The organism is Chryseobacterium sp. RU37D (genome assembly GCF_900156075.1).
GTDB lineage: Bacteria > Bacteroidota > Bacteroidia > Flavobacteriales > Weeksellaceae > Chryseobacterium.
Map to the genome: position 1 here is coordinate 1 of NZ_FTMM01000001.1, position 115343 is coordinate 115343.

The following is a 115343-nucleotide window of genomic DNA, read 5'->3' on the forward strand; positions in this document are numbered from 1 at the left end:
TTTAAAAGTAAGCTACAGTAGCTATTATAAATGGAAAGCAAGACCTCTTTCTAATAGAGAGAGACGAAAAAGAGAGATAAAAAAACAAATAACATCTATTTATTTTGCATCAAAGCAACGCTATGGAAGTCCCAGAGTTACTGTAGAATTAGACTCATCAGGTTTTAAGACCTCCAGAATAACGGTTGCAAAATATATGAAAGAGCTTGGTTTAAGAAGTAAATTAAGCAGGAAATTTAGAGTAACAACAGATTCAAAACACAATTATTTGATTGCAGAGAACCTCCTGAATAGAAACTTTTTGGTTGCCAGTCCATCCCAAGCTTGGGTCTCTGACATCACTTATCTCCAAACCAAAGATGGTTTTTTATATCTAACAGCAATTATAGATTTGTTTGATAGAAAAGTGATTGGTTGGAGCTTAAGTACTGGGATGAGTACCACGGAGACAAGTTTAGCTGCCTGGAAAATGGCTGTCAAAAATAGAAAAGCGGACAGTAAATTAATTTTTCATTCAGACAGAGGTGTTCAGTATGCAAGTAAAAAATTCACAAATACTCTTGCTTTTTATGGAGTAAAAAGGAGTATGAGCAGAAAAGGGAATTGTTGGGATAACGCAGTGGCTGAAAGCTTCTTCAAGTCATTGAAAACAGAACTAATTTACGGAAACAAGCTTATCACAAGAGAACAGATGGAACTTGAAATTTTTGAATATATTGAAATATGGTACAATAAAAAAAGAAGACACAGTACCCTGAATTATCAAACAATAGAAGAATTTAACAATCAAAACAAAATTTACAAAAATGTAGCTTAACTCTAACTGGAAATTTTATTTGCATATCCAGTTTATTACTTCGTATTTTTCAAATAATATTTACAGACTGATTGCTTTTGCTTTTCTGATCCATATTACAGAAGGTTTTATCTTTAATAATTATTTCTCTTACTGTATCGGAAGATTCCCGAATTCTGCTGGTATAGCAGGTGGTTTAACTGGCGGCGTTGCCTTTATAATCACTTCGGCAATCAGCTATGAATTTGCGGCGATGATCAAAACCTCAAATTCAGTTACAGATAGCGGAAGGTACTTTTAAAACTAAAAAAGCCCCTTTAAAAAGGAGCTTTCATTTATCAAGATCGAAATTAAATTCCGTCAATAATTTCATTTAAAACAGTACTTGGTCTCATTGCCGCATACGTTTTGTATGTATCGGTTTTGTAGTAGCCGTCAATATCCTGAGGTTTACCCTGAGCCGAAATCAATTCCTGGTTAATAACTGCCTCATTTTCCTGCATTGCCTGTGCAACCGGAGCGAATTTTGCAGCCAATTCAGCATCAGCATCCTGGTTTGCCAATGCTTCAGCCCAGTACATTGCCAAATAGAAATGAGAACCTCTGTTATCTATTTGTCCTACTTTTCTTGCAGGAGATTTGTCAGTTGCTAAGAATTTAGCATTTGCTTCATCCAACGCATCAGCTAAAACCTGAGATTTTGTATTTCCTTGAGTTTGAGCTAAATGTTCTAAAGAAGCCTGTAAAGCCAGGAATTCACCTAAAGAATCCCATCTTAAGTAACCTTCTTCGATGAACTGCTCAACGTGCTTCGGCGCAGAACCTCCGGCACCTGTTTCAAACAAACCACCACCGTTCATCAATGGAACGATAGAAAGCATTTTTGCAGAAGTTCCAAGCTCAAGAATTGGGAAAAGGTCAGTAAGATAATCTCTCAATACGTTCCCGGAAACAGAAATGGTATCTTTTCCTTCTCTTGCTCTTTTTAGTGTTTCAGTCATGGCATCTTTTACATCCATAATTCTGATGTCAAGCCCGTTTGTATCGTGATCTTTAAGATATTTTTCTACTTTTTTGATGATTTCCCTGTCGTGCGCTCTTCCTTTGTCTAGCCAGAAAATAGCGGGAGTATCAGATAATTTTGATCTGTTTACTGCTAATTTTACCCAGTCCTGGATTGGAGCATCCTTAGTCTGACACATTCTGAAAATATCACCTTTTTCAACTTTTTGAGAAAGAAGAACATTTTCGTTTTCGTCCTGAACTTCAATTGTTCCGTCAGCAGAAGCCTGGAAAGTTTTGTCGTGAGAACCATATTCTTCAGCCTTTTGAGCCATTAATCCGACGTTTGGAACAGAACCCATTGTGGTAGGATCTAATTTTCCGTGCGCTTTCATATCATCAATTACAGCCTGATAGAAGCCTGCGTAAGAACGATCCGGAATGATACAAACAGTATCTTCTTCTTTACCGTCTTTATTCCACATTTTTCCTCCGCCTCTTACCAACGCAGCCATCGATGCATCAACGATAATGTCAGAAGGAACGTGGAAATTCGTAATTCCTTTATCAGAGTTTACCATAGCCACTCTTGGTCCTTCAGCAAGAGCTTTTTCAATATCAGCCTTGATTTCAGCTTCCTGAGCATTTCCTTTGATTTTTTCGAAAAGATCAGCAAGACCATTGTTTGGATTAATATCTAAAGATTTGAACGTCTCAGCATATTTAGTGAAAACCTCTTTAAAGAAAGTCTCTACGATCGCCCCGAAAATAATCGGATCAGAGATCTTCATCATCGTAGCTTTCAGGTGTGCGGAAAGAAGTACGTTTCTGTTTTTAGCTTCTTCGATAGCTTCCTGTACGAAAGCTTTCAATGCATTTAAATTCATCACGGAAGAATCGATTACTTCTCCGGTCTGGAGGTTTGCAAAATCTTTTAATTGAGTTTTAAAACCGTCATTTCCTTTGAAAATGATTTTGAATTTCGTAGCATTTTCTACGGTTGTTGAGGTTTCAGTTCCGTAGAAATCACCTCCGTTCATGTGAGCTACGTCTGTTTTGCTATCAGAAGCCCAGTCGCCCATTCTGTGAGGGTTTGCTTTGGCGTAGTTTTTAACAGCTTTTGGAGCACGTCTGTCAGAATTTCCTTCTCTTAATACAGGGTTTACGGCACTTCCCAACACTTTCGCATATTTAGCTTTGATCGCTTTTTCATCCTCATTTTTAGGCTCAGCGGGGTAATTCGGAACTGCGAAACCTTTCGATTGCAATTCGGCGATAGCCTCGTCTAGCTGAGGAACAGACGCTGAAATATTGGGTAATTTAATGATGTTTGCATCCGGCTGAGTTGCCAATTGACCCAATTCTGCCAAGGCATCACCAATTTTCTGGTCATCTTTCAAAAATTCCGGAAAGTTGGCCAAAATTCTTCCTGCCAAAGAAATATCTGGCACCACGATCTCAATGTTTGCAGATTTTGTGAAAGCTTTTACAATTGGTAAAAATGAGTGTGTAGCCAGCATTGGAGCTTCGTCCGTAAGGGTGTAGTAGATTTTTGATTTGTCTGACATTATACTGTTATTTATTATTTGATTTTTAAGACTCACAAATTTAGTTAAAAATTAATTTTTTTGAATCAATCCTAAATAAGATTTTCCATTTTAAGAATTATTTAACCTTTATCTGAAAGAAAAAGCCTGTATTTTGATTAAATTTGAAAATAGAATTAAAAAAAGAATTATGTCAACTACAATTACATTAAAAGGAAACGAAGTACATACTGTGGGAATTCTTCCGTCTGTCGGAACTACAATCAGAGATTTTGCTCTGGTAGATTCAGGATTGAATGTAAAGACTCTGCAAAATTTTGAAGGGAAGAAAAAAGTTTTTAATATTTTCCCAAGTATCGATACACCAACTTGTGCATCTTCTGCAAGAAAATTCAATGAAGAAGCTTCTGCTCTTGACAATACTGTGGTAATAAATGTTTCAAAGGATCTGCCTTTTGCTCTGGGAAGATTTTGTGCAGCTGAGGGTTTGAGTAATGTGGAAACACTTTCAGATTTCAGAAGCAGTTTCGGAGATGATTATGAAGTGGCCATCGCTGATTCCCCAATGAAAGGATTGCTGAGCCGTGCAGTGATTGTTACGGATGTAGACAACAAGGTGGTGTACACAGAGCAGGTTTCGGAAATCGCCAATGAACCGAATTATGAAGCAGCTTTAGCAGCATTAAAATAATTATAAAAATAATTTTTGTAGAAGCCTTGTGATTTTCACAGGGTTTTTTCATTTAAATACGAATGCAATAATTTAAACACTAATAATTTATAATGAAGTAGGATTATCAATAGGAGCGGGCTTTAGCCCGCTTAATAAAACCATTTCATTGGCTTTAGCCAAAACTTACTAAAATAATAAGCTATTTTGTGTTTATTTTGTAAAAAAATTAGAGCCATTTGTGTTTAAAAAATACTGACTCAAATCAATAAAAATTAAAATCAATACCCCTACCTTTACATCATGAAACGTTCCGGAACAGCAGATTTACCCCTTCATTACGGCAAGGTACCGCCCTGGCTTTATGAGCGTATGTCGATTCTAGGGCTTTCAATTGTTGAGGTAATTTTGATGGATTATGGCAAAGACGAGGTTCTTCGCAGGCTTGCCGATCCGTTTTGGTTCCAGAGTTTTGGAGCGGTGATGGGAATGGATTGGCATTCTTCAGGAATCACAACTTCCGTCATGGGTGCTTTGAAGCGTTCTATTAATCCAAACTCACAAGCTCTTGGACTTTATATATGCGGCGGAAAAGGCAAATTTTCTCGCGATACACCTTCGGAATTAATTCAAATTGCGGATAAAACAGGTTTAAACGGAAATGAGCTGGTGAAAGCCAGTAAATTGTCTGCAAAGGTGGATAATACAGCCATTCATGATGGGTATCAATTGTATCTGCATAATTTTATCTTGTCTGACAACGGAAACTGGAGTGTTGTACAGCAGGGTATGCACGAGTCAGACGGTACGGCAAGGCGTTATCACTGGCATTCTGGGAATATAAAATCTTTTGTGGAAGAGCCTCATACAGGAATCAACGGGATTTTCAGAGGAAAAATTTTAAACTTAACCGATTCTGAAGCCTCGGAAAACAGAAAAGGAATTTTAGAAATTTCAAACACCGATTCGGCGGAAATTATGAGCGATTTTTCGAGGTTAATTCTTCCCAATCATCATGATGTTCGGGCTTCTGATGTAGATTTAAAACGTCTCGGGGCACTTTTATATGTAACCCGTGAACAGCAGCCGCAGAATTTTGAAGATTTATTGATGCTGGAAGGCGTTGGTCCGCGAACGATGCAGTCGCTGGCTTTGGTAAGTGAGGTAATTCATGGTGCGCCATCGAGATTTAAAGATCCGGCAAGATTTTCCTTTGCTCATGGCGGAAAAGACGGCCATCCTTTCCCTGTTCCAACTAAAGTGTATGACGAAAGCCTGCAAATTATCAAGTCAGGAATAGAAAAATCTAAGCTCGGAAATTCAGATAAATTAAAGACTTTAAATAAACTTCATCAAATTATTGAGACTACAGAAAAAGATTTCACACCCAATTTTGATATTCAGGAAGTTATTGAGGAGGAGAGGCAAAACTCATGGCGATTTGGCGGTAAAACTGTTTTCGGGGATGCTCAGAAGCCTTCAGCTCCTCAACTGATTCAGCTCTCTTTGTTTTAAGTTCTCTTATAGTTAATCGGCATGTTTGTCATTCTGAACGAATCGAAGTGAGAATCTACTTAAATATTGTAGAGATTTTTTCCTTCGTCAGAATGACAGATTGAACTTTACGATAAATCTGTTTAATAATTTATAATTAATATAAAAAGCTCAGAAATACTTGTGTATAAAGAATTACACAGAAACAATCTACCACAATTCATTATTTTGTTTAACGTTTCTTTCGTCATTTCCGATAAAAATTCTATTTTTAAGCTCTTAAAAAACATTCACTGATGAGTAACAAAGCCTTAGAAATCTGCTACGATTTCCCTTTTTTCCTATCCGAGGAGCTTGAAGAAATATTTCAGGCCCATGAAAAAGTAATTTTCCAGAAAGGTGATTTTATTCTAGAAGAAAATAAAACGGCTAATGAATATTATATTTTGGAAAAAGGATTAGCACGCTCATTCGTTAATGATTTTAATGGAAACGAAGTAACTACACACTTCTTTGTAGAAAATGAAGTGATCATTGAAGTTTCATCATTATTTCAGAGAATCCCTACACAGGAAAATATTGTCTGTATTACAGACTGCGAATGCTGGAAGTTCAGTTTTGAAACTTTCCAGGAACTATTTCATAAAATCCCCAACCTTAGGGAATGGGGAAGGGCGTGGATGTCTCAGCAGCTTTTTATATACAAGCAGCGTTCTGTAGAAATGTTTACTCTTTCTGCTACAAAACGTTATCTTAATCTTCTCGAACAAAAATCGCATGTGATACAATTTGCCCCTTTAAAGCAAATCGCTTCCTATCTGGGAGTTACAGATACTTCTTTAAGCAGGATTCGTAAAGAATTGGTTTCTCATCCCAGGAAAGTTTAAATCTTGTCTTATGGCAAGTTGATTTACATTGTGACTTGGTAATTTTGGTTAAAAGTTTAACATTAAAAATTACAAAAAATGCAAATCAACCAAATTTATGTAAACCTTCCTGTGAAAGATGTTCAGAAAACAAGAGCATTCTGGACGAAGCTGGGGTTTTCTGTCAACGAGCAGTTCTCTGATGAAAAGGCAATCTGTGTTGTACTGAAAGAAGATCACATCTATGCCATGTTTCTGAAAGAAGAGTTTTTCAACACTTTTACAAACAGGCCGATCGCAAAAGGCGACACCACTCAAACCCTTCTTGCCATTGGCGTAAACAGTCGTGATGAGGTTGATACTATGGTAAAAACTGCGATTGAAAACGGAGGTTCAAAATACAGTGAGCCACAGGATCACGGCTGGATGTATCAAAATGCTTTTTCTGATCTGAACGGGCATCAATGGGAGGTGATGTTTGCTGAGATTTCCCAGTTTCCTGCTCAATAATTATCGATTCAAATTAAAACTTAACAAAAAATTACAATATGAAAATCAATCAGATTTATGTCAATCTTCCGGTAAAAGATATTGAAAGTACAAAAGAATTCTGGACGAAATTAGGCTTTTCAATTAACGAACAAATTACTGATGAAAAAGCAGTTTGTGTAATATTAAGCGATAATATTCAGGTAATGTTTTTAACAGAGGAGTTTTTCCAGACCTTTTCTGAGCGGCCTGTTCCGAAAGGCGATACCACGCAGGTTTTGGTAGCGATTGGTTTAGGCAGCCGCGAAGAAGTTGACAAGGTTGTAAATGCAGCCGTAGCTAACGGAGCCTATCAGCACGAAGAACCACAGGATCACGGATGGATGTATCAAAACTCTTTCTGGGACATCAACGGTCATGGCTGGAACGTCATATTTGCAGATCCTTCGCAATTTCCAGGATAATATTTATTAAATCTAATTTAAATCTCTCACGGATTTTGGAGATAACGCAGAGATTATGTATAAAATTAAATATTAAAAATCTGCATAATCTGTGAGAAAAATACCCAAAATTTAAAAGAATGAAAAACGATATTGAAATTGTAAAAACGCAGATATCCAGTAATTACAAAGTAATCTCAATGAATATCGAAGGAATTACCAATGAAGAAGCAATGGTTTTCCCGAAGGAAGAAGCCAATTGTATGAACTGGATTTTAGGGCATCTGATTTATATCAGAAATCCTTTACTCAACATTTTAGGTGAAGAATCTGTTTGGGATATGGAAAAATTCTCTGCATATAATCGTGGAGAAATCCCTTTAGAGAGAAAGGACGAATTTATTTCTTTCGAAGAATTAAAATCATACTTGAAAAAATCTCAGGATAAGCTGGAAGAAAAACTCAATACTATGGAGGGTTTCGGCACGGAAACTATTAAAGATATTTCCACACTTTGTCTGCATGAGATCTATCACGGTGGTCAATTAGGTTATTTGAGAAGAATTCTCGGAAAACCCGGCGCAATTAAATAATTTTCGATACAATTTCATAAATGTTTTTCACAATTGAACATCAATCTATCAATCATATTTGATAGGTTTTGGCTAAAGCCAATTTAAGAACTATTTATAAGCGGGCTAAAGCCCGCCCTTTGATACCCTTTTTCATTATAATTATTGAGCTATTTGTTTAAGTAAATAAAAATCAAACAAAATGGACACATCAACATCAAAAAAATTAGACATTATCATTCCGGCTTTCCGTGGGCACAGCCAGAATTTTCTTATGGTTCTGGATGGCATTTCCGAAGAAAACGCCTTAAAAAGAATCGAAGGAAGAACTAACCACATCGTTTGGATGGCGGGAAATTTCCTGGATATGCGTTACGCTTTGGGATTTATTCTTGGACTGAAGGAAGAATTTGAATTTAAAGATTTTTTCTTTCAGGGAAAAGCTTTGGACGAAAATTTAAAATACCCGACCTTACAACAGTTGAAAGAAAGTTTTCATAAAATTTCGCCACTTGTATATCAAAGATTATTAGAAGTAACGGATGAAGAGTTGGATAAAGCATTTCCAATGGGGATGAATATTGATTTCTTCCCGGAAACAGTCCTGAATTTTGTAGGAATGTGCATCGGCCGTGAAGATTACCTGTGCGGGCAGATAGGATTGATGCGCAAAATCCTGAACTACGAAGGAATGAAGTATGAATTTGATAAAGATTTAAAATACTAAAATGAATCCTGTAGAAAAAGGTTATAAGCGGGTCAACGGAATCCGGTTGTACTACGAAATTTATGGTTTCGGAAAGCCATTAGTACTGATTCATGGCGGCGGTTCTTCCATCTTGTTTGATTATAAAGAAGTCATTTCAAGACTGGAAAACAAGTTTCAATTAATCGGAATCGACCTTCAAAATCACGGTATGAGCGATCACCGTGATATCCCGGAAACCTTTGAGCAGGACGCGCGGGATATCGCTACACTTTTAAAGGAAATCAATATTGAAAAAGCTTCATTCTGGGGTTTCAGCAATGGTGGAAATACAGTAATGCAGGTTGCTCATCTTTATCCTGAAATCGTAGATAAGCTGATCATCGCGTCTGCTTTTTATAAAAGAAATGGCATGATGGACGGCTTTTTTGAAGGAATGATGCTGGCTACATTAGACTCTATGCCGGAGCCGCTTAAAATGAATTTTTTAAATCTTAATCCCGACTTTCCAAAACTCGAAAATATGTTCGACAAAGACAGCAAAAGAATGCAGACTTTTGAAGATTGGGGCGCGGACATTTTGAAAGGGATAAAATCCCCGACATTATTCATTTCAGGCGACAAAGATGTCATGAAACCGGAACATACCGTTGAAATGTGGCGTTTGGTTCAAGGCTCGCAATTAATGATTCTTCCTGCCACCCACGGCTCTTACATGATGGCTGATTTCGGAGGAAACACCGATACAAAACTCATCGATTTTACTGTAAGTGAAATTGAGAAATTTTTAAATGGTTAATTGATTTAAACTTTATATTAAGACTCTTTTAGAAGAACAATAACGTACAAAACAGAATTTAAAAAATAAATATCATGGCTAAATTAAATCCATACTTAAATTTTGACGGAAAAGCAGAAGAAGCTTTTAATTTTTACAAATCCGTTTTTGGCGGAGAATTTTTAGGTGAAATTCATAAAATGGGCAATGCTCCGGGAACAGAAAATTTGTCTGAGGAAGAAAAAAATAGAGTAATGCACATCGCGCTTCCGATTGGGAATGATTTGTTGATGGCATCAGACATTGTTCCAAGTTTTGGGCAAAGCCTGAATGTAGGAAATAACAATTATGTTTCGATTTTCCCGGAATCTAAAGAGGAAGCAGACAGGCTTTTTAAAGGTCTTTCTGAAGGCGGAAATATTGAAATGCCGATTGAAGATCAGTTCTGGGGTGACTATTTCGGAAGCTTTCAGGACAAATACGGAGTTCATTGGATGGTGAACTATAACGAAGAATACACAAAATAATCTTATATTTAAACTAAATTATAAAAAAAGGGTAATCGAGTTTTTGATTGCCCTTTCACTACACTACATAAAAATACAATTATATGGAACCTATAAAAATTGACATTACGATTTTAGCCCCTGTACAAAAGGTTTGGGATTATTACAATGGCCCTAAACATATTACAAAATGGAATTTTGCACACGAATCCTGGCATTGTCCAAGCTCTGAAAACGATTTAAGAGTTAGCGGGAAATTCAAAAACAGAATGGAGGCAAAAGACGGAAGTTTCGGGTTTGATTTTGAAGGGATTTATGATGAAGTAATTCCAAATGAAAGAATAAAATACCATATGGAAGATGGAAGAAATGTAGAAGTAGTTTTTAATAAAATTGATGAAAATACTACGAATGTGAAGATCGTCTTTGATCCGGAAAAGCAAAATCCTGTGGAAATGCAAAGAGATGGCTGGTACGCCATCCTTAATAATTTTCATAAATATGTAGAAAACAATTAAAATATCCTATGTAGATCATGATCAATTTAGTAATAATGGCTAAGTGTTTAAACTCCATTTGCGCTGTAAGTCATGTGGAAAGGAGAGATTTTTTACAAGGTATCATAGCAATGCCCGCAAGAAGGGCGCTTGAAAAAGAAAAAATAAATTCTCTGGAAAAACTTTCAGATTATTCAGAAGAAGAAATTTTAAAATTACATGGTTTCGGAAAAAATGCCATGCTCAAGCTAAAAAACCACATGAAAGAAAATCATGTTTCTTTTAAAAACAATTAAAATACTTAAAGCAGTTTAAACACAAATTGCACAATAATTCCTTGTGAAAATTTGTATTTATAATTGTTTTGAAATAAATCAAACTTAAAATTAAATTATGAATAATAATATATTCCCATGTCTCTGGTATGACGGAGATGCAAAAGAATCTGCAGAATTTTACTGTAAAATATTTTACGGAAAAATTACAGCAGATACACCGGTTGTGATGAATATTGAAATCTTCGGACAGAAGCTGATGCTTTTAAACGGCGGCCCGCATTTTACTAAAAATGCTTCAGTTTCGTTCATGGTCATCTGTGAAACAGAAGATGAAGTGCAAAAATACTGGGATCAACTGATGGAAGGCGGGATTGCGCTGATGCCTTTGGATTCTTATTCATGGAGTAAAAAATACGGTTGGGTACGGGATAAATTTGGGGTTACATGGCAAATATTTTTAGGTGAAAAACAATTTGAACAAAAAATTATTCCTACATTAATGTTCATCCATGAAAACAATGGAAAAGCATTGGAAGCCATGGAATTATACACCAAAACTTTTCCAAATTCCAGCCTCGGGAACATTTTGAGATACGGAGAGGGAAGCGAAGGCCATCCTATTACCGAACCGGCGGAAAATATCCAGCATGCCCATTTTGTAATTGATGATTATCATTTTTTCTGTATGGATAATTCTTATGATCATCAGTTTGATTTTAATGAAGGTATTTCAATGGTTGTAATGACCAATGATCAGGAACAAACCGACCATTTATGGAACAGCCTGACCTTAGATGGCGGAAGAGAAAGCATGTGCGGATGGCTGAAGGATAAGTTTGGTTTCAGCTGGCAGATTGTTCCTAAAAGGCTGATTCAGCTTATGAGTGATCCGGATAAGGAAAAAGCACAGAATGTTGTCCAGGCGATGATGAAGATGCAGAAAATAATTATCCAAGATTTGGAAAATGCTTATAATTCATAAAGATTAAAATAAGGAAATTGGAAGTTAATGTTTTTCCTTTTAAAATTAAGATGAATTAAAAACTTCCGGTTTCCTAATCGCTCACTTGTCTCTTCGGCTTGTTGTTTGATGCTATTTAAAAAAAGATTTGCATATGAAAACACAGAACAAGTCAAAAGCCAAATCAGAAGTCCCTAAAGACGGGCTATTTCCTGAGATTATCCGTGAAGATTATAAAGGAAGCGGAAAATTACTCCACAAAAAAGCCATTATTTCAGGAGGTGATAGCGGAATTGGGCAGGCAGTTGCCGTTCATTTTGCAAGAGAAGGAGCCGATATTGCAATCATCTACAAAGAAAGTGATGATGATGCAAAAGAAACCCAGTATCTGGTAGAGAAAGAAGGGAAAAAATGTCTCTTGCTGAAAGGTGACATTTCTGAGAAGAAAAATCAGAAAAAATTTCTTGATAAGATTAAAAAAGAATGGGGGAGTCTGGATATATTAGTGAATAACGCCGGGATTCAGTTTCCGAAGGATGATATCGAAAACATTTCGGATGAGCAGATTCTTAAAACCTTCAATACCAATATCATTTCCATGATTTCCTTTACCAGGGACTGTCTGCCGCTGATGGGCGAAGGTTCCAGGATTATCTGCACGACATCCGTTACGGCCTATCGTGGAAGTAATCATCTCATCGATTATTCCTCTACAAAAGGGGCGATCGCAACTTTTGTACGTTCACTTTCAGCGAATCTTGCAGAAAAGAAAATTCTTGTCAACGGTATTGCTCCGGGCCCTGTCTGGACACCGCTTGTGAAGGAAACATTTGATGATCTTTCGACTTTCGGAAAAGATACTCCGCTGAAACGTGCCGGACAACCTTCGGAGGTAGCGCCAGCTTATGTTTTTTTAGCTTCACAGGATACTACCTATATTACCGGTGAAATCATTCATATTAACGGAGGTGATTTTGTTGGAGGATAAATTGAAGTAATATAGAATCATAACAATCTCAATCTTAAATATAATGGAAAAATTAAATTTTGAAATACAAATCAGTGCCGAACCTGCCAAAGTATGGAGTGTTTTATGGGATGAAATTTCATATCAGCAATGGACATCGGCCTTTGCAGAAGGTTCTTTTTATCAGGGAACACTGGAAGAAGGCAGTATTATCAAGTTTTTTGATCCCGACAATAACGGAATGTACAGCCGGATTGAGAAAAATATTCCCAATGAAGAAATAAAATTTTTACATCTTGGTGAGATTTATAACGGAATCGAAACGCCGCAGGATTGGGGAGAGGCTACTGAAGCCTGGATTTTGGAGGAAAATGAAGAGGGGACAAAATTAAAATGTAAAATACAGACTTCCGAAGAATTTAAAGAATTTTTTGTTGAAAAATTTCCAAATGCTCTGGGAATTATCAAAAACCTTTCTGAAAACCAACTTTAAAATTAGACACAAATATTCATAAATATTTTCACTATTGTGCAGTAAAAAACTAAATAGATTTTATTTGTGTTATTAGTATAAAAAATTAGTGTAATTTGTGTTTAATTTAAAAAAATAAAAAATATGGAAACACTATCTTACGAAAAAATAATAGATGCTCCGAAGCAAAAAGTCTGGGATGTACTTTGGGGAGCTGAAACTTATGGTGAATGGACGAAGTTTTTCAGCCCGGGTTCCCAAATGAAATCCGACTGGAAAGTGGAAGGAAAAACGTATTTCCTAAATGCCGAGGGAGAAGGGATGGTTTCTACAATTGATAATATTGATGAGCCTAACCAGATCATTTTTAAGCATTTAGGAATGGTAGATAAAGACGGAAACGAAGATACACGAAGTAAAGAAGTGATGGAGTGGAGCGGCTGTTTCGAAAAATATATTCTGATTGATTTTGACGGAAAAACAAAGCTTCACGCTGAGGTACAGACTGAAAAAAGCTGGGAAGAGCAGATTAATAAAGGCTTTATACAAGGCCTGGAAGTTGTAAAAAAACTTGCTGAAAATAATTAATATGAATTGAATAAGTTATTTCCCGCAAATTGCACAGCTTCAAAATGTTTTAAATTGGAATAGTATAATTTGTGGGAAACAAAGCTTTAAACACTGAAGTACTGCGATGCCTCTTTCTCATTTAACAAAGATGAAAATTTCGCAGGTATCATTGAGTTTAAGTTTTTTAAAAATTATTATATTACTGTTATCGACTTTAAATCAAAAGAAATACGAATTTACGACGATAAATAATTATATAAATCATTCTCAATTAAATTTACGAAAGCTCATAGGTCTCACTTATGGGCTTTTTTAGCTTTAAAAATGGTAAGCTTTCAAAGAAATTTAACACATAATCTTTATATTAGATAAAAGAAAAAATAAAATATTTTAAATTTATTAAAGTAAAATAAAATTTCCAATCGTCATAGGAATATGGAGATTGTCGAAAAAATAACAATGCCACAGAAGGATAAGGAAAATATCATCTCACAAACCGTTTCAAAATACGGAGGAAAGCTGATGTCGTACATTCGCCCGAAAGTGAAAAATACGGAAGATGCGGAAGATGTTCTGCAGGAGGTGTGGTATCAGTTCAGTAGCCTTACCAATCTTTCTGAAATTGTGAATGTTGGCGGTTGGCTGTACAGAGTGACGGCAAACAAGATTACGGACAAATATCGCAAAAAGAAAACTGAGAATTTAGAAGATTTCGTTTACGAAGATGAAGACGGAGACTTTTCTTTCAAAGATATTTTGCTGATGGATGAAAGTGCAGGCCCGGAAGTGAAAATGTTTCAGGATGAAATCTGGAAAAAACTTTTTGAAGCCCTGGAAGAACTTCCCGAAAAGCAAAGACTGGTGTATGTGGAAAACGAACTCAACGATAAAACCCTTCAGGAAATAGCCGATGAACAGGGCGAAAATATAAAAACAATTATCAGCCGTAAAAACTATGCTGTAAAGCATTTAAGAAACAGATTGAGAAAATTATACGAAGATTTAAATAGTTAGTAAAAAGTAAAATATGAATCATAAGCATAAAAAAGGGTGGATTTTTTTAATTCTTTGTCCGCCATTAATTTTACTGGGCGTTACATGGATCGTCATGGCTCTTTGGAATCATCTTCTCCCTGAAATTTTAGGAGTGAAATTGATAACATTCTGGCAGGCAATGGGAATCCTTGTTTTAAGCAAGATCCTTTTCGGAGGCTTCCATTTCGGGAAAGGCGTCAGAGATTTTAAACAGAAAAAAATGATACGCGAAAGAATGATGAATCTTACCCCGGAAGAGAGAGAGAAGTTTAAAGAAGTTTGGAAAGACCGATGCTCAGGAGGTTTTTTCAGCAGGCAAAATAAAACAAACGAATAATTAAATTTTAGAAGTAGTAAAGTAAAATTAAAATGTATTCGTCTATATAAAAAACAAAAAGTAGTAAAATTTAAAATTTTAAAACAATGAAAAATTCAGCATTAAAAGGTGCTCTTGGAGCATTAGCCGTTGTGGGTATCGCATTGGCGGCCAAAAAAATTTCGCAAAGAAAAAGATTCATGAAAGGTATTTTTGACGAATATGGAATCAAGGAAAAATCTCCTTTCGGACTAGCCGATAAGATTAGAGAAATGAATGAAGAGCAATATCAGGAACTAAAAGGAAAGTTCAAGAAAGAATTTGCCTCAAGATGCCACAGAGGTTTTAAAAAGAAAGAAAACATCGCGGAAGCGTAATAGAAAGTAACTAAGTTTAAATTGTCTGTTTGGGTTCGGGAAGCTTTGCTTCCCGAACCCAAACTTTTTAATGTCATTGCGATAAGCGGAGCGAAGAAGCAGTCTCCAAAGTATTTCAGCTTCCAACATAGGTTTCCCGCTTTTAGCAGATTTTTTAGGTTTTCCAGCTTTCTGAACTTACATTTTTCGAGGGTTTGGTTCGGCGGCGAAGCCGCCGAACCAAACCCTCGAAAATAGGCTCAAACAATCTCAAAAGTTTTTTCTAAACATAAATCATTTAATACTTGCCGAGATGCTCCCGGCATGACAATAAGACACATCCAACTTTCACCCTTTGCTGAGTGAAGCGCCTTTGCGAACGGGAATATTCACAATCATGTCAAAAAAATCTTTGCGTGCTTTGCGTTTAAGCAAAACACAATTTAACAAATATGACAAACTATTTATTCGTGTTATTTGCAAGAATATTTATGTCATTTACGTTTTAAACAAAAAAATAAAATCCTTATTTTTGTAAAGATTAATGAAAGATTACTACTATTTTCTCGGTATTTCACAGGATGCTTCGGAAGAGGACATCAAAAAAGCTTATAGAAAGCTATCCTTAAAATATCACCCGGATAAAAATGAAAACGATGATTTTTTTGCCGATCGTTTCCGTGAAATTCAGGAAGCGTATGAAACATTGAGTGACAAAAGCAGGAGGCATTCTTATGATCAGAATTTAGAAAGCCATCAGAAAAATTTCAGATATAATGTCCCGCCATCTATAAAAATTTTTACAGCGAATAAAATTCACGCTAAAAAGGGAGAGGAGATCATTATCAATTGGCAGACACAAAATGCCGATGTCGTGAAAATTTTACCGTTCGGACTGGAAAAGGCTTACGGCGAAAGAATTTTTAAAATTACAGAATTTAAGGACGGGAAATTTCAGCTTTTGCTTCACGCGACCAATTCACTTTTGCATAAAACTGTCGTTCAGGGAATTACAATTACAGAAGTTTTTGAGAGCGAAGGAGAGAAATTCAGGGATAAAGCAGAAGAGCTATTCAAGTCACAGCCCAAAACAGCAATGAATCCGCATGGTCAGCCAAAAATTGTGAGGATCATCGCAGGTATTTTGTTACTGATTCTGGCGGTTTATTTTTTGATAAAAAATTTCGGAGGTTAAGCCATTTTCTTCCTTCCGGGACACTTTTTGCACCTTTTCCCCTTCTTGAATTTTTTACAGCAAGACTTCTTGTCTCCACAATACATTTCTTCAGTATTTATTGAAAAAGCAGGTGCCAAAGGTGGCACTTTGAATGGAACAATCATATTCATGGTGCAAATATATTAATTTAGAATAAATACAGATAATAAATTTTCATAAATTATCCCGAAGCTGATTTTTAACAGTTTATATAAAAACTTTGATTGTCCTTAAGATGTAATAATTAAAATCTTTGTGCACTTAGTTGAGTGAAATGCCTTTGCGAGCCTTAAAAACAATTAGTAGTAACAAAATCTTTGAGAGCATTGTTTTAAAATTAAATATTATGACTTACGGATCATAAAAAATAAAAGTACTAAAAACTCAGTGCTGTCGATGCCTGTATTCACCACGCTTCGGCTTTTTTATTTTCAAAATTTCTTACCTTTCCATAATTTCCTTCGACACCCATTCTCAATTTTTTAAAAGGCTGAAATACTACATTGAGCCCAATATTCTGAAAATTTTTTGACATATCTTTTAGGATATAATCCTTCTTTCCAACGCTGGAGTAGCTTGCAAAAATTACGGAGCACCATTGCTCATTCCACCAATGTTCATACATTCCGACAAAGTTGAAAAGACTTAGTGTTTCCAACATATTTTTATTATAAATGTTAGGAACAGCATCATATTTTTCGCCGTTCAGGTCGCTGTTGTTTGTTGCAAATCCTTTTCCGTAAGAGGTTTGGAATCTGAAATTATTAGTATTATTTATAGTTCGCTTCCCGGAAATCATACCGCCCCAGCCAATCATTGTTTTGGTTTTATACGGGCTGTCGATTTCATATTTCATGTCATAGCTCATGGGGGAAATTATGGCTCCGGCTTTTATATAATCTTTCTCGTCTCCATATCTGTAAAGCGCTGTAAATGTTGGGATAATGGCTCTTTTTTTCCAATTTAAAGAATCTATGGGAAGCGAAATATCCGGCGTATTTGGGTCTTCAAGAGAGAAGGATAAATTTTCTTTCGGTGAAATTTTCTGCGAATATCTTACCTGCATCCTTCTGTTGAATAAAAGTCCGTCTGGCCCGATAAAATCAAATATATTTGGGAAAACTTCCGGATCGGAAAAATTACTCCAGGTTTGTCCGGCGATCCAGTTTTTCCATTTGATATATCCTTGGCGGAATCTTGGAGCAGTCGTTTTATTAGGACCATAAAGGTCAATTTCTACATAAGCCGAAAAATTATCGTCGCCTTTTGGATTTTTTTGTTTAATTCCCAACCCTATTTGTGACTGTTTTACACTGAAATTGCTGCTGGCGATATTCCGTTGTGGAATTTCTATAGACTGCGCAGCAAAACCCTCTACGGACTTCATATCCTGAAAATTTACGGTAAAATCTGTCTGCAGGAAGCCTTTCAGATAAAGTTCCCATTCATTCTGATCTTCTGCCTTGCTTTTTGTAAGCGTGATTTGGGAGTATACTTTTACATTTAGAAATAGCCCAATAATCAATAAAGTAAGAAACTTTTTGTCTGGTTTTTTCATCGTATTTGTGATTTAATATTATGATTCTTATTTAATAATGCTTGTGATTTAGATTAATTTTCATTCAGTTTTTAAACAAACTGTAAATCTTTAATTATTAATTAGAATTTGATTTAAACATTTAATTATTTGATTTTCAGGTTTTTAAATTTAAAATTGAAGCTACGGAATAATTTTTAAACCGGATTTTATAAGATTTTAAACGAAAATTTCTTCAAATGAAGTTTTAATTTAACGATTATGACTTTATCGGGAAAAATATTCTTTAAATTATTAAGTATTTGTAAAAAAATCCATCAATATGTTAAGAAAAATGAAATTGAATTTTAATCAAAAAAATATTTAAAACGCATTAATTTTAAAACTGATAAGCTTGTTTCTTTGCTATTTCTGCAATTTTGTGATGTTGTATAATCTTGTAAATTATTGTAATTTTACCAATCTTTTTTACAAACAAAATCTAATAAATAAAAATGAATACAGAACAGTTTGTGAGCCGTCACATTTCTTTAAATGAAGCCGATAAACAGGCGATGCTGGGAAAAGTTGGTGTTTCAAGTATCGAAGAGCTCATCTCTCAAACCATCCCTTCTTCTATCCGTTTAGAAAAAGATCTTGAAATCTCAGAACCGCTTTCAGAATACGAAATGTTGATTCATTCAAAAGAGTTGGCATCAAAAAATACTGATTATACAAGCTATATCGGTTTTGGATATCACAATACACTGCTGCCATCAGCTATTCAGAGAAATATTTTCGAAAATCCGAGCTGGTATACGGCTTATACTCCTTATCAGGCAGAAATAGCGCAGGGAAGATTAGAAGCTCTTCTTAATTTCCAGACTGTTGTATGTGATCTTACAGGTTTTGCTTTGGCCAATGCTTCATTATTAGATGAATCCACAGCGGCGGCGGAAGCCATGCACATGTTCTTCAATAACAGAACGAAAGATCAGAAAAAAGTAGGAGCAAACAAATTCTTCGTTTCAGATTTAGTATTGCCTCAGACCATTTCTGTTTTAAAAACGAAGGCTGAAGGTCTGGAAATCGAGATCGTGGAAGGTGACCACAAAAAGCATGAGTTTGATGGTTCTTATTTCGGGGTTTTATTACAGTATCCTGGCAAAAACGGTATTGTTTTAGATTATACAGGAAACATCGTTGAATATAAAAAATTAGATCTTCAAGTGGTTGTGGCTTGTGATCCGATGGCTTTGGTTAAGCTAAAATCTCCTGCTTCTATGGGTGCTGACTGTGCGGTTGGAACCACTCAAAGATTTGGTATTCCATTAGGATATGGTGGTCCTCACGCAGCTTTTTTCTCTTGTAAGGAAGATTATAAGAGAGATATTCCGGGAAGAATCATTGGGGTTTCTCAGGATGCATACGGAAAACGTGCATTGAGAATGGCTTTGCAAACTAGAGAGCAGCACATTAAGAGAGAAAGAGCAACTTCAAACATTTGTACAGCTCAGGTTCTTTTGGCTGTAATGGCTGGAATGTACGCTGTTTATCACGGTCCTAAAGGATTAAATTACATCGCAGATCAAATCCACTTTAAAGCTAATGCTTTGAAAAACGGTTTGAAAGCTTTAGGATATCAAACTGTTGAAGAGCCTATTTTCGACACTGTGAAAATCACAATGAGCGAACATGAAAAAGGAAGATTAATGAGAATGATGCTTGATCATAAATTAAACTTAAACTACTTCACGGAAGGTGTTGTAAGTATTGCGATCAATGAAAGCACAACATTGGATAAACTGAACTATCTGATGGCTTCTTTCGCTCAGTTTAAAGACAAGCAGACTTTCAGATTAGAAATCAAAGAAGGATACAGCATTCCGGAAGAGAATTTAAGAAAAGACGAAATTCTTACGGAAGAGGTATTCAATAAATATCACACGGAAACAGAATTGATGCGTTACATCAAGCGTCTGGAAAGAAAAGACTTATCATTAACCCATTCAATGATTTCTCTGGGTTCTTGTACGATGAAATTAAATGCAGCAACACAAATGTTACCGCTTTCCTGGGATAATTGGGGAAGTGTTCACCCGTTTGTACCGGTAAACCAGGCGGGAGGTTATCAGGAAATGATCCGTGAACTGGAAAAAGATTTAGCAGAAATCACAGGTTTCGCAGGAACTTCTTTGCAACCAAATTCCGGAGCTCAGGGAGAATATGCAGGATTAATGGTGATCAGAGAATATCACATTTCAAGAGGTGAAGGTCACCGAAATGTAGTATTGATTCCTCAGTCTGCACACGGAACAAATCCTGCTTCTGCAGCAATGGCCGGAATGAAAATCGTTGTAGTTAAAAACCTTGAAAACGGGGAAATTGACTTCGAAGATTTAAAGGCAAAAACAGAACAGCATTCTGAGAATCTTTCTTGTGTAATGATCACGTATCCGTCAACTTACGGGTTCTTTGATGCCAATATTAAAGAAATTACAGCATTGATCCATCAGCACGGCGGACAGGTTTATATGGATGGTGCAAACATGAACGCTCAGGTAGGATATACAAGTCCTGGAAACATCGGAGCAGATGTTTGTCACCTGAATCTCCACAAAACTTTCGCTATTCCTCACGGAGGTGGAGGTCCTGGAGTTGGTCCAATTTGTGTGGCTAAACATTTGGTTCCTTTCTTGCCTTCAAATGCAAACATTAGAATCGGTGCTAAAGAAGCTATCGATGGTATTTCTGCAGCACCGTACGGTTCTGGTTTGATCCTGAATATCTCTTACGCTTATATCAAGATGCTTGGAACTTCAGGATTGAAAAAAGCAACTGAGCACGCGATCTTAAATGCTAATTATTTAAAAGAAATTTTAGCTGAGCATTTTCCTATTTTATATTCAAATGAAAAGGGAAGAGTAGCTCACGAATGTATCGTAGATTTCAGACAGTTCAAATCGTTAGGAATTGAAGTGGCTGACGTTGCAAAAAGATTGATGGATTACGGTTTCCACGCTCCTACGGTATCTTTCCCGGTTGCAGGGACATTAATGATCGAACCAACTGAGTCTGAAAGCAAAGCAGAAATCGATCGTTTTGCAGAAGCTTTAATTGCTATCAAACAGGAAATTGATGAGATTGCAAACGGAGAAGCAGATCCTGCAAACAACGTTCTGAAAAATGCGCCTCATACGGAACAATTGGTGATTTCTGATTCTTGGGATAAGCCGTACAGCAGAGAAAAAGCGGCGTATCCGCTGGAGTGGGTGAGAGACCACAAATTCTTCGCTTCTGTTTCAAGAGTGGATGAAGCTTACGGAGACAGAAACCTGGTTTGTACTTGTGAGCCGATTGAAGCTTATATGTAATTAAAGTTTTTTGAATATAAAAATCCCTTTCAGTGATGAGAGGGATTTTTTGTGTCATTGCCAGGAGTGAAGTGACCTTTTAGTACTGTAAAAATATAATCTTTAGCCTCGGCAAAAGAAATATCATATTTCCTCAATATTTCTTAAATCTTCAGGGAATTTCGACAACAAATTATCATAAAAAACGCCAGAAAATTAGTTCTTTGTTCTGAATAATAAGGTTGTACAGGTTCATTTTAATTTAATTTTATACAGCATAGATAAAACTTTTATGGCTGATATTGATAAAAAATAAAAGCCGGAACAAAAGGAGATGTCCGGCTTTTGCCATAATTATAATTGAAAATTTGCTGTGAAAAAATATTTCCTTAATAAGATCAATCCAAATGGGTTGAAATTTTAAAACATAATGTTTTATGAGTGATCTGGTTTAGTTTTAAATTTTCGAAATTAATTTCTTTCTTTTCTTGCTGTAGCAAAATAAGAAGCAAAAACTACTAAACTTGTTGTAATTCCGATGTAAGTGACCATTTTGTCTTATTTTTAATTATTTGTCTTTTTTTTTGTTAATTCTGTATTGCAATATTACAACATTATATTGATATGTAAAATTAATTAATAGTGATGTTTATCAGTTAGTTAAGTAGTGTTCATTGAAAAATTGTTAATATTTTGTTTACAATTATTTAATGCATTTTTGTATTAATATTGATAGATTAATTATATTTCTATTAAATAATTATTAATCTGTCAACGCTTTTATGATTTATATTTTCAAGCTGATAAATACAATTAAATATAATGTTATGCATAAAAATTTTAGATGAATGTATTTTTGTGTTAATTTTTGTTTGTAAAATTCTCATTATAATGAATTAATTTCTTATTGGAATAAAAAAATGACTTCCGTATCCGAAAGTCATGAAGATTATTTTCTTTTGTTGGCCTTTTCATAGCTTTTTGCATAGAAATATGCTGAAGTTACAAGGCACGTTGTAATTAATGTACAGGCAATCATTTTTTCTCATTTTTTGTGTTGTGAAATATAATCTCAAAACATATGCCAATTAATTTTATAATACTGTAAATCAATTTAGTATGAATTAATTTTTTATTGAGGATTGAAAATATTTCACAATTTAGTACTCCAATAATGATAGATTGCAGATAGAAAATTTTGTATCATTTAGAATTATGGTTAAAGTTTATCCTTGAAATTTTTTAACATTTTAATCAATAAAGTTTTTGATCATTCTCACAATAGAAGCTTCTTCTTTTTCCTTTGCCTGTTTGTTTTTTAATTAGTTTTTTTCCGCACTTCGGACATATAGATTTTGTGTGAGCCAACCAATGTTTTTTCAGCACAAATTCTCTTTTCCATCTTAGAAAATCAAAACTGTAATTTCGCGCTTCTGCAATCAGCTCTTTGATCTTCCTCGAAGGCATATTTCCGAGAAGGCTTTCCGGTTGTACACCAATTCTGAACAAAACTTCATTTTTAATAATATTACCGACACCGGAAAAAATATCCTGATCCATCAAGGCATCACAAACCATCATATCAGGATTTGATTTTAACTTTTTTTCCGCTTTTTTAGGATTCCATTCATCACTCATAATATCTGCTTCCCAATCAATTCTTAATAAGAATTCCAGATCTACAGGTTTTACACTGCAAGTATAAAAATACATCATGCCATCCTTAAAAATCAGTGAAAGACGTAGGCTTTTGTCGGGTTTTATCTGCTCATCAACGCTGTAGGAACCAAACATAAGCAGGTGGATCCTTATTGCGCTGTCATCAAAAACCAAATAGGTTTGTTTTCCAAAAGTGCGAATTTCCCTTACAATTTTCCCTTTCAGATATTCTTTATCGAAGTTGGCATTTCCATGAGCTTCCGTAATTTTGCTGCCCACAAATTTCTGCAGGCTTTCTTTCATTAGTATTATAGAAGGTCCTTCAGGCATAATATCAGTTTTGAAACAAAAGTTCAAATACTATTCCGTAAAAATAAAATTTGAAGTAATTTTGAAAAATGATGAATTTAAACCAGATTTTTACCAATCAGCGTACAGGAAACAATCCACATACAAAAGCTTCAAGAACTGATTTTCAGAGGGATTTTGATAGAATTATTTTTTCATCCGCTTTCAGAAGACTACAGAACAAGACGCAGGTATTTCCGCTTCCGGGAAGTGTTTTTGTGCATAACCGGCTGACCCATTCGCTTGAGGTTTCTTCTGTTGGGCGAAGTCTGGGAAGTGTTATCGGGGAATTCATTCATGATACTTTTAAAAATGACCTTACAGAGGATGCAAGGAACTTTTATCTTTATAATCTTGGAAATGTGATCGCCGCCGGCTGTTTGTGTCATGATGTAGGGAATCCAGCTTTCGGGCATTCCGGTGAAGATGCCATTGCAAGCTATTTTGAAAGGAATGAAAGTGATCTGAAACCGAAATTTAATGAAAAAGAATGGGCGGATCTTGTTAATTTTGAAGGAAATGCTAATGCGATCAGGGTTTTGTCCCAGCAACAGCAAGGGAAAGACGCCGGCGGAATCCAGCTGACATTTTCAACGCTGGCAAGTATTGCAAAATATCCGTGCGAAGCCATTGCAAGAGACAAAAAAGTTCTTCATAGAAAGAAATTCGGCTTTTTTCAAAATGAAAAAGATATTTTTCTTGAGATAGCAAAAGAAACAAATTTAATTTTAGAAGGAGAAAATCCTCATATTTTTAAAAGACATCCGTTTGTGTGGCTTGTAGAGGCCGCTGATGATATCTGCTACAATATTATTGATATGGAAGATGCACACCGGTTAGGTATTGTTTCTACATCCGACTGCGAGAATCTCTTCTTCGAGCTCGTGAAATCTGAAACTGATGACATCAAAAGAATAAAAGATAAGTTGGCTTCAATTTCAAATGGAAATGAAAAAATTTCTTATTTAAGAGCAAAAGTTATTAATGCTTTAATCAATAAATCGATTGAAACGTACAAGCTGAATTTTAATATGATCCTAGATGGAAGTCTAGATAAAGCCCTACTTGATATGTATAAATCTGAAAATGAAGCCCTCAAGGAAATTGAAAAATTTTCTATTGCAAAAATTTACAATCATAAAGCGGTGGTGGAAATCGAAAATGCCGGCTACAATGTGATGTATGAATTGCTAAACCATTTCATTCCTTCTATTTTAAAGACAAAAGAAGAACGAAAATCTTATGATAAAATGGCTCTGAAACTGCTCCCGCAACAGTTTGTTTATGAAAACGGAACCGACTATCAGAAGGTTTTGGGTGTTATTGATTTTGTTTCCGGGATGACGGATAATTTCGCCACTGATCTTTATAGGAAAATCAAAGGTATCGATATCGGAATGACGGTATAAATTCAAGGTAAGGAAGATAGGAGAGTGAAGCGGTTTATATCCTCTATCTTCCAGCTATCCAAGTTATTAAGATATATGGGTCTCATTCAATTTTTTTTATTATATTTAAGCAAGCACAGTTGAAATTTTTTTAACTGAACAAAAATTATTATGACACTAAAAAATTAAAGCTATGACTTTTCTTCTGGCACCCCTTATATTCTTTGGGCTTATTATTTTATTTGCTTCATTTTTTGTAGTAAAGCAGGAAACGGCTGCTATTATTGAAAGATTTGGAAAATTCAAGTCGGTAAAGCATTCCGGGCTTCATCTAAAGCTTCCCATTATTGATCAAATTGCAAAAAGATTAAATCTGAGAATCCAGCAGCTTGATGTAATCATTGATACAAAAACATTGGATAATGTATTTATCAAAATGAAAATTTCTGTACAATATCAAGTGATCAGAAATCAGGTGGCAGATGCATATTATCGTCTTGAAAATCCTGAAAATCAAATTACATCTTTTGTTTTTGATGTAGTAAGAGCAGAAGTTCCTAAAATGAAGCTTGATGATGTTTTTGTACGAAAAGATGACATTGCCGTTGCAGTGAAAGGTGAGCTTCAGGAAGCCATGAATAGCTATGGTTACGATATTATCAAGGCTTTGGTAACAGACAAGAGTTACAAGAAACAGGTATATTTGCCATGGACTGGCGAGATTATATGCCAGATATTGGAAGATTTACAGGGATGGATGTTCTTGCAGAAGACTACGCAAACCAAACCCCATATCATTTTGGCATGAATAATCCTGCTAATTATTCTGATCCTACAGGGCTATACAGCGTTTCTCAGGGTGGAGATAGGATTGATCTCGATCCAAGCGAGTTTGGAGCTTTTTGGAAGAAATATAAACATGGTATTGCCGGTAGTGGTTCCATGGGTTCAATAAATAGTGTGTTTAAGGAAATAACCACCAGTGATCAATATGCTCTCAATAGAGATATTCCTGAGCTTATAATACAAGGCTCAAGATTGAAGCATGCTTTTACCGGTGACTATTTTTTTAATAGTGACAAAAAAGCGATTTTCAATCATTTAAATAAAAATATTGGTGCTATGGCTACAATTACTCAATGGAATGGTGATCGAGGTTTTAGAGGTAATTGGGCCGCTAAATTATCCTACGGAATGTTTAATAATTTTTATTTAGCATTACAGACGGTAGATACTTTCAACTGGTTAAATGGCAAGTCGATGTCAGGATATACAGGACGGGAAGCATTCAGTAATATTGATGGTTCTTCTCAATTTGATTCTGGGGATCGATTAATGGCATTTTCCACCACATTTAATCCTTTTGGTCCTAAGATGACTTTAAATGTTCCATTTAGCTTTGGTCAAATTGGAAAAAGTATTTTACCACAGTCAGCATTCAGAATGACAGAAAAATTAGCACCTTTAAATGCAGCACAGTTTTCAAGTTTTTTTAGAGGTACAGCAATTTCCAGAGCAGCACCTGTAACAAGAGGATTTATGAATAGATATCTAAATAAGGGATTAAATGGTGTAAATAGTGTAGGAATGTACAGGACATTATATCCTATAGTAGCAAAATCAGCATTACCCAACAATAAACATAATAATTACTAATGGGGATTTTTGAAGTTATTTTTCAGATTATTTTTACCACCTTAATAGGAAATAACATTTATTATCTGGTAAGAAAGATTATCGGAGATAAACGCAGCTATAAAGAAATTATTAATAGCGAGAAAGAAGATGGATGGAGATACGGAACAGGAATGTTTGTAATGTTTGCATTTGTTATTTTTCTTGTCAAATGCACTTCATAGATTTTAGAAAAATATATAAATGTAAAGAGTTTGCTGCAGAATTAATATGAAATTTTTAGTGGAGTTGCTATCTTTTTTGAGACAAAAAGTTTATAATCTTAATTAAGAGTATTAAATAATTCAGGGTGTTGAAATCAATGCCCTGATTTTGATTTAAAAAGTTTTGCAAGAAACAGCGCAGGTGTTCTTGAAATCACAGATTCTAATGATTATTATCCTTTTGGGATGAATCATTTTGGTACGGGAAGTGCTTACTTTGGGCTGGGTAGCTATAAGAATTACAAATACAACGGACAAGAGTTACAAGAAACAGGTATAGTTGCCATGGACTGGCGAGATTATATGCCGGATATTGGCAGATTTACAGGGATGGATGCCCTTGCAGACGAATATGTTAACCAAACGCCTTATCATTTTGGTATGAATAACCCTGCTAATTATTCTGATCCTACAGGGCTATACAGCGTTTCTCAGGGTGGAGATAGGATAGATCTCGATCCAAGTGAGTTTGGAGCTTTCTGGAAAAAGTACAGGACTGGTATTGCCGGTGCTAGTACCATGGGGTCAATAAATAGTGTGTTCAAAGAGATAAGTACTAACAAGGAAGATTATAGCCTTTCATTGCAAATTCCTGAGTTAATTCTTTCAGGAAATAGATCCTCTTGGGGTTCACAAATGCAAAATCATGCTAATTCTTTTTTACAAAAATGGCAGGCTAGCCAAAATCTAAGTGAATCCAGAACGAAACTCTATAGCGCAATAGAAGATACAAAAGTAGGACAATCAGTATCTGCTGCTGAAAAGTTTTTATTTTTAGAATTACCTGCTTCTTTTGCAGGGGGGAGTTTCTTGCAGCAGGCTGGAGAGCAGCAAATCTTAGTAGATATTTGTGTGGTCCAATGGGAAGGCTAACCAATGGTTTAATTAAAATCTGTTTTACAGAAGGGACTCTGGTAGCCACAGAAAAAGCAAACAAAAAGATAGAAGACATTAGAAAAGGTGATTTAGTATGGAGCTACAATGAAGAAACAGGTAAAAAAGAGCTGAAAAAAGTAGTAGCACTGTCCCGAAATACTTCTTCTTCACTAGTAAAGATTTCTGTAAATGGTACGAAAATTACCTGTACACCGGAACACCCATTCTTTGTGAACGGAAACTGGGTTGAAGCCAAAAACCTAACAAAAGGTACACTTCTAACCACTTTAGACGGAACAACTTCTCCTGTAGAATCTATTAAATTCTTGGATGAGAAAGTAAAAGTCTATAATTTTGAAGTAGAAGGCAACCATAATTATTATGTTTCTGAGAAAGGAGTTTTGGTACATAATGATTGTACAGAAGTGCTTTTTTTGGGCAAGGAACTTATAAAAATTACAAATACAACGGAAAAGAGCAGTGTAGCACGCCACTAATTACAGCTTGTGAAAGTTTTGATAATAAAACCAGATATGTAGAGGAGTTAATTAAATACAAAGCGGATGTTAATTATGTGGAATGTAATAGTGGGAAAAATGAGCAAAAAATGTATAGAACACCTTTGATTGCTGCTTCTGTACAAGGTCATTTACAGATTGTAAAGTTGTTAATAGAAAATGGAGCAAAAGTAAATTATGTCAGCCCTGACGAAGGGTATGCTCTATCAGCAGCTTTAGGTAATTATGATGTTATTCTATATCTTTTGCAACACGGTGCGGATTGCAGTAAGGTTTTGTATCAGAAAGGCGGAGGAGATAATTTGAAAGATATCTACATGCGTGATTGGATAGAAGATGAAGCAGACCATTCCGCGAAAGAATATCAAGAAATAAAAGAACTCCTCAGGAAAAAAGGATGTTTATAACTAACAAATCCCGCCGTGATTGCGGTGGGTTTTATTTTTATAACGCAGCAATTGGACTTGCTCTCTTTAGATAAAAAAGTTTATACTTCCTAATTGAGAAATTACTATGAGTCGTCCTAAAATAGGTTGATAAGTTTTACAATAAAATTATATTAAAATTTTGGATAATGTTATCAACAAGAAAGAATAAGTGTTCTTTAGTTGCAGAATTTTGGGAGAGGTCAAAATAAAAAGATCTTCAGATACCTGAAGACCTTTACTGATTTATACGAAATAATTTTGTTTTTGTCATTTGTGGTGAACATATAAATCTTTTCCCTTTGTGTGTTTAGAATTTATAGCTTTTACTAATTTTCCCGATTACGGAATTAATAAGAGCTGCGCCTGATTGTGTTTTTATTATTATATATTAAAATTTGTTATTTCTGTTATTTAATGGGGCAAAATTATCCTTTTTATGACACCTGCCGAAAAAAATAAAATAGATTTTTATCTAATCGTGCATAGAAATAAATCTAAGTTTTTTAGTTATGGTAATTTGTTTTTGTCAGTTTAATAATTTAAATACATTTTAACTTGCAGATTCAATTATTTTACTTCAAAAATATAAGCACCAACTTTTTTCTTATCAAAATTTTCAGATTCAGTCACCTAGATCGTTTGTTCGTTAAGCTGAAGATATTCTCGCGAACTATTACCCAATACCAATAAACCTAATTTTCGTTTCCTATAAGCAAAGCTTAGTTCCAATTTTCTGCGAGTTTATTATAAATTATTTTAAAGTTTTATTGAGCTTGAACAAAAATCAAAATCACAGTTCCGTATGTGAATAAAAATATTTTATATTATAACCTGCGATGCATTTTGAGATTAATCTTAATCTGAGGTGTTTCATTTAATTTCGAAATACAAAGATCAAAATGTACAACAGGTTATAATATTGAATGTTTTTCATTGTTTTTAGAATTTTGTGAAATTTCAAAAAATTAACCACTTACTTATTAACCATGATTTTAAGCCAGCCCGAAAACAGCTTTTTCCAGTTATCCGTCAGTTCAGCATTATTGATAATCCCTATTTTATGTTTACCGTCCAGGAAAATAAACATGGTAGCTTTTATTTTATGCTGTGTAATGGCCTGAAAGTAAAGGGTATTGTTCATCATAGGAATAGGTTTTATAGTTTTGTACATGAAAAAAAATCGCAAGTGGAATTTTTCTCGTTACCAAATTCTGTATCGAATATTCTTTGATTTTCCAGAAGAAAAATTTTCATCAAACAGGTTTTAAGGCTGAAAATGATTGGTGTAACAGATTTGAATTCTTTTATTACTTTTGAGGAAGCTTATCATCAGTTAATGATTGAATTAATTAATTTACAAATTCATAAAATTAAAAACGTAATTTGAAATTCGAAAATTAAAACGATTTATATTGACGAAGGGTTCTCAGACAATAATGTATTTATGAAATTAATGTCTTATCATTTTAAGGGCTATCATGTGATGTTGACGCATTCTCCGATGAATTCTGCGTTGTGCATTTCTATGGTGATTTCAAATAGAGAAATTGATGAAACCTTTTTGCAGCAATCTTATCAGATGAAATTACTACAAACTTTAATTCTTAATCTTTAAACTATGTCATTTCCGTTTGATACAAGATACCCGTCTCTCGAAATTTTAATTGAAAAAGCTAAAAGAAGAATGCCTCGTTTCGCCTTCGAATATTTGGACGGTGGTTGTAATGAAAATATAAATATAAATAGAAATACCGACGAATTGAGAGAAGTTCTGCTTCGTCCCCGATACCTGAACAATTATGCAGAGGCTAATATGGAAACCGAATTATTTGGTGTAAAATATTCTTCTCCTTTCGGAATTTCCCCGGTTGGTTTGCAAGGATTAATGTGGCCTAATGCTCCTGAAATTTTGGCAAAAGCGGCTTTTAAACATAATATTCCTTTCATTTTAAGCACTGTTACGACAAGCAGTATTGAAAGAATTGCAGAGTTAACGGAAGGAAAAGCATGGTATCAACTCTATCATCCTAGAGAAGAATGGTTGCGAGATGATATCCTCGATCGTTGTAAAGCTTCGGGATTTGATGTTTTGGTTGTTTTGGCAGATGTTCCCACTTTCGGATACAGAGCAAAAGAGATCCGAAATGGTTTAGCGATGCCTCCTCAGCTAAATTTCCGAAATATTTCCCAGGCGTTGGCTAAACCGCACTGGTGCTTAGAAATGTTGAAGCACGGTGTTCCGAGGTTTGCTACATTGGAAAAATATATGGATAAAGACATGAATGTAAAGCAATTGGGACAGTTCATGAATTCTACATTTTCAGGTAAATTAAATCCAGACAGAATAAAGGCAATTCGCGATAAATGGAAAGGGAAATTGATCATTAAAGGTGTCGCTTCCGATGAAGATGCAGAAGAAGCAGTACGCTTAGGATTTGATGGAATGATTATTTCCAATCATGGAGGAAGACAGTTGGACGCAGGAGAATCTACAATTGCGGTAGTAAAAGAAATCAGTAAAAAGTATAAAGATAAAATTAAAATTATGATGGACAGTGGCATAAGAACCGGTCCTGATGTAGCACGTGCATTGAGCTGTGGTGCAGAATTTATCTTTATGGGACGTACTTTTATGTATGCTGTCGGAGCTTTGGGAGATAAAGGTGGGGATCATATCATTGAAATGCTCAAAATGCAGTTCAGACAGGTAATGGAACAGCTTTGTTGTGAAAGCCCGAAAGATTTGCAGAACTTTAGAGTGAAGTAGTTTTTGGGAAATGATAAAAACTTGAAGGATTGGTTTTATTTCTTTAAACAAAAGCCTTTCACTTAATTAATTTTATCATTGCTAAAAGCTTAGGAATAAATTATTCCTACCGATTTTATATAACTTGACCAATATCATTTTTCATGGTGATATGGAGCATCTTATCTTTTATAAAGGTTAAAGAACTTTGAAAATAAATTTAAATAAAGACTTGATTATTATAAAAATTATAAAAGATGGAAATCAGTTATATCAGCAAAAAAGAGATCAAACAAGGCGAAGAGATACAAGCTCAGGATATCAGAGATGGCATTTTTAACTTGCTACAGATAGATTTTCCGGGCTTTTCAAAGCATCATTATATTTCTTTAATGGAACTCAATAAATACAGACGCCTTTACCTAAGCTCTTTAATACTACAGGAAAAAGGTGAGCTTGCCATCATAGACAGAGACGTACTTACTGCTATTAAAAACAATTCCATTCTATCAGAAAATATCCAGGACGAAATGAAGTCTGAGCTTACCTTCGGAGAAAAAATTGCAGACAGGATCGCCTTATTTGGTGGAAGTTGGATGTTCATTATTGTATTTTTCTTTTTCATTCTATTATGGATGATTATTAATATATGGGTTCTAAAAACGTCTTTTGATCCTTTCCCGTTTATTCTGCTTAATCTTATTCTTTCATGTTTAGCGGCCATTCAGGCACCCATTATCATGATGAGTCAGAATAGGCAGGAACAGAAAGACAGGCTGAGAGGAGAGCACGATTATAAAATCAATTTAAAAGCAGAATTGGAAATTAAATTATTAAGCGAAAAAATAGATCATTTGCTGGTAAACCAAAATAAAAAACTCTTGGAAATACAAGATATACAAACAGATTATCTGGAAGATCTTATGAGAGAAATCAAAAGAGTAAAATAAAACCTACAAGCAATACTTAATTTATTGTACTTTAAAATTTAAAACTAATCCAGCTCCAAAATTCTTAGATTCCGCAACCGGTTAAATAAATATAATATTTTTAGAATCTTTTTTATTAATCACAGGAAACAGGCACTAAGCTTACAATTTGTAGTATAATCTACAAATACTGAAGAATCTGCTTAACCTGCCCATAAAAAATGACAGGGCAGATTAAAGCAGTTAAAATTATGGTTAACAGATTAATAAGGAATATTATTTGAACCTTAAATTTAATGAAATGATATCAGATTTCATCCCTACAGATTTTGTATAATGCCCATACCGGATTTCCAGCATATTGAGACGCTCGATACCAAACAAGCCATTCTTTGGATTGAATCGGATTCCTACTCCGTAAAAATGACTATCGAACTTTGAAAGATCATAATTGCTGGTATAATAATCGTCAAATGCGGTATGCTGCTGATAAGATGCAAAATATTTAGCTGCCGTCTGAGAATAATATCTGTAAAACGGACTTACGGAAACAAATGGAGATATCTTCAAGGGAGTCTCCAGACTGATTGTATTGGATTTTAGCCCCCAATTATCCGTATAATACCGGTAATAGGCTCTCAGAATTACCTTATCACCAAGAAAATAATTCGCTCTGAACCCCAATGGAAGTTTAAACCTCTTATCTGGCAAAGCTTCCTGATGAACAGAATTATCTGCAAAATAAACCCTATGAAACGGCAAGCTTAGATATCCGGTTTGCTGAACTCCGTCTGCCAGAAATTCTACCTGAAAATTCCGGTTAATGATCTGGGAATAAGATAATGAGAGGGCAAATGTATTTCTGCCGCTTGTTCCCTCATTTTCAGCAGTTCGTAATTCTATAGGAGCAATCATTTTTACCTGATCCAGATACGCCTGAAATTTGGCGGTGAATTCTCCCATCCTGTTTTTCGTCTTTTGCGAAAAACCAACGTTTGCGCCATAAGACTGATAATCGAATTCTGTTGAGAAAGAAACGCCTGCCATCAGGGTTGCCCCTTTGTTTTCATTTTCCCGATTCCAGTTGAGCGTAGGATAAATCCTGTTGTCTGCATGTGATGCAGAAGAATTGGCTTTCAAATCAATCATATCAGAAGAGGCTGATGTATAATGATCTATTCCTACACTGAAACTGAATTTGTTTTTCCTGTCTTTCTTATCATACTTTACCATGGTTACATCAATGGTATTGGAGATGTCTGTTAGTTTTTCCGTTCCGATTCCGCCTGTAACTGCAGAGTTGTTTCCGTCTTGTTTATAATAGCTGGAAACTAGGTTGGCTTCATCCAGCGTTAATTTTTTTGGCTGCTCGTTGTTTGCATTCTCCTGCGCTTTTACATTGAAAATTCCAAAAAGAGTAACAATGCTTATGATAATTTTTTTCATAACAAATTAAATTTTACAATTACTCTTTTTAATTACATCCGCAGCCACCGCCTACTTTCCCTGCATTGGCTCCTGAAGAGCCTTCCCTGTAGGATTGAAAGCTTAGTTCAGTCTTTTCAATCGTTCGGTTTCCGAGAATCATTTCGGCATCGTTTAATTTATTTTTTTCGTATTCTTTAACTGTAGTGCAGGATTGCATTGAAGCAATTATCATTACAAAAAAGATTACTATTACTATTTTAAATGGATTTTTCATTTGAATTGAATTTGTTTTATTAGCTTAAAATAGAATCAAGGATCTCATTTTAGGTTAATGTTTTGAGATGAATATATTTTGTCCTGATCGTCTATAATGATGCATTCCATATGGTTGATCTGATTCACCATATTGAGTGCTGCATCAATCCCCATAATACTTATGGGAGTTGCCATTGCATCGGCAATTTCTGCATTAGGACAAAAAATGGTAACACTTTTTACCCCTGAAGCAGGCATTCCGGTTTTAGGATTTATGGTATGAGAAAATTTCTTACCATCAATCATGACAAACTTTTCGTAGTTTCCCGATGTTGCCACTGCCATATCAGTAATGTTCATATAGGAAAATGGCTGTTTGGCATTGTCGGGATCGGCAATCCCAACCGTCCAGGGTTTTCCGTCTGCCTGATTTCCCCAAGCCGTCAAATCTCCTGAAGCATTCACAATTCCGGAAGAAACACCTTTTTTCTGGAGAAGCCTTTTTGTCATTTCTGCTGCATATCCCTTACCGATTCCGCCAAAACCAATCCTCATTCCTTTTTCTTTCAGAAAAACGGTCTGATTTTCCCGGCTGAGAATGATGTATTGATAATTGACCAATTCCAGATGTTTTTTTATCTGTTCAGGATCAGGAAGCTGTTTCATTTCTTGATCAAAATTCCAAAAGCTTTTATCGATTCCTCCGTAAGAAATATCAAAATATCCGTCTGTAATTTTGCTTATTCTTAAGCTTCTTTCAATAAGATCAAAGATTTCCCAATCTACTTTCACAGGCATTATTCCTGCATTTTTGTTGATGAGATTGGTTTGGCTTTCTTCATTAAAGGTTGTGAGGAGATTTTCAATTCTTTGGATTTCCCGGATAGCAGTATCAATATGTTTGTTTGCTGCTTTTTCATCATTACAGATAACGGTAATTTCAAAAGCATTCCCCATTAGTTTCTGAGGTCTTTTGAATTCTTTTAACATTTTTTTTAAGGGTTTTGATTTTCCTTGATATTTCGGATTTCTTTGCTGAAGGCTAATGCATTTTCAGAAGGCAGTCCTTCCCAACTTTTCAGAACCTTTCCTTCAGAATTCAATAAAAGAGTGTAAGGAAATAATCCTTTCTGGTTGTATTGATCAGCAAGAGAAGCATTTTCTTTTTTCATCTCCTGTGAAAGCTGGTTCTTTTTATTTCTGGGAAAATCTGCGTTGATATAAACAATAATATGTTCTGCTTCAAGTTTTTTAAACTCATCTGTTTCGATGATATTTTTATGAAGCTTAATACATGGAATGCACCAGTCTGAACCCGAAAAATTGAGCAAAATAAGCTCTTTGTTTTCCATGGCTGTTTTTTTTGCGTTCTCCAATCTGCTTTGTGCATGAAAATAAGCAGCAAATACAACCATCAATATGGCTGAAAGTATTGTTTTCATTATTTTAATTTTTATAATGATTTTTTTAGAAAATAATAGTGTTTGGCCCCATAAGTGAAACCAACTAATACAAAGGAAGTTATAAAAAGGAAAATTTCGGGGGCTCCCAGACAGAATTTAGATAGCCTTTATAGCAAAAATCTTCATCATATGAAGGTATTTTGTGATGCCTAATCTTCTCAGGCTGACCATTCTTAAATTCAAAAATAAAACCTTTATTAATTGTGAAAACTAATGCAAGCGGTGTTGTATGAATGACAAAAGGTAATTTTCGGTCTTTAGTATAATCTTTATCCTTTACAGGATGATCGTAATGTGTCTTTAGAAATGCAATGAGAGTCATTTCCGGGTTCAAATTTTTATGTTCCCAGTAATGTTCAATTAAAGTGGGAATTTTCAAAAACTGATATAATTCAGTTGTGGAAACCAAATATAATGACAGCAATACTATAGCAATTAGCTTTTTCACTAATCAAAATTATGTTTTTTTTCATTAAGAATGATTTTAAATTGTAATTATTATTAAATCCATAAACAAGCTATTTTCTAAAAATTTCAAAACGGAAAATAAATGCCCCTTTTTATGACTTAGAATAACTTAATGCCCATGACCTCCGGAATCAGATAATTTTGCATTTACGAAAAACGCACCTTTTATAACAATTCTCGCATTAGGAGCAATAGGACTTACAGAAGTAATTCCCGTGTATCCCATATCTGAAGAACCTTTGATAATTTGAATTTTTTCAAAATTCATTTTGGGCTGCCTTTTTACAAGATTTCCTGCCCGGTGTCCGTGATCTTTATCCTCTTTTTCTTTTGTATGATTTTCGGGGTTTTTATCTGTTTGTACAAAAACATAATATTTTCCGTCTGCCTCAACAATGGCTTCATTGGGAATTGCAGGCGTCGTGCTTTTGTCAAGGCTTACAATTCCTGTGATGTTCATTCCATCAATTAATCCAGATTTATTTCCTGTTACGTTGGCGTGAACAGAAATGGTCTTGCTTTCATTTTCAAATGAAGATCCGATGCTGTAAATTTCCGCATCATATTCAGTATCAGGATTATTAGTCAATTTAAAATGTACAATTTGTCCCACCCTCATTTTCTGCAGATCTTTTTCAAAAACCTGCAAATCAAGATGAATAGAATTGTTATCTATAATATCTAAAACAGGAGACGAAACATCAACATAACTTCCGATCTGTGCATTTATATTACTGATTGTGCCGCTGATCGGTGCGGTAATTACGAGTGCTGATCGTAAATTTCCGTTTGTAAGCGCCGCAGGGTTTATTCCCATTAATTGCAATTGCCTTCTAAGTGAAGCTTTTTGAGTTCTCAGGCTTTTCAGTTCTGCGTCAGAGCTTTGAAGATTCTTTTTTGCACCAGCGTCATTGTCAAACAGCTCCTTTTGTCTTCTGTATTCCTGTTCTGCAAATGAAATTCTGCTGTTAACTGTTAAATACTTTTCCTGCAGCTGAATATATTCAGGATTGCTTATATTCGCCAAAACCTGACCTTTCCTCACAAAATCACCAATCTGAACGTTGATGGTCTGGATCACTCCACCATACAGGGAGGTAACATTGGCTTTCTTATTATTTGGAACTCTTAATAGACCATTGGCTTTGATGGTTGATGTAAGTTCTTTCATTTCAACGGTTCCCAAAGTGACATTTACTGATTTCATCTGTTCTTCTGTAGGCTCGGCAATGGTTTGTGGTGTTTCTTCATGATTTCTTTCCAGCTGCTTGGTTTGAGTGTTTTCTTCATTCCCTTTCTTTTTTTGGCAGCTTAAAGTGAAAAGTAAAATCAATGCTCCTGAAACAATATGATATTTGATATTCATTTTTTTATTTATTGATTATTGAATTAATGATTATTACAGACTCATTGACCTGCTGGATAGATTCCAGATATTTTAAATGAATTTGGGTTGCTGTCTGCAAAGCAAAAAGATATTCCACATAGGAAATCTCACCCGTTTTATACCCCAATTGCCCTGCTTTAGTAATTTTTTCTGCATTCGGAATTGCCTTGTTCACATAATATTCATACTGCTTTACGTTTTGCTGATATTGGTAAAAAGCATTTTCCAATTGCGTTTTCAATTGTTTTTGCTGAAACTGAGCATTCGATTCTGCTATTTGTTTCTGATAATCAAAAGATTGTATTCTTGCTTTTGTTGCTCTGAAGGTAAGAGGAATAGAAACTCCAATCGCTGCTGAATGAAATCTGTTTCCACCATTAAAATACTGTTCAATCCCGTTAATATTCTGAAAACCAATCAATGATTGGTTGATATAGCCGATTGTAAATTCCGGAAGACCTTGTGATTTTTCAACATTTTTATTCCTTTCGGCAATTTCCATTTCCTGATAGAAAGCTCTTACTGTAGGATGTTTTATAATAGTTGAACTGTCCAGGACATAATCTGCCTTCAAAGGACGGTAATTCTGACCAGACGGTACCGCTATATTCTCTGAAATATTCAACAATGTCTTTAGATTTCTGTAAGCATTGGTAAGATATACTTCATTCTGGGTTAATAATAAATTGATTTCACCCTTCTGAGTTTCGGCTGTATTAATTTCAATCTTTTTAATATCTCCTGCTTTAAATCTTACGGTTGCAATTCTTATAAAATCGTTATACAAACTGTCAAGATTTTTCAGTTTCAACTGATTATACTGCAAATATTCAATCTGATAATAATAGGTTCTGACCTGTTTTGCTAATTCATTTGCCGAAATTTCTTTATTGATCTGTTTTCCTTTGATTTGTTCGTTAATCAACTCTTTTCTGACTTTAAATAAAGAAGGAAACGGAATGGTTTGGGAAATTGCAAAAGACTGGTCGAATTTTTTCGAATTATATTGCCCTAATTGTGCAGCAATATTCAACTTAGGAAGCTCGTTTGCTGTTGGTTTCAAAGCTTCTGCTGATTTAATATCCAAATCTTTTGACTTAATCAGATTATTATTGATTAAAGCTATTTGTATGGCCTGTTCCACAGTTAATGGATTTCCTTGCTGTGCTTTAAAAGCTTGTCCCAAAAACAAGAATCCCAGCCCAATAATTGTCGTTACAGATTTAATCCTCATCTTTTTTACATTAATTTTTTTACTGAAAATAATGTATAACATCGGAAGAACAAACAAGGTTAAAAAAGTTGCCGTTACCAAACCTCCGATAACAACCGTAGCCAGAGGTTTCTGAACCTCTGCTCCCGCTCCTGTAGAAATAGCCATGGGTAAAAATCCTAAAGAAGCAACTGTTGCGGTCATCAAAACCGGTCTTAATCTGGATTTAGTTGCTTTTATTACCCGTTTTAGAATATCCGTTTCACCTTCCTTTTCAAGCTGGTTGAAAGTTCCGATCAAAACAATTCCATTTAAAACAGCTACTCCAAACAATGCAATAAAACCAATTCCGGCACTGATACTGAAGGGCATATCTCGTAATGATAATGAGAAAACTCCTCCTATAGCACTCATTGGAATAGATGTAAAAATGAGAGCAGCCTGCCTAAACGAATGAAAAGTGAAATAAAGCAACATAAAAATCAGTATCAAGGATACTGGAACCGCAATCATTAATCTTTTACTTGCCGCCTGTAGGTTTTCGAACTGGCCGCCATAAGTAAAGTAATATCCGGAATGTAGTGTTACCTTTTTATTTAGTTTTTCCTGAATTTCTTCCACTACACTTTGAACATCTCTGCCTTTCACGTTAAATCCAATTACGATTCTTCGTTTTCCGGCCTCCCGGCTGATCTGCGCGGGACCGAGCTTATAACTGATATTCGCTACCTGAGAAAGTGGAACCTGTATTCCGGAATTAGTAGAAATCATTAGATTATTTACATCATCTATATTAGTCCTATACAGGCTGTCTAAACGAATCACCAGATCAAATCTTTTTTCATTTTCGAAAACGTGGCCTGCAGATTGCCCTGCAAAGGCGGTACTTAAAGCCTTGTTGACATCCTGAATATTCAATCCGTAATTTGCCATCCTGGTTCTGTCGTATTCCACATTGATCTGGGGAAGGCCACTTACCCTTTCTATCTGTGGAGAAGTAGCACCTTTTACAGACTGGATTACTGTAGCTGTTTTATCTGCATAAATAGCCAGCGAATCTAAGTTTTCACCAAAAATCTTTACTGCAACATCCTGTCTGATTCCTGTCATCAGCTCATTAAATCGCATCTGGATTGGCTGATTCTTTTCAAAGAAAACCCCGGGAATTGTCTCCAGCTTTTCTGAAATTTCATCGGCTAGTTTATCATAAGCTTTTTTTGTTTTCCATTCTTTTTGTGGTTTAAGAACTACAATTAGGTCGGTTGCTTCAGGCGGCATTGGATCGGTGGGCACTTCTGCAGCTCCTGTTTTTCCGATAACCATTTTTACCTCATCAAATTTTTTAATCATCCTCGAAGCCTGCATTGATGTTTCGATACTTTGGCTTAAAGAACTTCCTTGCGGGAGAATACAATGAAAGGCGTAATCCCCTTCTTGTAATTGCGGAATGAATTCCCCACCCATTCTACCGAAAATTAAAATCGCAACAGTAAACAAAGCCACAGTTCCTCCAACCAGCCAGTATTTGATTTTCAGGGCTTTTTCGAGTAAAGGCTGGTATATCTTCTGAAGTTTGTTCATTATTTTATCTGAAAAATTTTCTTTATGATGAGGTTTTTTAGATAGAAACAATGTACTTATCATTGGAAGGTAGGTTAATGATAAAATTAAGGCACCTAAAATTGCAAATCCCACGGTCTTTGCCATTGGGATAAACATTTTACCTTCAACACCTGCCAACGTTAAAATTGGAATGTAAACAATAAGAATTATAATCTCTCCGAATGCGGCACTGTTTCTGATTTTTGAAGTTGAGAGGAAAACTTCTTCATCCATTTCAACTTGTGTAAGAATTTTATTGGTTTTTTTTAAACCTAAATGGTGGAGTGTAGCCTCTACAATAATCACCGCTCCATCGACAATCAAACCAAAATCGATAGCACCTAAACTCATTAAGTTGGCACTTACCCCAAAAACATTCATCATTCCCAATGCGAAAAGCAGAGACAGCGGAATTGCTGAAGCCACAATCAAACCTGCCCTGAGATTTCCAAGGAACAAAACCAATACGAAAATGACAATCAAAGCTCCTTCAATCAGGTTCTTTTTCACAGTGCTGATGGCTCTTTTTACCAAGTCTGTTCTATCTAAAAAGGGTTCTATCACAACATCTGCCGGAAGCGACTTCTGAATTGTTGGAATTTTATGTTTAATATTTTTTACAACTTCATTACTGTTTGCTCCTTTCAGCATCATAACTACTCCTCCGACTGCATCAACTTCGCCATTATAAGTCAAAGCACCATAGCGGACTGCATGCCCAAAACCTACATTGGCAACATCTTTTATGAAGATTGGAACACTTCCGGTCTCGTTTTTTACGGCAATATTTTTAATATCTTCAATCGAGGTGACAATCCCGATTCCCCGGATAAAGTAAGCATTTGGTTTTTTATCAATATAAGCTCCTCCTGTATTTTGATTGTTCTTTTCTAAAGCAGTAAAAATATCCGTGATGCTTATTCCCATTGCTTTTAAGCGATTAGGATCTACAGCAACTTCATATTGTTTTAATTCTCCGCCAAAACTATTAATTTCTGCTACTCCTGGAGTTCCGTTAAGCTGTCTGCGGACAATCCAGTCCTGCATGGTTCGTAAATCTTTACTGCTGTATTTTTTCTCACTTCCTTTTATGGGGTGGAGAATATATTGGTATACTTCGCCCAAACCAGTACTGACGGGAGCCATTTCAGGTGTTCCAATTCCTTTGGGAATTTCTTCCACAACCCGATTCAGATGTTCACTGATCAATTGACGGACAAAATAAATATCAACATCTTCTTTGAAAACAACCGTAATTACAGACAATCCGAACCGGGAAATACTTCTTGTTTCTTCGATATCAGGAATATTGGCTATACTTTGCTCTATAGGAAATGTGACGAGTTGCTCAACTTCCTGCCCTGCAAGTGTTGGACAAACTGTAATAATTTGTACCTGATTGTTGGTGATGTCAGGTACAGCATCAATAGGTAATCTGGTAGCACTCCAGACTCCCCAAATGATCAACATCAAGGTCATCAATCCGATAATGATTTTATTCCTGATGCTAAATCGTATGATATTATCTAACATTGAATTTAGTTTTTATTGAAAGCCAAACGGTTTGTCATTTAAAGATGAATTCCAAACGGCAACAAGGATGAATTGGAATACGCTGCAATGATATTGCAAAGTTTCCGCTACAAATGGATGAAAGACAAATATCTTCCATTAAAATCAATAAAGATTAAATTTTAGGAGGCTGCCAAATCCGATCGTACACCAGATAAGCAAAATCATTCTTTTGGAAAAGAATCTTTTTGGAAAAATAGGTTTTTATATGCTTAGGTAAGTTTAAAACAGGTTCTATTTTAAAGGAACCAATGGCCATCTGGCAGCAATTACAAATACATAACGGAGAGCATATATCTCCTTTATCTTTGGAATGTGAGTCTTCAGAATAACTGGAAATTTTTGTGATTTCTCCAGAATAAGACTGTGCCTTAGCATCATTGCACGGTAATATAACCAATACCGCGAAATAGATTATAAGAAGTAGTCTTAGAGTATTCATAAAGCAAATTTAAAAATATATTTTAATCTGAAAGCTTTTTAATCTGAAATTAAATTTTTGAATATGACATAAAATATGATTTCAGATAAAGTCTACTTTGAGTATTAATTCCAATGAAAAAATTATTTTAAACATATATTTGCAAGATTTGTGTCAGGTATAAAGCAACTAGCTTTTAATGAAACATAATAAGGAATTCCTTTACAATTATTCATTGCGAATATTTTGGTACACTTGGATAGAAAACAAATGAAAATCAAAAAGGATAGAGAACTTTTGCGTAAGTTCCATATTCCGTGATATTGGCCTGATTCACATTAAGCAACCAATGCCGCGAGAGATACTTTGAAATGCCACAAGTTTCAAGCAGTACCTTTGCAGTTGGTTTAGGTGTCGCCTTCTTTATAAAAGATAATTAATTTTTGTGATGCATTATCCAAGGAAAAAAGGCTTTTAATAGTTAATTTAAATTTAATTGAAATCCTAAAATTTTATAAGTAATTTTATAATCAATGACCTTTCCGGAATAAATTTTAACATGAATATTTTTGTACATTGTTCCAAATAAGGTTTTACGCAAGGTATATATGAGTTCATCATTTTTTGTATTTTCGGGAATTTCCAATCCATAGAATTCTTTTAATTCAAATGAAAGTTGATCCGAAATACCATCTGTATAGGAAGGGATATGTCCTTTAAGTGTGTTTTTTTCCATTGTTGAGCTTCTATTTTTAATTGTGAATTTTTATTTGAAGCTTATCTATCATTTTGTGTTTTTTTAGATATAAAAAATCGCAGTACAAATTTACTATGGTTTTTTGATTAATAAAATTTTGTATATAGATATTTTTCTATTTTACTGTTAATTTTTTATTTAAAATAATTATTTATTGAAATATAATTAATATTTCTGAGTGTTTTTGTGAATATATTAATAAGCTTGCAACAACAAAATTTCTTTTTAAAAGAATTTATTAGCTTAAAATTGAATAAAAAATACTATGAAGCTCTTGATTAAGTGTATTTTATTTTTTCACTTATTCTGTTTTCGGACGTTTGTTAAATCCTACAAAGATTAAAATTGAAAATCTGATATATTTAATCAAAAAACCACAACTTTATGGTTGTGGTTTTTTGATTGGGTAATATATTATAATTAAGATTTGGTGCCAATTAATCCATAGTTCATTGCAGTGGGCTCTTTCCCGAATAAACATGAAAAAATGTTTTGAAATTCATGAATATATTTGCATTTGATTGAATTTCCGTAAATTTTTAAACCATCAACAATTTTTCTCGAATCAAGGTCGATATCATATTTGATAAATGGTTCGGGTCTTTCATATCTGATGCGCTGTTCAGAGATGTATGTTCTCGAAAATCCAAATTTTTCCAGCCACTCTTCCGTAATTTGGATAGGTTTTATTGCTTTTGCGGGAATAGAGAAACTGTGAATGTCATTTTCAATTTTTACAAAATAATCTTTTTCATTGTCTTGGAATATCTCAGTAATATTATAAATCTGATTTTTGTATTCTACTAAGTTTTTAATTTTTAGATCTGCGACGTTCATGATATTTTGTGTATTAAGGTTATTATACTAAAGTGATTGTGTATACAATGTAAACTTTACAAATACTATGCCCTATAAGGTATATAATATTTAAACTAATGTTAATTTAAACGTAAAATTTTAACTTAATTGACTGCTTTTTCGATATTTACATTGTTTGATTTTTTTAACAAAATTTTTAAAATTAAAAAATGTGTTGTCAATAATTATCATTTATTTGTGAATTATATTTGAAAATCTGTTTAAATTTTGTAGGTCTTTACTCTTGCTTAAATAGACAAAAATAACCCCTAAAAAATTTAAACAAGTTTTAAATATTAATCCAGAGTTTATTTTTCTTTAACAACTATTTGGATGCTAAACTGATTTAAGATAAAATTATTGATTAAAATCGAAGAAAATTACCGCTTTATATTACATACTATTGAATTCTTTAAAATTTTAATTATAATTGCATAAAAATCTCGCACAAATGATAGAAGATTTTCCCTTTTACCTCTCACTTATTATTGCTATTGTTTTGCTAATTATGTTGGCAAATAAGATAAAGGTTGCATATCCCGTTTTACTTGTTGTTGCAGGATTACTAATCAGCTTTATTCCAAATATTCCGATGATCAGGATTGATCCGGCATTAATTTTTATTATCTTTCTTCCACCTTTATTATATGAAGCAGCCTGGGCTATTTCATGGAAAGAACTATGGAAATGGAGAAGAATTATAGGAAGTTTTGCATTTGTAGTAGTTTTCTTGACGGCAACTACAGTAGCTTTTGTAGCCAACCATTTTATCCCGGGATTTTCTCTTGCGCTTGGTTTTTTATTGGGAGGAATTGTTTCTCCGCCTGATGCTGTGAGCGCAAATGCAATTTTGAAGTTTGTAAAAGTACCTAAAAGAATGTCATCAATTCTGGAAGGTGAAAGTCTTTTGAATGATGCCTCTTCACTGATTATTTTCCGTTTTGCGATGATCGCGGTAGCCACGGGTCAATTTGTATGGCAAGAAGCTGTTCTAAGCTTTTCATGGATGGTGATTGGAGGAGTTGGCATTGGCTTATTTGTTGGTTGGTTGTTCATGAAAGGGCAGAAGATTCTTCCTACAGATGCCAATATGGATACTATTCTTACGATTGTTGCGCCTTATGTCATGTATATTGCAGCCGAAGAAGTGCATAGTTCGGGTGTTTTGGCGGTTGTCAGTGGAGGTTTGCTTTTGTCTAATAATAGGCATAATTTTTTAAGCACATCTTCCCGTTTGCGTGGGAATAATGTCTGGGAAAGCCTTGCTTTTGTGCTCAACGGGCTGGTTTTTATTTTAATAGGATTAGATCTTCCGGAAATTACTGCAAATCTTGACGGAGTAAGTATTGCCGGAGCTGTTGGTTATGGTTTGTTAATTACAGCTGTTTTGGTTATAGTTAGAATTTTATCTGCTTATGGTGCTGTTATCATCACATTGATTGCGAGGAACTATATTACTGTAGCAGATGTCAGAAGCCCAGGATTCAAAGCACCGGTTCTTTTGGGATGGACGGGGATGAGGGGAGTGGTTTCTCTGGCCGCAGCTTTATCAATTCCAGTAAAATTATATCATGGAGGGGCTGATTTTCCCCAGAGAAATCTTGTGCTGTTTATCACATTTATTGTAATTCTTACAACATTGGTAGTACAGGGTTTGACACTGCCATATCTGATCAAAAAAATGAATATGCAGTCTTTTAACGATCATCTTCCTGATGATGAGGCAGAGGACCTGATCCGCCGGGAAATGGCAAAAATGACAATTAATCATTTAGCGAAGAACTATGGAAATCTCCTTGAGAAAAGCCCATTTTTACAACAGGTTCATGAAAAATGGAAAGGGAAGATAGACGAAGAATCTGATATAAAGCTTTCCTCGGAGATCAAAATGGCCTATCTTGATATTCTTAATGTACAGAGAGCCTGGCTTATTGAGCAGAATCATGATAAAAACCAGCATTTTGATGAAGACCTTATCAGAAAGCACCTTATGAAGATTGATCTGGAGGAAGAAAGAATGTTATTGGTTCATTAAAAAGGTTAAATTTTTCTACGGATACTCATCTTTTTTACCACTTTATTATAAGACTATCTCACATAAGTGGGCTTTAATATCATCTTTTTAATATATTGATTGAAGTGATGCGTATATTCTTTAAATAAGTTTATTGATTGTTTTCCAAAATCATGACCATAAAAGTTTTAAATTGTTCGGAGATGGTTTTTGTTCACTTTTATTAAATGGTTTTATTTCAAAAAATTGTTTAATCTTGTGAAGATAAAAAACACAAAAAAGACGAAGAATTGGTTTTAATTTCTTTAAACTATTTAAATAAAGGACTTTCACTTAATTCCGAAATACAAAGATTTAAAATGCGCAACGGGTATCTCTCTTTTGATTATAGGGCTGTTTTTGTTATTTAAAATAAATAATACTTGTCTTTGTATTTAGAGATCAGAAGTTTATATTAATTTTTGGTCTCTTTTTTGTTTATAAAAGACAAAAACGCACGATATGAAAAAAGAATATTACAGCCACTTGATGGGTAAAACCCGTCGTGAAATTGTGAAAGAAATAGGAGGCACCTTCAACGGATTTAATTATTTCAGAAGTAAAACATGGACCTATGAAGTAGGAAAAACGTGGCTTGGAAAAAGGATTATTCTATCTCTCACTTTCAAAGACGAAAGAGTTTCCGAAATTATTTTACTTAAAAGCTTCAGAAGATATTGATCAATTTTGGATATTTTTCTTAATCTTTAAAAATTCATTTTATATATTGTAAAACTTTTTAGGAGCAATTTACAGTGTATTTTCTAGAATAAGAATGAAGAATATGAGTGAAGTTTATAAATCCATTCAACATAGAGTGTTTTCACTTCTTTTCACCATATATTTTAAAATTATTGCGATTTGTCTATATAATCACTCCCTCTCATCAGCCGGAATTTCTGATCATCAATTCTTCGAATGGTGAAATTGTAGTAGAAGATAAACTTGTTTAATATTCGTATAGAGAATTAGAGACTTTGAAGCATGTTGGAGAAGGTTTTAAAAACAAGAAAATTGCCGTTTTTTATCAACGGGTATTAATATCATGAACAAGAGACACAGGCAAAAATATTCTTGAAAAATTAAAGATTAAAATTTGATCAAAGCTTTTAGTAATAGCTTTTCAAAGTGACTTTTCTTAAAAAATGTTAATTAGATGTTTAATTTTTAAAAAATAAATAGATTTTTCATTTTATTTTTTTAATAGAATTGATAAAATCGATTATAGATAAATCTCATTTTTAAAACTTTTAAATAAAGTATTTCACACATAGTAATTAATAGGAGAAAATCTCTATATTTTTTTTTAAAATAATCTATATTTGTTATATTAACAGCTAACAATAATAGGATGAACATTAACTTTTCAACAGCAACTTTTAAAGATTTTGAAAATATTCCAGGATATGATATGATGCAACGAGCAGATATCTATTATGATTTTCTGGAATATATGAAATCGAATGGACACCGTTACAGGCTTAGAAATAATACGGGATGTAGCTCTGTCATGAATGTTGGCACAGAAAATGCAACGAAAGAGTTCGTAAGTTTTGTTACCAGCGATTATTTAGGCTTTACACAGCACCCAAAAGTGAAACAGGCAGCAATCGAGGGTATCGAAAAATATGGTACAGGTACGGCCGCAACTCCCCTTATCGGAGGGTATTATCTTTACCATAATGAATTAGAAAAGAAAATAGCTTCTTTTTTTGGAAGAAAGCAGGATGAAGCTGTAATTTTTACTACTGGGTATACAGCAAATAGTGCAACACTGCAGATCCTGCTTCAAAAAGAAGATATTGCCATTGTAGATATGGCAGTGCATGCAAGTGTTTATGAAGGATGTATTCTTACAAATAGAAAAACTTTTCCTCATAATAATCTTGAAGCTCTGGAACAGATCTTAAAAACATCTGAAAAGCAGTATCGTACAAAGCTGGTAGTGATCGATGGGGTTTATTCTCAGGATGGGGATATTGCTCCGATTGAAGAAATTTATAAATTGGTAAAAAAATATAACGCCTATTTGATGATTGATGATGTACATGGAGTGGGGATTTTAGGCAAAACTGGAAGAGGGACGATTGAAGATACAGGATTACTGGATAAGATAGACATTATCACAGGTACATTCAGTAAAACATTCGGGAGTCTGGGAGGTTATGTAATTACGAATGAAAAACTGGCAAATTTTATCAGATTTCAATCTCGTCAGCAAATTTTCTCAGCAACAATGCCCCCTTCTTCAATGGGAATTATTAAAGCTATTGAATTAATAGATGAAGAACCACAATGGCGTGCCAAGCTTTGGGAGAATATAAATTATTTCAAAAAAGGACTTAATGACCTCGGTTTGGAAACCGGAACAACATGTTCAGCGATAATTCCTGTAAAAATTGGTGATCCTCATATAACAGGAGATGTTGGAAAACTACTAATAGAAAGAGGTATCTATACAAATCCTATCATATATCCCGCAGTAGCGAGAAAAGATGCACGCATAAGGATGAGTATTATGGCTACTCATGAGAGGGAGCACCTGGATAAAACACTCAACGCGTTTGAGGATATTGATAAAAAACTGAATATTGCAAAAAAATAATTAACAACATGCCTAGAAAAGTTGTACAAGGCCCAATAAGGGATAAAGAAAAAACTAAACAAAAACTGCTCGCTGCAGTAGGAAAAATTTTAAGAACAAAAGGTTACTCAGGGTTAAAAGTGAGTAAAATTGCTGCTGTAGCAGGATTTGATAAAAAACTCATTTATGAGTATTTCGGGAGTACCGAAAAGCTCATAGATGAATATATTAAATCTCAGGATTACTGGAGCAAAATGAACCAGGATAGTATCCATGTTGATTTCTCGGATGGAGGTAAAGAATTATCTAAAGTTGCTATTCTCAATCAGTTTGAAAATATCAAAAAAAACAAGGAGCTTCAAAAAATTATTCTTTGGGGACTTTCTGAGAATAAGCCTATCTTAAAAAAAATCGCCGACGAGAGAGAAGAGATCGGAGAATTGCTTTTTACAAAAATTGTTGATCCGCATTTCAAGGATATGTCTACAAGGTATCGTGCCATTGCTGCTCTTCTTGTTTCCGGAGCTTATTATCTGAACCTTTACACAGGGTACAATGCATCCAAGTTCTGTGGGATTGACCTTAAAAGTGAAGAGGGAAGGAAAGAAATTGAAAAAGCTATCATAGAGATCATTGATTTCGCTTACGAAACAAAATAATGATGAGAAAAATTTTCCTATTGACCAATAAATAAGTTTTTGTTGAAAATTTGGAAACTTTTAATTTTCAAATTAAAACTATATTTCTTACTTTTGGCCAATGGAAAATTTTATTGTATCTGCACGGAAGTATCGCCCACAGGAGTTTGACACTGTTGTCGGGCAATCTCACATTACAGATACTTTAGAACACGCAATTCAAGAAAATCAGCTCGCTCAGGCTTTATTGTTCTGTGGTCCGAGAGGTGTCGGGAAAACCACATGTGCCAGAATTCTGGCTAGAAAGATTAATGAAAAAGATGGTTCAGTTTCAGAAGACGGCTTTGCATATAACATCTATGAGCTAGATGCTGCTTCCAATAACTCTGTAGATGATATTAGAGAACTAATTGACCAGGTTCGTTTTGCCCCTCAGGTTGGTAAATACAAAGTATATATCATCGACGAGGTTCATATGTTATCTTCCGCAGCGTTTAACGCTTTCCTTAAAACTCTTGAAGAGCCGCCGGGTCATGCCATTTTCATTTTGGCAACCACAGAAAAGCACAAAATTATTCCAACCATTTTATCACGTTGCCAGATCTATGATTTTAAGAGAATCCTGATTGAAGATATTCAGGCTCACCTTCGAAATATAGCTCAAAAAGAGAATATTCAGTACGAAGATGATGCATTGTATCTTATTGCTCAAAAGGCAGATGGAGCATTGAGAGATGCGCTTTCTATTTTTGACAGACTTTCTACATTTTCACAAAAGAATATTACGCTTACAAAAGCCGCTGAAGTATTAAACATCCTAGATTATGATCAATATCTGAAAGTGGTAGATCTTGCAAAGGAAAGTAAAATTCCAGAAGTACTTTTTGCATTTAACGAAATTATAAAAAAAGGATTCGATCCGCATATTTTTATTGCAGGATTAGGAAATCATTTTAGAGATCTGATGATGGCTCAAAATGTTTCAACGATTGACTTAATTGAGGTAGGTGAACAAACAAAAGCTAAGTTTGTGCAACAGTCCCAAAATTGGAATGCTCAGCAATTGATAGACGCAATTGAAATATGTAATCATGCAGACATCAATTATAAAAACTCTAAAAATCCCAGGCTAACGGTAGAAATTGCTCTAATGCAATTGGCTTCTCTTATGGCTAATCCAGACGTTTCTAAAAAAAAAAGTTTATAATATTAGCTCCGTTTCTCAATGAAAAACAGGAAATGAAATTTCCTGAAACTTCCATTGAAAAAGAAAAAAAACAAATAGCTACAGAACGAACCGTCAGTGTTACTGTTGCGCAGGAATTTGAAATTAAAAAAACGAGCAAGCCACTATCCAAACAAGTGATCTCTACAGGTTTCAGTATCAATGCTTTTTTAAATAAAGAAGAAAAGCCGGAAGAAGATGAAAAAATAGGGATAAAAACTGAAGTACTTCCCCAAAATCATTTTACAGAAACAGACCTTCAGGCAGAATGGAACTTATTATTAAAACAGCTTCAAAAGAAAGATGCCTTTGTTTTTAATGCGATTAAAACTTTTAAACTTTTAAAATCAGGGGAAAATCAAATTACAATTTTATATCCTTCGGACTCCGCAAAAGTGGAATTTGATAAGATAAGCAGAGACTTTTTCAATCATTTTAAAACAAAAGTCCACAATTTTTCCATAGAAATTGAATACAAAAGAGACTTCGAAAATCTAAAAGTAGAAGTAATGACTAGAAGGAAAATCTTTGAAAAATTCATTGAAAAAAATCCTTTGCTTAAAGATCTGGATGACTTAATGAGATTTGATCTCACATAATAAATACTTTGTCAAAGTAAAAAAGCTGAAAATTTATCTATTTAATGAATTCATAAAATAAAGCTTCATCAAAATAAATTTTATATATTTGTCAAATATTTGAGCAGAAAATTATTTTTTAATAAATCAGATATCATTTTAAAAGCTATAGTATAGACAAAATTCACGGTGGAACATTTATCAAAAACATCCATGTCTGCTTTTACACCCGCTAATTTCTTTTTTAGCGGATATTTTAGCTTTGTATTTTCTTATTTTAGAAATTTCAGAAATTATTACCGGTCTTATTATTGGTATTGTTTAATCTGAATTTCTTTCCAAAAAATCTGGAAACAATGAATTGTTAATTCCTTTTTTCTATCACCTTTAATAATTTTAACGGCTTTTTTTGAAAAGAATTATAAAGTAAATTTATAATGCGAATGGCTATTGACCGAAATTAGTTAATAATAATAATAATAATAAAAATAAATCAACAATAATGAACCTAAAAGAATTAAAAAATGATTGGATCGACGAGTTTTCACGACCATTGATGATTGCAGGACCGTGCAGTGCTGAAAGTGAAGCTCAAATGTTGGAAACGGCAAGAAGAATCAGGGAAAGCAATGCGCAGGTACCGATTTTCCGTGCAGGAATCTGGAAACCACGTACCAAACCCAACGGATTTGAAGGAGTAGGAGTAATCGGTCTGAACTGGCTGAAAAAAGTAAAGGAGGAGTACGGCTTTAAAACCGCCACGGAAGTAGCCAACGCTCATCACGTTTTTGCGGCTTTGGAGGCTGATGTTGATATTCTTTGGGTCGGTGCACGCTCTACAGTAAATCCTTTTACCGTGCAGGAAATTGCAATGGCTTTAAGAGGAGTTGATAAACCTGTTTTTGTAAAAAACCCGGTAAATCCTGATTTAGCTTTATGGATTGGTGCTTTGGAAAGGCTTGTGGGTCAGGATATTAAAAAGCTTGGTGTAATTCACAGAGGATTTTCAACATACCAAAAAACGAAATACCGAAATAATCCCAACTGGCAGATTGCTTTGGATCTTAAGAGTCAGTTTCCTAATATCCCGATGCTGATCGATCCATCTCATATCTGTGGAAACAGGACGGGACTGGCAGATATCACTCAGGAAGCTTTAAACGTTGGTTACCAGGGGGCTATTATTGAGACACACAGCAATCCTGATGAAGCGTGGAGTGATGCTGCACAACAGATTACACCTGAAGTTTTAGCAGAATTGATTGGGAATTTAAAAGTGAGAAACAGTGGATTAGCCGGGTTTGAGGAAGAAATGGGTAGACACAGGACTCTGATTTCTGATATTGACTTTCAGCTGATTGAGTTGCTGTCTCAAAGAATGAAAATTTCTGAAAAAATTGGTAAGCTCAAGAAAGAAAATGACATTGCAATATTCCAACCAGAACGTTGGAAAGTAATCACGGAATATGCTAGCCAGAAAGCTTTAGAAACCGGAATGTCACAGGAATTTATTGAAAAAGTTTTCAAATCTATTCATGAAGAATCTATCGAGGTGCAAAATAATATTATGATTGACAGGTAATTGCGTTTGGGAGTTTTAGGGCTAGTGAAGTAATTAGAATAATATTCAAAAGTGTTTTTAAAGTTGCACAAAACCCTCAAACCTAATCCGAAAACCTTATATTTGTACTATCTTAGTATATGAAAGGAAAAATCATTAAATCTACAGGAAGCTGGTATCAAGTTTTAGAATTGGAAACCGAAAAGATCTTCGAGGCTAGAATTCGCGGAAAATTTAAGTTAATTAAAACCAGGCTTACCAATCCGCTTGCTGTAGGAGATTTTGTGGAATTTCAGCTTGAGCAGGACGATATTGCCTGGATCACAAAAATTGAGCCGCGCAGAAATTACCTGATCAGAAAATCTGTAAACCTTTCTAAAGAAGCACATATCATTGCATCAAACATCGATTTAGCCTGTTTTATTTTTACCTTAAAGCATCCTGAAACTTCTTTGGGTTTTCTCGACCGCTTTTTGGCATGTTGTGAAGCGTATAATATAATACCATTAATATTATTCAATAAAATTGATGTTTTGCATAAAGAAGAAATAGAAATTATAAAAGATATGGAATTTCTTTATCAGGAAATTGGATATGAAACATTAGAGATTTCCTCTTATTCAAAATTAAATTTAGATTTGCTTCAGGAAATTCTTAAAGACAAGACTTCTGTATTTTTTGGGCATTCCGGATGCGGAAAATCTACTTTGGTAAATGCTTTGCAGCCTGGACTTAATTTAAAAACTTCTGAAATTTCTGACATTCATTTAAAAGGTAAACACACTACAACTTTTGCCCAAATGCATTTTTGGGGTTTTGGAGGAAATGTAATTGATACACCCGGTGTTCGGGAGTTTGCAATGATCGATATCGAAAAAGATGAAGTCCAGCATTATTTTCCGGAAATTTTTAAAAAGAGAGAAGAATGTAAATACCATAACTGTCTTCATATTAATGAACCGAAATGTGCCGTAATTGATTCATTAGAAACTGGCAATATACAACATTCGAGGTATTCTACCTATATTAAATTAATGGAAGAAGCCGAAGTTTCTTCTCAAAAATAATCATCCATTATTGGAAATAATCTAATCTTAACAAAATTTTGTTGAATAAACTTATTATGTACATCTATAGGTAATATATTTCGATTCTTATATTAAACTTAATTATTAAATATTTATCATTGCTTTAAATATTAATTTTGTTATTATATTGATCAAATAATTAAACGTTTGTTTAATTGTTTAAAAATCTTTAGGTTAGCTGTAAAATTTGGGGATTATCCATTAATAAAAAACCCAGCCGAGGCTGGGTAAAAACTAATAACCATGAAAACTCAAATTAAACATGAGAATCGCATTAGAACAAACAATTACCATGCCAAAGTTTCGTTCAAGATTTCTTAATAAAAGTTATTTTTGTGTTAAAAATATTTTAAAATTAAAATCAAAGATATTTTTTGTATTTTTGCGCCATTAAAAAAATATACATTTATGTCTAACATTACTTTCACTATGATAAAACCTGATGCTGTGGCAGACGGACATATCGGTGCTATATTAGGTAAAATTGCAGAAGATGGTTTCAAGATCAAAGCAATGAAATTGACACAGCTTACTGTAGCTGATGCAAAAAGATTCTACGAAGTACACGCTGAAAGACCTTTCTATGGGGAATTAGTTGAGTTTATGAGTTCAGGGCCAATCGTGGCTGCTGTTCTTGAAAAAAACAATGCTGTTGAGGATTTCAGAACATTAATAGGTTCTACTAACCCTGCAGAAGCTGCGGAAGGTACGATTAGAAAAATGTTTGCAAGGAATATCGGTGAAAATGCTGTTCATGGTTCTGACTCTGACGAAAATGCTCTTATTGAAGCAAAATTCCATTTTTCTGGAAGAGAAATTTTCTAAGAAAATTATTTATCATAAGAAATCCGGAGAAAATTCTCCGGATTTTGTTTTTATAGAAAGTGGTTTTGAGAGTTTCTGCTCTCAGTTTAATGAACCAAATTCCATACGATTGATCGAGGCCAAATATTTTACAAATTATTCTCAATCGCGCCCACTTTTTCGCGATACAATTCTATGGGTTTATCTAATAAAACCGCAATTACAGTCATGTTTTTATCCAGCCTTTCCTTAGGGGCGTCAATGTAAATAATTCCGGGAATCTGGCTCCAGTATAATTTGTTATAAACTGTATGAGGAATTAGTGATCCTTCACCAGCAATCCGTATTCTGGCAATTCCGTTTTTGATCCCTTTTAAAGCAATCGGGCCGGTTGGGGTACCTTCTACAAAAAGATATAATGTCTGTCTGTCTTTAGAAAGAACTGTATTTCCTGAATAATGTCCCTCTGGAAGGCCTTTTCCGGTTTCAAAAAGAACTTCCGAATGTTTATTAATCCAGTTATAAGTTTCAGGATTTGTATTGGCATTTTTTTTTAGCATGTCTGTTCCATCGCCTGCCAGCCCTGAATTATTAAATATATTATTTCCTTTATACAATTGCTCTGCAATTTCGTATACTGCAGATTTTGCATTTTTATTTTCTAAAATCTGGTCTAATGTATAATTTTCTTTTTTAATGTTTGGATTTAACTTAATTTTATCGTTAAAGCTTAGTTCAATAACTGTAACATCCTGATCAAATTTGACATTAGAAAAATATAAAGTCATATTACCGTTGGAATCAGTCTTGTATACAACTTTTCCGGTAGGATCACCGATTACCCTGGCAGATTTTGGAATTGAATTTAAACCATAAATTTTAGTAAAATCTTTCGCTTCTTCTAAATAAATGAATAATTTTTTCCCATCCTTTGAAATAGCAGATTTTCCTTTATAATTTTCAAAAGGCAAGCCATTTCGGGTTCCGTATATTGCATCGGAATTTTTTGAAGTCCAACGTGCTAAATTTTTTAAAATTTCTATCTGCTTTTCAGGAATAGTCCCGTCTTCTTTCGGCCCGATGTCCAGCAATAGATTTCCTCCCATACTGATTACGTCTGCTAGAGTTCTGACAATCATGTTAGGGGTTTTAAAGTTTTGATCGAAAGGCTGATATCCCCAGCTGTCATTCATAGTGTAGCAAAGCTCCCAAAAGTCGTTATGGGGTTTTACTACTGGGACACCCTGTTCAGGAGTTTCGTAGTCGCCGTGATTGTTCAATCTGGAATTGATGATAATATTAGGATTGAATTTTTTCAGATTTTCCAGGGTTTTTGGGGCTTGCCATTCATCAGAAGTATGTTCCCAATCCCCATCAAACCATAAAAGATCCGGTTTATATTGCGTGGATAATTCATTGAACTGGCCTTGATAATAGCTTACAAAATTTTTCCAACGATTGGGGTCGTTTTTTATTTCGTATCGCTTTTTTGTTCGTGTATTAATGTCATAATAAGGATGGCTCCAATCCGGAAGAGAATAATAAAGACCAGTTTTTAAGCCTGCTTTTTTAAGTTCGGAGATGAAAGGCGTGAGAACATCTTTCTTAGCTAAAGAATTTTTAGGAATTGTAATTGATTTGTCGGCTTTTGAATCCCAGAGAGCAACGCCGTCGTGATGTTTTGTAGTGATCACAGCATATTTTGCACCGGAATCTTTTATCAACCTAATCCATTCTTGTGGACGGTATTGTGAAGCAGAAAAACCATTAAGCTGCTTCATATAATTTTCATGACTAATATAATTATTGAAAAACGCCCATGATTCAGGAATTCCATCTACTGAATAAATTCCCCAATGAATAAAAATTCCCAGTTTTGCATCTTGAAACCATTCCATTTTCTTGGTTTCAGAACTTATACTTTGAGCATTTATTTTTCCTGTTAATAAAAGCCCTAAAGAGATTAAACACAATAATTTTCCTTTCATTACTTGTCTTTTGGTTACTAAAGTAAAGAAAGCTTTAGATAAATCCCTATATAATGGCTGGATATTCTGATAATTGTCATTAATTATTAATTTTTTCGAATTATTGTTTAATTATATTCAATATAAAAGCATTTTAAATGTATTATTTTTAGTAAATAATAATAGTTTAATTTATTAAAATAGAATATATGAAATGATGACAATATTTTGAATTATTATTACTGTTCTTACAGCCTTAATAACATAGATTTTATGCTCATTCTTGTTTTGTAGTTTTGGGATTGGAAAATTGTCAGGCACTGAATATCCGAAATCAATGCAATTTATCAATAAAGAAAATCTAATCTTGTATTTTTCGTGAGCTTTATGGGAATATAATTTAGCTTCCGATTTTAACATTTTTGGATCGATGTGCAATCCGGTTTTTCATGTTTTGTTTATTTGATTGGTGTTTTTAGGAGTAATAATGTTTGGAAATGTTCCTAATAATCAATTAGATAAAATTGATATCGTCTGCTTATTGACAGAAGCTATTTAAAATCTGCGTAGCAGTTTTGAAAAATATGAAATTTGTTTAATAATATTAGGACTTTTTTCTCTATAAACTATTGCCGTGACTGTTTGTGCCTGTATATAGAATAAAATAGATTAGTTAAAAATTTTTAATCATAATCAGGATATAGATAAAAGCATTTTTAAAATTCCGTGTTTTTACGGATACTTTGTATCTGAATTTTTCTGATCTTTACACCACAGTATTAAAGTCTTAAACTAATAACCATTAAAGCTTAGATTTTCAAAGAAAAAGGCAGTTCAAATGAATTGCCTTTTGATTGTATTTTTGATAAAGAAAATTAAATCTTTAATAATTCTATTGTCCTTTCCGGGTTGTCCGCAGAGAAAACAGCATTGCCTGCTACTAGGACATCTGCTCCAGCTTCGAAAAGCTTTGCTGCATTGTCAAGATTCACTCCGCCATCTATTTCAATAAGTGCAGTAGAATTGTTGCTTAAAATCAAATCTTTTGTTTCAGCAATTTTTTTATAAGTGTTTTCAATAAATTTTTGTCCTCCAAATCCAGGGTTAACACTCATTAGTAAAACCAAGTCTACATCAGCAATAATGTCTTCGAGCATTAAAACAGGAGTGGAAGGGTTTAAAACAACACCTGCTTTTGCTCCTAAACTCTGAATATGGTGGATGGTTCTGTGAAGGTGGGTACAAGCTTCATAATGAACAGAAACCAAATCTGCACCATGATTTACAAATTCTTCAACATATTTTTCAGGCTCTACAATCATTAAATGCACATCCACAAATTTTTTGGCATGCTTCTGAACGGTCCTCATTACCGGAAACCCGAAAGAAATGTTAGGGACAAATCTTCCGTCCATCACATCTACATGGAGCCAGTCTGCTTGAGAATTGTTCAACATTTCAATGTCTCTTTGCAGATTCCCAAAGTCTGCAGATAAAAGGGAAGGAGCAATAAGCTTCGTTTTCATTTACTTTTTACTTTTAACTTGTCTCTTTTTTACTTTTATTAATGATATTTCAGTTTCATATCCGGTTTTATCTTCAAGATTGTTTCGTAGATGAGCTTGATTACATTTCCTACGTCTTCTTTAGAAACCATTTCCACTGTCGTATGCATGTAGCGCAAAGGTAAGGAAATTAATGCACTTGGGACACCCCCGTTGGAATGTGCGAAAGCATCTGTATCTGTTCCTGTTGCACGGCTTGCGGCAGCTCTTTGATAAGGGATTTTCTTAGCTTTTGCCGTTTCGATAATCAACTCCCTGATGGTGTGATGAACACTTGGGGCAAAAAAAACTACCGGACCGGCACCGCATTTTTGATCGCCTTCCTTTTTCTTTTCGATCATTGGAGTTGTGGTGTCATGGGTAACGTCTGTAACGATAGCAATATTAGGTTTAATAGTATCTGCAATCATATCAGCACCATATAATCCTACTTCTTCCTGTACGGAATTCGTAATGTATAATCCAAACGGAATAGATTTTTTATTTTCGCTTAAAAGTCTCACCACTTCCGCAATCATAAATCCGCCAACCCTGTTATCAAGGGCGCGGCAGACGAAATAACGATCGTTCATCTCAAAGAATTCGTCAGGGTAAGTGATCATGCAGCCAACATAAACTCCCAGGTCCTCAACCTCTTTTTTAGAAGTTGCACCACAGTCTATGAATATATTTTCAATTTTTGGAGTGGGTTCGTTTTGATTCGCTCTAGTATGAATAGCTGGCCATCCGAATACACCTTTTACAATACCTTTTTCACCATGAATATGAACTACTTTTGAAGGCGCAATGGTCTGATCAGAGCCACCGTTTCGGATGACATAAATTAAACCATCATCAGTAATATAGTTAACATACCAAGAAATTTCATCAGCATGCGCTTCAATTACTACTTTAAATTCCGCTTCGGGATTGATTATGCCATAGCATGTTCCGTAATAATCAACTTCAATTTTATCCACATATGGCCTGATGTAATCCATCCATATTTTTTGCCCTTCGTGTTCGTAACCGGTTGGTGATGAAGTGTTTAAGTATTTTTCTAAAAATTTCAAAGATTTCTTTTCAAATTTCATAAAAAGGAATGATTTTTGCGTTTAATTTTTCTTGTAATACGCGTAAAAATAATGAATTTTAATAAGATTGTTTATCTTTTTCTTTTCTTTTTTAGGGTCACTGTTTTTGGTCAAAAAGATTCTGTGTACGCAAAACCTTTGAGTCAATATCCTACAGAATTATTAAAAACAGATGAATTTGGAAAAAAATATTATTATGACGAAAGGCAGAAGATGAAGGTGTACGAGATTAACGGGGAAACGGTAATAGTGATGGATGAGCTTGTTTTGGTAAACAAACCGAGATTCAATAATCAACTAGACAGAAATTATTATTTTTTCCTTAATAAAAAACTAAATAGAGTGTATCCATTGTTTTTAACTGCACTTGAGCAATACAGGGGAATCCAGAAAGAAATGACTGATCTTGATAATAAAGCTAAAAGAAAATACATCAGAGACAGACAAAATATATTGGCAGACCAATATGAAAAACAATTAAGGGATTTAACCACAACAGAAGGCCAGGTCTTCGCAAAGCTGATGAACAGGGCAACCGGAAAGAATGTTTATGAAATCATCAAAGAATTAAGAGGTGGGTGGAGCGCATTCTGGTGGAATGTAAAAGGAAAAATGGCAGATATTGACCTCAAAGAAAAGTATGATCCGCATACCAACAGGACAGATGAGTATCTTGAATCTTTACTTCAATCGAACTGGAATTCAGGGTATTTGCAGCCTTATCCGGGAGCAAGTGAATTCAAAGTAACCAAATAATATTTATATTAAAAAAGAATTTCTGTAAGTATTTTACAGAAATTTTTCTTTTAATTTATCAAATACAATTTTATCTATAGGTAAAGGAAACGGATTATCCGGTATGTTGATTTCTATCCATTCTGTTTTTTCGATGCAAGGATCAAGAATTAAAAAATCTTCTTCATTCAAAATATTTACTATATAATATATGGTGAGCAGCTGCTCATTCTCTCTGAAACGCGAAACGAGAAAATTCTCCTGCGTATAAAAATGTTCCACCACATCAATTTTCACATTCAGTTCTTCATCGAATTCACGATGCAGGCATTCTATTAATCCTTCTCCAAATTCCAGTCCGCCACCCGGGAACTTCATTAAAGGTTCGCCTGCATATTCTTCAAATAAAGTCAAAACTTTTTTATCTTTTACAGCACAGGCATAAACTCTAATGTTTATCTTGTCTATCATATTTAATAATTTGTAAAGCTAATTTAGGAAATTTTATAGAGAAGTTAGAAACTAGAAATTAGAAATTAGTTTAAAATGATATTAATGATTAATTTAAATCTAACTACAATCCTCTATTAAAATACCTAATTTACTAACTTCTAACTTCTAACTTCTACAATTTAACAGCATTAATCATCTCTCTTTTTCCCGGTGGACCCTGTTTTTTTTCCACTTTAAAATTGAGCTCCTGAAGGATTCTTCTTACGCTGCCTTTTGAAGAATAGGTTGTTAATAAACCGTTAACCGCCATCTTTTCAGAAACCAGGTCAAAAAGAGGTTTTTTCCAAAGATCAGGCTGTACCCTGGCTCCAAAGCAGTCGTAGTAAACAAGATTAATTTTAGGTAAATTAATGTTTTTAAGTGAAAAAAAATCACATTCTATCTTTTTTAGATTAAAATTTTTAATGATTTCTATTGATTTTCCCCAATCTGCCTGATGAATTTTTTGATAAATATTTTTGAATTCCTTGTTATCGAAGAGTTCAAAATAAGCCAAATCGTTAATTTCGGATTCATTTATGGGATATTTTTCAAGGGTAAAATAATTAATGATATGATTTTTGTCAGTTTTTAAATATTCATTAATTGTTACCAAAACATTCAAACCTGTTCCAAAACCGAGTTCTAAAATATTAATTTCGTAATCATTTATTAAATTTAATCCATTTTTGATAAACACGTGTTCTGCTTCCTGAAGGGCGCCGTGGTGAGAATGGTAGTTTTCATTTAATTCATTGATAAACAATGTTTTACTGCCATCGTTTGTGGTCTTAATTTCTCTTTTCAAGCTATTTTTTTACAAATTTACTCTAAAATTTTTATATTTAGAAAATTATGTTAAATTTGTAGAACATCATAAAAAATTTTAGAAATGATAATTCAAAAAACTGAAAACTCCCGAATTTCTACATTCGATCCAAACAATTTTTCATTCGGAAATACTTTTATTGATCATATGATAATATGTGAATATGAGAATGGAAAATGGGGAGATGTAAAATTAGTTCCTTACGGTCCTTTGATGTTTACTCCTGCCATGATGGGTATAAACTATGGACAGGCTTGCTTTGAAGGCATGAAAGCTTACAAAGATAAAGACGGACAAGTTTTCCTTTTCAGGCCTGAAAAGAATTTTGAACGTATCAACAAGTCGGCAAAGCGTCTTGCAATGCCTGAAATAAGTGAAGAAATGTTTTTGGACGGACTAAAAGCATTAGTTGACATCGACAGAGATTGGATTCCTTTTGGAGAAGGTATGTCATTATACATTAGACCATTGATTTTTGCTACGGAAGAGGCTTTAAAAGCAAGAGTAGCTAATAAATATATGTTTGCAATCGTAGCAACACCTGCAAAGAGTTATTACGCAGAACCGGTTTCTGTAAAAATTTCTGATCACTATTCAAGAGCGGCAAACGGCGGTGTGGGCTTTGCTAAAGCTGCTGGAAATTATGCGGCATCTTTCTATCCTACACAGCTGGCAATCGAAGAGGGATATGAGCAAATTATCTGGACAGATGATTCTACTCATGAATATTTCGAAGAAAGCGGAACAATGAATGTGTTTGTAAGAATCAACGATACAATTTATACACCACCAACATCTGAGAAAATCCTTGATGGTGTTACAAGAGACAGCTTTATTCAGCTGGCAAAAAGAAGAGGAATCGAAGTAAAAGTAGAGCCTGTTAAAGTAAAAGAGGTTATAGAAGCTCAAAAAAATGGCTCTCTGAAGGAAGTTTGGGGAGTAGGAACAGCAGTTGTTACAACAGTTTTCCAGGCTCTAGGTTACAATTGTGAAAAATTTCCATTACCGAGACTTTCTGATGAGGAAAGCTATGCAGTTATGTTGAAAAATGATTTGGTTGGTATACAGACTAACCTTGAGGAAGATCCTTTCGGATGGAGAGTACTGGTTGATCATGTTTTGGAAACAGTTTAATTTTAAACTTAAAATTAATATAAGGTCGGGAATTTTTCTCGGCTTTTTTGTTTTTTACCAATCTTGTTTGTAATTTTGAATACAGACTGAAAGTTTGGGGACGTAGTTCAAAAGTGAAATGAGGAATCTATTTTAAAATTTTCTTCTAATTTTTGTTGATATAGCTTGTCATCCTGTCAAGGATCTATCATAGTATTAGAAATATAATGGAAAGATTGGAGTCTAGATCTTTTGCAGACTGATAAACTTTGCAGTTATTTTTTAATGATTGAATAAAAGTCTGCCACCTTTACCCTGATTGACTCTATAATATATTTTAAATTTCAAATCCTTGAAACTCGTTCCTCGTTTTGGAGTATTTGTTTGAGCTCATTTTTTCAGGGTTCGGCTTGGCGGCTTTGCCGCCAAGCCGAACCCTGAAAAAATAGTGAATACAGAAAGCAGGATAAAACTACTAAAAAAGAAAGGAAGTTGAAAAGATAGATAATGGAAATGTTAAATGTTTGAGGATAACAATTTCCTTCCTTTGTCAGGATGATAGTAAAAATGTTATAATTTTTAATTCAATAAGTACATCAAGTTTTGTAATTGATTCATGAAATGTGTATTTTCGCAAAAGTTTATGAAAAAATTACTCTTCATATCCATATTAGGTTTACTGGGCTGTAGCAAAAATGCGCAGACACATCCACCTGTGGGCGGAGTCTTAAGTCAGGATGATCTCAATGTTTCCAAAAACAGGATGAAAAATCTGAATACTCAGGAAAGAATGCAGATTCAGCAATGGATCAATGATCAGCCTGTGAAATTTTACCCTACCCAGCTTAATTATTGGGTAAGTGCGGAAGGCTTTGATCAAAGGCAGAGAAGACAGGATAACTCATTGATTTCCTATTCTTATAATCTTTATGACTTTGATCAGACTAAGATCTATGACCAACCGATCGAAAGAAGAGATGCCAAATTTGGACACTTTGATGAATTAAAAGCTGTAGAAGATGCTTTGCGTTTTATACATGATGGTGAGGAAGTTACGCTTTTGGTTCCGTCTTCTCTGGCTTATGGAACGTACGGCGACGAGAAAAAAATTGACAACGATATACCATTAATCATAAAATTAAAAGCATTATAATCAATGAAATTGTTTAACAAGAATATAATTCTGGTAGCGGCAAGCGTTTCGCTGATGAGTTGTACACCAATTTATAAAAAAATGAACGTAGACAAAGAAACTTACGAAGGTCTTAATGACGGACTTTATGCAAATCTTCAAACGACAAAAGGTAATTTGATCGTAAAATTCGAGGATAAAAAAGCACCTGTAACTGTAGCTAATTTTATTGGTCTTGCAGAAGGAAAAATCGACAACAAAGCTAAGGCTAAAGGAGTTCCTTTTTATGATGGAACGATTTTCCATAGAGTGATCAAAGATTTCATGATTCAAGGGGGAGATCCTCAAGGAACAGGGATGGGAGATCCTGGATATAAATTTGAGGACGAGAAAAATGACCTTAAACATACAGGAAAAGGAGTGCTTTCTATGGCGAATTCTGGACCAAATACAAACGGTTCTCAATTTTTCATCACAGAAGTTGCTACACCTTGGTTGGACGGAAGACACACGATTTTCGGAAAAGTTGTAAAAGGTGAAGATGTAATCGATGCGATTGCAAACGTAGAAAAAGGAGCTCAGGATAAACCTAAAACAGATATCGTTTTAGAAAAAGTTTCTGTTTTCAGCAAAGGTGAAGAGTACAAAAACTACGATCCGGCAAAAACTTTCACAGAAGGAAAAGCTAAAATCGCAGAAAACAACAAAATCGCTCAAGCAAAAGAAGAGGCTGATAAAAAGAAAAAAGAAGAAGAATTTAAAGCAAACCAGGAGAAAATAGTTGAAAACCTAAAGGCTGGAATGCAAAAAACTGAATCTGGACTTTACTATAAAATCACAAAAACAACAGACGGAAAAGCTCCAAAAGCGGGTGATAATGTTTCTGTACACTATGCGGGGAAATTGGTAGACGGGACAGAGTTCGATTCTTCATTCAAGAGAAACGAGCCCATTGAAATTCCTATTGGAATGGGAAGAGTAATTAAAGGTTGGGATGAAGGTATCCTTTTATTAAAAGAGGGCGAAACCGCTACTTTATTGATTCCGCCGGCAATGGGCTACGGAGAAAGAGGAGCAGGAGGAGTAATTCCGCCAAACGCTTGGCTTGTTTTCGATGTTGAGCTTGTAAAAGTAAAATAATCAAAAATTGCAATATTTTAAAAGCTGTCCAAAAGGATGGCTTTTATTCATCATAACCAAAGTATATGAAAACTAAATTAACTGTATTTCTTTTTATTGTATGGTCAATCATTTCTTTTGGACAGACTAAAACGACAGCGGAAGAAGTAAATATAAAGAAATCGTTAACCTATTTTGTCAACAGCATTAAGGACAAGAAAATAGACCAGGCGGTAAGATGTATTTACCCAAAATTCTTCGCTGTCGTGCCGAAAGATCAAATGACACAGCTAATGAATATGACATATAACAACCCGGTTTATGAATGTTGAAGTGCAAGGGGTAAAGTTTGGTAAAATCGATAAGCCGGAAATGATCAATAATGAATATTTTTCTCTTGATAATTATATCTTAAAGCTGAAATGCAATGTCAGTTCAATGAATGAAGAGATGAAAAAGAAAATCAGCAGTGCGCTGATAAACAAATATGGTAAAAATAATGCCCAATACATCAGTAGCGAAGGTTCTTATCTCATCAATGCAAATATGAGGGCCTGTGCGGTTTCTAAAGACAGAAAGTACTGGAAGTTCATAATTCTGGAAGAAAGTTATAAATCTCAGCTGATAAAAGTTTTACCAAAGAAAATCATTGATAAGATTTAATTGATAATAATGATCTAAAGCCGTCCATAAGGACGGTTTTTTTATTTTTGAGAACTTCCCGTATCTGAATTTTTAAAGTGAAAATAATTCTAATTTATTTTTAAAAGTATTTTTATTTTTTGTGTGAATTACTATTGTGAAATTAACTTATTAATCTATTCTTTATTTTTGTGTAAAATTATTATATTGTTATTGATTTAAATTAATTTTAAGTATAATATGTTAAAATTGATGATTTATTTGTGTATGATTTAAAATATCTTACCTTTGGGAAAAAAGATATGAAAGAGAAAATTATTTTTTTAAGTATTTTTTGTAAAGTATTATTTGCTAATGGACAGGTAGGAATTAATACATCGACACCAATTGGAGCACTTCATATAAACGGTGCAAGCTCCGCTTCTGATACTAACACTGCTAATGACGTAGTAATTTCCAGACCGAATGGTAATGTAGCCATTGGGCATACAAATCCAACTGTAAAACTTGATGTTAAAACAACTGGAACCGCCGCTTCTCCCGTCTTTGGATTTAAGCTTGCAGATGGTAATCAGGCTAATAATAAAATCTTGTATAGCGATGCAAATGGAGTAGGTACTTGGAAGGAATTATCAATTTTTACGGGGCAGAATATTGTGGGAGCTTTTAGCTGGGTTGATAATACTGCTATTGGAAATACAAACTGGAATAAGATTGCAAGTCTTATCATTCCTCCAGGTTCCCACATGATTTATATGAAAATACATGTTCTTAATAATTCAAATTCGGGGTTTGTAAGAACTTACGTAGGAACAAAAAATGTAGGAACAAATAACAGTAATCCGCAGGATACCCCTATTTTGGGAAGTACAAACTTCCAGCCATTAATGGGAAGGGATTTTGAAATTACACAGGCTTTTGTTTATAATAATATTACAAATGCCGATGTTACTTTATACTATGTCCTTCAGTCAGATAATACGAATATTTCAAGAAGTGTTTACACTTTCAATAATGCAGCAACTTTTAAAGGGGTAAATTTAATTGAAAATTATTTCTTCTCAACACCTGTTAATTAAATATAAAACTTATTTTAGAAACACTATTTTTTGTAAAGTTTAGATAATTCAAATGAATAGTTATATTTTCGCGTAAAATTTATTTATGAGAAAAATTCTCTGTTCATTTTTTACCTTTTGCATTATTTTAATATCGGGACAAGGGAAAAGATTCTTTGAAAGTGGTGAAGCGCAGCTAAAAAATCCTATTGAGAAAATTAACCTTCGATACGCAAATGAACTTCCTTTTGTAAAGGTGCTTATCTATGGCAAAAGCTATAATTTCCTTTTTGATTCAGGAGCACCAACTGTCATTTCAAATGCTATTTATAATGAATTAAATCTCAAGAAAAAGCATAAAGGTAAGGTAAAAGATTCACAGAAAAATAAGCAGGAACAGATCTTTACGGAGCTGCCGGAAATGCTTGTTGACAATGTAGTTTTTAAAAATATTGGAGCTATTGTTCTTGATCTCAATACCGGAGAACTTGGCTGTTTCAAAGTAGATGGAATTATCGGAGCCAACCAGATGGCCAAATTATTTTGGAGAGTAAATTATTCCGAAAATTCATTAGAAGCAACGAAAGATTTATCACTTTTTGATCTTAAAGGATATGATATTATTATTCCGTTTGAATCAAAAGGACAAAAAACACCTGTTATTGAAACCAAAATTTTAGATAAAAATATTAAACTGACTTTTGATACAGGGGCTTCCGGAAGGTTAAGGATTACAGATGGTAATTTTGATCCGAAAAAAGTAAAGCATTTTGTAGAAACTTTTGGAACCAATACGCTAGGAGCTTTTGGCGCGGGAAAACCTGTTACCGGCTATATTTTTAAAACGAATGAAATGCTTTTAGGAAATAAAATTTTTCAAAATGAATTGATTGCAACAGGAAGCTCAGATCTTATCGGGAATGAATTTTTTAAAGATTTTAGCTTTATCCTCGATTGGAAAAATAACAAAATCTACATGAAAAGAATCAAAAACAATTCAGTCACATTGGAGTCATTTGGTTTCGGCTACCGTTTTATAGATACCAAACCTGTAGTTGCTTTTGTTTTTAAAGATGAAAATTTTCCTTTAAAAATTGGGGATTCTATAATTAGCATTAATGATGTCAATTTAGATAATCTCACTACGGATACCGCCTGTAATTTTATGCTTAACAGAGTTGAAAAAAATCAGTCAACAATTAATATCAGGATAAAACGTAACGGAAATATTTTAATTTTTAATTTAAATAAAAAGCAATATTTAAATTAAAAATTTCATTATAAAGAAAATTAATGGCCATTTGAATTAAATAACTTTTTGTTATCTAAAATTTAATTTTAGAAAGTAAGATTTATTATAATTATATATAATAGCTACAAACAGGTAATAGCTATTATTCTGCACTTAATGCCAAGAACTTTTATATTAACCTTCCAGTACAAGAAGAGTATGAACTAGAAATTGTAAATACAGAAGGATTAACCATCAAGTCTAAACATGTTAAAGGTAGAAAAACATCCATTTCAATATCTGATATGAGAAGCGAAATATATTTTTATCAGGCAAAAGGAAAACACAGACAATTTCCGGAAAATTTACAATACAATAGGTATTTACTTCATTAAAAATAAAGCCGCCCTCAAAAAATGAGGGCGGCTTTTAGTAAAATTATAATTAGTTATGAGTGTCTATCCAGTCTTTTTTTAATATAAAGACCTCTATTTTTTTCACTCAAAGACCGGATAAACAGCAAACTGAAACCTACATATGCTATAAAAGCGGTAAGGTACACCAAAATACTCTTGAAGCTGATCTTTGAAATAAATATAAGCACCGAAAACAGTGCAAAACCAAGTAATAAAATAATACTCCAAAATTTCATTTTTAAAGAATCTTCGCGATCCTTAAACATTATTTCCATTAAACTCTTCATCATGAATTACTTTTTAAATTGTTATACTTTCTTTTTTACTGCCATTTCTCCTGGATAAGATCACATTTGAAAAATAAGCTCTTCCGTTATTCAGAATAGCTAATACATCTTTGTAGAAAACATCGTTTTTTACATCAGCTAAGGTTGCGATATAGTTTGATATCTGCTTATAATCGTGAGCAAGCCTGGTTCTTAAAACCTTTACATCAAATGTCTGCTTTTGAGACTCCTGGTAAGAATGTTTTGAAAAAATGGTATAAAAAGCTCTATTAGAATCAGACAAATGATTGGCAAATTTCACAATGCTCAATGCAGAAACATGGAAGCTGTATTCTGAAGAGAGCAGTTTTTCAACAAGCGTATTCAGCTTATTGGTTTCTTCTTCGTAAGATGCGTGCTGCACATTTTTATATTGATTAAGCAATAGCTTTATGGTAGCATAAGCATCTTTTTCGGTTTGGGTTTTTGCATTTCTGTAAGGCTTTACTGCATCTCTCAAAGCCTGTAGATCTGCATCACGTACATTATCTGCTTCAGCTATTTTAGCAGATTCTTCACTTGCCTTTACCTGATCAAGTGCAGCATTATATATAAGGCTTTGAGACTTGATAGCATCAAACATTCTCTTAAAATCCGTATCTGTATTTGTATTTAAATTTGAGCTGCTGAAATCTTCAAAGAAGCGGACTATGAACTGCCCGAATTCAGCGTGGTGTAACCTTGAAAGGTCAACCCGGATTAGTTTTTCCATCTTGTGTTTTAAAATTTTTCCTCGAAATTTAATTATCCATTATCATGCCAAATAGGGATTTTATATATTAATAATTAAACAGTTACGAATTTTATCTATAAACCCATATATATTGAATATCTCCCAATAAAATATTCAGATCACTATTCTGAAAAAATTTTGATAGCTTAAAAATAAAACATTAAAGAACTCATAAAATATAATTCATATTACCGGAAACATATTGGCACAGATCAAAACATGTTTGCTGTGTCGGAAAATGCGAATATGAAAATCAATTAGTTTTGCCTGTCGGAAGTTTCGATGGCTAGAAATAAAAAGGTTTACACTTTTGAAAAATCCAAACGATGTAAACCCGTATTTTTTATCGTAATCTAAATTGGTAAATATATTATAATGCTACCAATGCTTATCAATCATATAAATAATCTGCGTCATAGCTACTGCACCCAGCAGAAGTTCTCTTCGGTTAACCTTATCAAAAGTATCTTCTTCCGTATGATGGATGTCAAAATATCTTTGAGAATCAGGTACTAATTCAGCTGTAGGCACGCCCATATCATGAAGCGGATAAAGATCTGTCCCCGAATACGTATTGTGGAAATCATAAATGCTGTAAGGTAAAAACAGGCCTGCCCAGCTTTGAATCTGTTTTCTCTTTTCTTCATCCATTTCAAGGGAAATTCCTCTTGGGGTAAAGCCTCCCGCGTCAGATTCTATAGCAAAAAGATGTTTTTCATTGTTTTCTTTAACCATTTTTCCGTATTGTAAGCCGCCTTTTACACCGTTTTCTTCATTAGCAAAGCAGACAACACGGATGGTATGATTGTTTTGAATTCCAAGATTTTTAAATGTTCTCAACACTTCAATGCTCTGTACAATTCCTGCTCCGTCATCATGTGCACCTTCACCTACATCCCAAGAATCCAGGTGCCCTCCGACAACAATGACACTTTTATCCTTTTTCCCCGTAATTTCACCGATAACGGAGTGGGAGAGCTTCTCACCCTTCATTCCGCAGCTGGAATTGAGTTTTGCCATAATTTTTCGAGACTGTAAAAGAGTTTCCAGCTCATCTGCAGTGGTGCTGCCAATAGCAACTGCCGGGATTTTATGGTCACTGTCATACCGCATCGCACCGGTATGGGGAACATCATCAAAAGCTGATGAAAGCGAACGGATAATAGCAAACTTTCCGCCTTTTTTTGCAGTTAGGGACGCGGCAGTAGTTCTGTATTTTGCAGCATCGCCATATCCTCTGAAAGTCTCAATAAAAGACTGGCTGAAAGGATAATTAAAGAAAACTATTTTGTCTTTGACCTGTTCCGGTGAAAGTTTTTCGTATTCTTCCATAGACTTTACCATGATGATCTCTCCTGAGACATCCTTGCCGCCTGTTCCCTCAGAGTTTCCTAAAGAAAGCATTTTCAGATTGGTCCATTTTCCGTTGGGAGTTTTGATTTGTAAAGATTCCTTTCCTCTTACCCATATCGGGATCAAAACCTCTTGTAGCCAAACCTTGTCAGCTCCTGCATCCCGAAGTTTTTGTTCTGCCCATTTTACGGCTTTTTCATAGGCTTCGGATCCGCTCAGCCGGTGACCTATATTTTTAGTTAAATCTCTTAATTCGGTGTAAGATTTTCCTTTATTTAAAATTTCCGTTGAAATCTTTGCAAATTGTATGGAGTCTTGTTTGGTCTGACCAAAAACAGCCACATTCAAAAGAAATAATGACGTTGCTACTATCTTTTTCATTCTACCAGTTTTTATCAATCATAAATATCATTTGTGTCATGGCAACAGCTCCTAATAGAAGCTCTCTTTTGTTCACCTTGTCAAAAGTATCTTCTACGGAATGGTGATAATCAAAATATCTTTGAGAATCTACAACAAGCTCAGCCAGTGGAATATCCAGTTTTTTCAACGGTGAAATATCCTGAATGGCTTCAGTCTGATCAAAATCATAGACTCCGTAAGGGAGAAAATATTCTTTCCAGGGATAAATTAATCTTCTTCTTTGCGGTGACATATCCAGCGAAAATCCTCTTGGGGAATATCCTCCCGCATCGGTTCCTAAAGCAAAAATGTGCTTTTCATCCTTCTTTTTTACATAAGCCGCATACATTTCACGGCCTTGCCCTCCGTTTTCACTGTTGGCGAATAAAACTACCCGAATAGTGTGATTATTTTCATATCCAAGCGCTTTTAAAGTTCTTAAAACTTCGATACACTGGACTACACCGGTTCCGTCATCAATGGCTCCTTCACCGAAGTCCCAGGAGTCAAGCTGGGCTCCTAAAATAATTACTTTAGAATCTTTTTTACCCTGAATTTCTGCAATAATATTTGGATTGGTGGTTTCGCCTTTTGATTCGGCGGACATGTTTATTTTGGCTGTGATTTTTTGCTTTTTTACTAATTTTTCCAATTCATCGGCAGATCTCACACCGATTGATAATGCGGGAATCCTTATTTTATCATCCGGTTCGTAATAAATCATCTTTGCGTGCGGAATGTCGTCATTAGCTGTTGTTAATGATCTTATAATTAAAGCTTTCGCGCCTGTTTTTGCAATGACGGATGCCGAAATTAATTTTGATTTTGCCGTAAGTAAATAAGAGTCGTTGGTATTAATGATGGTAGGATCCATCGGGACATTCACGAAAACAATCTTGTTTTTGAGCTGGCCGATTGACATTGCATTCAGTTCAGTAGTTGAGTTGACTAAAACAATTTCCCCGGTAAGGTCTTTTCCGCCAGTCCCCTCAGAATTACCAAAAGAAAGCATTCTTATATTTCTCCATTCTTCATTTCCTGCTTTTATTTGGAGAGATTCTTTTCCCCTGATCCAGACTGGAGCTTTTGCTTCCTGCCTCCAGATCATATCTATACCGATTTCTTTGAATTTCTTTTCGGCCCATTCTACAGCCTTTGTATATCCGGAAGTTGCGCTGAAGCGAGGTCCAACGCCTTTTGTAAGCTCACCAAGGTTATTATAAGCCATTCCGTTGGTCATAATCTCGTCTGAGATCTTTTTAAACTCATCGTTATAGTTAAATTTTGCAAGGGTAGTGGTCTTCTTTACCACTTTTTTCTGAGATTTTTTTTGAGAAAATAAAAATCCACCCCAAAAGAGTGGAATTATAATGAATATTTTTTTCATTTTTTATTTACCTTTCTTTTTCCGTTGATAAAATTAAGGAAAAAAAGGGAATTTTTTAAGGTTTCATATCATACATTAACAATGCTGTAACCAGTTTTGGCTCAATGAATGTGCATTTTGGGGGCATACTCAGCTTTAAATCTGAAATTTTAATCATATCGTTAAAGCTTACAGGATAGATCCCGAATCCTAATTTACCTTCTCCATTATCTACTTTACCCTTAATCTGATTAATTCCTTCAATGCTTGAAGTTCCTTTAATATAAGAAATTTTTTCCGAACTGTCCGGATCTTCAATTTTTAAAATATTTTTAAAGATATATTTATCAAGAAGATGATGATCAAGACTATCAAGAGTCATTTCCGGAGAACGAAGATCATGCTTTACATGAAGAGAATAGAATTTACCATCAAGATACATTGAAATGTGGAATTTTTGTGATGGATAATAGGCTGTTTCTCCTTTTTCATGGATCAAGAAATATTCTTCTAGCTGTTTAAGAAAATCTTTTGTTGAAATACCGTTTAAATCTGCCAAAATCCTATTGTAATCATGAATTTTAATAGATTGGTTTGATACTATAAAGCTATATACGAAGTTGTAAAGCTCCGTACCGTTGTGTCTCTTATTCTTTTCTTTCTGATGCTTTGCATTGAGTGCTGTAGAACCAATCCTGTGGTGTCCGTCTGCAATATAAAAAGAGTCTATTTGATCTATTACCTCCTTGAACTGCTGTAGTTTCAGACGGTTGTCAATTCTCCAGATTTTATGCCTGATCCCTTTTGAATCCACATGATTGAAAATAGGAACATTTTTTTCCTCATGGTTCATAAGCAGTTCAATCTTAGAATTAGCAGGATATGTAAGCAGAACGGGTTCTGCCTGGATGTTTACTTTTTCAAGATAATGTGCCAGTTTTTCTTTCTTTTGAGGAATGGTACTTTCGTGTCTTTTGATTTTCCCGTTCCAGAAATCTTCAATGCTGGTAAGGCCCAGAAGCCCTCTGAAAACCTGTTTGTTGGGATAGATCTGTTCATAAAGATAATACGCAGAGTTGTCCTGAACGAGTTTGTTCTCGCTCAAAAGCTCTTCGAATGTCGATCGGATTTTTCTTAAATTCCTATCAATATCTTTGGATTTACTTACAACATAGGGTTTTATCATATTGATGTAAGTGTTTTCAACTTGAGCTTTTTCCGCTATTTCTTCCTGTGTAAAATTATCCAGAGGGTGAGTAGGGAAAGTACTCTCATAGTCTTTATGAGGTCTTATTCCACGAAAAGGTTTAAAAACAGGCATATTTTATTTTATAGTTTCTTTTATTTTGATAATTTGGTCTGCAAGCTCTACTCCGATTTTTTCCTGCGCATCCACCGTATTTCCGCCTACATGAGGGGAAAGCGAAAGGGCAGGGTTCATCAGTAAAAGCACTTCGGGATTCGGTTCTTTTTCAAAAACATCCAAAGCTGCGCCGGCTACTTTTCCTGATTCTATAAAATCAATCAGAGCTACTTCATTCATCACGCCACCTCTTGCAGTATTTACTATATAGACTCCATCTTTCATTTTCTCAAACTGAGGTGTGTCTATGATATATTCATTGGTTTTTGGAGTATTGATACTGATAAAATCCGCCTCTTTAAGGAAAGCATCCATATCATTGGTAGTAGTGATCTCAAAATTCACCGTCTGGCCATTAAAAAAGGTTAATCCAAGGGTTTCTGTTTTAGGCTTTCTGGTCAAAACCTTAACGTTCATTCCTAAAGCGATCCCCATTTTCACGACTTCCTGACCTATACTTCCAAAACCGATAACTCCCAAAGTCTTTCCTGAAAGTTCATAAGCTTTGCTGAAGGATTTTTTCATGGCATTGAAATGCGTTTCTCCTTCCAGCGGCATCAGTCTGTTTGACTCGTGAAGGAATCTCGCCAAAGAAAATAAATGTGCAAAAGCCAGCTCTGCAACCGATTTTGAAGATGCAGTAGGTGTATTGATCACATATTTTCCTTTTTCAATGGCATATTCAACATCAATATTATCCATCCCGATGCCGCCTCTTCCGATGATTTTTAGATTCGGACAGGCATCTATCAAATCCTGTCTTACTTTCGTAGCACTTCTTACCAAAAGAACGTCTACATTATTCTCATTGATGAAACTGATAATATGGTCCTGAGCAACCCTGTTGTCCAGCACTTCAATTCCCGCATTTTTCAATGCTTGTTCTCCTGCTTTCGAAATACCGTCGTTAGCTAAAACTTTCATGGTTTTATTTAATTTAAAAATTTCAAAGATTGAATTATTTAAAAATTTAAATAGTTGCGCAAATTAAGAAAATTTAAAATAACGCTCAATATTCTTCAAATAATTCTTCAATGTTTGAATTTTTAATCCTTAAACTATTTAATAGATTTCATTACATCTACCAAAACCTGAACGCTTTCTATCGGTAAAGCATTATATAAACTTGCTCTGTATCCGCCTAAGCTTCTGTGTCCGTTCAGTCCGCTGATTCCTGCAGCTTTCCATGAATTGTCGAATTCTTCTTTTTTGGTTTCATCTAAAAGCTTAAAGGAAACATTCATCAATGAACGATCTTCTTTCACACAGAACGTCTCAAACAGAGGGTTGCGGTCGATCTCATCATATAAAAGCTGGGCTTTGGCTTCATTTCTGGCCTCAGCAGCGGCAATTCCGCCATTGTTTTCCAAATGCTGTAAAGTAAGCAGAGAAGCATAAACCGGGAAAACAGGTGGTGTATTGTACATGGATTCTTTTGCAATATGCTGAGAATAATCAAGCATTGAAAGCATATTTTCCCTGCCTGTTTTTCCAAGAATATCTTTTTTAATGACCACTAAAGTTACTCCTGCAGGTCCCATGTTTTTCTGGGCTCCGGCATAGATCAGATCAAATTTTGAAAAGTCTAACTGTCTTGAGAAAATATCAGAACTCATATCACAAACCATCAGCGTATCTACTTTCGGAAAGGATTTCATCTGAGTTCCGTAGATGGTATTATTTGAAGTGCAGTGGAAATAGTCATATTCCGAACCTACAGTATAATTTTTGGGGATAAAAGAATAGTTTTCTTCTTTGGAAGAGCCCACGACGTCTACCGTTCCTATTTTTTTTGCTTCTTTAATCGCACCGGCAGCCCATGTTCCTGTATCAAGGTAAGCCGCTTTACCTCCAACTTTCATCAGATTGTAAGGAACCATTGCAAACTGCAGGCTGGCACCACCTCCCAGATATAAAACTTCATAATCATCACCCAAATTCATTAATCTTTTTACAATGGTGCGCGCTTCATCCATCACTGCCACGAAGTCTTTACTTCTGTGCGAAATTTCAAGAAGTGACAATCCTATTCCGTTGAAATCAAGAATAGCCTGTGCAGATTTTTCGAATACTTCCTGAGGTAAAATACATGGTCCTGCGCTAAAGTTGTGCTTTTTGCTCATATTTTTATTTTTTTGGTTACTGTATAATTTTCATTTTACAGCTTTATTTAGTTTAAATTAATTTTTTGTGTTTTGTATATGTTATATATAAAAAACCGCCTCATGCTGGATGAGACGGCAGTTTTTATTCTCCGTGCAAGAATGCTTTTTTATTAAGCAGCGCTTCTTCAGATTCTACATGATCTTCATCCGGAACACAGCAGTCTACCGGGCAGACAGCGGCACATTGCGGCTCTTCGTGGAAGCCTTTACATTCTGTACATTTATCTGTTACAATGAAATAAACATCATCGCTTACCGGTTCCTGAGGTGCGTCTGCATCCACTGTCAATCCTGATGTAAGTGTCACGGTACCCTTTAGCTCAGTACCTTCCGAAGCTTTCCAATCTACCGCTCCTTCATAAATTGCATTATTCGGACATTCTGGTTCGCAAGCTCCGCAATTAATGCATTCATCAGTTATTTTAATAGCCATCGCTAATTTTTTTTAAATTTGCACAAAATTACAAAATATTCCCCAATTTTACAGTAATTATGAATATTGAAAATCAAGTTTTAGGACTTACACGGCTAAGTGATTATATAAAAGAATTTTTAGCAAAAAATCCGGAAAATTATAATGAAAATGATTCTGGTTTTGAATTATTGTTAAGAAAGTCAGAAATTGAAAACACTTGGTTTACTCTTGAAAACCAGAAATTTGCCCTGAAGCAATGGGCGGATTTACTAACTGAAGAAAATATCAATAACTGGATTAAAGAATATTCTATCTCAAAAATATCAAAAAGAGTAGGTCTGATCCTTGCCGGAAATATCCCTCTGGTGGGCTTTCATGATGTGATTTCAGTAGTATTGAGCAATCATATTCCTGTGATCAAGCTGTCTTCGAAAGACCGGTATATGATCCCATTTTTATTAAAAAAATGGAAAGAATTTTCGGAAGGAAATGTGGAGTACGAGTTTGTTGAAAAACTAGAAAACTTCGATGCCGTAATTGCTACAGGAAGCAATAATACGGCAAGATACCTTGAATACTATTTTAAAAACCATTTGCATATCATCAGAAAAAACAGAACGTCAATTGCCATTTTGAAAGGTGATGAAACAGACGAGGAATTAAAGCTTTTAGCGAAAGATATTTTCCAATATTTCGGATTGGGTTGCAGAAATGTAACCCGGATTTTCATTCCGCAGGACTTTGTCATTGACAGGTTATTTGAGAACTTTTTAGACTTTCAGGATGTTATCAATCATAATAAATATGCCAATAATTATGACTACAACAGGGCGGTTTACCTTTTAAACCAGGAACAATTCTGGGATAACAATTTCGTCATGCTGAAAGAAGATGATAAACTTTTCAGTCCTCTTTCTGTAATTCATTTCAGCAGATATTCTTCTTTGGATGAAGTAAAGGATTTTATTACCGAAAATGAAGAAAATATTCAATGTGTTGTAGCCAAAGACGCGCTCGGCTTGGAATCAATAGCACTGGGTGAAGCACAAAATCCGGGATTAAATACTTACGCCGACAATGTTGATACCCTGAAATTTTTATCATTAATTTAATTCTTCGTATCTTCCGTCAGCCAATCTAAAAGAGTATTATGAAAAAATTGTTGCTTATTCTTGCCGTATCAGTGTATCAGCTAAGCTTTTCTCAGAACAGCAAAATAAAAATTGTTGAAAGCAAGGAGATTCAGCTGACTTCGGAATTAAGTAAAGATAAGATAGAATTTTATGATAAAATTTTTTTAAAATTCGTAGATGCCTTGAAAAATTCTGATAAGCAGGCTATTAATGCATTGATTTCCGATAAAGTGAAAGATGTGGTAACAGATAATATTGTTCAAAAATTATCCGTAGGCATCAATTTCGAAAGAAAAACAACGGTCTACAAATCAGGATATCAGAAGCTTTTGGATAATGAAACATATCCGGGAATCCAGTATAAATATGCTGATGATCATTCTAGTCCGCCTAGGGATATTATTACGGTAATTTTTGAAAATGACGGAAAAATTCTTGGTGTAAAGCCTTATTACAGCGAATAAATTATTGCTTAAAGAAAAAAAATAAAATTTAAATAATAAAACTATGATGACAAATGTTTTAGTTGCGCATTCTTCAGATGTTGAAAAGGCGAACTTTTACAAAAAAACGTATTTGCATGTTGCTTTGTCAATTCTTGCATTTATAGGGGTTGAAACGGTATTGTTGAACGTCGTTCCCGTAGAACTTATTGCAATGATGTTCGGGCAAAAGTATACATGGCTATTAATTATCGGTGTATTCTGGCTGGCTTCGATTCTGGCTAATAAATGGTCTCTATCACAAAGTAAATCAATACAATACCTTGGTTTAGGATTTTATATATTACTTGAAGCAGTGATTTTCCTGCCATTGATTTATATTGCTGTATTACAAGCCGGGACTGTAGTGATCTATCAGGCTGCAATGCTTACTATCGCTATGTTTGCAGGGATTTCTGCAGTTGCTTTTACTTCAAAAAGAGATTTTTCATTCCTTAGAAATATCATCATTATCGGTGGATTTATTTCTCTTGGATTAATCGTCGGAGGAATCATTTTCGGGTTCAATCTTGGGCTTTGGTTTTCCGTACTAATGGTAATTTTAGCTTCTGCTACTATTTTGTACCAGACAAGCAAACTGAAAGATTCTTATACTACAGATCAGTATGTAGGTGCTTCTTTACAGCTTTTTGCTTCTATTATGTTGCTGTTCTGGTATATTTTAAGAATTTTAATGAGCAGAAGAAGTTAATTTAGTTATGAGTTTTGAATTATAAGTTATGAGTTATGAGTTTAATCAAATTTATAATTCACTTTTATAAAGCTAAAAAATCCTGATGTTATTCATCGGGATTTTATTTTTTAATTAAATACAAATGACACTAATTTTACCGTAAATAACATAATTTTAATAAAATCATTTGTGGTATTAGTGTTTAAAAACTTATTTGTCAATTGATCCTAAAACCTTCTGAGCAAAAGAATTTAAAGCATCTTTTTCGCTCATTCCGTTCTGGACATTAGTGTGAACTTCCAGGGCTCCGCAAATGTTTGTAATTAATTCTCCTGCAACATTCATATCCTCTTCTGTGGTTCCTCTAAACTCAGTGAAGCTTTCCAAAACTTCTAATGTTTTTTCGAGATTTTCAGGAGTCTGGTTCTGATAAAACTGTCTGATTATAGGTAACTTCATTATAATTCGTTAAATAGGGTAATTAAACTTTCAGCCTGATTGGTCTGAACCTGGTTTACTAACTCTCCGTTTCTAAAGATCGCGAAAGTAGGTAAATTATCAACCTTAGCTAGCTTTCTGCTTTCAGGAAGCTTTTCTGCATCTACATACAGGAAAGGAATACTGTCATTTTCAGTAGCTAATTTTTTGAATTTCGGCTTCATGATTCTGCAGTTCCCACACCAAGTTGCGCCGTACTGAACAACAACTTTTTCATTATCGCTTACAATATTCTGCAGCGTATCTTCTGTTAATTCTGTATACATTGTAAATTTTTTAGAATAAAAAAATAACAATGTAGCAATCTAATAATTTACCAGTTTACCAATAATTGTTATACTGATACATTGCTACATTGTTACATTAAAAATTAATATATTAATTTTTCGCTAAATATTCAGCAGTAGAAATTCTGTCTGCCTTCATAGCTTCTTTTCCTTCTTCCCAGTTGGCAGGGCAAACCTCACCGTGCTTCTGAACGTGAGTATAAGCATCTATTAGTCTTAAATATTCTTTTACGTTTCTACCAAGCGGCATATCATTTACAGACTCATGGAAGATTTTTCCCGTTTCGTCGATAAGATAAGTTGCTCTGTAAGTAACATTAGAACCAGTGAAAACCTCTTCACCTTCTTCATTGTATTCGAAATCCTGATCTACAATCCCCAAAAGGTTCGCCAATTGTCTGTGCGTATCAGCCAAAAGCGGATAAGTAACACCTTCAATACCTCCGTTGTCTTTTGAAACATTAAGCCATGCAAAGTGTACTTCGTTTGTATCGCAAGAAGCACCGATTACTTTTGTGTTTCTTTTTTCGAACTCTCCTAAAGCCTCCTGGAAAGCGTGAAGTTCAGTTGGGCAAACAAAAGTGAAATCTTTTGGATACCAAAATAAAAGTACTTTTTGCTGATTAGCCGTAGCTTCTTCAAAGATGTTGATTCTAAGATCATCACCCATTTCAGACATTGCATCTATTGATACATTTGGGAATTTTTTTCCTACTAAAGACATAATTTTCTTGTTTTTATATTTAAATTTTCTAATGCAAATATATAAAATATCTTGTCTATCGAACAAGTTGAAATCGATAAATAAAATCTATGGTTGGTTTTTTTTTAATTTTAGTAACCAAATATTTCGGTTAAGTTTAATTTTTTCACCTCACCGAGTTTCTGCATGTCGGCTTCATTTACTTTATCTTGTGAAGCGACAAGGCAGTACGTGAAATTTTTCCCTTTCATCTCTTTGTCGTGGAAGTTATCAATATCTGCAAACGTCAGTTGAGGAGCCTGCTCATAGGTGTATTTTCTAATATCTGTATTGTTTCCAAGCTTTTGAGCTCTTAAATAAGTGAAAATAATTTCGTCCTGGGAAATCCTTTCGGATGCGATAGATTTTTTCAATCCACTTTTTGCAGTTTCGAATAGTTGGTCAGATTTTGGAAGGGTGGTTAGCAGCTCATTCATCGCAGCAGTAGACTCGTTGAATTTATCAGCCTGAGTTCCTACATAAGCCATAATCATATCCTTATCTTCTTTTTTGCTGGGAAGCGAGAAATAAGAGTACGTAGAATAAGCCAATGCCTTAGACTCTCTGATGGTCTGGAAAACTACAGAACCCATTCCGCCACCAAAATAATTGTTGAACAAGCTTACCGTCGGCGTAATTTGTGAATTATAAGCTTCGCCGTTTCTCACCCAGAATACTTCTGCCTGAACCATGTCGTAATGTGCAAACAGTACCTTGTTTTTATCCGTCGGGATCTGTGTAAAGGTTTTCGACTTTGGCATGTCTTTCAATGAATTTGAAACTTTATGGATAAGGGCTAATGAAGAAGCTAGTTCATTACCTGATTTCGGACCGTAGTACAATACCTTATGCTTAAAATTAAACAGATCATGAAGCATATTGACGAGATCTTCTGCTTTCAGGGCATCCAGCTCTGCATCAGTAAAGGTATTATTGAAAGGGTTTTGAGGCCCGTATTGTGCATAGCTTCTTAAGCCGGCCATGATAGAACCTTTGTTTTGTTTTGCATTGGCTCTGGATTTTTTTACCCTGGTTTTATAAGCTTCTAAAGCCTTCTGATCCGGCTGGCAGTTTTTAATTAAATCTTCAAATAAAGCGGCCGTTTTCTCAAAATTTTCGTTTAAACCTTCCAATGTTACGTAGGTTTCTTCGTTTCCTGCACTTACATTAAAGCTAGAAGCTAATTTGTAAAACTCTTTACTGATGTCTTCTGAGGATTTATTTTTTGTTCCTAAATATTGTAAATATTCTGCGGCTAAAGGAAGCATTTTGTTATTCCACTTCCCGGAATCGAAGTAATAATATAATCTGAATAACGGATTATCTGTATTTTTCACAGAAAGCATTTCTACGCCTGCCAATCTGTTTTTCATAATATCCTTATCAAAATTCAGCCATACCGGAGCAATAGGATTTTCCGGCATATCGTTCACTTTTTTCAGGAAAGGTGATTGGTCTTCTCTATTTACGGAGACAGGAGTGATGGATGGTTTATCAACTTTTACGATATTTTTGTCTTCGCCTTTTCTTTTATAAACTGCGACATATTTGTTTGCCTGTAGATATTTTGAAGCAAAGTCCATGATGTCTTTCTTCGTAATTTTTGAAATTTCTTCAATGTATCCCAGCTGGGTTTTGTGGTCAAGCTCTGAAGTAAATTCATCCATCAGAGATTCTGCTCGGGAATTATATTTTTCATACTTCTGGATGATATTTTTCTTTTCATTGTTTACAATAGACTGCAGCAGGTCATCAGAAAACTCTCCTTTGCTTAATTTGCTGATTTCCTGTAATAACAATGTTTTTACTTCATCTAAAGTCTGACCTTCTGTAGGATTTCCCTGTAGCAGAAGAACGGAATAATCTTTTAATACATATGGAAATGCATAGGCATTCAGTAATTTTTGCTTTTTGATAAGGTCAAGATCTATCAATCCGGCCTGTCCGTTAGTCAACATGCTTCCGATAAAATTAAGCATTCTTGCATCTTTTGTCGATGCTCCCGGGAACCTGAATCCTATTGTAATATTTTCAGGATTCGGGCCGAAAACTTCTCTGATAACAGGAGAGGTGATGGGTGCTTCCGTTCCTACTTTATATTCAGGAACCGGTTTTGATTTCATATAAGAAAACGCCTTGTCTATCTTTGCAATCATTTCATCAGGATTAAAATCCCCTGACATAATCACCCCCATATTGTTAGGCACATAATAATTATTAAAATATTCTCTAATCGCTTTTAAAGAAGGGTTTTTCAAATGTTCTACCGTCCCTATAGTAGTTTGTTTTCCATAATTATTATTAGGAAAAATGGCGGCAAACATGGCTTCATATACTTTTCTTGGATCGTTATCAAGTCCTCTGTTTTTTTCTTCATATACAGCCTCAAGCTCTGTATGAAAAAGCCTTAAAATTGGCTGTCTGAACCTTTCTGCCTGTACAGCCAGAAACTTATCTGTTACATTCGCAGGGATATCTTCTGTATAAACAGTCTGCTCAAAAGAAGTAAAGGCGTTGGTACCGTCTGCACCCATTCCGGACATCATTTTGTCGTATTCGTTAGCGATAGCGTATTTGGATGCTTCTCCGGAAACTTTATCAATTTCTTTATAAATTTCTTTTCTTTTTGCCTCGTCTTTTGTTGAGTTATATTTTTCGTAAAGCGCATCAATCTGGTCTAAAAGAGGCTTTTCCTTCGCCCAGTCTTTAGAGCCATATTGGTCAGTCCCTTTGAAGAGCATATGTTCAAGATAATGTGCAAGGCCCGTATGGTCCGAAGGATCGGTTTTGCTTCCTGCTTTTGTGGCAATAAAAGTTTGGATTCTAGGATCTTTTTTAGTTGGACTTAAAATTACCGTTAATCCGTTTTTTAAAGTATAATATCTTGCTGAAGTAGGATCATTAGTAACGTATTTATAAGTATACCCGTTCGATTGTGCTTCTTTCCATTGGAAATCTTGGCCGTATGCATAGCCACAGTAGCTTGCAGCGGCAATACTTGTTACGATTGTTAATTTTTTTAAAAGATTCATGTTGCAGATATTTGAGTTGATTATTAATATTTTATTTAATTGAATTTTTCTAGTAAATTTTTCATCCTTTTCATAGCTTCTCTCAGATCTTCTTCGGAAGCGGCATAAGAAAATCTGATACATTCAGGGCTGCCAAAAGAAACACCGCCAACACAGCCGACATGGGCATTTTCAAGAATAAACATGGCGAAATCATCAGAATCTTTTATTTTAGTTCCATCCAATGTTTTTCCGATATAATGTGAAATATCGGGGAAGAAATAAAATGCAGCTTTCGGTAAAACCACTTTAAAACCTGGGATTTCCTTAATTAAATCATAAACGAGATCTCTTCTTTTTTTGAAAGCATCGATCATGTATTTGTATTCTGACGGATCGGTTCTTAAAGCTATTATAGAAGCTCTTTGTGCCATTGTATTAGCTCCGCTTGTCATTTGTCCCTGGATTTTTTCACACGCTTTAGCGAGCCATTCCGGACAGGCAGAATATCCAATTCTCCAACCAGTCATTGCGAAAGCTTTTGACATTCCGTTGATCACTGCGGTCTGCTCATAAACCTCAGGGAACTGAGCAATAGAAGTTGTTGTTGTTTCGTAATTAATATACTCGTAAATCTCATCTGAAATGACTGTTACATGAGGGTATTTTGCAATAACTTTTGCTAAAGATTTTAATTCGTCATATGTATAATATCCACCAGAAGGATTACACGGGGAACTGAATAAAATAGCCTTTGTCTTTTCTGTAATTGCTTCTTCCAGTTGCTCTGCAGTGATTTTAAAATCAGTCACATACGAAGTCGGAAGCATTACGGAAACGCCGCCCATCATTTTTACCATTTCATCATAGCTTACCCAGTAAGGATTTGGGAGGATCACTTCATCATCGTCATTAAGAAGAGCTGCTAAAACATTTAAAATAGCCTGCTTAGCACCATTTGAAACACAGATTTGTGTGGGTTTGTATTCTAAATTATTATCTCTTTTAAGTTTATAGGTAATGGCTTCACGGAGCTCTAAAAATCCGGGAACAGGAGAGTAGTGACTAAAATTTTGGTTAATGGCGTCAAAAGCTGCTTGTTTTATGTTGTCTGGGACATCAAAATCTGGCTCGCCTAAAGTTAAACTGATAACGTCTATTCCATTGGCTTTCATTTCTCTAGCCTTGTTTGACATGACAAAAGTTTGTGAGTAACCAAGTCTTTTTACTCTGTCTGAAAGTTTATTCATATATATTTTTCCATTTTAAACAAATATATAAAAAAACCTTGCGCTGGAAAATTTTTGTAAATACTGTTTTTTGAGGCTGGAAGATGGGAGCCGAAAGAGGAAAGCCCTTCAAAAGTTGAAATAAAAAACTTACTTTTGCTCTTTATAATAATTCGCATGTCTACAACGTTACTACTTAAATACTTTCCGGATCTTACAGAAAATCAAATACAACAGTTCAATAAACTGGAAAATTTGTACAATGAATGGAATGAAAAAATCAATGTGATTTCCAGAAAAGATATGGAATCGCTTTACGAAAAGCATATTCTGCATTCTTTAGGAATCGCGAAAGTAATGAAATTTGCACCGGAAACAAAAGTTTTAGATATTGGCACCGGCGGCGGTTTTCCGGGAATTCCTTTAGCGATTTTATTTCCGGATTCAAAATTTACATTAATTGATTCTATCGGAAAAAAAATAAATGTAGTAAATGCCGTTGCAGAAGGGGTTGGATTAAAAAATGTAATTGCCATTCATGGAAGGGCGGAAAAGCTAAAGGAAAAATTCCATTTTGTTGTAAGCAGAGCAGTAACACAAATGCCCGAATTCCTGAGATGGCTTAAAGGAAAATTTGAAAAGGAACAGTTTAATCCAAAACACAACGGAATTTTATATTTAAAAGGCGGTGACCTTGCAGAAGAGCTTGCCGGGCTTAAATGTGAAATTTTTAACCTAAAAAATTATTTTGATGAAGAATTTTTTGATACAAAAAAAGTCGTTTATGTATCAAAAGGAAATTTTAATTCGTAATTTAGCATAATTAAGGAATAAATTTGCTGAAATTTTAATGATAATCAAAATATTCTAACTATGAAAAATATTTTCCATCTCGGTTTTTCTGCATTCATTTTAGGATTATTATTTATTTCTTGTGATGATAATGATGATTATCAAACCGTAGAATCTATTGATAAAATAAAGATTGATAGTGTAAGGATTGTAAATGATACGATGGATGTTTTCAGTGTTCAGAGCATCAAGACATATTCTACTTATCCGTCTCATTGTGAGGGGTTTTACGGTTATGATTATATTCATAATGATAATTCTGTAAGAACAGTTACGGCTTATAAATATATCACAAGCGGGCCTTGTACACAAGGAAGCTATACTATTGCGAGTCAGATAAACTTCAGCCCGCAACATGTTGGTAATTATACGTTTAAATTCTGGAACGGGAACAATAACTGGATCACTAAAACAATTGTAGTTGAGTAAATAAATGAAATGGATTTTTGCAATTTGTGTTCTGGTTTCCAGTGTTTTACATAGTCAGAAAATATATTGGGAAGAGGGAATTAAACTAAATTTAGACAATTTTAAAAGTAAGGTCAACCGTCGTGGCGGTAACAATGTTGTGGCCTATACCAATTGCGGATGGGTTTATTCTTATGAAAAATCTTCAGATCCGAAAGCTCCGGTAAAAATAAAGATTGAAACCGTATTCAATGAAAACTTATCATGGAAAGATGTAAAGAGAATTAATGATTATGTACTTCTTCATGAGCAAAAGCATTTTGATGTTGCTGAAGTTTTTGCGAGAAAGTTAAGGAAAGCGATTGCTGAAAAAATCATTACATCTGCCGATTTTGATAAATATTTTCAATCGGTTTACAACAGAACCCTTAAAGAATACCAAAACTTTCAGAAAGCTTATGATACTGAAACACAGAATGGAATCATAGAAGAAAAACAATCAGAATATAATCGTATTATTGCTGAAGAATTAGAAAATTACAAAAGCTATAAAACGTCTTGAAATTCCTCAATAAAGTAATCCACGAATTGTTAACGCAAAACGCTGATTTGTCGGTGTTTAATATCGTTCTGCCGGGCAAGCGTCCCATCGTCTTTATCAGGCAAATTCTGGAAGAAAAAAAATATTCAGGATTTCTTCCGAATTTTTTCACTATCGAGGAGTTAATTGATAAGATTGCCGATAAACAAGCCATTCAGGGCATCGCTTTATGGCTTTTTTCATTTGATGTTTACAAAAGCCTTAGCCTTATTCCCAATGATAATTTTGCGGATTTTTTGAAATGGTTTCCCACTTTGCAGAAAGATTGGGACGATATTTTAAAGTTTTCCGAAAGCGATGAAGCCGTTCTTCAATATATGTTTGACGAAGAAAGGATTAAAGACTGGGCGCAAAATTTAGGAGAAGACGAAAATGCTCCAAGAAAAAAATTCCTTAATTTTTGGAGAAATATGAATGTTTTCCTTCCTGTTTTGAAACAAAGACTGCAGGAGAAAAATTGGGCCACTTCGGGAATGGTCCATGAAACGGCCAAATCTAAAATTGCAGATTTTGCAAAGAACATAAAGGAGCAATTTGTCTTTTGCGGGTTTAATGCTTTTACACCAATAGAAGAAAAATTGGTGAGAAGCCTTATGCAGTGGGATAAGGGACAGTGTTTTTTCCAGGCAGACCGTTATTATTTTGATGATGAAAGGCAAGAAGCCGGAAAGTTTCTAAGAAATCACAAGACTTGGAAAGAATTCAATGATCATCGTGTTTTCCAATGGATTGAAGACGACTTTAAACAACCAAAGAATATAAAAGTATATGAAGTTTCGGGAAATATTACTCAAACGAAAATTTTACCGGAAATTTTTAAAGAAATAGAAAATAAAACCTATTCTAATACGGCAATAGTTTTATTGGACGAAAATCTCCTTCCTGCAAGCCTGGACGTAATGTATGGTATTCAAAATCTGAATATTACGATGGGGTTTCCACTGAAAAATCTTTCTTTTTCCAATGCGGTTAAGCGCTTGTTTTATCTTCAGAAGCAATTAGAAAAAAATAAATCTTCCTATTACTACAGGGATATTTTCCCTATTCTTGAAGAGCTTCCTAAATCTGTTGAAGATGAACAGGTTATCAATAATTTTAAAGAAAAAATTGAAGAGAGAAATATTGTTTATATCTCTAAAAAGCTTTTAAATGAGCTTCTTCATGATCTTTCTTATTACAATCTTCTTCAAAAAGCAGAATCTACAAGTTCTTACCTTGATGCTCTGATAAAATTCTGTAAGCAGATCAAATGGCTGGAAATAGATGATATTCAATATGAAAATATTTCTCACTTTGAAAATGCTTTTAGAATCATAAAGAATCAGTTATCACCCTATCAGTTTGAAATCAAGATGGAAACGCTGGAGATTTTGATTAACCAGCACATCAATTTGGAAAGTATTGATTTTCAAGGAGAACCTTTACGTGGTTTACAGATTATGGGCTTACTCGAAACGCGTCTTCTGAATTTTGAAAACGTGATCATGCTCTCTGTAAATGAAGGAAAACTGCCACTTGGAAATTCACAGAATACATACATCCCTTTTGATATCAGAAAATATTTTGATCTCCACACTTTTTTGGAAAACGACAGTATTTATGCCTATCATTTCTATCGGTTGATTCAGGATTCTAAAAATGTTCATTTATTGTTTAATGCCTTGAGTTCAGGGGTAAATACGGGTGAAAAAAGCAGGTTTATCACTCAGATTGAAATGGAAAGCTCTCATAAAATCGAGCATTTGATTATTGAAAATTCTTCTGTTCCCATCGTTTCTGAACCTATTGAGATTTCCAAAACTACTATTGTTTTGCAAAAGCTTCAAAAGTGGAAAGAAAAAGTTTCGGCTTCACATCTTACAAGTTATCTTTATAATCCCATCGATTTTTATCTTTCAAAGATTCTGAACACCTCAGAAACCGATGAGATAGAAGAGGAATTATCAGTTAAAAATTATGGTAATTTGGTTCATTATACACTTCAAGAAGTTTATGAAGTACTGAAAAGTAAAGCATTAAAAGAAAGTGATTTAAAAGAATCAATTAAAGCAATAGATCACTATATTGAAGTTGCCATAGACAAGCTAAAACATCAGCCGGAATTTTATGAGAAGGGCATGAATTTTATCCATAGAGCGATTGCAAAAAAAGTAATTGAAAACATTTTGAATTACGATCTGGAATTGGTGAAAAAAGGAAATAAACTGGAAATTCTTGATATTGAAAAACGTTTTGAAAATGTAGATTTTTACCTTGATGAAAATGATAAAGTCTCATTTTTTGGGTTTATTGACAGGATTGACAGGCTGAATGGAACCCTGAGAATCATTGATTATAAAACAGCTAAAATTAAAAACCTTATTGTAAAGATTGATCAGAATAATATAGAGGAGTATTTCCACAACAGCGACAGGAAACAGGCTTTGCAGCTATGCATTTATCAATATGTAATCCAAAACCTGCCAGAATTCTGGGGTCTTCCTATAGAGACAGGAATCTGGAGCTTTGCAGAAGCAAAAAAAGGAGTAGTTTCCTTACAATTTGAAAAAGGCAATATTGATGATGCGATGCGGTCTGTAAAAAGTTTAATTGAGGAAATTTTAAATCCTGATATTAATTTTATAGAAGAAATTAAACCTTATTCCAATTAAAATGCACCTCATTTGAGATGCATTATATCGATTATATTTTGTTTATTATCAAAGTTTTACTTTTTTATTGATTGTTTTACCGCTTTTCATTGAAATGTTTACAATATATACTCCAGGTTGCAACTGATTTGATATGAATTCATTTTTATTAGATTCATTATTCTGTATCAACTCTCCTGAAATACTGTAAATTGTTACATTTTTTATCTCTTCTCCAGATCTTATATTGATCATTTTATTTTGAGCAAAAATATCTACAGTCTCTCTGGAATTACTATTTTCAATCTTTTTATTGAATTGCAGATTATAATATTCGCTCACAATTTCGAATGTATATTCCTGGCTGTCAAAGTTATCCAGTTTAATGCCATTATTCTCAATATAATTTTTTCTGGTAATAGTTTTAATAAGGTTTTTATCCTGATCAAAAATATTGATTGATTTTAATTCATCTTCATTGATTCTTAAGCTTAGAATATGGTTGTTTTCAGACTTTACGATTTCATTTTCAGCAACTGTTTTTGGGGTGTTTTTGATATAAGGAACAAACTGTGTCGCATTGTTTTCTGAAACCTTTAGCAGGTAAATTCCATCTTTAAGTTTGGAAAGATCATTCTGTACAGCGGCTTTATTTTGTGAATTTTCTTTGTTAAAATCAGTGATTTCTATAAGTTTTTTTCCATTCAAATCAGGTTTGATCTGGGAATTGTATAAATTATTAACGGTCTCCTGGTTTGTTGAATTTTTTGAAGTCAGCATAGCCCATTCATTGAAAAACCCGCCGCTTCGCACTGTATTTAGCTTTGCATTGGAGGCCAGAACAAACGGAATGATACCTCCAACGTGCCCTACAGGTCCCCAGTACAATGATTCCAGCTTATATTTATCGACATCCCACCAAGGGTAATAACCACGCTGTGTAGTAATGGTCTTAGAAGTATTTTCGGGATGAATAGCAAGGTCTACCGTGGAGTGCCCAAGAGTAGTAGGAGTTTTATTGTACCAGTCATAAACATCACTTGCTCTCAGGCATTGCCTTAATTTATTATTCTGATTATTAGTGACATCATTAATAAAATTAGTGGTAAAAAGTTTCTTCCAAATGACTGGGCCCCAAAGCATTCCGCCGTTGTCCTGTACTACGTGGTAATTGTATTTATCCATATACTCTGCAGATATTACTTCAGAAATATTATTGGTATATGTTTTATAACCAATGTTGTTACAAGTATTTAAGACATTGGCAAAAAATGAAGTAAAAGGATAAGTTTCTTTTTCTATAACTCCTTTTTGAAGTGTAACACCGGAAAAGTCATAAGGCCCGTCTCCCATGAAAGCATATTTAAATTTTAAATTTGTAGGATTAGATATGCTTAATTTTTTTAATGTAGACATTGCTGCGTGCGCGCCCTGAGAATAGCCCGTAATGAAATATTCATCATAACGTTTTACACCTTGCTGGGTCAAAACTTTATTGGCTGCCGTTACAAAATCTATCGTTGCGCTTGCTTCGGTAGGATAGTGTACATACGGGTGAATTCCATCACCGGTACCCATCCCTACGTAGTCTGGGGCCATCAAAATATAACCGTTCAAAACATAAGATAATTCTACAGCAAAACCAGCCGTCATTGTACCCTTTAGGTTAGACGGAACATTATTTCTGCTATCTGTGGTCCCGTGATCTGAAACAACGGTAGAAAGTTTGTAATTGACATTAGGATACATTACAAGGCCCGTTGCTTTTACCAGAACATTGTTTTCATTCTTAGTATAATATGTTATTTTATAGGCCTTTAAACCAAGATTAAAGCCATTTAAATAACTTACAAAATCCGGTGCATTCTGCTCACCCAGATTTCCTGAAATAAAATTAACGACACCTTGCGGGGTAAGGTTTAGCTTTTGTTCTACGCTGAATACGTCTCCAGCCTGCTGAGAAAAATAGAAAGGCGCAGTAAGTCCTGCCAGTAATAGGGTGATTTTTTTCATTAAATTGTTTTTAGTGCTGTTAAATTATCTTTTTTAAATAAACTTTTACAATTTTCAATGATTAATAATTATTCAGTGAATACAATTTCTTATTAATATAAAAGGCCTGAACATAGTCAGGCTCTTTATTTATAAGTATTTTTAAATTTTAGAATGCGTTTATTCCAGTGATATCCAAGCCGGTAATCAGTAAATGAACATCATGAGTACCCTCATATGTAATCACAGATTCCAGGTTAGCGGCATGTCTCATCATTGGGAACTCACCCATGATTCCCATTCCACCAAGGATCTGGCGAGATTCTCTTGCAATGTCAATAGCCATTTTCACATTATTTCTTTTGGCCATGGAGATTTGTGCAGGACTTGCCTTATGATTATTTTTAAGATTTCCTAATTGCAAGCAAAGTAGCTGAGCCTTAGTGATTTCGGTTAAGAATTCAGCCAACTTTTTCTGCTGAAGCTGATAGGATCCGATCGGTTTTCCGAACTGTTTTCTTTCTTTAGAGTACTGAACAGCAGTGCAATAGCAGTCAATCGCAGCACCGATTACACCCCACGAAATTCCATACCTGGCTGAATTTAAACAAGATAGTGGCCCTTTCAAACCTGTAACGTTTGGAAGTAAATTTTCCTTCGGAACTTTTACATTATTGAAGACCAATTCCCCTGTTTTTGAAGCTCTTAAGCTCCATTTATTATGAGTTTCAGGAGTTGTAAAGCCTTCCATTCCTCTTTCTACAATTAAACCCTGAACTTTTCCTTCTTCATTTTTTGCCCAAACTACAGCAATATCGCAAAGAGGGGAGTTTGTGATCCACATTTTAGAACCATTCAGGAGGTAATGATCTCCCATATCTTTAAAATGTGTTTCCATGGAACTCGGATCTGAGCCATGATTAGGCTCTGTAAGACCAAAAGAACCAATCATTTCTCCTGCAGCAAGCTTTGGCAAATATTTCCTTTTTTGCTCTTCAGAACCGAATTCGTTAATTGGAAACATCACCAAAGAACTCTGTACAGAAGCGGCGGAACGTACTGCTGAATCACCTCTTTCCAACTCCTGCATAATTAAACCATAAGAAATCTGGTCTAGTCCGGAACCACCATACTCCACCGGAATATATGGCCCTAAAGCACCAATCTTACCTAATTCTTTCATTAGACCTGGTAAATCTGTATGATTTTGTGCTGCCTGGTCAATTTGTGGCATTACAAAACTTTCTACCCAGTCTCTTACAGACTGACGGATCAGTTTATGTTCTTCAGTAAGCAGAGCATCTATCCCAAAATAATCAGGGATGCTGGTAAGGGAATAATATGACATTGTAAATTTTATTTTCCTAAAAGTAATACTTTTCAATATTGTAGGAAAATTTTTTTTAAATGCCTTTTAATGACTGATTATTAAATAGTTATTTTAAAAATTAAATTAAAAAATGTTTAAATTAACTTTCCTCTTCGTTTAAAATAGGGTACTGGCTTGTGGAATTATGAATCTTTGTTTTGAACTTATACAAATACGGAGCCTTATTAGCTGAGCCGTCATACAGTTTTTCCAGCCTGTCTAAGATCTTTAAGCTCAATATTTTACGTTGAAAATTATTTCTCCTGAATTTTTGGCTTAAAATGGTTTCATACAAAGATTGCAGATCTTTCATGGTAAATTTTTCAGGAAGAAGATTACTTGCTGTTACCTCGGTATTGATGTTCATTCTCAGATATTCAAGGCCGGTTTCTATGATTCTGTCATGATCGAAAGCCATTTTCGGAAGGTTGCTCACTTCAAACCATTCGCAGCTTTCATTAAAAGCATTCGGAAAGGTATTAACCATGGTAAAATCTATCAGACTGCAGTATCCGACGGTAATGAAACGCTGGAAAATCCAGTGGTTTTTTGGAACTTCAATTCCTTTAGTGTTTAAGATAATTTTGTGAATATTATTCTTTGTTCTGTCAATTCTGCCGAATGTATGAAATTGTTTTAAGAAAGTATCCTTAAGATGTGTTATTTCATACAGAACCCTTTCTGCTGCTTCTCGAAGATCTTCATCATTAAGAACAAAACCGCACGGAAGTGACCATAAATCCAGATCATGGTACTTTAAAAGTAAAACCTTAAGAATGTTATTATGAAAACCAAATATGGTACAGTTTACAGATAAATGTGCTACAAAGTCTTTTGTATCAATAAGTTCCTGAAGTGTTTCTTTGTTTTTTTCGTTCCTGATTTTCATGGGAATAAAAATAAAATTATTTTCTAAATTTTTGTATCCATAATTTATTTCCTAATAAAAATGTATATTTCACGGAACAATGGACAAGTTCTAGCGGGAATTTCGGGGGAAATTTGGATTGGCACGTAAAAAACGTTATTATTGGGTCGGTGAGAAACTGGAGTAAGGCAGCGTTGGAATAGATTTTAGCAAATGATGCCTCGTTTGGGTTTCATACACCGGCTGTTGTTTGTACACAATGTAAAGGTGCAATCATGGTGAATGGAGCTACTAGCTATGACAAAAATGTTGCTTATTATATTATTGCTTATGCGTCAAGGTTCGTTCCGGTAAATTCTCAGAGAATTGCTTCCATAGAGGTTAGCAGCCTTTCAACGGTAGCTTTCAAGACTCCGGCAGGAAAAACTGTTTTAATCGTTCAGAACAGTAATTCTGTGGATAAAGCTTTTACCATTAAATATAATCAGAAGACGGCTCCTGTTACTATTTCAGGAAGCTCAACAGCGACATATATTTTTAAAAGTAAAGAACAAATTGTATGGATTGAAAAATCTTATGTTAAGTGAAACGCCTTTGTAAACTTAAAAGTAAACAATATTAATTTCAAAAAATCTTTGCGAACCTTTAGTTAAAATTTAATATAAAAACAGAAAATTAAAGTAAAATGAAGAGAGCTTATTTCTTATTGGCGATTACAGCATTTGGGATGAATGTATTTGGGCAAAAGACGATCGATCAGAAAGTTTCTGAATTATTGTCGAAAATGACATTAGAAGAAAAGGTAGGACAGCTTGTTCAATATAGCGGTTTTGAATACACAACAGGTCCTCAGAATTCCAATTCTGCAACTGTTTTAAATGAAATAAAACAAGGCAAAGTCGGTTCCATGCTGAATGTAGCTGGAGCAGAAGAAACCAGAAAATTTCAGGAATTAGCTTTAAAATCGAGGTTAAAAATTCCATTATTGTTTGGTCAGGACGTGATTCATGGTTACAGAACAACGTTTCCTGTGAATTTAGGTCAGGCTGCAAGTTGGGATTTAAAATTAATTGAAAAATCAGAAAGAATTGCAGCAACAGAAGCATCAGCTTACGGAATTCACTGGACTTTTGCACCAATGATCGACATTGCGAGAGATCCGAGATGGGGTAGAGTCATGGAAGGTTCGGGTGAAGATACTTATTTGGGAACGCAGATTGGTTTGGCAAGAATCAAAGGTTTTCAAGGAAAAGGTCTTGGAAATCTTGATGCGATCATGGCTTGTGCAAAACATTTCGCGGCTTACGGAGCGGCAGTTGGTGGGAGAGATTACAATTCCGTTGATATGAGTTTAAGACAATTGAATGAAACCTATCTCCCTCCCTTTAAAGTGGCTGCAGAAGCTGGTGTTGCAACGTTTATGAACTCTTTTAATGATATTAATGGAATTCCGGCGACAGGTAATAAATATATTTTAAGAGATCTATTAAAAGGAAAATGGAACTACCAGGGTTTTGTGGTTTCGGATTGGGGAAGTATAGGCGAAATGGTTCCTCACGGGTATGCTAAAGACAACAAAGAAGCTGCGGAAAAAGCTATTAATGCAGGAAGCGATATGGATATGGAAAGCCGTGCTTATATGGCGGAACTTCCAAAATTGGTTCAGGAAGGAAAGGTAGATCCGAAGTTCATTGATGATGCGGCAAGAAGAATTTTGGTTAAAAAATTTGAAATGGGATTATTCGACGATCCTTACAGATTCAGCAACGAAAAGAGACAGAAAGAGCAGTTAAATAATCAGGAAAACAGAAAATTCGGAAGAGAGTTTGGTTCAAAATCTATTGTTTTGCTTAAAAATCAGAAGAATATTTTACCACTTTCAAAATCGACAAAAACGGTTGCTTTAATTGGACCTTTCGGAAAAGAAACTTCTGCCAATCACGGATTCTGGTCGATTGCATTTAAAGATGATAATCAAAGAATCATCACTCAGTTTGACGGAATTAAAAACCAATTAGATAAAAATTCAACATTGTTGTACGCAAAAGGTGCAAATGTTGACGATCAGGACAAATCTATGTTTGCAGAAGCGGTGGATACAGCGAAAAAAGCAGACGTTGTGATCATGACTTTAGGTGAAGGTCACGCCATGAGCGGTGAAGCGAAAAGTAGAAGCAACCTGCATTTCACAGGTGTTCAGGAAGATTTATTGAAAGAAATTGCTAAAACAGGAAAGCCGATTGTCTTAATGATCAACGCAGGAAGACCTTTGGTTTTTGATTGGGCTGCTGACAATATTCCGACGATTATGTACACTTGGTGGCTGGGAACGGAAGCTGGAAATTCTATTGCAGACGTTCTTTTCGGAACAGTTAACCCAAGCGGAAAACTTCCGATGACTTTCCCAAGAACTGAAGGACAAATCCCAATTTATTACAATCATTACAACACGGGAAGACCTGCAAAAAACAACACCGACAGAAATTATGTTTCGGCCTACATCGATTTGGATAACGACCCGAAATTCCCGTTTGGCTATGGTTTAAGCTATACTCAATTTAAATATTCTGATATGAATTTAAGTTCAACCAATCTTAAAGGAAATCAGACTTTAAACATCAGTGTAAATGTTTCCAATACCGGAAATTACGATGGAGAAGAAGTGGTGCAGTTATACATCAGAGATCTTTTCGGAAAGGTTGTGAGACCTGTAAAAGAATTGAAAGGCTTCGAAAAAGTTTTCATTAAAAAAGGCGAAACGAAAACCATCAATTTCACTTTAACTCCGGAAAATCTTAAATTTTATGACGACGCACTGAATTTCGATTGGGAAAGCGGAGATTTCGACATTATGGTCGGAACCGATTCTCAAAATGTTCAGACAAAAAGAATTAATTGGTCAAAATAAATATTAGTTTACTTACTAAGAGCGGGATAAAACCCGCTTTTAGTGGCAGAAGAGAAAACATCAATTAAACTTAACGTTTGTCATTCTGAAAGAAGCGAAGCGGATTGAAGAACCTCAAAATTTTTCAGAATAACTTTTCAACTTACACAATTAGTGAGACACTACCATTTTTAAAATACAAAACCTGAAAAATCTTTTTTTTCAACTCAACACGAAAAGAGACTGTCCTTTTGAGACAGTCTCTTAATATATTCAAAAAAGAATTTTAATCTTAATTTTCAGTATCATATTTACTAATTACCTTTTGGGTAACACCCGTACTGCTGAAACCTCCATCATGGAAAAGGTTCTGCATGGTCACTTTTTTAGTGAGGTCTGAGAACATGCTTACACAATAGTTGGCACAATCAAGAGCCGTAGCATTTCCTAGCGGAGACATATCTTCCGCGTATCCCAAGAAACCTCCAAAACCTTTCACACCGCTTCCTGCAGTAGTAGGAGTAGGAGATTGGGAGATAGTATTTACCCTTACTTTTCTTTCACCCCAATAGTTTCCGAAAGTTCTTGCGATGCTTTCTAAATATGCTTTGTTATCAGACATATCGTTGTAATCTGGGAACGTTCTTTGTGCAGCGATGTAAGTAAGCGCCAAGATGCTTCCCCACTCATTCATACAGTTTTTTTCCCAAGCTACACGCATCACTTTATGGAAAGAAACGGCAGAGATATCCCAACCTTTTTCCAACCAGTCATAGTTCATTTCTGTATAATGTTTTCCTTTTCTTACATTGATAGACATTCCGATGGAGTGAAGGATAAAGTCGATTTTACCAAATTTGGCAACTGCAGCATCAAAAAGTTTTTCAAGATCTTCGATAGAAGTAGCGTCTGCCCCGATAACTTCCGAACCTGTTTTTTCTGCTAAACCGTTAAGTTCTCCCATTCTCAAAGCAATAGGAGCATTAGATAAGATAAATTCAGCACCTTCTTCATGACATCTTTCTGCAACTTTCCATGCGATTGATTGTTCATTAAGAGCTCCAAAAATAATTCCCTTTTTGCCTTTAAGTAAACCGTATGACATATTTTTAATGTTTATTAATATACAAATGTAGCAATAATTTGTGTTTACAACATAATAAAAAACGGAGCCTTATATAAAATGACTCCGTTTTTCTTGAAAATATTTATATGACTGAAAATTTAGTTGGGTCTATTGTTCCATTTTTCTTTTACATCTTCTGTTGTATTTTTTGTTTTTTCCCAGGCTTCATTTGCTTTATCCTTTATATCGTCCCATGCATCTGATGCATTATTCTTTACCCTTTCAAACCAGTCTTCCTGCTGTGCTTCATCATCATTAGCCCTTTTCTCGTTGATATAATCTTTTGCTTTGTCAGCAAGCTCTTCTACTTTCCATTTTGCTTTATCTGCTAAATTTTTCAAAGAGTTTTCTGTGTTGTTTACAGCATTTTCTGCTTTGTTGTATTCTGAATTGTTCATAATAAAATATTTTGTTGTGTTGTTATTAATTAAACAATAACCATTCCTAAAATTTTTTACTGTTGTTAAATTTTTCATAAACTTTTGGTATAGGTTAAAAAATCATTTTACTTTTAAACATTACTCAACTCAACCTTAATCTAAGCCAAATATTATGAAAAAAACACGCTGCAGCTGGTGCGAAAAAGACGACCTGTATAGAAAATATCATGATGAAGAGTGGGGAAAGCCAGTCTATGATGATGAGACTATTTTTGAATTTCTTATTCTTGAAAGCTTTCAGGCAGGGCTCAGCTGGTATATGATTTTAAGTAAAAGAGAGAATTTCAGAAAAGCATTTGATGGTTTTAAGTATAAAAAAATTGCTCAATATTCTGATGAAAAAATTGAAGAGCTGATGAATAATACCGGAATTATTAGAAACCGTCTCAAAATTCTGGCTACTGTAAACAATGCAAGGAAATTCTTAGAAGTTCAGGAAGAATTTGGAAGTTTCTCAAAATATATCTGGGATTTTGTAGGTGGAAAGCCTATTGACAACCATCCGAAAGCTATAACGGATATTCCCGTAACTACAGAATTATCAGATTCTTTGGCAAATGATTTAAAAAAACGGGGATTCAAATTTATGGGATCAACTGTCGTTTATGCGCATATGCAGGCCACCGGAATGGTGAATGATCATATTGAAAATTGTTTTATTAGATAATAATAATTTTTTTTATTCAATTAGAGGTGATTTTTTAAAAAAATTACTGAATATAATACACTCATTGAAGAATTAAAGTAATGCTTTAAAGCTCTATAAAAATTAATTTAATGCAAAAATAATTCTATAATAATCTTCAATTAATAGTGAATAAATGAAATAAAAAATTATATTTATTCACTGTTTCGTGTTAATATTGAAAAATATTCAATAAATATCGATTTTTAATAAAATTTATTATATTTGTATAAACGGAACATAACTTTTAATAACCTTAGGAATGCAAAATAAACAAAAACTTCAATCAGTATTAACTTTTTTATTGCTGATTAATTTTAATAGTATCCATGCCCAGATCGGGATTGGTACTTCTACGCCAAACCTTTCTGCTATGCTTGATGTGAGCTCAAACAATAAAGGGGTCTTATTACCTAGTGTTGCTCTTACTTCAAATATAGATAATACAACTGTTCCATCTCCTGCTAATGGATTAATTGTATGGAATAATGGCTTAGGCGGCTTATCTGAAACAGGATTTTATTACTGGAACAATCTGAAATGGAATATGCTTTCCATAACAAGCCAAATAAATGGTTCAACTTCAGGATGGAATCTATCTGGTACAAACAGTGGGACTTACGCAGGAGCGAATACAACGCTGGCTTTAGGTACAAATACCCTTGACGATTTGGTTTTTAAAGTAAATTCAAATACTATGGGGAGATTAGGAGTATACAATTCGATAAGTTTTGGGGTAGGGGCAAATGCTTCCCAAAACGGAATTGCTTTAGGAACTTCTAGTACGGCTTACCAAGGTATCTCAATAGGTAATAATTCTAGTGTAACGGCAAATGAATCTATAGGTTTGGGTGAATTATCCAATGTTTCGGGATTCCGTTCGATTGCTTTGGGATATAATGCAAAAGTGACGGTAAATGAATCTTCCGCAGTAGGTAATAACTCAACAGCGTCAGGATTTCAGTCTACAGCAGTAGGATATAATGCAAAAACAACGGCTAATGAATCTTCCGCATTGGGAAACAATTCATTGGCGGCAGGCTTCCAATCTATTGCTTTAGGATATAATACAAAAACAAACTCAGACAGTGAAACTGCTATAGGATATGGCGCTCTTACAAACGGACAGCATTCTACAGCTGTTGGCTCAGGAGCTTCGGCTACAGGGCAAAATTCAACAGCCATAGGGTTTCAGGCTTCAACTTCACAATACAATGCTATTGTTTTAGGAAACAGTAATGCCAATGTCGGCATCGCAACAAGTACTCCGAATATCAATTCAAAATTGGATGTCAATGGAGGATACAAGCTGGGTGACAGAGGAACGGTGAGTAAAAACCAGATCAGCTTTGAAATTTGGCCAAGCGTTTCCATCAATAATTTACCTTCTGGAAAATCAACGACCCTCAACATTACAATTCCTCCAGCACTGACTCCAAGCTCAACTCGGGCAACGATTGTAGTAACTCCGGCAAGTGATTTTGCAGGGAACTCTACATTTTCAATATCAAACCCAAGACTGACTTCTACATCGAATATTACAATTAATCTAACCAATATTTCCGGAAGTGCCGAGAGCTTAAACTCTTCACATTTCTATATAACGGTAAATGAATTTTAATAGAATTAAAATAGGCAAAGACACAATTTTTGTTACTTCAGGTAGGTTTAAAATTTATTATGAAGTTAATGGTTTTCTAAGTTTAAAAAGGCTGTCTCAAACGGACAGCCTTTCTATTTAGGATTGGTCAATGCTTGGATTTAAGCGAAACAAGATTTCAAAAAATTATTTAATAATTCGTTCTAAAACCCATTCAATCATTTTTTTTTCAGAAGCAATGTGATCTGCAGAAAATTCTCCTCGTCTTCTGTTGGCAATTACGTTGTTTACGGTAATTGCCTTATGGCCTAAAAGTTTTGACAAAGCGTAAATAGCTGAAGTTTCCATCTCGAAATTGGTTACTCCAAGATCATTTAAAGTTTCTAAGAATTGATCGTCGACTGCTTTTAAACGGAGTTGTCTTCCCTGTGGAGCATAAAACCCCGGGAAAGTTGCTGTATTTCCATGGTATTTTGCGTCTTTGTACAATTCTCCCAATTCTTCTGCCCAATCTGCAAAATAGAGCATCGGCTTGATTTTCGGATAAGGAAATTTTTCCATGAAGTTTTTAGAAAATTCATTTTCAAATTTATAATCCTGGTAAAAATGCATCAAGCCATCCAAACCCGCAACATTTTGAGTAACAAGCATGTTATCTACCTGAACATCCGGATTTACACTTCCGCAGGTTCCCATTCTGAACAGCTGCAATGATGAATGTTCTGTTTTATATTTTTTATTTTTAAGATCAATATTCACCAAAGCATCAAGCTCATTCATTACAATATCAATGTTTTCTGTACCAATTCCGGTTGACATCACTGTGATTCTTTCACCTCTTAAAGTTCCGGTATGGGTATAGAACTCTCTTTTATTTTTTTTAACCTCTATTTTATCAAAATATATCGAAACTTTCGCCACACGGTCGGGATCTCCGACAAGGATGATCTTTTCAGCAATATCTTCAGGCAAAAGATTAAGGTGATAAATGCTTCCGTCTTCGTTTAGAACAAGCTCTGAAGCAGCAAGTTTATTGAGCATAATATATATTTAAATCAACCACAAAGTACATAAAATTCCGCAAAAATAAAACAGTATTTTAGTTATTTCGTATAGTTTTAGTTATAAATGAAAATGAAATATAAACATTCTTTAATTCAATTTAAAATTAGGATAACCTCGGATTAATACTTTTACGCAAAAAATTTCAAGAGATTTCGGCAACTCTTGTTCCGTGTAAAAATCAAACATTAAAAGGTATCATATCGCAGACGTAGATTTATTTTTAAAATATTGGAAAATATATTTTAACGCAATGTCCGATCATGGCGTTAAATATCTGAGGTTTCTAATTCAAACAAGGGTAATAAAAACTATCCGCCGACTCTTTTGGTTTTATATCCCATTTCTTTAAGGATATCCATAATTTTATCACGATTATCTCCTTGAATGATAATCATTCCATCTTTTTCAGAACCTCCTATTCCTAAAGTAATTTTTATTTTTTTTGAGATTTTTTTAAGCTCTTCATCGCTGCCTTCCCAACCTTCAACAATGGTGACAGGCTTACCGTTTCTGCCTTTCTTCTCAAATTTGCATATCAAAGGCTCTTTCTGCTTGAATTTTTCTTCAGGCATTTCAAAATCCTGCTCCTTATGATCAGGAAAAAGGTTCTTTAATTGATCTCTTAAATCCATATGACAAAATTAATGATTATTCTTATTCGAACCTTCAAGGTTTAGATCAAAGAAAAACAATTTTAAATAAATTTTAAGTCCGTCCATTCTTCCATTCATTTCAAAATAAATAAATTTGTAATACAAAAGTTTACATAATGTCGAAAAAAGCAATATTAGCGATCCTTGACGGATGGGGGTTGGGTATGAATCCGGATGTTTCAGCCATAGATAAAGCAAATACACCATTTATAGATAGTTGTTATAAAAATTTTCCACATACTACACTGGAAGCGAGTGGTTTAGCTGTAGGGCTTCCTGCCGGCCAGATGGGAAATTCTGAAGTAGGGCACATGAATTTAGGTGCGGGAAGAGTAGTGTATCAGAATCTGGTAAAGCTTAACATGGCAGTTGAAAACAGATCTTTGGGGCAGCAGAAAATCATTCAGGATGCTTTTGAATATGCTAAAAAAGAGAATAAAAAAGTGCATTTTATCGGTTTGGTTTCTGATGGAGGAGTACATTCCCATATTAACCATTTAAAAGGACTATTAACAGCTGCCCACGAATTCGGAATGCATGAAAATGTTTTTGTACATGCATTTACAGACGGCCGCGACTGTGATCCGCATTCCGGGAAAGGTTTTATTGAAGACCTTATCCAGCATATGGAAAAAACTGTAGGAAAGCTGGCAACCGTTGTCGGGCGTTATTATGCAATGGACAGAGATAAAAGATGGGAACGTGTAAAAATCGCGTACGAAGCAATAGTAGAAGGCGTGGGTGCACAGACCACCAACGCTTTGCTGGAAATTCAGAAGTCGTATGACGAAAATATTACGGATGAATTCATGAAACCGATCATTATGATTGATTCTACGGCCATGGGAAACGTAGTTCCTGTTGCTAAAATTACCGATCATGATGTGGTGATCTGCTTCAATTTCCGTACAGACAGGGGGCGGGAGATTACAGAAGTGCTTACACAGCAGGATTTTCCTGAATATTTCATGAGAAAGCTGCCTTTATATTATGTTACTTTAACGAATTACGATAAAACCTTTCAGAATGTGCATGTGGTTTTCGATGAAGAAGTGTTGCATGAAACGATGGGAGAAATTCTGGAAAAAAACCACAAAACACAGATCAGAATTGCAGAAACGGAAAAATATCCTCACGTAACTTTCTTCTTTTCAGGTGGAAGAGAAGAGCCATTTGCAGGAGAAAAGCGTTTGCTTTGTCCAAGTCCGAAAGATGTTCCGACTTACGATTTGAAGCCTGAAATGTCTGCATATGATATTACCAATGCTATTGTTCCGGAGTTGGAAAATGAAACGGCAGATTTTATTTGCTTAAACTTTGCCAATACCGATATGGTAGGCCACACCGGAGTTTTTTCTGCAGCAGTAAAAGCGGCGGAAACAGTAGATAAGTGTATAGAAAAGGTGGCAACTACAGCTTATGAGCATGGCTATGCGGTTTTCATCCTTGCAGATCACGGAAATTCTGATGTGATGATTAATCCTGACGGAAGCCCCAACACACAGCATTCCACCAATCTGGTCCCTTTTATTGTAATGGATAAGGAACACACCTGGAATTTAAAGCCCGGAAAATTAGGAGATGTTGCTCCAACTATTCTAAAGGTAATGAGAATCGATACTCCGGAGGTGATGACGGGAGATATTTTAGTTAGCTAAAAATTATAAATTGAAATTACTTTAATTTTTAGAAGCTATTTCCCGCTTTCGCTACTCGTTTTTTCCGTTTCAGGGTTTCGGCGGCTTCGCCGCCGAAACCCTGAAACGGAAAAGAGCTCAAACAAACCGCTCAATCGGGGCTAGGGTAGTAGTTATGCATTGAATATTTGGGAAATATTCACAAAATTTGTGATGCTGAAATCTTTAGGTTCGACTTAGTCAAGGCATCTATACCCGAATCTTTTCATAATTTTTTATTTCTAAACTTAGATCCTTTCAGGAAGACAAACTTAGAGAATGGAAAAAAGATTAAAAATTATTTAAGTATTTAAAATAGAAAAAAAATAATACCGCTATAAAAATTGGCTAACGCATTTTTATGATTAATATCAGAAAGAATTAACACAATATTATGTCTTAAATAATAAATAAATTCTAACTTTGTACTTTAATTCTAAATTCTAAAAATGTATCAAAAGCTTGTAAGGAAGGAAGTAATGGGAATATTAGAAAAGGAAGTAGTTTCTTTTCTGGATAAATTTTTAACCCCTATCGAAAAAATCTGGCAACCATCTGATTACCTTCCGGATCCTTCGAGTGCAGATTTTAAATATGATTTAGAAGAAATCCAGACTTTTGCACGTGAAATGCCTTATGATTTATTCGTAACGTTGATTGGCGACTGTATTACCGAGGAAGCTTTACCTTCCTACGAATCATGGTTGATGGGAGTAGATGGGATCGATCAGGAGGAGCAAAAAGTAGGCTGGGCAAACTGGGTAAGAGCCTGGACTGCCGAAGAAAACAGACACGGTGACCTTTTAAACAAATACCTTTATCTGTGCGGAAGAGTCAATATGAGAGAAGTAGAAGTTACGACTCAATATTTGATCAATGACGGTTTTGATCTGGGCACAAGCATGGATCCTTATAGAAACTTTGTCTATACCAGCTTTCAGGAAACGGCCACCAATATTTCCCACAGAAGAGTAGGTACATTAGCAAAGCAGTCCGGAAACGGAAAATTAGCTAAAATGTGTGGTGTAATTGCTGCAGATGAAGCAAGACACGCAAAGGCTTACAAACATTTCGTAGCAAAAATTTTGGAGATTGACCCTTCAGAAATGATTTTGGCGTTTGAAGATATGATGCGTAAAAAAATTGTCATGCCTGCTCACATGATGAGACAATCCGGCCAGAAAGCGGGAGAGCTTTGGGGGCATTTTTCTGATGCGGCTCAAAGATGTATGGTTTATACAGGTCAGGATTACATCAATATATTGAAGGATTTATTGGATGAATGGAAAATCGAACACGTAAAAGGCCTTACCGAAACAGCTGAAAAAGCCCAAGAATACCTGATGAAATTACCCGGAAGATTACAGAAAATCACAGACAGAATTTCAACACCTGACCTACAATTCCAGTTTAATTGGGTTAAAAGTTAGTCTAAAATTTAGCAAATTATAAAACAAAGGAGTGTCAGGTTTTTTGACACTCTTTTTATTTGTATCTTTGCACTTCAAAATATATTCAAATGATGAATAATAAGAAAATTGCTGTAGACTTTGACGGAACTATCGTGGATGATGCTTATCCGGCAATTGGGAAACCGAAAATTTTTGCTTTTGAAACTTTAAAAAGACTTCAATCCGAGGGCTATAGGCTTATTCTATGGACATACAGACACGGGAAAACGTTGGATGAAGCAGTAGAATTCTGTAAACAAAACGGCGTAGAATTCTATGCTGTGAATTCTAGCTTTGAAGGTGAAGTTTTTGATTCTGAAAACCAGTCAAGAAAACTGGATGCCGATTGGTTCATTGATGATAGGAATCTTGGCGGTTTCCCAGGTTGGGGTGAGATATACAATATTATCCAGGAGAGAATAGAGTTTCGTGTAGAAGGGAAAGAGGTTTTGGCGTATTCAAAACTTAAAAAAGAAAAGAAAAAAGGATTATTCTGGTAAAATTATAGAGAAATTAGAAGTTAGATGTTAGAAATTAATCTAATATCACTTTTAATCATTTTATCCAGAAAAGTAAAGATGTTTAGAATTAGAAAATGTATTCATTTAGTTGTCAATCTAATATCTAACATCTAATATCTAACATCTATATAAAAATGATTCAATTAAAAACAATAGACGAACTCCGTCTGATGAAAGAAAGTGCCCGTTTGGTCTCAAAAACATTAGGTATGTTGGCCAAAGAAATCAAGCCTGGGATTACCACTTTATATTTAGATAAATTAGCTCATGATTTTATTAAGGATCACGGTGCTGAACCAGCTTTTCTGGGATATGGAGGATTTCCGTATTCTTTGTGTATTTCTCCAAACGAGCAGGTGGTTCATGGTTTTCCAAACAATGATGTGGTAAAGGAAGGAGATGTACTTTCTGTGGATTGTGGGGTTATTTTAAATGGTTTTGTAGGAGACCATGCTTATACTTTCGAGATTGGTGAAGTAAATCCTGAAACCAAAAAATTATTAAAAGTCGCCAAAGAGTCTTTATATAAAGGTATTGAGCAGTGTATCAGAGGAAAAAGAATCGGTGATATTTCTTATGCCATTCAAAAGCATTGTGAAAAAGAAGGATATGGAGTAGTAAAAGAGCTTGTAGGACACGGATTGGGAAGACAGATGCACGAAGACCCACAGGTTCCGAATTACGGAAAACAGGGCAGCGGAAAAGTAATTAAAGACGGCCTTGCAATTGCTATCGAACCTATGATCAATCTTGGAACTGACAAAGTGAAATTCCATAATGACGGATGGACCGTGACTACGCAGGATAACCAGCCTTCCGCACACTTCGAGCATGATGTGGCGGTAATCAATGGCAAGCCAGTGCTGCTTTCTACTTTCCAGTATATTTATGATGCCTTAGGAATTGTAAGCGACGAAGAAAAAGCTTTCCAACTGGACTTTTAATGAAAAAAATTACTAAATTTTTACTTAATAAAATCCCACGTCCGATGCTTATTCAAATGAGTATTTGGGCGAGGCCGCTTATTTATCAGTTTTTCAAAGGAGATCAATTTTTTGATCCTATTGATGGTAGGTCTTACAGAAAATTTCTTCCTTATGGATACGGAAATCAACGCGAAAATGCGCTTTCTCCCGGGACTCTAAGTCTGGAAAGACACCGCCAGATGTGGCTTTATCTTCAAAATGAAACTGAATTTTTCATTAAAAACTATAAAGTTTTACACATTGCTCCTGAGCAGGAATTTTTGAGGAAATTCAAAAGAATGAGCAATCTGAATTATATTTCAGCTGATCTCTATTCTCCGATTGTAGATGTAAAAGCGAATATTCTTGACCTTCCTTTTGAGAATGAGAGTTTTGATATTATTTTCTGTAACCATGTTCTGGAGCATATTGAAGATGATGCAAAAGCAATGAGTGAGCTCTACAGGGTTTTAAAGCCCGGTGGATGGGGAATTATACAGGTTCCTATGAAGAATTCTCTCGAAAAAACCTATGAAGATTTCACCATTAAAGATCCTAAGGAACGTCAGAAACATTTCGGGCAGTATGACCATGTCCGCTGGTATGGGATGGATTATTTTGATCGCTTGCGGAAAGCAGGCTTCGAAGCAGAACCGAATTTTTATTCTCAGAAATTTTCTGATGAAGAGGTCAAAAAGTATGGATTAAGGAAAAACGAAATCCTTCCCGTTGTCTATAAAAAATAACAAAAACCGTCTCCAATAAGTTTTACTTTCATCAATAAGAGCGGGCTTTAGCCCGTTTACAAAATAAAATTTCTTAGGCTTTAGCCAAAACCTAATGTGCAGAAACAGCCTTCAATCCAACTACAGAGCCTATCAGTGTAACAATAAAGAAGATTCTCCAGAAGCTCACCGGATCTTTAAAGAAAAAGATTCCCATTAAGACAGTTCCCACTGCGCCGATTCCCGTCCAGACCGCATAAGCAGTTCCGATAGGCAGAGTCTGAGTAGCTTTAATAAGGAGAAGCATGCTGATGGTAAGCGAAACCAGAAAGCCTGCAAACCAGAAATACATAGTAGTACCGGTTGTTTCCTTTACCTTTCCAAGGCATGATGCAAATGCAACCTCAAATAACCCTGCAATAATTAAGATAATCCAATTCATTTTTCAATATTTCTCCTGCAAAATTCTGAATTTAAAATGAATTAAAATTTTACAATTGTTAAAAAATATATATTTATCATCTCTCAAGCTCTCAAACACAAAAAAACTCACTTAACTTCCGCCCTGATCCTGCTCAAGCTCACCTGAGAAATCCCCAAATATGATGCAATATGGCCTAATTGAATGCGCTTTAAAAGAAAAGATTTATTTTTCAAAAGGTCATTGTACCGCTCTGAAGCGGTTTTGAATTGTCTGGAAATCAGCAACTCTTCTGTTTTTAACAGTTCTTTTTCTGCAAATTTTCTTCCCCAGTTAGCAATATGAATATCTTCATTGAATAATTTTCTTAAATTTTCTGTTTCCAATTTATACAGCTGGCAATGCTCCAGAAGTTCTATATTTTCATACCCTGGCTTATTTTCCACATAGCTTTTCATGGATACAATAGTTTCACCTTCGCTTCCGAACCAAAAAGTAATATACTTATCTTCAGCACGGGAATAAGCGCGTACAATTCCTTTCTTGATAAAATAAATGTGAGAAATGACCATATCGGCTTTCATCAAGCAGAAATACTTCGGATAAGATACTTCTGAAATATGACTTTTCAGACTTGACAATGAGGATTCCGGAAGAGGATATATTCTGTTTAAAATTTCGTCAATATCCATATATTAAACTAAGATTTTGTCAAAAATATCAGTTTTGAATTTCTAAATAGTAAATTATTTTTAAAATTTTCATAATTTAATAGAGTAAACGTTTAACCAAAAAATATCGTTAAAATAAATTTTGTTAATATTCAGTTAATACGCATATTCATAGATTAATCATTTTATATTTATAACTAATTGTTTTATAAATATTTATGCTTAAAATGGCATTGATTTTAAAAATTTGCGAAAGTACAATTATTTTTGAATAATTCAAAAAAAACACCCTATTGTTTTTTATATTTTTTATGGAAATTTTTGCCATTGAATAATAATTTATATGAAAAGAGCTTCCATTAAAGACATAGCCAGAATTGCAGAGGTTTCCGTTGCAACCGTTTCCTATGTTTTGAATAAAAAGGAAGGAAGTCGCATCAGTGATGCTACCAAGAAAAAAATCCTTGAAGTAGCTGAAAGTATTAATTATACCCCTAACAAAATTGCTAAAAGCTTAAAAATGAGCAAAAGTAAATTAATAGGACTCATTGTAGCTGATATTTCAAATGATTTTTATTCAAATATTGCACGCAGTATAGAAGATGAAGCAATGAAGTTGGGGTATACACTCCTTATAGGAAGTTCTGACGAAAATCCGGAAAAATTCAGAAAGTTGACAGAGCTATTTTCTGAACAGCAGGTAGACGGAATGATTGTCGCTCCAGTGGTAGATTCTGACGAAGCCATTAATAAGCTTATTAAAGAAGAATATCCTATTGTAACCATTGACCGATACTTGAAAAACGTAAGCCTTCCGGGGGTGATGATTAACAATTCTGAAATTTCGGAATTTATTTGTGATTATTTGGTGAAAAAGAATTTTGAAGAGATTATTTATGTGGGATATGAAACTAAGCTTCCGCATCTCCTTGACAGACAGGATGGTTTTGACAAAAGAATTATCTCCTCGGAAATTTCTGTAAAAAGATTTTTTATAGGAATTCATAATATTACAGAAGAAGTGCATGCTCAGCTTAAACAAAATTTGAATCTTAAGAAAAAAACAGCAATTTATTTTTCCAGCAACAAACTGGGAATTGCAGGCTTAAGATATCTTAATGATAATAATATCAAGGTTCCGAAAGATGTTTCCGTAATAGCCTTTGATGAAACAGAAGCTTATCACCTGTTTCCTACGGAAATAAGCTTTGTACAGCAACCACTGATTGAAATGGCTAAAGAATCTGTAAAACTTCTTGACAGCCAGATTAATAATTATCTTCCTGATGGAAAAAGAGTAACCTTCCATGCTAAGTTTATGGAAAGAAATTCTGTATAAAAAATTTAACTAAAAAATTAAACGTTTAACCTATGATTAATAATACATCTTATGTGGTTTGCTTCGGGGAAGTTCTTTGGGACATTTTTCCCGAAGGTTCTAAAGCGGGTGGCGCGCCATTCAATGCTGCATACAATATTCATAAAATGGGTATTGATGCCAAAATGCTCAGCAGAATTGGGAATGATGAATTGGGAAAAAAACTTCTTGATCAAATTAAAGAGTGGGGCATCACCACCAATTATATCCAGCGTGATGAGAAACATGACACGAGTACGGTGATTGCTAAAATAGACGAGCATAATGAAGCTTCCTATGAAATCATCAATCATGTTGCCTGGGATTATATTGAATTGCTTGATGAACATAAAAGATTGGTTTCCAATGCTGAAGCTTTTGTTTTCGGAAGCCTTGCTGCAAGAAACCCAAAGACCAGGGAAACACTTCTGAAATTATTGGAATATGCTAAGCTTAAAATATTCGATGTGAACTTCAGGCCACCATTTATTGATATTGAGCTCATTAAAACTCTTCTTCACAAAGCTGATATTGTTAAAATGAATAAAGCCGAAATGCGCCAGATTATGATGTTCCTGGGTGAAGAATATAAAAGCGAAGACGAAAGTGCAGCTTTTATCCAGCAGCATTTTAAGATCAACGAAATTGTGCTGACTAAAGGAAGCAAGGGAGCAAGGTATTTTGTCGGTAATCAAAATTACGGATTTACAGCAGTTCCTGTCACCATTGCGGATACGGTGGGAAGTGGAGACGCTTTTCTTTCTGGCTTTATTTCTAAAAGAATTAAAAATGAAAAGCCGGAAGACATCATGAAGCAGGCTGTTTCTTTAGGAGGGTTTATCACCTCAAAATCAGGAGCTTGCCCGGATTATGAATATTCTGAATTTGAAAATTTCAGAGATTTAAAATAAAATATAATTTAAAATTTAACGTAAAAACACACTTATGAATTCAGTAAAATTTACGGAGAGAAAGTATATTGTTGTACTTTCATTTGTTATCTCCTTGTTTTTCTTTTGGGCAATTGCGCTTACGATGGGAGATGTTCTGAATAAACATTTTCAGAACGTTCTTCATATCTCAAAATCACAGTCGGGTCTGGTACAGCTTTCTATTTTCGGAGCCTATGCTTTGATGGGGATTCCTGCGGGGCTTTTCATGAAAAAGTTTGGTTATAAAATGGGAGTTATCCTGGGGCTGACTTTATTTGCAGGCGGATGTTTTTTGTTTGTTCCTGCGGCCAATATGGCATCGTTTGATTTCTTTAGGATTGCACTTTTCATCCTTGCATTGGGTATGGCAACCTTAGAAACGGTAGCACACCCTTTTGTAGCATCGCTTGGTGATGAAAGAACAAGTGACCAGAGGGTAAACTTTGCTCAGTCTTTCAATGGATTAGGTGCTATTGTAGGGCCTTTGCTGGGGGGATTTTTCATCTTTAGCGGAGCAGGAGAAGATCAGTCTTTAGATTCAGTTAAAAGCCTTTACACATGGATCGGAATTGTTGTGTTGGTTTTAGCCATCATTTTTTCCTTCATTAAAGTTCCGGAACTTAAAGATCCACATGCAGAAGAAATAGAAATTCTTGAGCACGCAACAGGAGAAGACCATCATCATGACAAGGTAGATTCCGGGGCTCCTCTCTGGAAGCAGAGACATTTCATCTTTGCGGTAGTTGCACAGTTTTTCAATATTGCAGCACAGGGCGGTACTTGGGCGTTCTTCATCAATTACGGTGTGGAAAAAATGCATCTGGAAGAAAGCCAGGCATCCTATTATTTTTCCTTAAGTATGGCTATGATGATGATCGGAAGGTTTATCGGGACATTCTTAATGAGATATATTGCTCCCAACAAAGTGCTTGCTATTTTCACTACTTGCAACATTATACTTTGCCTAATCATTTCTCAAAGCTTCGGTTGGGTTTCTTTTATTAGTTTAATTATGCTTAATCTATTCTTAAGTGTAATGTATCCTACAATTTTCAGTCTTGGCTTAAAAAAATTAGGCGGAAAGGTTCAACAGGCGTCTTCTTTCCTTGTAATGGCTATGTTCGGTGGTGCATTCTTCACACCGATTATGGGTAAAATTGCTGAAACAGATGTAGCTCACGCATATTTGTTACCGATTATCTGCTATGTAATTATTGTCTTATTTGCTTTAAAACTATACAAACCAAAAACCTTAAAGTAAACGATGAAAAATATTATATTAAAAGGCTGTTTTTTGATGCTAATCATCTTCAGCCAAAAGAGTTATGCACAGATTACAATTACCAATAAAAAGTTTTCATTCGGAACTACGGGAAGGATAGGAGCTGCTTATTCACCCAATGCAGACAGTAGAACAGGACGCCAATTAAACTTGAATAATCAGGGTTCTCTGGGTGGAAGAATGGATCAGGGAGATTATGTGGATTTTTTACCATCGTTTCATTTTACACCTGTAGTAGGAGACAGTGCAAAAAAAACACAGATAGACATGCAGGCGAGACTAAGTTTCTATTCTGGTGGTACATTTCTCGGAAATGTAGATTCAAAATCTAATCAGGGAGTTATTGTTGCCTTACCTGAAGCTTTTGTTGAAGCCAGAAATATTATGGGAAGTGATTGGGATGTATGGGCAGGTTCCAGATGGCTAAGATATAATGATGTTCATATTGCAGATTATTTTTATTTTGATGATCATTCGGCGACAGGTTGGGGAATACGTCATAAAAACACAAGATTTTCTATGTTCTTTCCGGCTGCTATTGATACGCTTGCCAGCAATTCAACGCCATATTCTTATACAAATATTATCAGCGGAGCAAAAAACCTGATCTACAGACAAAGGGAAGTTTTCGTACTAGAGCATACAATCCCTTTCAAAAACGATGAGCACAAATTAAAATTGCTGGCAGAGTTTCATACAGTAGCCAAATCCGGGAAACATTCTGTAGAGAATTATCCTTCAGATAACGGCTGGGTATTGGGAGCGAAATTAAATTCAAACTTAAAAACTAGATTGCCGGGTTCATTTAATCAGATCTCTTTACGTTATGGCTCAGGAATTGCCAACGGAGGAGATGCCGGGAATACTCAGACATGGCGTACATACGGTGCTCCGGATGAAGTGACAAATACGTATAAAGGCGCCTATTCATTAACAGCCGTTGAACATATTTTACTAAACTTATCCAACAGGTGGTCTTTAAATGCATATGCCGTTTACACCCAGAGTAAAGGTGGTGCCAGCAGCGATAACAAAGCAATTGACTACTATAAAAGAGAAATTTTCAATAAAAAATCTGAATTTAATACGGGAATCAGAGCTACCTATTATTTCAACAACTGGTTCCACATCCTTTCAGAGTTGCATTATGCCCAAAGAAAAGACGGAAATCAGGATCCTGCTTCTATGGTAAAGCTTGTTTTGGCTCCAACAATTGTTCCTACAGCAGAAAGAAGTGTCTGGGCGAGACCTCACATCAGGCTTATTGCAGAAGTTTCAAGGTATAATGATCAGGCTATGAACAGCCTTTATTCACCTTTCCTGCAGCAATCGGGAGCGAAAAGATTCGGAACTTATTTTGGAGTAAGAACTGAGTGGTGGGTATTTTAACAATATAAGAATTAAAAATGAATATAAAATTTGGTACGTCCTTACTGTCATGGATTACACCGGTCTGGAACCCTGAAGCCGGAAAGTATGCCATAGAAAAAACGGCAAAGGCTGGTTTTGATTTAATCGAAATATTGCTTCCTTCTTCAATGGAATTTAATGCTAAAGAAGTAAAGACTCAGCTTAAAAATAATAATCTTGAAGCAGTTTGTTCTTTAAATCTTCCTAAAGAAGCCCATATTGCATTTCATCCTAAAGTCGCAGAAAATTTAATGAAGCAAGCCGTTGATACAACTTCAGCATTGGAAACGAATTTCTTAGGCGGGGTTCTTCACGGAGGAATCGGTGTTTTTTCGGGAAATCCTTTAACAGAAAATGAAGCGGAAATAATAGTGGAAGTATGGAGTAATGTGTCAGATTATGCTAAAGAAAAGGGCGTAAATATAGGAATAGAACCTATCAACAGGTACGAAACATATGTTTGCAACACCGCAGAAAATGTACTGGATTTAATCTCAAAAACAGGAAAAAACAATCTTTTTCTGCATCTAGACACTTTCCATATGAATATCGAGGAAAATAATTTTTATGATCCGGTAATACTGGCAGGAAACAGATTAAAGCATATCCACATGACAGAATCTCATCGCGGGATGCTTGGGGAAGGCAACGTAAACTGGGAGGATCTTTTTAAAGCATTAAAAGAAATTAATTTTGAAGGAAATCTAGTGCTGGAAAACTTTTCATCATCTGTTCCGGGAATGCAGCAGATGGTTTCTTTATGGCAAAAATCTCCTTATGATGCAGAAGAGCTGGCTTTGGGCAGCCTTGAGTTTATGAGAAAATATATTTAATTCAACCTAAAAACACAATGATAAAGTCTTTCCTTAGTTGGGAAGGCTTTTTATTTAAATATCCACGGAATAGCCGAAAGACCAGATTTGTTTACTAACTTTGCAGCTCGTAATATAATTTTTATGCACAAAGCGGGATTTGTAAATATAGTTGGGAAACCAAATGCCGGAAAATCTACCCTTCTGAACCAGCTGATGGGTGAGAAACTGGCTATTGTAACCCAAAAAGCGCAGACTACAAGACACAGAATTTTTGGAATTTATAATGAAGAAGACTTGCAGATCGTATTTTCTGACACACCGGGTGTTTTGGATCCGAAGTATGGCTTACAGGAAAAAATGATGGATTTTGTAAAGGATTCTTTACAAGATGCAGATGTTTTCCTTTTCATCGTGGATGTTACTGATAAAGCCGAACCTTCGGATTTTTTAATTGATAAATTGAATAAAATCCCCGTTCCTGTACTGCTTTTGCTCAACAAAGTAGACCAGACTGACCAGGCCGGGCTTGAAAAGCTGGTAGAAGAGTGGCATAACAGGATTCCAAAGGCTGAAATCCTTCCTATTTCTGCATTGAATGCTTTTAATACTGAAATTATCTTGCCGAAAATTAAATCATTACTTCCGGAAAATCCGCCATATTATGATAAAGATCAGTTTACAGACAAACCGGAAAGATTTTTCGTAAATGAAACCATTCGTGAGAAAATTTTACTGAATTATGATAAAGAAATTCCGTATTCCGTAGAAGTGGTAACAGAGCAGTTTAAAGAAAAAGAAGGAATTATTTTCATTGATTCTATTATTTATGTGGAAAGAGATACGCAAAAAGGAATTTTAATAGGACATAAAGGCGAGGCCATCAAAAAAGTAGGTACAGAGGCAAGACTGGACCTTGAAAAATTCTTTGCTAAAAAAATACACCTCAATTTATTCGTAAAAGTGAAAAAAGACTGGCGAAAAAATGACAGGGATCTGAAAAATTTCGGATACAGGTAACTAAAAAAGCTCTTAGACATTGTTCTATAGAAAATATGCGCCAAAATGAAAGAAGTAAAATTCAGGAATGCTAATCCCGAAGACCTCGAAAAAATTGTGGAAATCTACAATTCAACCATCCCGTCAAGAATGGTAACCGCTGATACAGAGCCTGTTTCTGTAGAAAGCAGGAAAAAATGGTTTGCAGAACACAATTCGCAGACGCGCCCGCTTTGGATAGTCGAAGATATTCAAAATAAAATTTTGGGCTGGGTAAGTTTTTCTTCATTTTATGGCCGACCAGCCTACAACGGAACAGCGGAATTGAGCATTTATATAGATGAAAACTGCCGTGGGAAAGGTTATGGCAAGAAAATTATTCAATATTGTATTGATAATGCGGAAAACTTTGGCGTAAAAACATTATTAGGTTTTATTTTTTTACATAATGAACCAAGCCTGAAGCTTTTCAGATATTTCGGATTTGAAGACTGGGGCGTTTTTCCTGACGTTGCAGTTCTGGATGGGGTGGAACGAACGTTGGTGATATTGGGAAAAAGGGTAAGTTAGTCATTGCGAGGAGCGAAGTGACGGAGCTAACCTTTATACATAAAATGAAATATCTTGTACTTTTTTCAGGAGCTATTTCCCGCTTTTCGCACTCGCTATTTTCTAGGGTTTCGGCGGGCCTCCGGCCCGCCGAAACCCTAGAAAATGAGCTCAAACAAATGCTGCAATTGGGGCTAGGATGGCAGGACTGATCGCTTCGAGTGCCTCAGCCATCACAGAATAGCAGTCTTTCTGATCAATATTCAACTGAATTCATAGTTTTAAATTTCCCTCCTTTGATGGGTGGATTACTTTCAAAAACAAAAAAACGACCTAAAAACGGTGCTTTTTTATTATATTTTCTGCTTAATTCTTTTCGCAGACATATTCAGGAACCGTTTGACAAGCATCACTGCAGAAGCTGTTAAACCTAATCCTAAGGCAATCCACATTCCGAAAGCGCCCATATTCAGTGTGACACAAAAGAAATAGCCTAAAGGAATCGTAATAACCCAATAGGCAATAAATGTGTAAATAGAAGGTATTTTCACATCCTGCAGCCCTCTTAGCATTCCCAAAGCCGTTACCTGAATACCATCTGAAAGCTGAAATAATGCAGCAATAATTAACAGTTTTGATGCTAATACAATTACCTCAATCTCTTCCTTCTTTGT

Annotated in this window: 113 protein-coding genes and 1 pseudogene (1 of these 114 running past the window's edge); 72 read left to right on the forward strand and 42 right to left on the reverse strand. The window is 34.7% G+C overall.

All coding sequences use genetic code 11. The features are described 5' to 3' along the window. Both BW926_RS00005 and BW926_RS00010 read left to right on the forward strand, forming a co-directional pair. Positions 1-817: IS3 family transposase (locus BW926_RS00005; protein ID WP_076443345.1), on the forward strand; the 817-nt coding region annotated here is incomplete at its 5' end. A 19-nt stretch (positions 818-836) separates the two neighbouring features. Continuing rightward, a complete protein-coding gene (locus tag BW926_RS00010; protein WP_076443346.1) occupies positions 837-1097 on the forward strand; it encodes a hypothetical protein in 261 nt (86 codons plus the stop codon). A gap of 49 nt (positions 1098-1146) precedes the next feature. Here the strand turns inward: BW926_RS00010 and BW926_RS00015 are convergent, their stop codons facing one another. After that, the gene (locus tag BW926_RS00015; protein ID WP_076443347.1) at positions 1147-3366 is read right to left on the reverse strand and encodes an NADP-dependent isocitrate dehydrogenase; all 2220 of its coding nucleotides are present in this window, start codon (positions 3364-3366) and stop codon (positions 1147-1149) included. A 169-nt stretch (positions 3367-3535) separates the two neighbouring features. Here BW926_RS00015 and tpx point away from each other — a divergent pair, with 169 nt between their 5' ends. From tpx to BW926_RS00110, 19 genes are all read left to right on the forward strand, one after another. Continuing rightward, positions 3536-4036 carry a thiol peroxidase gene (tpx, locus tag BW926_RS00020; RefSeq protein WP_076443348.1) on the forward strand — a complete coding sequence of 167 codons (501 nt, stop codon included), beginning with the start codon at positions 3536-3538 and terminating at the stop codon, positions 4034-4036. A 282-nt stretch (positions 4037-4318) separates the two neighbouring features. Continuing rightward, a complete protein-coding gene (locus tag BW926_RS00025; RefSeq protein WP_076443349.1) occupies positions 4319-5530 on the forward strand; it encodes a DUF763 domain-containing protein in 1212 nt (403 codons plus the stop codon). A 275-nt stretch (positions 5531-5805) separates the two neighbouring features. Further along, positions 5806-6396: a Crp/Fnr family transcriptional regulator gene (locus BW926_RS00030; protein WP_076443350.1), complete on the forward strand. Its 591-nt coding sequence runs from the start codon at positions 5806-5808 to the stop codon at positions 6394-6396. Between the two features lie 78 nt (positions 6397-6474). Continuing rightward, a complete protein-coding gene (locus BW926_RS00035; protein WP_076443351.1) occupies positions 6475-6885 on the forward strand; it encodes a VOC family protein in 411 nt (136 codons plus the stop codon). A gap of 38 nt (positions 6886-6923) precedes the next feature. Beyond that, positions 6924-7328: a VOC family protein gene (locus tag BW926_RS00040; RefSeq protein ID WP_076443352.1), complete on the forward strand. Its 405-nt coding sequence runs from the start codon at positions 6924-6926 to the stop codon at positions 7326-7328. Positions 7329-7447: 119 nt separating this feature from the next. Continuing rightward, positions 7448-7900, forward strand: coding sequence for a DinB family protein (locus tag BW926_RS00045; protein WP_076443353.1), 453 nt, complete (start codon positions 7448-7450; stop codon positions 7898-7900). Between the two features lie 181 nt (positions 7901-8081). Further along, positions 8082-8606 carry a hypothetical protein gene (locus BW926_RS00050; protein ID WP_076443354.1) on the forward strand — a complete coding sequence of 175 codons (525 nt, stop codon included), beginning with the start codon at positions 8082-8084 and terminating at the stop codon, positions 8604-8606. Position 8607: 1 nt separating this feature from the next. Beyond that, positions 8608-9384 (forward strand): alpha/beta fold hydrolase, encoded by a 777-nt coding sequence (locus BW926_RS00055; RefSeq protein WP_076443355.1) that lies wholly within the window; start codon positions 8608-8610, stop codon positions 9382-9384. A gap of 74 nt (positions 9385-9458) precedes the next feature. Then, positions 9459-9890 carry a VOC family protein gene (locus tag BW926_RS00060; RefSeq protein WP_076443356.1) on the forward strand — a complete coding sequence of 144 codons (432 nt, stop codon included), beginning with the start codon at positions 9459-9461 and terminating at the stop codon, positions 9888-9890. A gap of 83 nt (positions 9891-9973) precedes the next feature. Further along, entirely contained in the window at positions 9974-10387 is a 414-nt protein-coding gene (locus tag BW926_RS00065) for an SRPBCC family protein (protein ID WP_076443357.1), read from the forward strand. A gap of 35 nt (positions 10388-10422) precedes the next feature. Next, a complete protein-coding gene (locus tag BW926_RS00070; RefSeq protein WP_228403360.1) occupies positions 10423-10662 on the forward strand; it encodes a helix-hairpin-helix domain-containing protein in 240 nt (79 codons plus the stop codon). 97 nt (positions 10663-10759) lie between these two features. Further along, entirely contained in the window at positions 10760-11626 is an 867-nt protein-coding gene (locus tag BW926_RS00075; RefSeq protein WP_076443359.1) for a VOC family protein, read from the forward strand. A 133-nt stretch (positions 11627-11759) separates the two neighbouring features. Beyond that, positions 11760-12593, forward strand: a complete 834-nt coding sequence (locus tag BW926_RS00080) for an SDR family oxidoreductase (protein WP_076443360.1) — start codon at positions 11760-11762, stop codon at positions 12591-12593. A gap of 43 nt (positions 12594-12636) precedes the next feature. Next, positions 12637-13065, forward strand: coding sequence for an SRPBCC domain-containing protein (locus BW926_RS00085; protein ID WP_076443361.1), 429 nt, complete (start codon positions 12637-12639; stop codon positions 13063-13065). A 123-nt stretch (positions 13066-13188) separates the two neighbouring features. Continuing rightward, positions 13189-13632: an SRPBCC family protein gene (locus BW926_RS00090; RefSeq protein WP_076443362.1), complete on the forward strand. Its 444-nt coding sequence runs from the start codon at positions 13189-13191 to the stop codon at positions 13630-13632. A 417-nt stretch (positions 13633-14049) separates the two neighbouring features. After that, the gene (locus BW926_RS00095; protein ID WP_076443363.1) at positions 14050-14628 is read left to right on the forward strand and encodes an RNA polymerase sigma factor; all 579 of its coding nucleotides are present in this window, start codon (positions 14050-14052) and stop codon (positions 14626-14628) included. A gap of 13 nt (positions 14629-14641) precedes the next feature. Further along, complete coding sequence (locus BW926_RS00100) at positions 14642-14986, forward strand: hypothetical protein (RefSeq protein WP_076443364.1); 345 nt, start codon at positions 14642-14644, stop codon at positions 14984-14986. Positions 14987-15072: 86 nt separating this feature from the next. Beyond that, positions 15073-15342, forward strand: a complete 270-nt coding sequence (locus BW926_RS00105) for a hypothetical protein (RefSeq protein ID WP_076443365.1) — start codon at positions 15073-15075, stop codon at positions 15340-15342. A 523-nt stretch (positions 15343-15865) separates the two neighbouring features. Next, on the forward strand, positions 15866-16516 hold the full coding sequence (locus tag BW926_RS00110; protein ID WP_076443366.1) for a J domain-containing protein: 651 nt from the start codon (positions 15866-15868) through the stop codon (positions 16514-16516). Between the two features lie 427 nt (positions 16517-16943). Here BW926_RS00110 and BW926_RS00115 read toward each other — a convergent pair whose 3' ends face one another. Further along, entirely contained in the window at positions 16944-18095 is a 1152-nt protein-coding gene (locus BW926_RS00115) for a DcaP family trimeric outer membrane transporter (protein WP_076443367.1), read from the reverse strand. A gap of 473 nt (positions 18096-18568) precedes the next feature. On the opposite strand from BW926_RS00115, the gene gcvP reads away from it, so the two are divergent. Next, entirely contained in the window at positions 18569-21427 is a 2859-nt protein-coding gene (gene gcvP / locus BW926_RS00120) for an aminomethyl-transferring glycine dehydrogenase (RefSeq protein ID WP_076443368.1), read from the forward strand. A gap of 1233 nt (positions 21428-22660) precedes the next feature. Here gcvP and BW926_RS00125 read toward each other — a convergent pair. Next, the gene (locus BW926_RS00125) at positions 22661-23395 is read right to left on the reverse strand and encodes a DNA-formamidopyrimidine glycosylase family protein (RefSeq protein ID WP_076443369.1); all 735 of its coding nucleotides are present in this window, start codon (positions 23393-23395) and stop codon (positions 22661-22663) included. Positions 23396-23466: 71 nt separating this feature from the next. On the opposite strand from BW926_RS00125, the gene dgt reads away from it, so the two are divergent. The 7 genes and pseudogenes from dgt to BW926_RS14670 all read left to right on the forward strand — a co-directional run bounded on the left by dgt (position 23467) and on the right by BW926_RS14670 (position 28500). Next, a complete protein-coding gene (dgt, locus tag BW926_RS00130; RefSeq protein ID WP_076443370.1) occupies positions 23467-24822 on the forward strand; it encodes a dGTP triphosphohydrolase in 1356 nt (451 codons plus the stop codon). Between the two features lie 172 nt (positions 24823-24994). Continuing rightward, a pseudogene (locus BW926_RS00135) lies at positions 24995-25501 on the forward strand (SPFH domain-containing protein); the annotation flags it as partial. 26 nt (positions 25502-25527) lie between these two features. Then, the gene (locus BW926_RS00140; RefSeq protein ID WP_228403361.1) at positions 25528-26457 is read left to right on the forward strand and encodes an RHS repeat-associated core domain-containing protein; all 930 of its coding nucleotides are present in this window, start codon (positions 25528-25530) and stop codon (positions 26455-26457) included. Beyond that, positions 26457-26660, forward strand: a complete 204-nt coding sequence (locus tag BW926_RS00145; RefSeq protein WP_076443372.1) for a hypothetical protein — start codon at positions 26457-26459, stop codon at positions 26658-26660. The genes BW926_RS00140 and BW926_RS00145 overlap by 1 nt, the downstream gene beginning before the upstream one ends. A 192-nt stretch (positions 26661-26852) precedes the next feature. Continuing rightward, the gene (locus BW926_RS00150) at positions 26853-27572 is read left to right on the forward strand and encodes an RHS repeat domain-containing protein (RefSeq protein ID WP_262484476.1); all 720 of its coding nucleotides are present in this window, start codon (positions 26853-26855) and stop codon (positions 27570-27572) included. Further along, entirely contained in the window at positions 27560-28072 is a 513-nt protein-coding gene (locus BW926_RS00155) for a Hint domain-containing protein (protein WP_076443374.1), read from the forward strand. The genes BW926_RS00150 and BW926_RS00155 overlap by 13 nt, the downstream gene beginning before the upstream one ends. After that, positions 27991-28500 carry an ankyrin repeat domain-containing protein gene (locus tag BW926_RS14670; RefSeq protein ID WP_076443375.1) on the forward strand — a complete coding sequence of 170 codons (510 nt, stop codon included), beginning with the start codon at positions 27991-27993 and terminating at the stop codon, positions 28498-28500. Before BW926_RS00155 ends, BW926_RS14670 begins: the two co-directional genes overlap by 82 nt. A gap of 994 nt (positions 28501-29494) precedes the next feature. Here BW926_RS14670 and BW926_RS14295 read toward each other — a convergent pair. Next, positions 29495-29665, reverse strand: a complete 171-nt coding sequence (locus BW926_RS14295) for a hypothetical protein (protein ID WP_179077965.1) — start codon at positions 29663-29665, stop codon at positions 29495-29497. Positions 29666-29974: 309 nt separating this feature from the next. Here BW926_RS14295 and BW926_RS14300 point away from each other — a divergent pair, with 309 nt between their 5' ends. The 3 genes from BW926_RS14300 (at position 29975) to BW926_RS00170 (ending at position 32217) form a co-directional block, all read left to right on the forward strand. Continuing rightward, on the forward strand, positions 29975-30136 hold the full coding sequence (locus tag BW926_RS14300; RefSeq protein ID WP_179077966.1) for a hypothetical protein: 162 nt from the start codon (positions 29975-29977) through the stop codon (positions 30134-30136). Between the two features lie 3 nt (positions 30137-30139). After that, positions 30140-31288 (forward strand): alpha-hydroxy acid oxidase, encoded by a 1149-nt coding sequence (locus tag BW926_RS00165; protein WP_076443376.1) that lies wholly within the window; start codon positions 30140-30142, stop codon positions 31286-31288. Between the two features lie 236 nt (positions 31289-31524). Next, a complete protein-coding gene (locus BW926_RS00170; RefSeq protein ID WP_076443377.1) occupies positions 31525-32217 on the forward strand; it encodes a DUF1003 domain-containing protein in 693 nt (230 codons plus the stop codon). 255 nt (positions 32218-32472) lie between these two features. On the opposite strand, the gene BW926_RS00175 is transcribed toward BW926_RS00170, so the two are convergent. The 10 genes from BW926_RS00175 to BW926_RS00220 form a co-directional block, all read right to left on the reverse strand. Then, entirely contained in the window at positions 32473-33642 is a 1170-nt protein-coding gene (locus BW926_RS00175; protein ID WP_076443378.1) for a DUF3570 domain-containing protein, read from the reverse strand. Positions 33643-33670: 28 nt separating this feature from the next. Then, complete coding sequence (locus BW926_RS00180) at positions 33671-33898, reverse strand: DUF4266 domain-containing protein (RefSeq protein ID WP_076443379.1); 228 nt, start codon at positions 33896-33898, stop codon at positions 33671-33673. 44 nt (positions 33899-33942) lie between these two features. Continuing rightward, positions 33943-34869, reverse strand: a complete 927-nt coding sequence (locus BW926_RS00185) for an FAD:protein FMN transferase (protein ID WP_076443380.1) — start codon at positions 34867-34869, stop codon at positions 33943-33945. 5 nt (positions 34870-34874) lie between these two features. Then, positions 34875-35321, reverse strand: coding sequence for a thioredoxin family protein (locus BW926_RS00190; protein WP_076443381.1), 447 nt, complete (start codon positions 35319-35321; stop codon positions 34875-34877). A 79-nt stretch (positions 35322-35400) separates the two neighbouring features. After that, positions 35401-35790 (reverse strand): hypothetical protein, encoded by a 390-nt coding sequence (locus tag BW926_RS00195; RefSeq protein WP_083672223.1) that lies wholly within the window; start codon positions 35788-35790, stop codon positions 35401-35403. A 129-nt stretch (positions 35791-35919) separates the two neighbouring features. Further along, positions 35920-37176 (reverse strand): efflux RND transporter periplasmic adaptor subunit, encoded by a 1257-nt coding sequence (locus tag BW926_RS00200; RefSeq protein ID WP_076443382.1) that lies wholly within the window; start codon positions 37174-37176, stop codon positions 35920-35922. 4 nt (positions 37177-37180) lie between these two features. After that, complete coding sequence (locus BW926_RS00205; protein WP_076443383.1) at positions 37181-41545, reverse strand: CusA/CzcA family heavy metal efflux RND transporter; 4365 nt, start codon at positions 41543-41545, stop codon at positions 37181-37183. 154 nt (positions 41546-41699) lie between these two features. Further along, a complete protein-coding gene (locus BW926_RS00210; protein WP_076443384.1) occupies positions 41700-42026 on the reverse strand; it encodes a DUF6660 family protein in 327 nt (108 codons plus the stop codon). 460 nt (positions 42027-42486) lie between these two features. Continuing rightward, positions 42487-42741 (reverse strand): hypothetical protein, encoded by a 255-nt coding sequence (locus tag BW926_RS00215; RefSeq protein WP_076443385.1) that lies wholly within the window; start codon positions 42739-42741, stop codon positions 42487-42489. A gap of 441 nt (positions 42742-43182) precedes the next feature. Continuing rightward, positions 43183-43599 carry a hypothetical protein gene (locus tag BW926_RS00220; protein ID WP_076443386.1) on the reverse strand — a complete coding sequence of 139 codons (417 nt, stop codon included), beginning with the start codon at positions 43597-43599 and terminating at the stop codon, positions 43183-43185. Positions 43600-44071: 472 nt separating this feature from the next. Here BW926_RS00220 and BW926_RS00225 point away from each other — a divergent pair, with 472 nt between their 5' ends. The 9 genes from BW926_RS00225 (at position 44072) to BW926_RS00265 (ending at position 54172) form a co-directional block, all read left to right on the forward strand. Next, positions 44072-45655, forward strand: a complete 1584-nt coding sequence (locus tag BW926_RS00225) for a Na+/H+ antiporter (RefSeq protein ID WP_076443387.1) — start codon at positions 44072-44074, stop codon at positions 45653-45655. A gap of 480 nt (positions 45656-46135) precedes the next feature. Beyond that, positions 46136-46354 (forward strand): hypothetical protein, encoded by a 219-nt coding sequence (locus tag BW926_RS00230; RefSeq protein ID WP_076443388.1) that lies wholly within the window; start codon positions 46136-46138, stop codon positions 46352-46354. Positions 46355-47024: 670 nt separating this feature from the next. Further along, complete coding sequence (locus BW926_RS00235; protein WP_076443389.1) at positions 47025-48278, forward strand: aminotransferase class I/II-fold pyridoxal phosphate-dependent enzyme; 1254 nt, start codon at positions 47025-47027, stop codon at positions 48276-48278. Between the two features lie 8 nt (positions 48279-48286). After that, a complete protein-coding gene (locus BW926_RS00240) occupies positions 48287-48916 on the forward strand; it encodes a TetR/AcrR family transcriptional regulator (protein WP_076443390.1) in 630 nt (209 codons plus the stop codon). Between the two features lie 100 nt (positions 48917-49016). Next, positions 49017-50102 carry a DNA polymerase III subunit gamma/tau gene (gene dnaX / locus BW926_RS00245; protein WP_076443391.1) on the forward strand — a complete coding sequence of 362 codons (1086 nt, stop codon included), beginning with the start codon at positions 49017-49019 and terminating at the stop codon, positions 50100-50102. A gap of 32 nt (positions 50103-50134) precedes the next feature. Further along, a complete protein-coding gene (locus tag BW926_RS00250) occupies positions 50135-50719 on the forward strand; it encodes a hypothetical protein (protein WP_228403362.1) in 585 nt (194 codons plus the stop codon). 481 nt (positions 50720-51200) lie between these two features. Beyond that, positions 51201-52280, forward strand: coding sequence for a chorismate mutase (locus tag BW926_RS00255; RefSeq protein ID WP_076443392.1), 1080 nt, complete (start codon positions 51201-51203; stop codon positions 52278-52280). Between the two features lie 119 nt (positions 52281-52399). Beyond that, a complete protein-coding gene (gene rsgA, locus BW926_RS00260; protein ID WP_076443393.1) occupies positions 52400-53326 on the forward strand; it encodes a ribosome small subunit-dependent GTPase A in 927 nt (308 codons plus the stop codon). 429 nt (positions 53327-53755) lie between these two features. Beyond that, positions 53756-54172, forward strand: a complete 417-nt coding sequence (locus tag BW926_RS00265; protein WP_076443394.1) for a nucleoside-diphosphate kinase — start codon at positions 53756-53758, stop codon at positions 54170-54172. A gap of 128 nt (positions 54173-54300) precedes the next feature. Here the strand turns inward: BW926_RS00265 and BW926_RS00270 are convergent, their stop codons facing one another. From BW926_RS00270 to BW926_RS00280, 3 genes are all read right to left on the reverse strand, one after another. Then, positions 54301-56139: an alpha-L-fucosidase gene (locus tag BW926_RS00270; protein ID WP_076443395.1), complete on the reverse strand. Its 1839-nt coding sequence runs from the start codon at positions 56137-56139 to the stop codon at positions 54301-54303. Between the two features lie 854 nt (positions 56140-56993). Then, entirely contained in the window at positions 56994-57644 is a 651-nt protein-coding gene (rpe, locus tag BW926_RS00275) for a ribulose-phosphate 3-epimerase (protein ID WP_076443396.1), read from the reverse strand. Positions 57645-57682: 38 nt separating this feature from the next. Next, complete coding sequence (locus BW926_RS00280; RefSeq protein WP_076443397.1) at positions 57683-58756, reverse strand: chryseobasin maturation metalloprotease ChrP; 1074 nt, start codon at positions 58754-58756, stop codon at positions 57683-57685. 51 nt (positions 58757-58807) lie between these two features. On the opposite strand from BW926_RS00280, the gene BW926_RS00285 reads away from it, so the two are divergent. Further along, a complete protein-coding gene (locus BW926_RS00285) occupies positions 58808-59512 on the forward strand; it encodes a DUF4294 domain-containing protein (RefSeq protein ID WP_076443398.1) in 705 nt (234 codons plus the stop codon). Positions 59513-59545: 33 nt separating this feature from the next. On the opposite strand, the gene BW926_RS00290 is transcribed toward BW926_RS00285, so the two are convergent. Beyond that, positions 59546-59962 (reverse strand): NUDIX domain-containing protein, encoded by a 417-nt coding sequence (locus BW926_RS00290; protein ID WP_076443399.1) that lies wholly within the window; start codon positions 59960-59962, stop codon positions 59546-59548. 154 nt (positions 59963-60116) lie between these two features. Continuing rightward, entirely contained in the window at positions 60117-60791 is a 675-nt protein-coding gene (gene mnmD / locus BW926_RS00295) for a tRNA (5-methylaminomethyl-2-thiouridine)(34)-methyltransferase MnmC2 (protein WP_076443400.1), read from the reverse strand. An 84-nt stretch (positions 60792-60875) separates the two neighbouring features. Here mnmD and BW926_RS00300 point away from each other — a divergent pair, with 84 nt between their 5' ends. The 7 genes from BW926_RS00300 (at position 60876) to BW926_RS00325 (ending at position 67146) form a co-directional block, all read left to right on the forward strand. After that, a complete protein-coding gene (locus BW926_RS00300) occupies positions 60876-61946 on the forward strand; it encodes a branched-chain amino acid aminotransferase (RefSeq protein WP_076443401.1) in 1071 nt (356 codons plus the stop codon). A gap of 622 nt (positions 61947-62568) precedes the next feature. Beyond that, on the forward strand, positions 62569-63078 hold the full coding sequence (locus BW926_RS00305) for an FKBP-type peptidyl-prolyl cis-trans isomerase (RefSeq protein WP_076443522.1): 510 nt from the start codon (positions 62569-62571) through the stop codon (positions 63076-63078). Positions 63079-63132: 54 nt separating this feature from the next. Next, positions 63133-64197, forward strand: a complete 1065-nt coding sequence (locus BW926_RS00310) for a peptidylprolyl isomerase (protein WP_143756481.1) — start codon at positions 63133-63135, stop codon at positions 64195-64197. Between the two features lie 65 nt (positions 64198-64262). Continuing rightward, on the forward strand, positions 64263-64508 hold the full coding sequence (locus BW926_RS14470) for a hypothetical protein (RefSeq protein WP_228403363.1): 246 nt from the start codon (positions 64263-64265) through the stop codon (positions 64506-64508). Next, a complete protein-coding gene (locus BW926_RS14475; RefSeq protein ID WP_228403364.1) occupies positions 64498-64839 on the forward strand; it encodes a hypothetical protein in 342 nt (113 codons plus the stop codon). Before BW926_RS14470 ends, BW926_RS14475 begins: the two co-directional genes overlap by 11 nt. A 242-nt stretch (positions 64840-65081) precedes the next feature. Further along, positions 65082-65897 (forward strand): hypothetical protein, encoded by an 816-nt coding sequence (locus BW926_RS00320; RefSeq protein ID WP_076443403.1) that lies wholly within the window; start codon positions 65082-65084, stop codon positions 65895-65897. 85 nt (positions 65898-65982) lie between these two features. Next, positions 65983-67146, forward strand: a complete 1164-nt coding sequence (locus BW926_RS00325) for an aspartyl protease family protein (protein ID WP_076443404.1) — start codon at positions 65983-65985, stop codon at positions 67144-67146. A gap of 409 nt (positions 67147-67555) precedes the next feature. Here the strand turns inward: BW926_RS00325 and BW926_RS00330 are convergent, their stop codons facing one another. The 8 genes from BW926_RS00330 to BW926_RS00365 form a co-directional block, all read right to left on the reverse strand. After that, positions 67556-67813 carry a hypothetical protein gene (locus BW926_RS00330; protein WP_076443405.1) on the reverse strand — a complete coding sequence of 86 codons (258 nt, stop codon included), beginning with the start codon at positions 67811-67813 and terminating at the stop codon, positions 67556-67558. Positions 67814-67823: 10 nt separating this feature from the next. Further along, a complete protein-coding gene (locus BW926_RS00335) occupies positions 67824-68561 on the reverse strand; it encodes a DUF6261 family protein (protein ID WP_076443406.1) in 738 nt (245 codons plus the stop codon). A gap of 399 nt (positions 68562-68960) precedes the next feature. Then, positions 68961-70316: a M20/M25/M40 family metallo-hydrolase gene (locus BW926_RS00340; protein WP_076443407.1), complete on the reverse strand. Its 1356-nt coding sequence runs from the start codon at positions 70314-70316 to the stop codon at positions 68961-68963. 1 nt (position 70317) lies between these two features. Continuing rightward, entirely contained in the window at positions 70318-71724 is a 1407-nt protein-coding gene (locus BW926_RS00345; RefSeq protein WP_083672224.1) for a M28 family peptidase, read from the reverse strand. A 55-nt stretch (positions 71725-71779) separates the two neighbouring features. Next, the gene (locus BW926_RS00350) at positions 71780-73024 is read right to left on the reverse strand and encodes a DUF1015 domain-containing protein (protein WP_076443408.1); all 1245 of its coding nucleotides are present in this window, start codon (positions 73022-73024) and stop codon (positions 71780-71782) included. 3 nt (positions 73025-73027) lie between these two features. Beyond that, entirely contained in the window at positions 73028-73990 is a 963-nt protein-coding gene (locus BW926_RS00355) for a D-2-hydroxyacid dehydrogenase (RefSeq protein WP_076443409.1), read from the reverse strand. Positions 73991-74124: 134 nt separating this feature from the next. Then, positions 74125-75189 (reverse strand): 3-phosphoserine/phosphohydroxythreonine transaminase, encoded by a 1065-nt coding sequence (gene serC, locus BW926_RS00360; protein ID WP_076443410.1) that lies wholly within the window; start codon positions 75187-75189, stop codon positions 74125-74127. 124 nt (positions 75190-75313) lie between these two features. Further along, positions 75314-75664 (reverse strand): 4Fe-4S binding protein, encoded by a 351-nt coding sequence (locus tag BW926_RS00365; protein ID WP_029292947.1) that lies wholly within the window; start codon positions 75662-75664, stop codon positions 75314-75316. Between the two features lie 59 nt (positions 75665-75723). On the opposite strand from BW926_RS00365, the gene BW926_RS00370 reads away from it, so the two are divergent. Genes BW926_RS00370 through BW926_RS00380 form a run of 3 tightly spaced genes read left to right on the forward strand, consistent with a single transcriptional unit; the run spans position 75724 to position 77973 of the window. Beyond that, a complete protein-coding gene (locus BW926_RS00370) occupies positions 75724-76758 on the forward strand; it encodes an acyl-CoA reductase (RefSeq protein ID WP_076443411.1) in 1035 nt (344 codons plus the stop codon). Between the two features lie 38 nt (positions 76759-76796). Next, a complete protein-coding gene (locus BW926_RS00375; protein ID WP_076443412.1) occupies positions 76797-77243 on the forward strand; it encodes a hypothetical protein in 447 nt (148 codons plus the stop codon). A gap of 43 nt (positions 77244-77286) precedes the next feature. Continuing rightward, a complete protein-coding gene (locus BW926_RS00380; protein WP_076443413.1) occupies positions 77287-77973 on the forward strand; it encodes a Bax inhibitor-1/YccA family protein in 687 nt (228 codons plus the stop codon). A gap of 192 nt (positions 77974-78165) precedes the next feature. Here the strand turns inward: BW926_RS00380 and BW926_RS00385 are convergent, their stop codons facing one another. The 5 genes from BW926_RS00385 to BW926_RS00405 all read right to left on the reverse strand — a co-directional run bounded on the left by BW926_RS00385 (position 78166) and on the right by BW926_RS00405 (position 83743). Further along, positions 78166-78414, reverse strand: coding sequence for a DUF6952 family protein (locus BW926_RS00385; RefSeq protein WP_076443414.1), 249 nt, complete (start codon positions 78412-78414; stop codon positions 78166-78168). Beyond that, positions 78414-78719, reverse strand: a complete 306-nt coding sequence (locus tag BW926_RS00390) for a thioredoxin family protein (RefSeq protein ID WP_076443415.1) — start codon at positions 78717-78719, stop codon at positions 78414-78416. The genes BW926_RS00385 and BW926_RS00390 overlap by 1 nt, the downstream gene beginning before the upstream one ends. Positions 78720-78831: 112 nt before the next feature. Continuing rightward, positions 78832-79464: a peroxiredoxin gene (locus BW926_RS00395; protein ID WP_076443416.1), complete on the reverse strand. Its 633-nt coding sequence runs from the start codon at positions 79462-79464 to the stop codon at positions 78832-78834. 110 nt (positions 79465-79574) lie between these two features. Beyond that, the gene (locus BW926_RS00400) at positions 79575-82514 is read right to left on the reverse strand and encodes a M16 family metallopeptidase (RefSeq protein ID WP_076443524.1); all 2940 of its coding nucleotides are present in this window, start codon (positions 82512-82514) and stop codon (positions 79575-79577) included. Positions 82515-82549: 35 nt separating this feature from the next. Continuing rightward, the gene (locus BW926_RS00405) at positions 82550-83743 is read right to left on the reverse strand and encodes a pyridoxal phosphate-dependent aminotransferase (RefSeq protein ID WP_076443417.1); all 1194 of its coding nucleotides are present in this window, start codon (positions 83741-83743) and stop codon (positions 82550-82552) included. Between the two features lie 156 nt (positions 83744-83899). Between BW926_RS00405 and rsmG the strand changes: the two genes are divergently transcribed. Genes rsmG through BW926_RS00425 form a run of 4 tightly spaced genes read left to right on the forward strand, consistent with a single transcriptional unit; the run spans position 83900 to position 88234 of the window. Then, positions 83900-84535: a 16S rRNA (guanine(527)-N(7))-methyltransferase RsmG gene (rsmG, locus tag BW926_RS00410; protein WP_076443418.1), complete on the forward strand. Its 636-nt coding sequence runs from the start codon at positions 83900-83902 to the stop codon at positions 84533-84535. 60 nt (positions 84536-84595) lie between these two features. After that, entirely contained in the window at positions 84596-85003 is a 408-nt protein-coding gene (locus tag BW926_RS00415) for a hypothetical protein (protein ID WP_076443419.1), read from the forward strand. Positions 85004-85007: 4 nt separating this feature from the next. Beyond that, the gene (locus BW926_RS00420) at positions 85008-85544 is read left to right on the forward strand and encodes a DUF922 domain-containing protein (RefSeq protein WP_076443420.1); all 537 of its coding nucleotides are present in this window, start codon (positions 85008-85010) and stop codon (positions 85542-85544) included. Continuing rightward, complete coding sequence (locus tag BW926_RS00425; RefSeq protein ID WP_076443421.1) at positions 85541-88234, forward strand: PD-(D/E)XK nuclease family protein; 2694 nt, start codon at positions 85541-85543, stop codon at positions 88232-88234. Before BW926_RS00420 ends, BW926_RS00425 begins: the two co-directional genes overlap by 4 nt. A gap of 48 nt (positions 88235-88282) precedes the next feature. Here the strand turns inward: BW926_RS00425 and BW926_RS00430 are convergent, their stop codons facing one another. The 3 genes from BW926_RS00430 to BW926_RS00440 form a co-directional block, all read right to left on the reverse strand. Further along, on the reverse strand, positions 88283-90226 hold the full coding sequence (locus BW926_RS00430) for a T9SS type A sorting domain-containing protein (protein WP_076443422.1): 1944 nt from the start codon (positions 90224-90226) through the stop codon (positions 88283-88285). A 148-nt stretch (positions 90227-90374) separates the two neighbouring features. Further along, the gene (locus tag BW926_RS00435; protein ID WP_076443423.1) at positions 90375-91553 is read right to left on the reverse strand and encodes an acyl-CoA dehydrogenase family protein; all 1179 of its coding nucleotides are present in this window, start codon (positions 91551-91553) and stop codon (positions 90375-90377) included. 121 nt (positions 91554-91674) lie between these two features. Next, positions 91675-92463, reverse strand: coding sequence for an NUDIX hydrolase (locus BW926_RS00440; RefSeq protein WP_076443424.1), 789 nt, complete (start codon positions 92461-92463; stop codon positions 91675-91677). Positions 92464-92717: 254 nt separating this feature from the next. On the opposite strand from BW926_RS00440, the gene BW926_RS14480 reads away from it, so the two are divergent. Both BW926_RS14480 and bglX read left to right on the forward strand, forming a co-directional pair. Further along, entirely contained in the window at positions 92718-93029 is a 312-nt protein-coding gene (locus BW926_RS14480) for a glycoside hydrolase family 30 beta sandwich domain-containing protein (protein ID WP_076443425.1), read from the forward strand. 98 nt (positions 93030-93127) lie between these two features. Next, entirely contained in the window at positions 93128-95350 is a 2223-nt protein-coding gene (gene bglX, locus BW926_RS00450) for a beta-glucosidase BglX (RefSeq protein ID WP_076443426.1), read from the forward strand. Between the two features lie 271 nt (positions 95351-95621). Here the strand turns inward: bglX and BW926_RS00455 are convergent, their stop codons facing one another. Then, on the reverse strand, positions 95622-96434 hold the full coding sequence (locus BW926_RS00455; RefSeq protein ID WP_076443427.1) for an enoyl-ACP reductase FabI: 813 nt from the start codon (positions 96432-96434) through the stop codon (positions 95622-95624). A gap of 119 nt (positions 96435-96553) precedes the next feature. Further along, on the reverse strand, positions 96554-96853 hold the full coding sequence (locus tag BW926_RS00460; RefSeq protein WP_076443525.1) for a hypothetical protein: 300 nt from the start codon (positions 96851-96853) through the stop codon (positions 96554-96556). Between the two features lie 154 nt (positions 96854-97007). Between BW926_RS00460 and BW926_RS00465 the strand changes: the two genes are divergently transcribed. Next, positions 97008-97562: a DNA-3-methyladenine glycosylase I gene (locus BW926_RS00465; protein ID WP_076443428.1), complete on the forward strand. Its 555-nt coding sequence runs from the start codon at positions 97008-97010 to the stop codon at positions 97560-97562. 280 nt (positions 97563-97842) lie between these two features. Next, positions 97843-99201 carry a hypothetical protein gene (locus tag BW926_RS00470; protein WP_076443429.1) on the forward strand — a complete coding sequence of 453 codons (1359 nt, stop codon included), beginning with the start codon at positions 97843-97845 and terminating at the stop codon, positions 99199-99201. Positions 99202-99366: 165 nt separating this feature from the next. Here the strand turns inward: BW926_RS00470 and BW926_RS00475 are convergent, their stop codons facing one another. Both BW926_RS00475 and BW926_RS00480 read right to left on the reverse strand, forming a co-directional pair. Further along, positions 99367-100221 carry a nucleoside phosphorylase gene (locus BW926_RS00475; protein ID WP_076443430.1) on the reverse strand — a complete coding sequence of 285 codons (855 nt, stop codon included), beginning with the start codon at positions 100219-100221 and terminating at the stop codon, positions 99367-99369. A gap of 332 nt (positions 100222-100553) precedes the next feature. Then, positions 100554-100877: a translation initiation factor gene (locus BW926_RS00480; RefSeq protein WP_076443431.1), complete on the reverse strand. Its 324-nt coding sequence runs from the start codon at positions 100875-100877 to the stop codon at positions 100554-100556. A 137-nt stretch (positions 100878-101014) separates the two neighbouring features. Between BW926_RS00480 and gpmI the strand changes: the two genes are divergently transcribed. From gpmI to BW926_RS00505, 5 genes are all read left to right on the forward strand, one after another. Beyond that, positions 101015-102556 carry a 2,3-bisphosphoglycerate-independent phosphoglycerate mutase gene (gpmI, locus tag BW926_RS00485; RefSeq protein ID WP_076443432.1) on the forward strand — a complete coding sequence of 514 codons (1542 nt, stop codon included), beginning with the start codon at positions 101015-101017 and terminating at the stop codon, positions 102554-102556. Positions 102557-103023: 467 nt separating this feature from the next. Further along, positions 103024-104004 carry an acyl-ACP desaturase gene (locus tag BW926_RS00490; protein ID WP_076443433.1) on the forward strand — a complete coding sequence of 327 codons (981 nt, stop codon included), beginning with the start codon at positions 103024-103026 and terminating at the stop codon, positions 104002-104004. An 89-nt stretch (positions 104005-104093) separates the two neighbouring features. Further along, the gene (locus tag BW926_RS00495) at positions 104094-104525 is read left to right on the forward strand and encodes a BT0820 family HAD-type phosphatase (protein WP_076443434.1); all 432 of its coding nucleotides are present in this window, start codon (positions 104094-104096) and stop codon (positions 104523-104525) included. A 155-nt stretch (positions 104526-104680) separates the two neighbouring features. Beyond that, positions 104681-105490 carry a type I methionyl aminopeptidase gene (gene map, locus BW926_RS00500; protein ID WP_076443435.1) on the forward strand — a complete coding sequence of 270 codons (810 nt, stop codon included), beginning with the start codon at positions 104681-104683 and terminating at the stop codon, positions 105488-105490. Beyond that, the gene (locus BW926_RS00505; RefSeq protein ID WP_076443436.1) at positions 105490-106257 is read left to right on the forward strand and encodes a class I SAM-dependent methyltransferase; all 768 of its coding nucleotides are present in this window, start codon (positions 105490-105492) and stop codon (positions 106255-106257) included. The genes map and BW926_RS00505 overlap by 1 nt, the downstream gene beginning before the upstream one ends. A gap of 91 nt (positions 106258-106348) precedes the next feature. Here the strand turns inward: BW926_RS00505 and BW926_RS00510 are convergent, their stop codons facing one another. After that, positions 106349-106678, reverse strand: a complete 330-nt coding sequence (locus BW926_RS00510; protein ID WP_076443437.1) for a DMT family transporter — start codon at positions 106676-106678, stop codon at positions 106349-106351. Between the two features lie 107 nt (positions 106679-106785). Next, positions 106786-107349 (reverse strand): Crp/Fnr family transcriptional regulator, encoded by a 564-nt coding sequence (locus tag BW926_RS00515; RefSeq protein WP_076443438.1) that lies wholly within the window; start codon positions 107347-107349, stop codon positions 106786-106788. Positions 107350-107671: 322 nt separating this feature from the next. Between BW926_RS00515 and BW926_RS00520 the strand changes: the two genes are divergently transcribed. The 7 genes from BW926_RS00520 to BW926_RS00550 all read left to right on the forward strand — a co-directional run bounded on the left by BW926_RS00520 (position 107672) and on the right by BW926_RS00550 (position 114690). Continuing rightward, positions 107672-108667 carry a LacI family DNA-binding transcriptional regulator gene (locus BW926_RS00520; RefSeq protein ID WP_076443439.1) on the forward strand — a complete coding sequence of 332 codons (996 nt, stop codon included), beginning with the start codon at positions 107672-107674 and terminating at the stop codon, positions 108665-108667. Positions 108668-108699: 32 nt separating this feature from the next. Then, a complete protein-coding gene (locus BW926_RS00525) occupies positions 108700-109596 on the forward strand; it encodes a carbohydrate kinase family protein (RefSeq protein ID WP_076443440.1) in 897 nt (298 codons plus the stop codon). Positions 109597-109630: 34 nt separating this feature from the next. Further along, a complete protein-coding gene (locus BW926_RS00530) occupies positions 109631-110878 on the forward strand; it encodes a sugar MFS transporter (protein ID WP_076443441.1) in 1248 nt (415 codons plus the stop codon). 36 nt (positions 110879-110914) lie between these two features. Beyond that, entirely contained in the window at positions 110915-112288 is a 1374-nt protein-coding gene (locus tag BW926_RS00535) for a carbohydrate porin (RefSeq protein WP_228403366.1), read from the forward strand. 17 nt (positions 112289-112305) lie between these two features. Next, a complete protein-coding gene (locus BW926_RS00540) occupies positions 112306-113142 on the forward strand; it encodes a sugar phosphate isomerase/epimerase family protein (protein ID WP_076443443.1) in 837 nt (278 codons plus the stop codon). 123 nt (positions 113143-113265) lie between these two features. Beyond that, on the forward strand, positions 113266-114141 hold the full coding sequence (era, locus tag BW926_RS00545; protein ID WP_076443444.1) for a GTPase Era: 876 nt from the start codon (positions 113266-113268) through the stop codon (positions 114139-114141). A 45-nt stretch (positions 114142-114186) separates the two neighbouring features. Then, positions 114187-114690 carry a GNAT family N-acetyltransferase gene (locus BW926_RS00550; protein ID WP_076443445.1) on the forward strand — a complete coding sequence of 168 codons (504 nt, stop codon included), beginning with the start codon at positions 114187-114189 and terminating at the stop codon, positions 114688-114690. 332 nt (positions 114691-115022) lie between these two features. Here BW926_RS00550 and BW926_RS00555 read toward each other — a convergent pair whose 3' ends face one another. Beyond that, positions 115023-115343, reverse strand: the final stretch of a protein-coding gene (locus BW926_RS00555; RefSeq protein WP_076443446.1) for an MATE family efflux transporter. It continues 1041 nt past the right edge of the window; 321 of the gene's 1362 nt are visible here — the last part of the coding sequence; the start codon falls outside the window, past its right edge; the stop codon is at positions 115023-115025.

What these genes read in the sequence shown, in the direction of transcription:
- BW926_RS00155 (WP_076443374.1), top strand. Translation starts at nt 27,560, where the DNA reads ATGGGAAGGCTAACCAATGGTTTAATTAAAATCTGTTTTACAGAAGGG.
- BW926_RS00290 (WP_076443399.1), bottom strand. Translation starts at nt 59,962, where the DNA reads ATGATAGACAAGATAAACATTAGAGTTTATGCCTGTGCTGTAAAAGAT.
- BW926_RS14470 (WP_228403363.1), top strand. Translation starts at nt 64,263, where the DNA reads ATGAAAACTAAATTAACTGTATTTCTTTTTATTGTATGGTCAATCATT.
- BW926_RS00265 (WP_076443394.1), top strand. Translation starts at nt 53,756, where the DNA reads ATGTCTAACATTACTTTCACTATGATAAAACCTGATGCTGTGGCAGAC.
- BW926_RS00370 (WP_076443411.1), top strand. Translation starts at nt 75,724, where the DNA reads ATGAATATTGAAAATCAAGTTTTAGGACTTACACGGCTAAGTGATTAT.
- BW926_RS00285 (WP_076443398.1), top strand. Translation starts at nt 58,808, where the DNA reads ATGAATTTTAATAAGATTGTTTATCTTTTTCTTTTCTTTTTTAGGGTC.
- BW926_RS00280 (WP_076443397.1), bottom strand. Translation starts at nt 58,756, where the DNA reads ATGAAATTTGAAAAGAAATCTTTGAAATTTTTAGAAAAATACTTAAAC.
- map (WP_076443435.1), top strand. Translation starts at nt 104,681, where the DNA reads ATGATTCAATTAAAAACAATAGACGAACTCCGTCTGATGAAAGAAAGT.
- BW926_RS00040 (WP_076443352.1), top strand. Translation starts at nt 6,924, where the DNA reads ATGAAAATCAATCAGATTTATGTCAATCTTCCGGTAAAAGATATTGAA.
- BW926_RS00420 (WP_076443420.1), top strand. Translation starts at nt 85,008, where the DNA reads ATGAAATGGATTTTTGCAATTTGTGTTCTGGTTTCCAGTGTTTTACAT.
- tpx (WP_076443348.1), top strand. Translation starts at nt 3,536, where the DNA reads ATGTCAACTACAATTACATTAAAAGGAAACGAAGTACATACTGTGGGA.
- BW926_RS00475 (WP_076443430.1), bottom strand. Translation starts at nt 100,221, where the DNA reads ATGCTCAATAAACTTGCTGCTTCAGAGCTTGTTCTAAACGAAGACGGA.
- serC (WP_076443410.1), bottom strand. Translation starts at nt 75,189, where the DNA reads ATGAGCAAAAAGCACAACTTTAGCGCAGGACCATGTATTTTACCTCAG.
- BW926_RS00230 (WP_076443388.1), top strand. Translation starts at nt 46,136, where the DNA reads ATGAAAAAAGAATATTACAGCCACTTGATGGGTAAAACCCGTCGTGAA.
- BW926_RS00550 (WP_076443445.1), top strand. Translation starts at nt 114,187, where the DNA reads ATGAAAGAAGTAAAATTCAGGAATGCTAATCCCGAAGACCTCGAAAAA.
- BW926_RS00065 (WP_076443357.1), top strand. Translation starts at nt 9,974, where the DNA reads ATGGAACCTATAAAAATTGACATTACGATTTTAGCCCCTGTACAAAAG.
- BW926_RS00215 (WP_076443385.1), bottom strand. Translation starts at nt 42,741, where the DNA reads ATGGAAAAAAACACACTTAAAGGACATATCCCTTCCTATACAGATGGT.
- BW926_RS14480 (WP_076443425.1), top strand. Translation starts at nt 92,718, where the DNA reads ATGGTGAATGGAGCTACTAGCTATGACAAAAATGTTGCTTATTATATT.
- BW926_RS00210 (WP_076443384.1), bottom strand. Translation starts at nt 42,026, where the DNA reads ATGAATACTCTAAGACTACTTCTTATAATCTATTTCGCGGTATTGGTT.
- BW926_RS00250 (WP_228403362.1), top strand. Translation starts at nt 50,135, where the DNA reads ATGAAATTTCCTGAAACTTCCATTGAAAAAGAAAAAAAACAAATAGCT.
- BW926_RS00465 (WP_076443428.1), top strand. Translation starts at nt 97,008, where the DNA reads ATGAAAAAAACACGCTGCAGCTGGTGCGAAAAAGACGACCTGTATAGA.
- BW926_RS00435 (WP_076443423.1), bottom strand. Translation starts at nt 91,553, where the DNA reads ATGTCATATTATTCCCTTACCAGCATCCCTGATTATTTTGGGATAGAT.
- BW926_RS00495 (WP_076443434.1), top strand. Translation starts at nt 104,094, where the DNA reads ATGATGAATAATAAGAAAATTGCTGTAGACTTTGACGGAACTATCGTG.
- gpmI (WP_076443432.1), top strand. Translation starts at nt 101,015, where the DNA reads ATGTCGAAAAAAGCAATATTAGCGATCCTTGACGGATGGGGGTTGGGT.
- BW926_RS00480 (WP_076443431.1), bottom strand. Translation starts at nt 100,877, where the DNA reads ATGGATTTAAGAGATCAATTAAAGAACCTTTTTCCTGATCATAAGGAG.
- rsmG (WP_076443418.1), top strand. Translation starts at nt 83,900, where the DNA reads ATGTCTACAACGTTACTACTTAAATACTTTCCGGATCTTACAGAAAAT.
- BW926_RS00080 (WP_076443360.1), top strand. Translation starts at nt 11,760, where the DNA reads ATGAAAACACAGAACAAGTCAAAAGCCAAATCAGAAGTCCCTAAAGAC.
- rpe (WP_076443396.1), bottom strand. Translation starts at nt 57,644, where the DNA reads ATGAAAACGAAGCTTATTGCTCCTTCCCTTTTATCTGCAGACTTTGGG.
- BW926_RS00305 (WP_076443522.1), top strand. Translation starts at nt 62,569, where the DNA reads ATGAAAAAATTACTCTTCATATCCATATTAGGTTTACTGGGCTGTAGC.
- BW926_RS00505 (WP_076443436.1), top strand. Translation starts at nt 105,490, where the DNA reads ATGAAAAAAATTACTAAATTTTTACTTAATAAAATCCCACGTCCGATG.
- BW926_RS00100 (WP_076443364.1), top strand. Translation starts at nt 14,642, where the DNA reads ATGAATCATAAGCATAAAAAAGGGTGGATTTTTTTAATTCTTTGTCCG.
- BW926_RS00220 (WP_076443386.1), bottom strand. Translation starts at nt 43,599, where the DNA reads ATGAACGTCGCAGATCTAAAAATTAAAAACTTAGTAGAATACAAAAAT.
- BW926_RS00165 (WP_076443376.1), top strand. Translation starts at nt 30,140, where the DNA reads ATGTCATTTCCGTTTGATACAAGATACCCGTCTCTCGAAATTTTAATT.
- BW926_RS00085 (WP_076443361.1), top strand. Translation starts at nt 12,637, where the DNA reads ATGGAAAAATTAAATTTTGAAATACAAATCAGTGCCGAACCTGCCAAA.
- dnaX (WP_076443391.1), top strand. Translation starts at nt 49,017, where the DNA reads ATGGAAAATTTTATTGTATCTGCACGGAAGTATCGCCCACAGGAGTTT.
- BW926_RS00170 (WP_076443377.1), top strand. Translation starts at nt 31,525, where the DNA reads ATGGAAATCAGTTATATCAGCAAAAAAGAGATCAAACAAGGCGAAGAG.
- rsgA (WP_076443393.1), top strand. Translation starts at nt 52,400, where the DNA reads ATGAAAGGAAAAATCATTAAATCTACAGGAAGCTGGTATCAAGTTTTA.
- BW926_RS00045 (WP_076443353.1), top strand. Translation starts at nt 7,448, where the DNA reads ATGAAAAACGATATTGAAATTGTAAAAACGCAGATATCCAGTAATTAC.
- BW926_RS00345 (WP_083672224.1), bottom strand. Translation starts at nt 71,724, where the DNA reads ATGAAAAAAATATTCATTATAATTCCACTCTTTTGGGGTGGATTTTTA.
- BW926_RS00440 (WP_076443424.1), bottom strand. Translation starts at nt 92,463, where the DNA reads ATGAAAATCAGGAACGAAAAAAACAAAGAAACACTTCAGGAACTTATT.
- BW926_RS00470 (WP_076443429.1), top strand. Translation starts at nt 97,843, where the DNA reads ATGCAAAATAAACAAAAACTTCAATCAGTATTAACTTTTTTATTGCTG.
- BW926_RS00035 (WP_076443351.1), top strand. Translation starts at nt 6,475, where the DNA reads ATGCAAATCAACCAAATTTATGTAAACCTTCCTGTGAAAGATGTTCAG.
- BW926_RS00190 (WP_076443381.1), bottom strand. Translation starts at nt 35,321, where the DNA reads ATGAAAACAATACTTTCAGCCATATTGATGGTTGTATTTGCTGCTTAT.
- era (WP_076443444.1), top strand. Translation starts at nt 113,266, where the DNA reads ATGCACAAAGCGGGATTTGTAAATATAGTTGGGAAACCAAATGCCGGA.
- BW926_RS00430 (WP_076443422.1), bottom strand. Translation starts at nt 90,226, where the DNA reads ATGAAAAAAATCACCCTATTACTGGCAGGACTTACTGCGCCTTTCTAT.
- BW926_RS00030 (WP_076443350.1), top strand. Translation starts at nt 5,806, where the DNA reads ATGAGTAACAAAGCCTTAGAAATCTGCTACGATTTCCCTTTTTTCCTA.
- BW926_RS00105 (WP_076443365.1), top strand. Translation starts at nt 15,073, where the DNA reads ATGAAAAATTCAGCATTAAAAGGTGCTCTTGGAGCATTAGCCGTTGTG.
- BW926_RS00340 (WP_076443407.1), bottom strand. Translation starts at nt 70,316, where the DNA reads ATGAAAAAGATAGTAGCAACGTCATTATTTCTTTTGAATGTGGCTGTT.
- BW926_RS00225 (WP_076443387.1), top strand. Translation starts at nt 44,072, where the DNA reads ATGATAGAAGATTTTCCCTTTTACCTCTCACTTATTATTGCTATTGTT.
- BW926_RS00535 (WP_228403366.1), top strand. Translation starts at nt 110,915, where the DNA reads ATGCTAATCATCTTCAGCCAAAAGAGTTATGCACAGATTACAATTACC.
- BW926_RS00055 (WP_076443355.1), top strand. Translation starts at nt 8,608, where the DNA reads ATGAATCCTGTAGAAAAAGGTTATAAGCGGGTCAACGGAATCCGGTTG.
- BW926_RS00335 (WP_076443406.1), bottom strand. Translation starts at nt 68,561, where the DNA reads ATGGAAAAACTAATCCGGGTTGACCTTTCAAGGTTACACCACGCTGAA.
- BW926_RS00540 (WP_076443443.1), top strand. Translation starts at nt 112,306, where the DNA reads ATGAATATAAAATTTGGTACGTCCTTACTGTCATGGATTACACCGGTC.
- BW926_RS00390 (WP_076443415.1), bottom strand. Translation starts at nt 78,719, where the DNA reads ATGTATACAGAATTAACAGAAGATACGCTGCAGAATATTGTAAGCGAT.
- BW926_RS00380 (WP_076443413.1), top strand. Translation starts at nt 77,287, where the DNA reads ATGATGACAAATGTTTTAGTTGCGCATTCTTCAGATGTTGAAAAGGCG.
- BW926_RS00015 (WP_076443347.1), bottom strand. Translation starts at nt 3,366, where the DNA reads ATGTCAGACAAATCAAAAATCTACTACACCCTTACGGACGAAGCTCCA.
- BW926_RS00325 (WP_076443404.1), top strand. Translation starts at nt 65,983, where the DNA reads ATGAGAAAAATTCTCTGTTCATTTTTTACCTTTTGCATTATTTTAATA.
- BW926_RS00175 (WP_076443378.1), bottom strand. Translation starts at nt 33,642, where the DNA reads ATGAAAAAAATTATCATAAGCATTGTTACTCTTTTTGGAATTTTCAAT.
- BW926_RS00205 (WP_076443383.1), bottom strand. Translation starts at nt 41,545, where the DNA reads ATGTTAGATAATATCATACGATTTAGCATCAGGAATAAAATCATTATC.
- dgt (WP_076443370.1), top strand. Translation starts at nt 23,467, where the DNA reads ATGAATTTAAACCAGATTTTTACCAATCAGCGTACAGGAAACAATCCA.
- BW926_RS00385 (WP_076443414.1), bottom strand. Translation starts at nt 78,414, where the DNA reads ATGAAGTTACCTATAATCAGACAGTTTTATCAGAACCAGACTCCTGAA.
- BW926_RS00300 (WP_076443401.1), top strand. Translation starts at nt 60,876, where the DNA reads ATGATAATTCAAAAAACTGAAAACTCCCGAATTTCTACATTCGATCCA.
- BW926_RS00240 (WP_076443390.1), top strand. Translation starts at nt 48,287, where the DNA reads ATGCCTAGAAAAGTTGTACAAGGCCCAATAAGGGATAAAGAAAAAACT.
- BW926_RS00185 (WP_076443380.1), bottom strand. Translation starts at nt 34,869, where the DNA reads ATGTTAAAAGAATTCAAAAGACCTCAGAAACTAATGGGGAATGCTTTT.
- BW926_RS00510 (WP_076443437.1), bottom strand. Translation starts at nt 106,678, where the DNA reads ATGAATTGGATTATCTTAATTATTGCAGGGTTATTTGAGGTTGCATTT.
- bglX (WP_076443426.1), top strand. Translation starts at nt 93,128, where the DNA reads ATGAAGAGAGCTTATTTCTTATTGGCGATTACAGCATTTGGGATGAAT.
- BW926_RS00515 (WP_076443438.1), bottom strand. Translation starts at nt 107,349, where the DNA reads ATGGATATTGACGAAATTTTAAACAGAATATATCCTCTTCCGGAATCC.
- BW926_RS00235 (WP_076443389.1), top strand. Translation starts at nt 47,025, where the DNA reads ATGAACATTAACTTTTCAACAGCAACTTTTAAAGATTTTGAAAATATT.
- gcvP (WP_076443368.1), top strand. Translation starts at nt 18,569, where the DNA reads ATGAATACAGAACAGTTTGTGAGCCGTCACATTTCTTTAAATGAAGCC.
- BW926_RS00060 (WP_076443356.1), top strand. Translation starts at nt 9,459, where the DNA reads ATGGCTAAATTAAATCCATACTTAAATTTTGACGGAAAAGCAGAAGAA.
- BW926_RS14300 (WP_179077966.1), top strand. Translation starts at nt 29,975, where the DNA reads ATGTCTTATCATTTTAAGGGCTATCATGTGATGTTGACGCATTCTCCG.
- BW926_RS00140 (WP_228403361.1), top strand. Translation starts at nt 25,528, where the DNA reads ATGCCAGATATTGGAAGATTTACAGGGATGGATGTTCTTGCAGAAGAC.
- BW926_RS00050 (WP_076443354.1), top strand. Translation starts at nt 8,082, where the DNA reads ATGGACACATCAACATCAAAAAAATTAGACATTATCATTCCGGCTTTC.
- BW926_RS00395 (WP_076443416.1), bottom strand. Translation starts at nt 79,464, where the DNA reads ATGTCTTTAGTAGGAAAAAAATTCCCAAATGTATCAATAGATGCAATG.
- BW926_RS00270 (WP_076443395.1), bottom strand. Translation starts at nt 56,139, where the DNA reads ATGAAAGGAAAATTATTGTGTTTAATCTCTTTAGGGCTTTTATTAACA.
- BW926_RS00525 (WP_076443440.1), top strand. Translation starts at nt 108,700, where the DNA reads ATGATTAATAATACATCTTATGTGGTTTGCTTCGGGGAAGTTCTTTGG.
- BW926_RS00355 (WP_076443409.1), bottom strand. Translation starts at nt 73,990, where the DNA reads ATGAAAGTTTTAGCTAACGACGGTATTTCGAAAGCAGGAGAACAAGCA.
- BW926_RS00125 (WP_076443369.1), bottom strand. Translation starts at nt 23,395, where the DNA reads ATGCCTGAAGGACCTTCTATAATACTAATGAAAGAAAGCCTGCAGAAA.
- BW926_RS00075 (WP_076443359.1), top strand. Translation starts at nt 10,760, where the DNA reads ATGAATAATAATATATTCCCATGTCTCTGGTATGACGGAGATGCAAAA.
- BW926_RS14295 (WP_179077965.1), bottom strand. Translation starts at nt 29,665, where the DNA reads ATGATGAACAATACCCTTTACTTTCAGGCCATTACACAGCATAAAATA.
- BW926_RS00520 (WP_076443439.1), top strand. Translation starts at nt 107,672, where the DNA reads ATGAAAAGAGCTTCCATTAAAGACATAGCCAGAATTGCAGAGGTTTCC.
- BW926_RS00255 (WP_076443392.1), top strand. Translation starts at nt 51,201, where the DNA reads ATGAACCTAAAAGAATTAAAAAATGATTGGATCGACGAGTTTTCACGA.
- BW926_RS00025 (WP_076443349.1), top strand. Translation starts at nt 4,319, where the DNA reads ATGAAACGTTCCGGAACAGCAGATTTACCCCTTCATTACGGCAAGGTA.
- BW926_RS00110 (WP_076443366.1), top strand. Translation starts at nt 15,866, where the DNA reads ATGAAAGATTACTACTATTTTCTCGGTATTTCACAGGATGCTTCGGAA.
- BW926_RS00090 (WP_076443362.1), top strand. Translation starts at nt 13,189, where the DNA reads ATGGAAACACTATCTTACGAAAAAATAATAGATGCTCCGAAGCAAAAA.
- BW926_RS00350 (WP_076443408.1), bottom strand. Translation starts at nt 73,024, where the DNA reads ATGCCTGTTTTTAAACCTTTTCGTGGAATAAGACCTCATAAAGACTAT.
- BW926_RS00145 (WP_076443372.1), top strand. Translation starts at nt 26,457, where the DNA reads ATGGGGATTTTTGAAGTTATTTTTCAGATTATTTTTACCACCTTAATA.
- BW926_RS00455 (WP_076443427.1), bottom strand. Translation starts at nt 96,434, where the DNA reads ATGTCATACGGTTTACTTAAAGGCAAAAAGGGAATTATTTTTGGAGCT.
- BW926_RS00365 (WP_029292947.1), bottom strand. Translation starts at nt 75,664, where the DNA reads ATGGCTATTAAAATAACTGATGAATGCATTAATTGCGGAGCTTGCGAA.
- BW926_RS00400 (WP_076443524.1), bottom strand. Translation starts at nt 82,514, where the DNA reads ATGAATCTTTTAAAAAAATTAACAATCGTAACAAGTATTGCCGCTGCA.
- BW926_RS14475 (WP_228403364.1), top strand. Translation starts at nt 64,498, where the DNA reads ATGAATGTTGAAGTGCAAGGGGTAAAGTTTGGTAAAATCGATAAGCCG.
- BW926_RS00460 (WP_076443525.1), bottom strand. Translation starts at nt 96,853, where the DNA reads ATGAACAATTCAGAATACAACAAAGCAGAAAATGCTGTAAACAACACA.
- BW926_RS00200 (WP_076443382.1), bottom strand. Translation starts at nt 37,176, where the DNA reads ATGAATATCAAATATCATATTGTTTCAGGAGCATTGATTTTACTTTTC.
- BW926_RS00095 (WP_076443363.1), top strand. Translation starts at nt 14,050, where the DNA reads ATGGAGATTGTCGAAAAAATAACAATGCCACAGAAGGATAAGGAAAAT.
- BW926_RS00310 (WP_143756481.1), top strand. Translation starts at nt 63,133, where the DNA reads ATGAGTTGTACACCAATTTATAAAAAAATGAACGTAGACAAAGAAACT.
- BW926_RS00405 (WP_076443417.1), bottom strand. Translation starts at nt 83,743, where the DNA reads ATGAATAAACTTTCAGACAGAGTAAAAAGACTTGGTTACTCACAAACT.
- BW926_RS00375 (WP_076443412.1), top strand. Translation starts at nt 76,797, where the DNA reads ATGAAAAAATTGTTGCTTATTCTTGCCGTATCAGTGTATCAGCTAAGC.
- BW926_RS00330 (WP_076443405.1), bottom strand. Translation starts at nt 67,813, where the DNA reads ATGATGAAGAGTTTAATGGAAATAATGTTTAAGGATCGCGAAGATTCT.
- BW926_RS00490 (WP_076443433.1), top strand. Translation starts at nt 103,024, where the DNA reads ATGTATCAAAAGCTTGTAAGGAAGGAAGTAATGGGAATATTAGAAAAG.
- BW926_RS00415 (WP_076443419.1), top strand. Translation starts at nt 84,596, where the DNA reads ATGAAAAATATTTTCCATCTCGGTTTTTCTGCATTCATTTTAGGATTA.
- BW926_RS00530 (WP_076443441.1), top strand. Translation starts at nt 109,631, where the DNA reads ATGAATTCAGTAAAATTTACGGAGAGAAAGTATATTGTTGTACTTTCA.
- BW926_RS00180 (WP_076443379.1), bottom strand. Translation starts at nt 33,898, where the DNA reads ATGAAAAATCCATTTAAAATAGTAATAGTAATCTTTTTTGTAATGATA.
- BW926_RS00070 (WP_228403360.1), top strand. Translation starts at nt 10,423, where the DNA reads ATGGCTAAGTGTTTAAACTCCATTTGCGCTGTAAGTCATGTGGAAAGG.
- BW926_RS00115 (WP_076443367.1), bottom strand. Translation starts at nt 18,095, where the DNA reads ATGAAAAAACCAGACAAAAAGTTTCTTACTTTATTGATTATTGGGCTA.